Raw genomic sequence first — 110008 nt, 5'->3', positions numbered from 1 at the left:
GGAGGAGCCCCCGCCGTGGCTGTCGCCTGAGCGAACGGCATGTGCTGCGAGGGTGGCGCCGTGTCCGAGAGAACGATGGCGCTGCATGCGCTTGGCCCAATCAGGCGGGCCGTCTCGAGACGCCGAGGCGGGAGAGGAACCGGACGCATCGGCGGAGCCGCCGATGGTGCCCATCGTCGATGTGCCGCCGGTGGCGCCGAAGCCTGCCTTCGCGCCGTCCGAGAAGCTGGACTTCATGCTTTCGGCCGCACGCAAGGTCGCACGCTTCAACGGCGAGACCGTTGCAGCGCCAGCGGCGCGGGCGACACCGCCGAGGCCCGAGGCGACTCCTGCGGCGCCAGACTGACCGAGCGAGCCGAGGCTGTAGGCGGCGGCGGCGCCACCGGCGGCCGATGCGCCGCCACGCATCGCGGCGGCCCCGCCCGACATGGCGGCTGCGCCTCCCTTCACGGCAAGACCAGCGGCGCCTCCGGCGGCGAGCGCCGCGCCGCCGACGGCAAGGCCTGTTCCAACGGCAGCGCCGGCGCCGAGCTGAGGTCCTCCGCTGACGAGGCCAGCCGCGATCCCTGGGCCGAAGATGCCAAGGCCGAGAAGGGACAGGGCCGCGAGGACGACGGCCATGGCGTCATCGATGGTCGGCGTCGCGCCGCCGAAACCTGCGGTAAAGCGGCTGAACAGAGTCGATCCAATGCCGACGATGACGGCCAGAACGAGAACCTTGATGCCGCTCGATACGACGTTGCCGAGAACGCGTTCAGCCATGAATGCGGTCTTGCCAAAGAGACCAAAGGGAATGAGGACGAAACCAGCGAGCGTCGTCAGCTTGAATTCGATCAGGGTGACGAAGAGCTGGATGGCGAGGATGAAGAAGGCGAGAATGACCAGCGCCCAGGCGAAGAGCAGGCAAGCGATCTGGATGAAGTTCTCGAAGAAGCTGATCCAACCCATCAGGTCGGAGATGGATTCCAGGAGCGGCCGCGCCGCATCGAGACCAGTCTGCGCGACCTTGCCGGGCCGCATGAGATCCTGCGCGGTGAAGCCGGTGCCGGAGGCTTTGAGGCCGAGCCCGGCGAAGGAGTCGAAGATGATCTTGGCGAGATTGTTCCAGTTGCCGATGAGGTAAGCGAAGATCCCGACGAACAGCGTCTTCTTGACCAGTCGCGCGATGATGTCGTCGTCGGCGCTCCAGCTCCAGAACAGCGCCGCGAGCGTGACATCAATGACGATCAGGGTGGTGGCGATAAACGCCACTTCGCCGCCGAGCAGTCCGAAGCCGCTGTTGATGTAGGAGGTGAAGACCTCGAGGAAATTGTCGATGACGCCTGCGCCGCCCATGGTTCAGCGTCCTTCTGCTGGCGGAGAGGCAGGAGTTGCCGGTCGGCCGAGGAAACGATCGCGGGTTTCGGCCCAGACGCGCATGCAGTCGGGATCGCTGGCCGCGGCCTGACCGAGCTGCTGGCATCGACGTTGGCCGTCGCGAAGGGGATCACGCACAGGTTCGAGGAGGCGCACCGGAACGGGCTCCGGCGCGCGCTCCTTCCTGGTCATCTCGATCGCCATCGCCGTGATGGCGACGGCGATGAAGACGACGGCGCCCAACCGGGCCAGCATCTTGCCGTCCATCGGGGAGTCCTCAGTTGCGGTTGCCGAACATCTGGGCGTTGCCCGGCTGGTAGCCGGAGCCAGGCGTCAGGAATCGCCGACGCTGCTCGCGGCCCTGCTCTGCCGCTGCGGCGCGTTCGGCCTCGGTGAGCGCCTGGGCGCGGCCGTTGGCGGCGCCGACCGCGGTGAGATCGGCGAGCTGCTGGGCGAGGAGCGCGAGAAGCTGGTTGCCTGCTTGCGTCGCCTGCAGCGCGCCGGTCGCGCCTTGGCTCTGATCGACCAACGCCGACATCTGCGCGCGGTTGGTGTCGATATTGGCAACCACGCCTGCCTGCACGCGCATGGCGTCCTGAAGTCCACCCACCGTATTCTGCCAACGTGAGCGCGCGCCATTGACGAGTTCGGTGTCGGACGCGGTGAGCGAGGCCTTCCCGTATTGCTGCTGAAACATCTGGTCGATGTTCTGGACGTCGTAGGCGATGTTCTGTGCCTGCCGCAGGAGCTGCTGCGTGCGCTGGACGTTTTGCTGGAGTTGCTGGAGCGACGAATACGGCAGGCTGGTGAGATTGCGCGCCTGGTTGATGAGGCCCTGCGCTTCGTTCTGGAGCGAACGAATCTGATTGTTGATCTGCTCGAGCGAACGCGCTGCCGTCAGGACATTTTGGGCGTAGTTGGTGGGGTCATAGACCACCCACTGCGCGGCAGCCGGAGTCGAGAGTATTGGCGAGACCGCGAGCGGCGTCGCCAGCATGGTCGCCGCGAGCATGAGCGCGCGCCGGGGGGAACGATAGGTCTTCATAGTCAAGCCTCCTTCTCGGGCTGCTGGGGGATGAGGTTGGTGAGATCGGGGATGAGGTCTGCAGCCCATTCGGCGCCGCGCAGGCGCAGCCAGGCGGCAAGGAAGCCGTCGTGGCCGTGCTCGGCGACGGTGCGGGCGATCAGCGCCTGATCGGTCTTGGAAGAAGCGGCCGCGAGCGCGAGGCCGACTTCGGAAAGGCCCAGCTCGAAGAGGCGGTTTCCCCTGCGGCTCTGGCAGTAGTAGTCGCGTTTGGGCGTCGCCCTGGCCAAGATCTCAATCTGTCTGTCATTCAAGCCAAAGCGGCGGTAGATCGCCGTGATCTGCGGTTCGATCGCGCGCTCGTTCGGTAACAGCAGCCGTGTCGGACAGCTCTCGATGATCGCTGGCGCGATACCGCTGTTGTCGATGTCCGACAGCGACTGCGTGGCGAAGATGACGCTGGCGTTCTTCTTGCGCAGCGTCTTCAGCCATTCGCGGAGCTGGCCAGCGAAGGCGTCGTCATCAAGCGCCAGCCAGCCCTCGTCGATGATGAGCATGGTCGGCGAGCCGTCGAGGCGGTCTCCGATACGATGGAAGAGATAGGACAGGACGGCCGGTGCCGCCCCAGTCCCGACCAAGCCCTCGATCTCGAAGGCCTGCACCGAGGCCGAGCCGAGCTGCTCGAATTCGGCGTCCAGCAATCGGCCGTAGGGACCGCCGACGCAGTAAGGTCGCAGCGCCTGCTTCAGGTCGTTGGACTGCAACAGGACCGTGAGGCCGGTGATCGTCCGTTCCTCAACAGGAGCCGACGCGAGCGAGGTCAGCGCCGACCAGATGTGCTCCTTGACGTCGGGTGTGATCGGCACACCCTCGCGGGTCAGGATGGAGACAAGCCAGTCGGCAGCCCAGGCGCGTTCGGGAGTGTCGTGAACGCGGGAAAGCGGCTGCAGCGAGACCGAGGAGTCGAGGCCTTCGGACAGGTTGCCGCCCAGATCGTGCCAGTCACCGCCCATCGCGAGGGCGGCGCTCCGGATGGAGCCGCCGAAGTCGAAGGCGAAGACCTGGGAGCCGGCGTAGCGGCGGAACTGCAAGGCCATGATGGCCAGCAGGACGGACTTGCCGGCGCCGGTGGGGCCGACGACAAGGGTGTGGCCGACATCGCCGACATGAAGGGCAAGCCGGAACGGGGTCGAGCCTTCGGTCTTGCCGAAGAGCAGTGGGGGCCCTGCAAAATGCTCGTCCCGTTCCGGTCCCGCCCACACCGCCGAGAGCGGAATGATGTGAGCGAGATTGAGCGTCGATATCGGAGGCTGACGCACATTGGCGTAGACATGGCCTGGCAGTGTACCGAGCCAGGCATCGACGGCGTTGATGGTTTCGGTCATGCAGGTGAAGTCGCGGCCCTGGATGACCTTCTCCACGAGCCGCAGCTTTTCGCTGGCGAGGCGCGGATCGTCGTCCCAGACGGTGATGGTCGCGGTCACATAGGTCTGACCGGCGAAGTCGGCGCCCAGCTCCTGCAGGGCCAGATCGGCGTCCGCCGCCTTGTTGGCGGCATCGGTATCAACGAGCGCGGAGGCTTCGTTGGTCATGACCTCCTTGAGGATCGCCGCGATCGACTTGCGCTTGGCGAACCATTGGCGGCGGATCTTCGTCAGCAGCTTGGTGGCGTCGGTCTTGTCGAGCAGGATCGCGCGGGTCGACCAGCGATAAGGAAAGGCGAGACGATTGAGATCATCGAGAATGCCGGGTGTGGTCGCGGTCGGAAATCCGACAATGGTCAGGACGCGCAGGTGAGACGCCCCGAGGCGTGGTTCGAGCCCACCGGTCAGTGGCTGATCGGCGAGCAGCGCGTCGAGATAGATTGGCGTTTCAGGGACGCGGACGCGGTGGCGTTTCGTCGACACCGTTGAATGCAGATAGGTCAGCGTCTCGAAGCTATCGAGCCATGCGCATTCGGGCATGAAGCCGTCAAGCAGCCCCACGACGCGATCGGTGCGGTCCATGAACGTCTTGAGGACCTCATGCGGATCAACGCCGCTATGCTCGCGCCCTTCGTAGAGCCAAGCTTCAGTGCGTGCTGCGTCCTCGGCCGGTGGCAGGTAGGTGATGGTGAGGAAATAGCTCGATACGAAATGGCTGCCCGCTTCTTCGAAATCAGCCTTGCGTTCGGCGTCGAGGAGCGCGGACGCGGCATCAGGAAAGAGATCGGACGGATAGTGCGAAGCCTCGTAGCGTTGCGCTTCCACAAAGATCGCCCAGCCAGAACCAAGGCGACGAAAGGCGTTGTTGAGGCGGCCGGCGACGGCCACCAGCTCGGCGGCGACAGCAGAATCGAGGTCCGGTCCGCGGAATCGTGCGGTGCGTTGGAACGAACCGTCCTTGTTGAGGACGATGCCCTCTTCGACGAGCGCCACCCAGGGCAGATAGTCGGCAAGGCATGTGCCGGTGCGGCGGTATTCGGCGAGGTTCATCATGGCGATGACTCCGTCAGACGGACAGATGACCGGGGATGCGCAGGTGCCTGCGTCCCACCTCGACGAAGAGCGGGTCGCGCTTGGCCGCCCAGACCGCCGCGAAGTGGCCGATCGCCCAGATAGCGAGGCCGACGAGCCAGAGGCGCAAGCCGAGGCCGACCGCGCCGGCCAGCGTGCCATTCATGATCGCGATCGAACGCGGAGCGCCGCCGAGCATGATGTGCTCAGTCAGCGCCCTGTGGACCGGAACCGTGAAGCCCGGCACCTCAGCGAGCTGTTCGAGGCCAGCGGTCATCAGATCACCGCCCCGCCGCCGAACGAGAAGAAGGACAGGAAGAAGCTCGACGCCGCGAACGCGATCGACAGGCCGAAGACGATCTGGATCAGGCGGCGGAATCCGCCTGAGGTGTCGCCGAATGCCAGCGTCAGACCGGTGACGATGATGATGATCACGGCGATGATCTTCGCCACCGGCCCCTCGATCGATTGGAGGATGGATTGCAGCGGCGCTTCCCACGGCATCGAGGAGCCGGAGGCGTGAGCGGCCTGGGTGAAAAGCACGCTGATGGAAACAGCGGCAGCGGCGGTCGCCATGGTGTGGCAGCCGCGCGCGAAGGTGCGGATCATGTGTTGTCTCCTGTGGTTGAGGTGGCAGGGGTGATGCGGTAGTCGCCGTCGGGGCCGAGGCCTTCGACGCGGGCGAGTTCTGCGAGCCGGCGCGCGGAACCGCGGCCGGAGAGGACGGCGACAAGGTCGATCGTCTCGGCGATCAGGGCGCGTGGGACGGTGACGACGGCTTCCTGGATGAGCTGCTCGAGGCGGCGCAGCGCGCCGATGCCCGTGCCGGCATGGATGGTGCCGATGCCCCCGGGGTGGCCGGTGCCCCAGGCCTTGAGGAGATCGAGGGCTTCGGACCCGCGCACCTCGCCGATCGGGATGCGGTCGGGGCGCAGGCGCAGGCTGGATCGGACCAGATCGGAAAGCGTGGCGACGCCATCCTTCGTCCGCATCGCGACAAGGTTGGGCGCGGCGCATTGCAGCTCGCGCGTGTCCTCGATGATGACGACGCGATCCGCGCCCTTGGCCACCTCGGCGAGCAGCGCGTTGGTCAGCGTGGTCTTGCCAGTGCTGGTGCCGCCCGCGACGAGGATGTTGGCGCGGGATATGACGGCCTCGCGCAGCGTCACAGCCTGGGTGGCGGTCATGATGCCGGCGGCCACGTAGTCTTCGAGGGCGAACACCGCGACGGCCGGCTTGCGGATGGCGAAGGCCGGCGCAGCCACGACGGGGGGCAACAGGCCCTCGAACCGCTCACCTGTTTCCGGCAGCTCGGCCGAGACGCGCGGAGCGCGGGGATGGACTTCGACGCCGACATGGTGCGCGACGAGGCGGACGATACGTTCGCCATCGGCTGGAGAGAGCGTTTCGCCGGTGTCGGCAAGACCTTCGGAGAGGCGATCAACCCAGACGCGGCCGTCCGGATTTAGCATCACTTCGATGATGGATGGGTCATCCAGGAACCGCGTGATGGCGGCGCCGAGGGCTGTACGCAGCATGCGCGAACTGCGTGTGCGCCCTTCTGTATTGTCATGTATCGCCGCCATCTTGTCCCCGCTCTGGCTGGGAACAATTCAGACGGTCCCCGGACGGGGATGATTAAAAGGGCCCGAAATCGGGCTCCTTCAACAATATTCGGGCGTAGTAGTAGCGCAGCGTGCAAATACAGGAGAACGGCGGTGCGCCTGCAAGAATGCTCGCTAGAATGCTTGCGACGAAAGCGGAGACTACGAAGAACGACTCGGCCGAATTCGCGTCGACGGTCTCCTTGCGCCTTGCGCCGCTCGATGATGGTAACGCGTCGCGCCGATGATATCGGATATGAGGCGCTTCCAACATTACTTACTCAGACGCTGGTACGTCGTCCGAGACTTCCTGCCTGAGCTTTGGTCCGCTCGCCAGCCGTCGACCCAGTGCGATGATGAACGCCTCGTAGCGCTCTCCAGCCTTGGCGCGCGCCGCTTGGGCGGCGGGCTCGGGAAGCGCCGGTGTTGTCGCCAACCAGAACTTGATGAACACAGCCAAAGTTTCCATCGAGATTCCGACGTCGCGCTCCATGCGCGTCAGTCGGCGGTCGAGCTGATCGAGGCGCTTCGCAACGACGGCCTCACGCCGCTCGGCATCATCCGGTGACAGAAAGGACGCGATCGCGGCCTCGGCGATCATCGACTGCGACTGGTCCCGGCGCGCGGCATAATCGCCGAGCATCGTCATGACATCGGGGTCGAGGTAGACCGAGATCTTCACCTTCTTCGTTCGTCCGGCCATGGGCCTACAGCTCCATGCCGTCATTGGGGTCGAGGGAGACCTGACGGGCGACACCTTGCATCAGGCGGGTCATGCGGCGGTTCTGCATCGCTTCTTCATCAGGCTCCTCCGGAAGATCGAACTCGAATTCGTTCTCGATCGGAGCCTTCTTCTCCTGGGGAGCCGTGCGATTGAGCTCGGGCTGATGGCGGCGCTCGGATTCGGTCGGGTCTTCATCGGACGATGTGGAAGCCGCCGTCGCGTCGATCCCCTCGGGGCGCGTCGGAACCGGCAGGCTGCTCCAGTCGTCCGCGCGCCCCTGTGCCGGTTTGGCCAGCACCGGCGGCGCAAGAATGCGCTCCTTGAAGCGGCTGTCCTCATAGTAACGGGCCTTCTTCGCGCGGATCGGCGGCGTCCCTGCGACCATGACGATTTCGTCGGTGGGCGGGAGTTGCATGATTTCTCCAGGGGTCATCAACTGGCGGGCGGTTTCCGAACGCGACACCATCAGATGGCCAAGCCATGGCGAGAGCCGGTGCCCTGCATAGTTCTTCATGGCCTTCATTTCGGTGGCGGTCCCCAGAGCGTCGGAGACGCGCTTGGCGGTGCGCTCGTCGTTCGTGGCGAAGCTGACGCGCACATGGCAGTTATCGAGGATTGAATTGTTCGGGCCGTAGGCCTTCTCGATCTGGTTGAGCGATTGGGCGATGAGGAAGCTTTTGAGACCGTACCCCGCCATGAAGGCCAGCGCCGACTCGAAGAAGTCGAGGCGGCCCAGAGCCGGAAACTCATCGAGCATCAGCAACAGCCGGTGCCGCCCGGCCTTGGCCTGCAGATCCTCGGTCAGGCGCCGGCCGACCTGATTGAGGATCAGCCGGATCAGGGGCTTGGTCCGGTTTATGTCGGAGGGCGGCACGACGAGGTAAAGGGTGGTCGGCCGCTTGCCCTCCACCATGTCGGTGATGCGCCAGTCACAGCGCCGCGTCACCTCGGCCACGACCGGATCACGATAGAGGCCGAGAAAGGACATGGCGGTGGACAGCACGCCGGAGCGCTCGTTGTCCGACTTGTTCAGCAGCTCGCGCGCCGCGCTGGCGATCACGGGATGGGGTCCCGCCTCGCCGAGATGAGCGGTCTTCATCATGGCGGCGAGAGTCGATTCGATCGGCCGACGCGGATCGGAGAGGAAGGCGGCGACGCCGGCGAGCGTTTTGTCATCCTCGGCGTAGAGGACATGCAGGATGGCGCCGACCAGCAGCGCGTGGCTGGTCTTCTCCCAGTGGTTCCGCTTCTCCAGCGAGCCTTCCGGATCGACCAGGATGTCGGCGATATTTTGCACGTCGCGGACCTCCCACTCGCCGCGGCGCACCTCGAGCAAGGGATTGTAGGCCGACGACTTCGGATTGGTCGGATCGAACAGCAATACGCGGCCGTGCCTAGCACGGAAGCCACCGGTGAGCTGCCAATTTTCTCCCTTGATGTCATGGACGATCGCTGATCCCGGCCAGGTCAGAAGCGAGGGCACGACAAGGCCGACGCCCTTGCCGGATCGCGTCGGCGCAAAGCACAGCACATGCTCGGGTCCATCGTGCCGCAGATACTCGTGATCGTAGCGGCCGAGCACGACGCCGTCCGGTGCAAGCAATCCGGCGGCCTTTACCTCGGCTTTCTCGGCCCAACGGGCGGAACCGTAGGTCGCGACATTCTTCGCCTCGCGGGCCCGGCGGACGGACATGGCGATGGCGACAGCGATGGCGATGAAACCGCCCGATGCGGCGATGATCCCGCCTGTGGCGAACACCTCCGGCGCATAGGCGTCGTAGAAGTACCACCACCAAAAGAGCGAGGGCGGGTAGTAGATCGGCCAGCCCGCCAGCTCGAACCAGGGTTCGCCGAGTTGCCCCTGAAAGCCGAGGCGCCAGGCCGTCCATTGCGTCGCCGTCCAGGTCGTCACCACGATGATGGTGAAGACGACAGCAATCTGACCCCAAAGGACCTGGCCTCCACGCACGCTGGCTCCAATCGACGAATGAGATGGAGCCATTCAGAGAGTAGCCGGACGCGGGACAAGCAACAGGAAAGATGTAGGCGAAGTACAGCCGAAAACTGTGGCGCGCACATAGGACGGTTTCGCCCGACGGTCTTTCTCCTCGATCCGGCTAGAGGCCGAGCCCCCGCTTGCGGCCGAAGCTCCAATCGACGCCGCCATCATTGCGGGCGACCCCCGAGACATGACGGCCAAGCTGCTTCTCGAGCGAAGGGCTCCAGGGCACGAGGTGGAAGCCGAGGCCGTCGTCGATCATGGCGAAGCGGCCGGAGGCGAGCGTGAGGCGCTGGCGATAAGCGCCGGCGATGAACTCGCCATTCGAGGCCGGCTTGTGCGGCAATCCCGTCTCGGCCGCGAGCTTGGTAGCGACCGTGTCGAGTTCGCGGCGGCGCAGGGTTTCGATCAGGTTCCGGGCGAAGACGATCCGCCTGCCCTGGCGTTCAGCCAGCCCTTGCCCGACCAGATGATCGGCGCGCCGGTCGAGCGCGTCGCGGACCTCAGCGCCGAAGCCGCCATCGGAAAGCGAGGCCGGCTCGCGAGCGATGGCCTGCCGGTCCAGCCAGGTGCTGCCGGACGCCGTGACCTGGGAGGTGAGGTCGAGATCGGAACGCACGGCGATCGCGACGCGGCGTTCGCCCTGCGCGTCCTCGAATTTGCGCAACTCGACGATCGAACCCGGAGCGCTGTCGCCGGCGGCGTCGAGATGGGGCAGCTTGATGTGGTGAGTTCGCCCGTCGACCCCGTCGACCACGGCATAGGCCGTACCCTTCAGCTCATCATCCAGCCCGCGCTCAACCAGGCGACCGATGATAGGCACGTCGAGGCTTTCAGCGGCGATGATATAGTCGGCCGAGCCGCGCTCGATGCCGCGCTCGGTCAGGGCGCGGTGCATGCGCTTGATGATGTCGCCACGCTCGCCGAGTTCGCGCAGGACCGACTCGGCCTCGGGCTTGATGAACCATTGCGAATGGCCGACCTGTCCCGCGACGCCGAGGACTTCGAGAGTGCGCAGCCGACCGACCTTCAGCGCGTGGAATTCGTCTGGCGTCTGATCAGCACGTGGCGCGAGATCGGTGATGCCGGTCTTGCCCGCGTCGCGGACAAGCTGCCGGTCGAGCTGCGTCCAGCGCTCGGTCTCGATCTGCCGTTCGAGCGTGCGGCGGATATCCAGATCGGTGCGCGGCCCCAGCTCCTGGGTGATGAGTTCGCGCGCCCGGTCGCGCATGCCCTCCTTGATGTAGTCGCGGGAGATGACGAGGTCCTGGCCGTCGTCACGGACGCCGCGCACGATCAGGTGGACGTGAGGATGCTCGGTATTCCAGTGGTCGACGGCGACCCAGTCGAGCCGCGTGCCGAGATCCTTTTCCATCTGGCCGACTAGGTCGCTGGTGAAGGATCGAAGATCCGACATCTCCAGCGCGTCGTCCGGCGAGACGATGAAACGGAAATGATGCCGGTCGTCCTCGCAACGCTCGGCGAAGGCGCGGCCGTCCGCCTCGCCATCACCCGGCCCGAAAAGCCGCGCCTTCTCTCCGTCACGGGTCACGCCGTCGCGGCGCAGATAGTCGAGGTGGGTGCCAAGCGGCGCCGATCGCGCTGAGTGCCGCACGACGCGGGCCTTGATGACGGCGCCGCGCGTGCGGGCGGTGATGAGCCTGTTGGCCTGGATAGAGGCGCGCTGGCCGCGTCCGAACCGCGAGCGGTTGCCGGAGACGACGCGGCCTGAACGCGACACGCCGCCGCCGGCCTTCTTCGCGGCCGCGAGCGCCTGGGCGATGAAGGGGCGAACCGACTGCGCGCGGGTCGAGCGAATGCGGCCAGGCCGGACACGGAATTCGTTTTCATCGGCCATGGCGCAGCCCCGCACGGTGCGAAAATTCGCGCAAGCCCAATGGATTGCGGGTTCGGCGCACGGTGCGCGTAACCCCGGCACGGCGCGCAACGCGTCTAAAAATGCAGCAAAAACAACCAACCGACCGAAGCGCACGGTGCGCCGTTTTATCCTGCCATCGTGCGGTTGTTGTGCCTGTCTCCCTCCTTCGCGCCCTCCATGACACGCTGGAGCCCGATCCGGTGCGAATGCGAAGCCGCGCCATCATTGCGGGTCTCCGGTATCATCGCGGGCAAGAACGATGGGCGTTGCCTGCGGTCCTCCGTCGCCATCCGGTGCAGCCGGAAGGGACGAGCGGCTGTCGAGTGAGCGGCCGCCGAATGGTGTCCCGACGGCAGAACGAGCGTCGGCGGATCGCGTGACGAACAGTGGGGCCTCGCGCCAATCGGGCGGCGGAGGTGCGGCAGCGGGCGCGCCTCTCGACAGCGCTGCGGAGCCGAGCTGAGGGGCGAGAAGAGCGACATAGGCGCGGGTTTCGGCGGGTAGCGCACGCCCTGTCGCGAGGTGCTCGTCGTAGCGGCCGGGTCCTGCATTGTAGGCCGCGAGCATGGCGGGGATCGTGCCATAGCGATCGTACATCTCGCGCAGATAGGCCGTCCCCGCGAGGATGTTGTCGCGTGGGTCGTAAGGATTGCGACCGAGCCGATAGCGCACGCGAAGCCCTGCCCATGTGTCGGGCATCACCTGCATCAGGCCCATGGCACCGGCCGAAGAGATCGCGCGCACGTCGCCGGCGCTTTCGGCGCGCTTGACGGCGATGATCCACGCTTCGGGAATGCCGAAGCGCTGCGAGGCTTCGGCGACGTAACCGGCGTGCGGATCGACGGATGCCGTGCGCGCCGGTGTCGAGGTCTGCGCGCGAACGGGCAACGCCGCGTTCGCTGTCAGGACCAGGCCGGAAAGGAGAAGAAGGACGGCGCGCTGCATGGCGTCAGTCCTTTGCGTCGCGCTTGGACGGACGGCTCCAATGCAGGGACCAAGCCGAACCGGCGTCGTCGTCACGGAAGAGATTGGCGCGGATCGGATGCGGAAAAGCGGGATCGTCTATGACTAGCGCGACGTACTCGCCGGCGCGTTCGCCGGCGCGCATCCAGCCCGCGCCGACTTCTGGACCTTCGTCACTGCCCTGGTGAACGCGGTAGTCCGGCGCGTTCTCCGTCTCGGAGGGTTCGGCCGGGATGATGGCGAGATCGCAGGCGAGCGTCAGCGTGTGAATCTGCCCGGTGAAGCCGTTTGCTTCGCGAGTGAACATACCGATTTGCATGGGAAGTCTCCTTGGTTGCGGGTGGAAAAATGGAAGCAATCAGCGCGTCGGTGCGCGCCAGACGAAGCGGCCGTCGCCGTCTTCGTCGGTCCAGACGGGCGTCGCGCGGCCGATCACAGCGGTGTCGGCAAGCGGACCGAAGTAGCGCCCGTCGAGGCTGTCAGCCGCGTCCGGATTCATGAGGAAGACTTCACCGGCGACGAGCCGTCGGCAGCCTTGCCAGATCGGCAGTTCGCGACCGATGCGGTCGCGATCGCGGGCATCGCCGAGCGGCACGTTATCGACGGTGATCGCCATGCCGGTGCGACAGACGCGCTGTCCCGGCAGCGCCATCACGCGCTTCAGCAGCGGCACATCGGGACCGATATAGCCGCGCCGGACCATGAAACCGGCCAGCGGTTCGGGTGGCAGGACGGCGACCAGATCGGTGACTTCGAGCCGATGGGAAGGCGCGATGCTGTAGAGTCCGATCGGGACGCTGGGCGTGACGTTCCAGACCAGCTTGGTGGATGTCGGCACGGCGATGGCGAGCGCCACGCCGAGCGTGGCGATAGCCGTGGCTTTGACATAGCCGGAACGGGTCATCCTTGGATTTCCCGCCGCTTGAGCCACGCCAGATGGCGCTCGGCCGTGTATGGACGCGGTGCGTGACCGGCCTGTGCCCGATGAGCGACGTGACGCCAATGGTCCGGCGCGACGTCGCAGGCATCGACGCCGAGCGCTTCGATGGCGTCGATGTGCCGAAGCACGTCCTCGACTTTCGGCCAGCCCTCAACCTTCAGCAGGATTTCGCCGCCGGGGCGCACGAAGGGAACCGTCTGATAGGACTGACCCGGCACGATCGCGCGCAGAATGTCGATGCGCGAAATGATGGTGCCGTAGTCGTTGGCGGCCCAGCGGACGAAGGCGAAGACGGCGTTCGGCTGGAAGCCGACGACACGCCGACGGCGGTCGAGAATCTGTTCGTGGGCTTGGCGACCGAACCTGATCCAGTATTCGATCTTCTTCTCCACCCACGTCAGTTCGACATGGGTCATGTCTTCGTGGGGCTGTGCAGGCGGCATCGGACCGCCGCGCACGCGGGGGGCCGCAGTGCCGGTCATGAGGGGGCTCCATCGGTTGGAGGAAATTCGCGCTCGAGCAGCGCGCGCAGCATGTCGGCGACGGTGACACCGCGCTGGAAGGCGATGATCTTGATGCGGCCGCGCAGATCCGGCGTGATGTCGATGGTCAGCCGCGCGGTGAAGCTGGAAGCGGCGGCATCGCGTGGCGGCGTGTCAGCCGCCTTGATCCATTGCTCAGCGTCGGCGGGGCGCTTGGCGAAGCCGCGTCGCGATGGGCGCTCGCTCATGTGCCCGCCCTCCCTGCGCGAAGGCGGCTGATTTCGTTCACGAGCGCCGCGACCTCGCGGGCCGCCGTCGCCGCCTCGTCCAGCTCGCAGACGAGGCGGCCGGTCTGCGCGGCCGAAGCGAAGGCGATGCGCTGTCCGATGGTTGTGGCGAGCACGGGCGGGTCGTGATCGGCCAGCATCTCGGCGGTCTCACGCGCCAGGACTGTGCGGGCGCCGCAGCGGTTGAGAACGAAGCGCGCCAGAAGATCAGGCCGGTAGATGCGAGCTTCCGCGAGGAGCGCGAGCATTTCGGCCGACGCCCATCCGTCGAGCGGCGACGGCTGCACCGGGATCAGGACGAGATCGGCGGCGAGCAAAGCCGAGCGCATCAGCGCGGCGACGCGGGGCGGACCGTCGATCACCACATGATCGACATCGCGCGCCAGCTCGGGCGCCTCCCGGTGCAGCGTGTCGCGCGCCAGGCCGACGACGCCGAAGAGGCGCGGAAGGCCTTCGCGACTACGTTGCTGCGACCAGTCGAGCGCTGACCCCTGCGGGTCAGCGTCGATAACCGTGACGCGCTTTCCGCGGCTGGCCAGTTCACCAGCGAGGTTGAGGGCGAGCGTCGTCTTCCCGACGCCGCCCTTCTGATTGAGGAACGCGACGATCATCGCACCCCTCCCGAGCGGTCTCGGAAAGGACGCTGACCGGCTTGGGATCGATCGTCGAACAGCTTCGTCTGCGCGCTTTTCGGGTCAGCGGCTCTGCGACCGGAAGAAGCCGCGCTGAGGTTGCGCGCCGTCGCACGGATGAGGTTTTCCACATCGCACGTGCGCTCTTCAGAGTTAGATTCTTGGTTAGACTCTAAGTTAAGGGGCCGCTTTCGGCTTTGCTTTCTGTGCGTTAGACCCTGTTTGGGTTCCTGATAGCACGAGCCAAGGGTTCCCGATGGCACGATAGTGCGGGTTCCCGATAGCACGAGCCCGTCCACAGGTTTTCCACAAGGTGGGTGCGGCTCGAAGGCGAGCAGAACGCGGCCGCCAATCTCCACCTCCAGAAAGAGGGCGTAGCCGGGGAGCGGCTGGCGGCGGACGATATCGCGCAGTTCGAAGGCGAAGCGCTTGAACGGCGAGAGGCTGCCCGACTTCTGGTGAAGATGACGCAGATCGAAACGCCACCCCGCCCGCTGGCGGCCGCCGTGCTTGCGCACCAGGCGATAGAGCCAACGGTCGAGGCCGCCGGTCAGATCGAAATAGGTGCGGTCGATGGTCAGGACGAGCGCGTCATCGAGCACGGCCTTGTAGAACCAGTCGGGGACGATCAGTTCGATCCCGTCGGGGCGGCCGTTACCGTCGGTGCGCTCCTGCCACTCATTGATCCATGAGAAGCGATGGCGGCGTCCTTCGGCCGGTTGTCGGATCGAGGTGGAAACGGTGGTCGACTGCAGGCGGTCGAGCGCGGCCTTGAGCCGTTGGTAGTCGCGCAAGCTGGTGCCGCGACCGACATAGGTGAGAATCTCGTAGGGAGTGGCGGCCATCAGGCGCGATGTGCGCAGCCCGGCGTCACGCGCCTCGACGATCTGGCTCGCCGCCCAGATCAGGATGTCGGCGTCCCAAATGGTCGCCATGCCATGATCGGGCACCGCTTCCACGCGGATCGCGACGTCGCCGGCGGCGAAGTCGATCGGCGCGGTGCGATGGGATTTGGAAAGAGAGAAGAAGGGATAGGTCATGAGATCCTGCGCGTCTCTTGGCGCGAAGTCGCCAGGGAGCGCCCGAAACAGGTCGAGCTGTCCGCGCTCCGATGGGTGACGACGCCGCACCGCCATGAACGGACCGGGCGCGATCAGCGTGCGAAGCGACCGACGGGCTGGCCCGTCGATGGCGTCTGGCGTTTGGCAGGAAGGACCGAACCGCGCGGGTCGGAGGTCGAGGTGACGGCGCCACGGTCGGCCCAGGTTTCAAGGTCGTCGACGGAATAGACGACGCGGCCGCCGAGCTTTCGATAGGCCGGGCCCGTCCCGTAGGTGCGGTGCTTCTCCAGCGTGCGGGCTGAAAGGCTGAGGAATTCTGCGGCTTCCTTGGTCCGCAGGAAGCGTGGCGGTAGAACGGCGGTATCGGGTCGCATGGATCGGGCCTCCGTGGTGTTGCGGGAAGCCGCTGCGGTTCAGCGGCGAACAACGACCACGGTGGCGAAGGAAGGGCGACGGGAGGGATGAGGAACTTGCGGAGCTAAATTCCTCACCCCTCAGGGCGATCACGAGCGACGGCGGTGACGAAGCATATTGAGATACCCGCCGTTGATGGCGTCGAGGCCGCCTTTGACCAGGCCGATCACCGAGGCGCGTAGAGGCGAGGTCTTCCACGACTCGGCCGAAATGCGCGGCTCGCCGTAAATCGCTATGGCGATTTCGCGATAGCTCGCGCCGTTCATGTGACCGTCGGCCGCCTGAATCATTCGGCGAAGACGACGGCGCTGCTGCTGGGTCATCCGCGTATCGGGCGGCGGTCTTTGGCCGCGAAGGCTGCGCCAGAGTCGCGTTAGCGTCTCGATCCGGCCGAGCATATCGGCATCGAACGGGATCATTGCGACGACGGGTTTTGTCGGGTCGCTGCCGGGCATCATGAGAGTCTGAAGGGGAGAATCGCCGCCATAGAAAGCGAGTTCTCCTTCAGGGCTGTCGCGGGTGATATCGAGCGGGCTAAGCGGAGGCGCTTCACCGAGCGACAGATGTTCTGGAGCCGGCGCCAGCGTGAGAACGGAGGGGACGACGGCAGGCGACCAGAGGACGGATTGTGTCAGAGCGGACAAACCCGGCCGTGCGGGGAAATCGCAAACCCCACTGTTGCTGTGCTTCCAATGGCAGCGGCTCGGCCACGTCCGTCTCTTCCAGGATCTGGCGATAGGTTCGTTGGTAGGGTTCGTGTCGCCGCAGGCACTCCCACGCCAGCCCCTCGATCGCAAGCTGATCGAAGTAGTCGTAAGTGGGTGTCTCTCTCCAACGAGAAGTATCGGGCCTCATATTCAACCCCGCCTTGGATTGCGCAAGTCGAGCGAGAATTGATTCCCTCGCATGGAGGTTGTGGGAAGCCAGAGAGCCGGCACCGCGCGGTGCCGCGGCGGCACCGCGATGACGAAGCGCCCGTTTATGCCAGTCAGTTGCAGCCTTCGCGCAGAAGCAGCCGATATCCGATCTGCGTCATCCAGCGTGCGCGCTCCAGATGGCCGTCGTGGACGCGACGCGCGCGCTCGGGGTCGCGGTGCGGGTCGATGCCGAACAAGATTTCGACGGCTTCCCGCCAATCCGCGCCGTCGGCAGTGGCATCAAGCAGGCGCATATAGAGCTTGATGTGCGACCTGTCGTAGTCGGTCAGCTCCTGGCCGGAGGGCGGATCATCGTCAAAGGGAACAACCATGGCGTAGCTCGCTCAACTTGAGCCCATTTTCTCGCTGGATTTCATGCGGGATGGAGGTCTCTCGAGAAACGACGGATACTGACTCGGCGAAAGCTCTTTGCTGCAACCAGTCACGTCTTTCGATTTCCGCGATCGTCAACGAGCAGCACTCCATGTCCTCGGTCAGTTGACAGGAGAACGATGCCTGCTGCTTCAAGCGCCCTGCGAACTTGATCGCGCGTGGTCTCGTACACCTCGAGTCCGCTTTCGGATTCGAGGCGCTTGAGCGCGGTCAGCGATACCTGGGCCTTGTCAGCGAGCGTCTCCTGTGTCCAACCCAGCAACGCGCGCGCGGCCCGTGATTGTCGGGCGGTGATCATGCATGATCACCTCCCATCAGGGCCAATACGCACTCCAGAACTACGACTAAAATAGTCGCTCTTGATCGCGACGTCACCAGAAATGAGCATCGGCGACGCCGGTGCGCGACTCGGACTATCGTTTGATGACGCGGGTGATTCGGTCGAGATGCGGTGGCGGCCCCGGCCTTTCGGCCGGGGCCTTGTCCGCCTCAGTCGGTGCGGCGGCCGTTGGGCCGGGACCAGATGAGGGAGAAGGTGTCGCCGTCCTCGTCGTCGAAGAGGTTGGCGTAGATCGGGGCGTTGAAGCTCGGATCGTCAAGCTTGAGGCCCAGATACTCGCGGCCCTCGTTGGAGCGCTTGGACCAGGCGGCGCCGATTTCGGCGCGGCCGACCAGGACCCGGTGGCTGGGGGCGTTCTCGCCGCTGGCGCGCAGGTCGGGGACGATGCGGACGTTCTTGGCCTGGACGCTGAGGGTGACGATGTCGCCGGTGTATTCGTTCGAGGCGGTCTTCTTGAAGGTGCCGATGGTGGCCATTGTAGGTCTCCGTATCCATTTTCGAGCCCGCACCATTGCGGCCTCGATGGCGATCGGCAGGCCGGAGGCGGGCGACGACACATCGCTTGCGACCGGAGCACCGCGGAGGATGGCGCAGGCGCGACTTTGTTGTTTCGCGAGGAATGACGGCGCAGCCGGCAGGGGAAGAAAGTCGCGACGCGCCATTGTGGCATAGGCGCTCGAGGCGCAGCCGTCCTTCGGCCAGATCAGGCCATTGAAGAGGCCGTATGGAGCGGTCGCTGAATGGACAGAACGCGGAGACCCAGGCCACACGCTGCCGCCAAAGACTCGCCGGACGTCACCGACTCCATCGCCTCATTCCGGGCCATCGCACGCAACCTCTGTCCCAGACGCCAACAGCAAGATCGCACCGCTCGCCGGAGATGGTCGGCTTGCCGTTACAAACGCTGCTCCCCCATCCGCTCAATACGCGGCCGCCTGCCCGGGACTCGCCTTGGCATTCCGTGCGCTCGCCTGCTCTGTGCCATCCGAAAGGACACGAACGTGATATCTCTCTTAGCCGGGGCCGTTCACGGCTTTCCGCATCAGACGCGAGACAGTTGGCCCGCCGAAGGGTCGGAGGCCGCCATGCCGATGATCCGCGCGAAGGCGGTCACGCCGACAGCGACAGCTCCGATGATCGAGAACACGATCTGCCAGGTCTCGGACGGCATGGTGTGTTTCACGACGCCATGGGTGGCGTGGAAACCCGCGATCACCGCAGGCGCGACAAAGGCGATGGCGATCAGGAGGCGCGCCCAGATCGGGCGGACGGTGGCGAGCAGGAACTGGCCGACGCCGAAGGTGAGACCAGCCCCGACGAAGCCGACGATGATCGCGCCGAGCCATCCGGCGCCCGTGCCATACGCCCACATGCCGAGGCTCACGCCTACGAAGAACGGGAGCGCATAGACGGCAAGCGTTAAGAGCAGCCAGCAGAGGAAGCCAATGGCGGCGAAACTGAGAAGAATGCCAAGGAAGATCATGGTGGTTTCTCCGTGAGAATGGTCTGACGGTCGCGCCTCCACCACCACCACGGCGCTGCTCTATTCTAGCAGGGAATAGCGCCGTCGGGAACGGAAACCTATCGGTATCCGCTTTGGCCGGACGGCCGTCGCCCCGTCATGGGGCGAACGGATCGATCTCACTGACGATCTCGGTTTCATCGCCGTCGAACTCGTTGGCGGTTGTGACCGAGAGAGTGCCGTCGCCGGCTCGGAAGATGACGATGACGGCCATCAAGGTGGTGGCGAGGCTGAAGGCGTAGGCGTGGGCGTCGGGGAAGGACATTGCTCCGGCTTTGAGCGGAGGACCATCCCCCGCTGACAGGCGCCCGAAGTGTCCGGCCGTGGGCCGCAATCACCGCGCAGGCGCAGCCGGAGCGGCGGCACGCGTCTCGCGTAGTCCGACCCTTTACGGGTTGATGGCGTCAGGCCCGCGGCCGGACCAAGGATCAGCGCAATGGGGTGTGGTCGTTTTCGCTTCAGGAGCCGTGGGCGTCCTGACGTGCATGATCAAAGACCGTTTGAGCGAGTTCACGCACAATGTCGCAGGCATCATCCGCAAATCCCGCCGGCCAGGCTCGCGGACCGCCGCGCTGAAATCCGCCGCGCTGAAAATACGGATGAAGCTGATCGACAACGAGCGCGAGTCGGGATGGCAGGTTCAGACCGGCGCGTTCGGCGTATCGGGCTGCCCGATCGAGATTGTGACCGATCTGCGCACGGTTCCAGGCGTCGGTGCTTGCGGTGCGGAGCAGATGAGATTTGAGCAACAACTCGGTGGCGATGGCGATCGAGTGAAGGGCTAGGCTATCGATGGATTTCTTGGCCGCCCAGACGGCGCAGTCGAGTTGAGACATGGCGTTTCGCCGGAACGTCTCGGAGAGATGAAGGTCCGGCGCGAAGTCATCTGGGAATGGTAGAAGGTCCGGCATCGCGCCAAGATGCCAAGATATCAGAAATATCCAACCCGGTTGCTGCGCCTGATTTGCATTGATTTACACGAGGCATGGCGGAGTTCCGACCTTCGGGCACGTCGACGTCGGTTGGAGGCAACAGCCGAGGGCGGCGCTTACGCGCCGCCCGATCCGAACCGATAGACCGGAATACCCAGCTTGCGGGCCTTGTCGGCGAGATTGTCCTGAATGCCCGTTCCGGGGAAGATCACGACGCCGATCGGCATGACGGTCAGCATCTGATCGTTGCGCTTGAAGGGCGCGGCCTTGCCGTGCTTCGTCCAGTCGGGCTTGAAGGCGATCTGCGGCACTTTGCGGCTGTCGGCCCAGCGGGCGGCGATCTTCTCGGCGCCTTTGGGCGTACCGCCGTGCATCAGCACCATGTCGGGGTGCTTGGCGTGGATCTGGTCGAGCTTGGTCCAGATGGCCTGGTGGTCGGTGGTGTCGCCGCCGGAGAAGGCGATCTTCGGCCCGGCCGGAACCAGCAGCTCGGTTTCCGCGCGTCGCTTGGCGGCGAGGAAGTCGCGGCTGTCGATCATCGCGGCGGTGAGATGGCGATGGTTGACCCGTGATCCGGTCCGGGGCGACCACGGCGAGCCGGTGACGCGAAGGTAATGCTCGGCGGCGCTTTCGCGGAAGACTTCCAGGCTGTCGCGGCGTTCGATCAGGCTCTTGCCCATGTCGATCAGGTTCTCGAGCTGCAGCGACTTGACCTCGGATCCGTCCTGTTCGCGCTGGAGGCGCTTCTGGCCCTGTTCGTTGTCGTCGAGCGTATCTTCGACGCGGCTGACGGCGCGGTGGAACATATTGACGGTCGACCAGAGCAGTTCGTTGAGGTCGTGATCGAGGCTGGTGTCGGCCAGGGTGGCGATGAGGGCGTCGAAGATGTCTGCGACGGCTCCTTCGATGACGCGGTCTTCCGGAACCGGGCGGGGATCGGGTTCGTCCTCGGAGGGGCGGTAGCCGTAGAGCTGGAGTTCCTGCAGCATGTCGTTGGTGGGAGACGAGTCGTGGTGCGGTTCGAAGTCGTCGTGCTCGTTCATGGGATGCTCCGTCGGTTGGACCGCGACCGTCGCGGCCTTCATGGCGACGAAGCCGTCGGGCGGGTCGGACCTGCACCCGGAGCAAGGCGCAGGGCCGAAGCGTCAGCGGAGGATCGCGTAGGCCGCCGATTTTGTTTCGCGATGGAAAGGCGCGGGTTCGGGGTCCCCGCGCGGCCTGCCGCGTGGGGTGGACATGCGCCGCCGGAAAATCGTCGGCCGCAGCCATTGCCGATCCGGCCCGGCTGACGGCCGATCGCCCTCTCGAAGGCCGAGGCGTGATCCCTCTGACGGGTCCAGCAGCCAGGGAGCAAGGCGGCGCCGGGCCGCCTCGCTTTCAGATACCGGCTATGCTGCGATCGCCATGAAGCGAGCGACGTCCTGGGGGGCGAGCTGCACGCGGATTCCCGACCGGAGCGCATCGAGTCCAAGCAGGCGCAGATCTTCGTTGCAGTCCCCGAGCACCGGCGAAAGCACGATCGCTTCGATCCCCGCCGCATTGGCGCGTTCGATCAGATTGTCCCGCGCGCCGTCTCCTGCCGGATCGTTGTCGCGGACGATGTAGAGCCTGCGAAGCGTCAACGGGAACAGGATGGCGGCAAGGTGCGCCGCCGAGAGCGCGGGCGCGATCGCCATGTCGGGCATGACCTGACGCAACGACAGCATGGTTTCGATGCCTTCGCCGGCCGCCATCACATCGCCGGGCACGCCGATGCGGACGGCATGACCGAGCAGATCGCCCATTGCCTTGCGCTGCGTGTCGATCGGCGCCTTGTCGGAGCCGTCGGGCGAGAGCCAGGTACGATGGGCTCCGGTGATCGTGCCGCCCAGATCGGTGACCGCGGCGATCATCGCCGGCCAGGTTTCGGTCGGGCCGTCATCCTCGGGCCGGTAATAGCATCTCGGATGAAAGCGCAGGCTGCCGGTTCCGTGCAAAGCCGTAATCCCGCGTTTACGGAGATACGTTTCCACGATGGTGCCCGCGATCGGCTGCGACATGGCGAAGAGGCGGCGCGCCGCCTCAGACGATCCCGATGGGGCTGGCGCTCTGCCCTGTCGTGATGGCGCCGGTCGTGGTTCGGGTTGCGGCATGCTGAGGAAGCTGCGCGCTTCTTCGACGACATCGGTGAAGTCGATGAGGCCGAGCGATTCCCGGATCACGTCGAGCAGGTCGCCATGCTCGTCCGTGGCCGCATCGTTCCATTTGCCCGCTGGGCCCTTCGGCGTATCGCGGAGCCGCACGAACATCGAGCGGCCCTTGGCGTTGCGAACGTCGCCAACCTGCCAATAGCCGCCCTGACGGCGACCGTTGGAAAGGTAGTGGCGGCAGACCGCCTCGGCCTGCCGGCCGAGACGGTGCGCCAGATCGGAGGCGTCGATCCGTGCCATCATGCCGCCTCCCGCTCGGAGATGCGCGACAGCGGATAGGTGTCGAGCAGCTTTCCGAGGATGGTCGGGCCGGTAGCGTCGACGGGCACGAAGAAGCGCAGCTTCCACGAGATGATCTCGCTATACAGCCCGTAGCTCCGCAGCCGGTCGCGCATCGCGTCCGTGAATCCGGAGAGTTCGATGCGGTTCGCGCCCATGACACGGGCACGGCGAAGCTGAAGGCCTTCGGCAAGGTCGAGAATGGTGCGGCCGTCGATCAGGGCCGCATAGGCGTCCTCCACGCCGAGGTTGGTCGCGCCGGTCGAGGCAGCGTTGGCGGCCCAGGCCGGTGAGACGCGTCGGCCGATGATGCGCTCGCCGTCATCGGTCTGAAGGCGATAGACGCGCGTCGACTCGTTGGGCAGGCGCTTCCAGACGGGCAGCAACAGGCCGCTGACCATATGGATCGTGCTCTCGGCGAAAGTCGGGACCTCCGACACCTCGCGCTGCCAGATGGCGGCGAAGGCCTCGCGATCGACCTCCCGCCAGTGGCTGTCGGCCATCATTTTCAGCGAGGCGTGATGCTGCTCCATCGGCCGGATCAGCCGCACGCGGCTTTCAATCTCGCCATCATCGAGCATGAGCGACGGCGCCGGAATCTGTACGGCGGCTCGGCCAGAGCGCTCATTCACGAGCAGCCGGGCATGCGGATCGTCCAGCCAAGCCAGCGCGCTCTCCGTCGACGTCGGCCGATTGCGGCGGCGCTCGACAAGGCTGAGAAGACGCGCTTCCGCCCCCGTCGCGGGATGGGTGTAGATGGTGGTCCGCTTGGTGACGACGAAGCTCTCCGCCGTCAGCGTCTCCAGTCCGATGTCATAGACACCACTGGCGATCGCGCCCGCCACCTTCGCCTCGAGCAGAAGTTCGAAGGCGGTGAACAGGATGCCTTGCAGCTCGATGGTGAGGGCGAGCAGCCGGTTGAGGAAGGTCGTAATCGGCGGCAACTCATCCTTGATGCCGTTGGCATCCATCAGTTTCAGGCCGGTGGCGTCCTCGAAACGCTGGAGCGAGCAGCCCTCGACCTTGCCCCGCACGATCTGGAGATAGAGCTGGCGAAGGGCATCGCGCGCGTAGGTCGATTCCAGATTGTCCTCGGGCCGGAACAGGCCCTGTCCGCCGGTCTGGCGCTGGCCGCGCGTGATCGCGCCCAGCGTGTCGAGGCGGCGGGCGATAGTGGAGAGGAAGCGCTTCTCCGCTTGCACATCCGTGGCGATCGGTCGGAACAGCGGTGGCTGCGCCTGGTTGGTGCGGTTGGTGCGACCGAGGCCCTGAATGGCGGCGTCCGCCTTCCAGCCCGGTTCCAATAGATAGTGAACGCGCAGGCGCTGATTCCGCGCGGAGAGTGCGGCGTGATAGCTACGCCCGGTGCCGCCCGCGTCCGAGAAGACGAGGATGCGCTTCTGATCGTCCATGAAGGCGCTGGTCTCGGCGAGGTTCGCCGATGGCGCGCGGTTCTCGACGACGAGGCGATGGCCCTTGCGCACGATGCGCCGCGATCGGCCCGTCACCTCCGCGACCGTCTCCGTTCCGAAACGCTGCACGATCTGGTCGAGCGCGCCAGGGACTGGCGGGAGCGATGCGAGCCGTTCGATCAGATCGTTGCGACGGGCGACGGCTTCCCTGCTCTCGACAGGCTGGCCATCCCGATAGACGGGACGCGACGACAGATTGCCCTCCGAGTCGGTGAAGGGCTCGTAGAGCTGCACCGGGAAGGAATGGGCGAGATAGTCCAGGACGTATTCCCGCGGCGTGATGTCCACGCGCACGTCGTTCCATTCATCGGTCGGAATCTCCGCCAGCCGACGTTCCATCAAGGCTTCGCCGGTCGAGACGATCTGAATCACGGCAGCATGGCCCGCATCGAGATCGCCTTCGATCGAACGGATCAGCGTCGGCGTCTTCATCGACGTGAGCAGATGGCCGAAGAAGCGCTGCTTGGCGGACTCGAATGCCGAGCGAGCGGCGGACTTGGCCTGCTTGTTCAGCGTGCCGTCGCTGCCGGTGATGTTGGCGGCCTGCATCGCCGCATCGAGATTGTTATGGATGACCGCGAAGGCTCCGGCGTAGGCGTCGTAGATGCCGCGCTGTTCGCCGGTGAGCTGGTGTTCGATCAGCTCGTATTCGACGCCGTCATAGGAGAGCGACCGGGCGGTGTAGAGCCCGAGCGAACGCAGATCGCGCGCGAGCACCTCCATGGCCGCCACGCCGCCGTCCTCGATGGCTTCGACGAATTCGGCGCGGGTGGCGAAGGGGAAGTCCTCGCCGCCCCAGAGGCCGAGGCGCTGCGCATAGGCGAGGTTGTGGACCGTGGTGGCGCCGGTGGCGGAGACATAGGTCACGCGCGCGTTCGGCAAGGCGTGCTGGAGGCGCAAGCCTGCGCGGCCCTGCTGCGAGGCGGCGACATCGCCGCGTTCTCCCTTGCCGCCAGCGGCGTTCTGCATGGCGTGCGCCTCGTCGAAGATGATGGCTCCATCGAAATCGGAGCCCAACCAATCGACGATCTGCCGGACGCGCGAAACCTTCTCGCCGCGGTCGTCGGAGCGTAGCGTGGCGTAGGTCGTAAATAGGATGCCTTCCGACAGGGTGATGGGCTTGCCCTGCGGGAAGCGCGAGAGGGGCGTGACCAGCAGCCGTTCCATGCCGAGCGCTGACCAGTCGCGCTGCGCGTCCTCGATCAGCTTGTCGGATTTCGAGACCCAGACCGCCTTGCGGCGGCCGCGCAGCCAGTTGTCGAGGATGATGCCCGCTGATTGGCGGCCCTTACCGGCGCCGGTCCCGTCGCCGAGCATGTAGCCGCGCCGGAAGCGCAAGGCGTTTTCGGCGTCGGGGGGAGCAGCCTTCACCAGATCGAAGGTCTCATCGACCGTCCATGATCCGGCGAGGAAGTCGGAATGGGCTTCGCCGGCGAAGATGACGGTTTCGAGCTGGGCGTCGGACAGGAGATCGCAGATGTTCGCCGGCAGCATCGGCCGGTAGCTCGGCTTGGGCGGCGCGATGCTGGCCATGGCCGCCGACTGCACGAGCTTGGTCGGATGCGCCTGTGCGCCGGGGATGCGGATCGACTGCAACCCGTATTCTTCGTAGATCGCCTCGGTGAGACGCGCGCCCTCGGGCGGCGTCCAGTCGACGGTCTCATAGGCGAGTTCGGCCCCCTCCGGCTCAATGGCGAGCGACGCGGCTGGGCGAGCCGCCGAGGCGCGCGCGAGATAGCCGCGCACAATGCGCGGTGGAGCGGCCGGACCGGCAGGCGGGGCTGACGGCGTAGCGGCAGCGAGGCGTGAGGGGACCTGAGCCTCGACCCAGCCGAGCAGAGTCGCGACATCGGGCGCAACGCCCGCAGAGGCCGGGAAGACGGCCGGATCGTCAGCCGGGAGCTTGTCGATGACGGTCAGCCGGGTCTCGATCGTCGTGCCGTGCCGAGCGTAGACCGAGCCGTCGATCGCTGCGGTGAAGACGACGCGGCCACACTTCTGGAGCCGCCTGAAAGCGTCGGTCCAGGCCGGGATTTCGGGCCCGAAGTTCGCGCCGGTGATGGCGACCAGCCGGCCGCCGTCGGCGAGACGCGCCAGGGCCGAGGCGACATGCCGATAGGCGGCATCACTCATGCGGCCGGAGACATGGGCCATGGCCGAGAACGGCGGGTTCATGATGACGACGGCGGGCGCGTGGGTCGGCGGGAGATGATCGTCGATCTGGGCCGCGTCGAAACGCGAGACGGCGATGGCTGGGAAGAGAGCGGCGAGCAGATTGGCGCGGGCGTCGGACAGCTCGTTGAGGAGAAGTTCGCCGCCGCTGATCTGGGCGAGGATTGCGAGCAGCCCGGTGCCGGCCGACGGCTCAAGCACGAGGTCGCCCGGCGCAATGGCGGCCGCGGTCACGGCGGCGAGCCCAAGCGGCGTCGGCGTCGAAAATTGCTGCAATGCCTGACTTTCCTCGGAGCGGCGCGTGTGCGTCGGCAGGAGGCCGGTGATTTTCGTGATGGCGGAAAGCCGTGCAGCCGGAGAAGCGGCTTTGCGGAAAAGCGCCTTGCCGTATTTCTGAAGGAAGAGGACGGTCGCAGCCTCGCAGGCGTCATAGGCCGTCTTCCAGATCCAGGCGCCGGTCGTGTCCGACGCGCCGAACGCTGCTTCCATCGCGCTGCGTAGCGCAGCGGCGTCGATGCGCTCGCCTCGCTCGAGGTGGGTCAGAAGACGCAGGGCCGCGCCGAACGCGGCGACCTCTGCTGCAGGAACGGGAACGACAGGAGGGGATGCGGCGGCGTCGGCCGCCGCTGATGTCAAAGCCAGGGTCATGGGAAATGCCTCGGGAGAGCGGATACGGGAAGCCCGCGCGGCGCTCTCTCTCAACCGCCCGGACTCGCCCCGTTCCGGCCGCCCTCTTCCTCTCAAGGGACTCGCAATGGCTGACATGAAAAAAGCGCCCAACCGCGAAGGCTGGGCGCTTTGGGTATCAACCGAACCGGCGACCGGCCTCGGTGAAGGTGTAGTCGTTGGCGGCGATGGATTCGTCGATCGCCTCGTCGGAGGTCAGATGCTCATACTCGCGTTCGAGCTGGCGATAGAGCCACCGGGCGAGATCGCGCAGCGCCTCGGTGACGGCGTCTTCCGCGCCGTCGGTCAGGGGCTGCCAGGTCGGACTGTCGCGCTCCACGGAAACCGACATGCAGTATTCATGGTAGTAGCGCCCGTGATGCGTGGTTTCGGCGCGGAGCTGGAAGAAATTGCGCTGTTGCACGGCTTGCAGCGCGTCGGCGATGCGATGCAGGGTCTCGTCCTGAGGGGCGTAATCGCACAGCGCCTTCGGCGCGCCCTTGCGATAGCGATAATAGGCCTCGAAACAGGCGCCGTCGCCCTGGCTCCAGAAACCGGAAAACCAGATGCGAGGCTCCTGACGGTTGCCGCCACCATAGAGCCGGACCGGCCGGGTCTTGAAGGACAGGCCGAGCAGCTCCCCGATGCGGACGAAATCGTCATAGACGCACTCGAACCAATCGTGCTCGACGCCGTTCTCGCGATACCATGATCGCGCTGTCTCCTTGGCCGGTTCGGAGAGTTCGCCGAGCCGATAGACGGTGGTTTCGATGACCTCAGGCATCGGGATCGCCTCCGTCGAGCACGTCGGCGAGCCAGCCGCTGGTGTAGGTCCAGGCCACCGTCTCGCCGGTGGCGAGGTCGAGCACATGCGCGCCACCGCCGAAGGCGTCGACGCGCGGTCTTGAGCAGGTGTTGGCGTATTGGAAGCCCCAGCGCCCGGTCAGTGTGAACTCGGCGGCGCAGCGCTTCACGAACTGGATCAGGCGTTCGGGATCGCCGGTGACGTCGTCGCGCATCCAGAGCTTGCTCCCGCCATGCTCGGGCTGGATCGAGAGCAGGAAGCCATCGGACGGGGGCTCCTCCGACGCGCCCTCTTCGGAGAGCGTGTTGTAGAGGTCGAGTGCCCGCGCGGCATTGTCGGGGGTGCCGACGTCGAGCATGCAGGAAAAATGTGTGAAAAAGTCGGCCATGGCAGGCTCCTGAAACGACAAAGCCCGGCGCGAGGCCGGGCTGATTGAAGGAATGGGGCGGGGTCAGGCCGCCTGCGGCAGCCGGAGAAGATCGGTGGCGATTTCGCGCCACAGCGGATCGACCAGACGCGCTTCAAGGCGGGAGGCTTGGTAGCGAAGGTCGCGCGCCGATCCGTGATCGCCGCGTCCGGAGGCGGCGAAGGCCAGGCCCCGAATCCGGCTCGCTTCGGCGACGATGCGGCAGGCTTCGCGGTCGCTGGCGACGGGGTGCTGCCAGAGGATGACGCCGGCGCGGATGTCACCGGCGAGGACCAGGCCCAGCGCGTTATCCTGCACGACGATCAACCGTGGCCGGAAATGAAGCGTGTCATCCGGGCCGATAAGGATGTCGTTGCGCGCGACGCGCATGGCGGCAAAGGTCATGGCGTCTTCAGGGGACGCCGCGTCGCCGAGCGGAATGGTCCGGTCACGGCAGTCGGCGTCGGTGGCCCCGGCATAGCTGATCGTGCCGAGGCAGGAGACGCGTAGCGGGAGTTTCTGCGCGCGGTGAAGTGGCGGCAGCACCTTCTCCGCGAGGATCTGACCGATCGAGACAAAGGGGGCAGTACTGGCATGGGTCATCGGGAATACTCCGCGACGGGCGACGGAGGCCTCTCCTCCACCTGCTATCCCGTCACGGCAGACCGGCCCAAACTCTCCCTCTCATCGCCGGTGCTGAAGCCGATCCCGTCAGTAGCCGAAGGACCAGGAGGGCCACGCCTGACCGTCGTCGGAGGCAATGACCGCCGCGGCCAGATAGGTCGCGTCCCCTTCGACGACGGCGGGATCGCGCACCGGGGTTTCGTCGATCACGGTGACGCGGGTGACAAGGCCGTCCTCCACCTCGACATGGACGGGGACGAGATACTGGAACACGACGCGGCGCGTCGTCAGCGCGTTGATAACGGGCATGATGATCTCCTTGAAGAAATACGGGGAGCGGCCGAGACCGCTCCCCGTTGTCGTGTTCACTCGGCTGCGACCAGGCCGGCTTCCTCGTCCTCGGCATCGGCGCCATCGTCCTCCTCGCCATCCTCGGCGAGGAAGTCCGGCAGCGCCGTGTCATCGCCGCCGTCCGTCTGCTCCCCGGCATCGTTGGCCTGTTCGCCGTCGAGCGAGGCGAGCCGCAACGGCTCGGGCAACCAGCCGGTGTCGGCCAGCAGGCGCTCGGCTTCCTTGGCCATGTCGCCCTTCTTCAGGTGGTCGATGAGCTGCGCGGCCCTCTCGCCGGCGCCTTCGCGAACGGCTTCGAGGATACGCGGCTTGGTGACACGGCCGAGATAGTTGCCCACGGTCGGCCGCCAGCCCGCCGCGACCATGTCGAGGCCGGTTTCGCGAGCGAGCCGGTCCGCCTGCGCCATTCGCACGTCGAGGCCATGGCGGCTCACGCCCGAACCTGAATGCGGATTCGGCCGCTCGAAGAGCGCGTTGACGCCGTAGCTGACACACAGGGCCAGCAGGTCCATACGTGATCCATCGTCGAGATGGGTCAGCCAGGCCCACAGCGCCTCGTCGTCGGCCGGGACGTGATCGCCCCAGCGTTCATGCCGCTCGTTGACCGCGCGGGCGGAGTCGCTCTCCTTCAACTCGTCGGATTGAGCCGGAAAGAAGATGTGCCGGACACTGGCCTCGAGGCAGCCCGTTGGCGCGGTGTGGCGGAAGGTGTCGCTGACCAGCTTGTGCAGCAACATGGTCATGGCGACCTGCGGATTTTCCGCCACCGCATTGCGCAGCGCCACCGTGCGATGGGCCGTCAGCTCGATCACGAGGCGTTCGGGCAAGGGTTTGAGGCTGTCGTCGTCGTCCTCCTCGGGCTCGGCGGGCTGGCCTCCGATGGTGATGACCGCGCGCTGGACAGCGGGCGCATTGCTGCCATCGGCGTCGGTCTGATCGTCATCGCCGTCGGACTCGACCGGCGCCTCGTCCTCAGGCCGCACATAGCCGCGCTCGACCAGCAGCGAGCCGTCGCTGTCGAGACTGACGAAAACGCCGGCGATGCGGATATCGGCCGGATCGTAGGTGACGGGCCGCCGTTCGAAGGCTTCCAGTGCCTGCTCGATCTCGCCAAGGCGCTGATCGATGTCGTCGGGCAGCTCGTCGGCCTCGGAATATTCCTCCTCGATCCGATCATACTCGGCTCGCAAGGCTTCGCGGGTTGCGCGCTCCTCTTCGGTCAGATCGACGATCGTGCCAGAAAGTTCGCGAAGGCCATGATCGTGGCCGTAGGGAAAGCTCATGGCCACATCGACCCATTTCCAGCCCTCAGCGGCGATCTCGTCGGCGCAGGTCTTGAGCTTCTCGGCGACGAGTCGATCGAGCAGAACGGGGTCCTGCAGCCAGCCGCCGTCGTCGTCCTGGAACAGGTCGCGCAGGATGCAGCCGCCTGCGGCCTGGTAGGCGTCGATACTGACGAAGACCGCGCGCTTGTCGGAGGCGCGGACCGTGGTCTCGGTCAGCATGCGGCGGATCTGATAGGGTTCCTTCGACCAGCTATGGCTGATCGCTTCCCACACCTGCTCCTGACGCGCGTGGTCTTCCGAGATCGAGAAGGCCATGAGCTGTTCGAGGGTCATGCCGTCTTCGGCATAGACGTCGAGGAGCGCGGGCGAGACGGTGACGAGCCGCAGGCGCTGCTTCACCACCTGGAGCGGGACGAAGAAGGCGGCCGCGATGGCCTCGTCGGTCATGCCCTTGTCGCGCATGGCTTGGAAGGCGCGGAACTGATCGAGCGGATGCAACGGCGCACGCTCGATATTCTCGGCCAACGACACCTCGTCGATCAACACATCGGCCTTGGAGTCAGAGACGACGCAGGGGACCGGTGCGGTTTTGGCGAGGCGCTTCTGCTTCACGAGCAATTCGAGGGCGCGGTAGCGGCGGCCGCCGGCGGGGACTTCGAACATGCCGGTCTCCGCACCTTCGGCGTTCACCACGGGACGGACATGGATGCTCTGGATGAGGCCGCGGCGGACGATGGACTCCGCCAGTTCGTCGATGGAGACGCCGGCTTTCACGCGCCGGACGTTGGACTGACTCAGCACCAGCTTGTTGAAGGGGATGTCGCGTGAGGACGACAAGGTGATCTTCTGAACGGCAGTAGCCATCGGGATGTACTCCGCGACGGGCGGCCGAAAGCCTCTCTCTCGGCCTCCAACCCGTCACGAAAATCCCCTTCCCCCTCTTACTCTCTCACCCCGAACCGCGAACGCTTCAGGAAAGCCTATCGCCGCGTGGAAGCGCAAAGCCTCAAAGCCGACTTCACGCCTTCACGTATTTGCGCGTCAATGGCCGCCGTGCCGTGACCGAGCGGCCTGATAGAGAATGCGCTCTGCCGCCCGGATGCTGCCGGCCTGCCGCGCGGCTTCCACCCAAACGGAGAGCGGGAAATCCCCCGTGAAGAGGATGTCCCGTTCGATCCCCATGCCGAACGGCAGGCGGAGCGACGACATCTCCTGCAGCGAGAAGGAGCCAAGCTCAGGGTTACCGAGATCGGCCAGCCCGAAGAACGTGTCGCCATCCTCGTCCAGTTCGGTGGCGAGCCAGACGCCTTCACCCAGCGGGTTGAAGAATTTTACGAGCGGCACATGGTCGGTATCGCGCCGGCGGCCATTGGCGAGTAGCGGCTTACGCAGTTCGTCGGTCAGGAGGATCATGCCGCCCTCCTGTCGCAATCGGGAATGCTCGCCTCGAGGCGATCTCCGGCGTCCGCTTCGGGAAGGTGTGCGAGCAGCCAGTCGGCGGCCTTGCTCGCCTGACTTGCGGCGCGCACGATGGCGCGATTGTCCTCGCGCAGAACCTCGAGCCAGGAGCCTATATAATCGGCGTGGCGGACGGTCGGGACGATGCCGAGTGAGGCGCAGCAAAAGGCGGCGTTCATCTCGGCCACCAATTCCTCGAACGCGTACTTTTTCGTTCCGAACGCGCCGGAGAAATCACGTCCGAGGCGGGAAGCATGGCCTGTGGCGTGGCCGAGTTCATGCAGCGCGGTCCGGTGCCAATTGATCGGCTCGAAATAGGCCTGGGGCGGCGGCACCTGCACATAGTTGTGGGCGGGAACGTAGAAGGCACGGCTCCCGCCGATGCGGAAGTCGATTCCCGTTGCCCGGATCAGCGCCTCGACCCTTGGCTCGATCATGCCCGACGCCGGGGGCGGCGCTTCGACGGCAAGATTCTCGGGCAGCCCCTCGCACTGCGCCGCATTGAAGACCGTGAACCGCTTCAGAAATGGAATGGCGGTCGCCTCTTCGCCGGCCTCGCGCGCGCGGCGCTTTTCATCGTCAGGCACAAAGCGGTCGGCGTAGACGACGGTCGTGCCATGCTCGCCCTTCCGGACGTTCCCGCCGAGCGAGAGCGCCTGGCGAAAGGTGAGCCACTGCTGGGAAGGAAAACCGTGCTGGATGACGGCGCCCCAGAGGATCAGGACGTTGATGCCGGAATACTGGCGCGAGGTCGCCGCGTTCCTCGGCATGGCGAGCGGCGCCTTGGCCGCGGCCGTGCCCCAAGGCTGGACCCAGGGAAGCCGACCATCCTCCAGCTCGGCGATGATCTTGTTGGTGATGTCGTCATAGAAATTGGTGCGGTCGCCGGTACGACGCGCGGCGCGATCCATTCTGGCCATCGGGATAAACTCCACGACGGGCGCCGGGAGCCTCTCTCCCAGCCCTCAACCCGTCACGGAAGATCCGTCCGCACTCTCACTCTCGGGGCGTTGCGGGGTGTCCCCGCAGAAGGGGTCGGCCGAGACCGTGGCTCGGCCGCAGGGGAAGGCTTTCCCCCTTCAATCGATCCCTCGTGGCGACCGGAGCTACGAAGGACGGTTGGGTTGAGTTTGAAAGCTTTGTGGCCGTTGAAAAATGTCAGAAACTCGCATATATTTCTGACAGGAGAATGATGGTGCAACGTCTGACCGAACAGATCCTGGCGCTCGCCGAGACGCTGCCGGAAGGAACGCCGCTGGCGGCAAAGAGCCTTCTCCACCTCGGCAGCCGCGCTGGGGTGGACCAGGCTTTGTCGCGTCTTGCAGAACGAGGGCATCTGATCCGTGCCGGGCGCGGCGTGTATCTGCGTCCGATCAAGAGCCGGTTTGGAGCACGCGCGCCTTCGGTGGAACAGGCCATCGAGGCGCTGGCGGTGCAGCGCGGGGAAGTCATCGTGCCGAACGGCGCGGCTGCCGCAAATGCGCTGGGGCTGACGACGCAGGTGCCGGTTCGCTCTGTTTATCTGACGTCGGGCCGGAGCCGCACTATGACCTTGGGCAAGCAGCTCGTGGAATTGCGCCATGCGCCACGCTGGCAGCTTGCGCTCGCCGATCGCCCCTCAGGCCAAGCGGTTCGCGCTCTAGCCTGGCTTGGGCCGGAGAAAGCGGAATCGGCGCTGAAGGCTCTGAAACGAAAGCTCCCACCGTCGGCGTTCGGCGAACTGGTGGCCGCCGCGCCGCAGTTTCCGACCTGGCTTGCCCGAAGCGTCGGCAAGGCGGCCCATGGCTGATCCCTTTCTGTCCCTGTCGGCGGCGGACCGTCGTGACGCGCTGGGCGTGGCCGCCGATCGTTCAGGGCGGCCCGCCCATCTGCTCGAGAAGGACGTTTGGGTCGTCTGGGCCCTTCAAACCGTTTTCGGCTCCGCGCTCGGCGACCATCTCGTTTTCAAGGGCGGGACATCGCTTTCAAAAGCCTACGGCGTCATTCAGCGCTTCTCGGAAGATGTCGATCTGACCTACGACATCCGAGCGATCGCGCCCGATCTGGTGGGCGACAATGGCGAGGCCCTGCCGGCAACGCGCAGCGAAGAGAAGCGCTGGTCGAAAGCGGTGCGCCACCGCCTGCCGGAGTGGATTTCGGGCACGGTGCAGCCCCTGCTCATCGACGCCATTGGAGCGCAGGGCGTGTCGGCCGCGACCCGGGTCGACGGCGAGAAACTCTTCATCGACTATGAAGCGACCTCTACCGGCTCCGGTTATGTCGCGCCAAGCGTCATGCTGGAATTCGGCGCCCGCTCGACCGGCGAACCGGCCAGCGTGCGTGATGTGGTCTGCGATGCGACGGGCCTGGTCGAGGGCGTGACGTTCCCCGCGGCGTCGCCGCGCGTGATGCACGCCGAGCGGACCTTTTGGGAAAAGGCAACCGCGATCCACGTCTTCTGCTTGCAGGAACGGCTTCGCGGGGAGCGGTTCGCTCGCCATTGGCATGACGTGGTCCGCCTGGATGACGCCGGGATTGCCGACGCGGCCGCGGCTGATCGAGATCTCGCCCTGGCGGTAGCACGGCACAAAAGCATGTTCTTCGCGGAGAAGGCGGCGGACGGCGCGCCCGTCGACTATGAGGCCGCCGTCAACGGATTGTTGCGGCTCGTGCCGAGCGGCGAGGCGCGCACGGCGCTGGCCTCGGATTACGAACATATGGTGGAAGACGGGCTGCTACTTAAGGACGCCGAGCCCTTTGAGAGGCTGATCGAGCGATGCGCAGACATCGCCGACCGGGTAAATCGCGCAGCAAAATAAAGAAGTGGGGGGAAGCATGGGGCTGTATGAGCGGTGGTGCGAATCCACCAAGGAAAAAGACAAGCGCAAACACTACTGGACCTATGTCGAGAAGGATGGCGGCCGCGACGAGATCAGCGGCGACCTCGCCGAGACCATTCGTTCCCACTATGATCGTCTCGAGCGTATCGCCGAGGATGTCGAGCGCCTCGGCTACACGGTTGCCGCCAAGATTCTGAGCGAGGCGATGCCTCAGACGGCCAAGGGCCGCTCCGGAGACCTGGGGGAGATTCTCGCGACCGAGCTGGTGGAGGAAGATATCGGCCTGCGCGTCCCCGTGCGCCGGCTTCGCTACAAGGACGGCCGCAACATGGCCATGCGCGGCGATGATTTCATCGGCGCCGGCTATGGCGGCAAGGACGAGAAATTGTGGCTTCTGAAGGGGGAAGCCAAGAGCAACAAGAAGCTCGGGAAATCCACGGTGAACAGCGCCCGCAAGGTGCTCGACCGCGACAGTGGCCGCTGCACGCCGGACTCGCTGCTGTTCGTCGCCAACCGCCTGCTCGAGAGCAATGATCCCGCCGAAAACGCGTTGGGCCGTGATCTTCGCGACGAGGTGGGCGTGAAGTCGCTGCGCGCCGATCGCATCGACCACATGCTTTTCACCGTGTCGGGCAACGGCCCCCATGCCTCGCTGAGGGAAGACCTCGACGCTGCCGGGACCAATCGGGACCACTACGTCGTGAACATCCACGTCGAAGACCACCAGGACTTCATCGCGGCCATGTACCAGGGGGCGGAAGACCTTGGAGACGCCTGACGAGCTAACGGCTTTTCTCGCAACCGCGACCGTCGACGGCATTCTCGGCCGGCTGCTCTATCGTGGCGCGGCCTGGTCGCTGATGCGGGAAGCCGGCGTGTTGCCGCAGAACGCGCCGCCGTTGGGCGCGACTATTGAAACCGACCTTGCCGAACATGGTTTCGCGCTGCTTCGGGGCGCCATGGCGCTGCGCGCCCAGACCGGTGCATCGGACCTGACGGACAAGGCGTTCGAGCGGGCCGCCAACGCCTTTGAAGCCTTGGTGCGCAACGGCGATCCCGAGGCGCCGGAGCGCGGCTTTCGCCGCACCATAGCTGCCGCAGCCTATCACCTCGCGGGTTATTCGGCTGTCGCCTATTCGCTGTTCAACGAGCTGGCCGAAGATCTCAACGCCGCGCCTGGCGAAACGGCGATCCGTCACCTCATCCTGCGCGATCTCGATCAGTTGCGCGGCTTTGTTCGCGACTGGCTTGGCAATGAGGCCCACAGCGATGAGCAGATGGCCGAAACGCTGGGCGGCGACGAGCCCGATATCGACGATGTGCTGTCGACCATCCTGAATACGACGATCTGCCGAGCCTTGGCCTTTTTCGATTTCGCCCTGGAGACGGGCGAGGATGAGCCGATTGACACTGCGCGGGATCTGCTTGCCACCGCCGTCAGCCTGGCCGACAATGCCGAGAACGTCCCGCTGTGGTGGATCTCGAATCTCTGCCGCCACCTGATCGACGATCTCTGGCAGCACGCGCTGCACCAGAACCTACCGACCGAGCCGCCTGCGGGAACGGAGGAGCGATACCCCGACCTCCGGCGGCTGTTCATCGGTTCGCTGTACGCGCGCAAAACCTCCGAAGTGGAGCTATGGCCTTCTCAGCGCGAGGCCGCGCAGCGGTCGACCGATGTCACCGACGACCTGGTCGTGGCGCTCCCCACGAGCGCAGGGAAGACGCGCGTTGCGGAAATCGCCGCATTGATGACCCTGTCTTCGGCTCGCCGGGTGCTGATCGTCACCCCGCTTCGCGCCTTGTCGGCTCAGACCGAACGGTCCTTCCGCAAGACCTTCGCCCCGCTCGGATTCAGCGTTTCCTCGCTGTATGGCGCCAGCGGGCTATCGGTGGGCGACGAGGACGCGCTGCGCACCCGCGAGATCATTATTGCCACGCCGGAAAAGCTCGACTTCGCGCTGCGAAGTGATCCGTCGCTGATCGATGACGTCGGCCTGATCGTTCTCGATGAAGGTCACATGATCGGGCCAAGCGAGCGCGAGATTCGTTACGAGACACTCGTGCAACGCCTGCTGCGACGCGCGGACGCGGCCGAACGCCGGATCGTCTGTCTTTCGGCTATCCTGCCGAGCGGCGACGAACTCAACGATCTTACCGCGTGGATTCGCTCTGATGAACCCGGCGAGCCCGTGCGCTCCGACTGGCGCCCCACGCGCCAGCGTTTCGGCGCACTGACCTGGCGCGGCAAGGATGCGCTGCTTCGGCTCGACCTCGATGACGACGGTCCATTCCTCGACAAGTTTGTCGAGGAGAAGCCCGCGCGCGGCCGGGAGAAGAACCCCTATCCGCGCAAGAATTCGCATCTCGCCCTCTTCGCGGCCTGGGAATTCGCCGGCCAGGGCAAGCGCACCCTGATCTTCTCGACCCAGGCCAACTGGGTCGAAAGCTACGGCAAGCAGGTCGTTGACCTCTGCAGGCGCGGCTATCTCGATTCTTTGCTGGAGGATGAGGCGCCGATCGCGCGCGCGTTGGAGGTCGGCAAGGAATGGCTGGGTGAAGACCATCCGGCCGTCGCCAGCCTGAAGGCCGGCGTCGCCATCCATCATGGCCGCCTGCCGAGTCCGTTCCTGCGCGAGCTGGAAGTCCTTCTGTCCGAGGGCGTGCTGAAAGTCATCGTCGCTTCGCCGACGCTTTCCCAAGGGCTTAATCTCAACGCTGCGGTCCTGCTCGTACCCGCGCTCTACCGCGCTGGTGAGAAGATCAAGGGTGAGGAATTCGCCAATGTCGCGGGGCGCGCCGGGCGCGCTTTCGTCGACGTCGAAGGCCTGATCGTCCATGTCATGTTCGACAAGACCGACTGGCGAAAGAAGGAATGGAGGAAGCTGGTCGCCTCCGCCAAGGCCCGAACCCTAAAGAGCGGCCTTATCCAGATCGTCGCCGAGATCCTTGAGCGCCTGTCGCGCGAGGGCGTGCTCGACCGTGACGATGCGTGGGAATATCTAGCAAATGCCCGGGAGGCCTGGAGATCGCCGACCGAAGAGGCCGAGGTAGCCGAACGTCTGGCCGCCGCTGGCGAGTACGACTCCGTTCCCGACGCGGATGAGGATGACGAAACCGACGAGGGCGACGAAGAGGAGACCATCGACGAAGAGCCGTTGTCGCAGCTCGTCGAGCGCCTCGATGCGACCGTGTTCGGCCTGATCGAAGCGCTGGACGCCGATCGTGCCGACCTTCCAAAGTTGCTGGACGAAGCTCTCAAGGGGTCGCTCTGGGCCCGGCAAATCGCCCACGAAGAAGAGGAGGTCGCGCCCCTGCACAAGAAGGTGTTCGAGGCCCGCGCCGCGCTGATCTGGAAGTCGACCACGCCGCAGGCGCGGCGCGGACATTTCGCAATGGGGGTTGGACTTGAAGCCGGCCTTTCTATCGACACCATGGCTGATGAACTGGCCCAGCTGCTCGATCGCGCCGACGATGCGGCGCTGAGCGGCGACGTCGACGAGCTCGCCGACGCCCTTGGTGGCCTGGGAGAACGGTTGCTGTTCATGCGGCCCTTCATCCCCGACAAGAAGAACGCGCTGCCGGCCAATTGGAAAGTCATCCTGCGCGCCTGGATCTCAGGCGACGCGGTCGAGAAGATCGGACCGCAGAACATGCGGGCGGTCGAAGAGGCTTTCACCTATCGCTTGGTCTGGGCGCTGGAAGCCGTCCGCACCCGCCGCATGTCGCTCGGCTGGTCACCGGAGACGGTGGCGGGCGGCGCAGCGGCGGCGGTCGAAACCGGCGTCCCGCAGTTCATGATGGCGATGTTGATCCGGGCGGGGCTTCCGTCCCGGCGCGCGGCCATCGCGGCCATTCAGGACGCCGAGCCGATCTTCGTGACGCCCGCGGAGATGCGGGCCTGGCTCGAATCCGACGAGATTACGGCCTACACTGATGCCGGCGACTGGCCCACGCCCGACACTGCAGCGCTTTGGGCGCGCTTTCGCACCGAAGCTCTCAGCGGCGGAATCCAGAAATGGTCGGTCGAACGCTATAAGCGTCTGCTCGACATCGCGGCGGCCCCGCCCGCGGGCCTTTATCGAATCGTCACGGACGAGGGGGACGGACGAACTTGGCTCGAAACGCCTGACTACCGGCGGGTCGCGCCCTTCAAGAAGCCGGCGGTGGACCCAAAGCCCAGCCTCTTCTCAGGAAGGCTGCCGGGCAACACCAGGCTGGTCGAAGCCTTGCGCGTTGGTCGCGGAAAACTGCGGTGGCCGCCCGCTGACGCTAGAGGGGAAAATTAGACATGCTCTATGCTTGCGTCGGTGATCAGAAGCGTGCGCCGCTCGCCAAGGGCGAGCGCACCACCTGCCGTGACTGCGGCGGTCTGCTGACCGCGGTGATGCCCGTCGAAAACACGCCCCACTGGCGGCACAAGGCCGGAGACTGCGATCCGTGGAGCGAGCCTGAAGGGCCTTGGCACCTCGGCTGGAAAGAACTTTTCGATATGTCGTGCCGCGAGATCGCCCTGCGCGATCCGATGACCGGCGAACTGCATCGCGCCGATGTGCTGGTCGGCAGCGGCACCTCTCGCGCGACCGTGCTCGAGTTGCAGCATTCCTCGATCAGTGAGGACGAACGCAACGCGCGCGAGGCCTTCTATCGGCAAGGGCATCGGATGTTTTGGCTGGTCCACATCCACAGCGAAAGCTCCTTTCTCGGAACCTACTTCAGCATGTCGCTCGATTTCGGCTCGCGCGTCGTAAACCTCGACGGCAAGGAATTCGCGGTCATGCGCTGGATGGGACCGAGCAAACAGTTCATCGAGAAGTGGAAGCGCGCAAGCGCCCACGTCTTCTTCAATGCAGGTCCCTACATCTTTTACCTCGCCGGTCAGGGCGTCGCCTCTCGGTTGGGCGGCCCTTTCCGGCGTGGTGAGTTTGCTCTCTGTGCATTGTCGCGTGACGAGTTTCTGCGGGCCGTTCGGTGGGAGGACAGCGCGACGCCTCAGTGAAGGTCACGCGACTTGACCCCGAGATCATCGATGTGACCGTAGGGATAAAAGAAGTCTCGCGCGCGTAACCCCTTGGGCGCCAGCTCGCGCGCATCGGAGCCCGAACATGGCGCGCGTGACCGAAACCCCCTCACATCACGGAGTCAAGCGCAGCTCCGCCCCCTGCTGCGAGCAATACGACAACCCATGGTGGGGCTTTCCAGGCCATCAGTGCCACAAAGCAAACCAGAGCCAGCGCGAAGTCCGGCATGCCGCCGATCGCGCTGGTGAAGACAGGCGAATACAACGCCGCGCCGAGGATGCCGACGACAGCGGCATTGGCGCCTTGCATGGCCGACTGCGCCCATGTCGTGCGGCGCAACCGATCCCAGAAGGGGAGCGCCCCGATCAGGATGAGGAAGCCCGGCAGGAAGAGTGAGACAAGAGCGATCGCCGCACCGGCAACGCCGTTCGGCGCCGGTCCCATGACCGCCCCGAGCCAGGCGGCGAAGGTGAAGAGCGGTCCCGGCACGGCCTGCGCCGCGCCATAGCCCGCAAGGAAGGCGTCGTCGGACACCCATCCCGGCGTGACGGTTTCGGCCTGCAAGAGCGGCAGCACGACATGCCCACCACCGAAGACCAGAGAGCCAGCACGATAGAAGCTGTCGGCCAGCGCCCATCCTTGCGCCTGTGCGGCCAAGAGCGGCAGGCCAATCAGTAAGACGGCAAACAGCGCAAAGGCCGTCAGTCCGGCTTTCCGCGAAACCGGGACCGGCAGATGCGCGCCGGTCGTGACCTGTCCCTTGCTGAGGACCAACCCGGCGATTGCGCCGAGGAGAATGGCGCCCATCATTCCGATGGCACCCGGTGCCCACGCGAGCAGAAGCACAGCCGCGACCGCGATCGTGGCGCGCTCCTTGTCGGGGCAGAGATTTCTTGCCATGCCCCACACCGCCTGCGCCACGATGGCGACGGCGACGATCTTGAGACCATGCAGGACGCCAAGGGCAAGCGGGCTTTCCAGCCGCGTTGCCGTCATGGCGAGCGCGAGAAGGATCAGAGCCGATGGTAAGGTGAAGGCGAGGAAGGCCGCAAATGCCCCGAGCCATCCCGCGCGCGTCAAACCAAGCGCAAAGCCGACCTGGCTGGAGGCCGGGCCGGGCAGGAACTGACATAGCGCGACCAGATCGGCATAAGCGCTTTCGCTCAGCCATTTTCGACGCGTCACCAGCTCGTCCCGGAAATAACCCAGATGCGCGATCGGACCGCCGAAGGAGGTGAGCCCCAGCTTCAGGAAGACGCGGAAAACTTCGGCGGCGCTGGCCTTTGGCTGCTGGGGGCTTTGATCCATTCAGGCGGTCTCGTTGATTGGTCACTCTCGCCAACGATGAGATACGATTGGCGTTGTTCCGAATACTCAGGTCGCTGCCGTCAGATTGACCCGCCGCATCAGAGCCTCACCGCTCTCCTTGCGCTCGGAATAGCGGTCGGTCAGGTAGGAAGAGACATCGCGTGTCAGCAGCGTGAACTTCACCAGTTCCTCCATCACGTCGACCACCCGATCATAATAGGATGACGGTTTCATCCGACCTGCTTCGTCGAACTCCTGAAAGGCTTTGGCGACGGAGGACTGGTTGGGGATCGTCACCATGCGCATCCAGCGGCCCAGCACCCGCATCTGATTGACGGCATTAAAGCTTTGCGAGCCTCCGGACACCTGCATGACGGCGAGCGTGCGCCCTTGGGTCGGCCGCACTGCACCGACCGAGAGCGGAATCCAATCGATCTGCGCCTTCATCACCCCGCTCATCGCGCCGTGCCGTTCCGGACTCGTCCAGACCTGACCTTCTGACCAGAGCGAGAGTTCCCGCAATTCCTTGACCTTCGGATGGTTGACGTCGGCGCCGTCCGGCAACGGCAGGCCATGCGGGTCGAAGATGCGCGTTTCCGCGCCGAAGTGTTTCAGCAGGCGCTCTGCCTCCAGGGTGAGAAACCGGCTGTAGGAGCGCTCGCGCAGCGAGCCGTAGAGCAGGAGGATGCGCGGCGGATGGGTCGAGGGCGCTGCCCGAAGACGGTCGATTGTCGGCACGTCCAGGCATGCACCATCGACGTTGGAAAGATCGCGCAGCATCAGCGCTTCGCCTCAGCCACGCCCCGGGGCTTTTCGCCGCGCTCGTACCAGCCTTTCGAGCGGTTCACGATCCAGACGACGGAGAGCATCACGGGCACCTCGATCAGCACGCCGACCACGGTGGCGAGCGCCGCACCGGACTGAAAGCCGAATAGACTGATGGCGGCGGCGACGGCGAGCTCGAAGAAGTTAGATGCCCCGATCAGCGCCGACGGCCCGGCGACGCAATGCTGCTCGCCAGTCAGCCGGTTGAGGAGATAGGCAAGGCCGGAGTTGAAATAGACCTGGATCAGGATCGGCACGGCGAGCAGCGCGATCACCAGCGGCTGGGCGAGGATCTGTTCGCCCTGGAAGCCGAAGAGCAGGACGAGCGTGGCGAGCAGCGCCACCAGCGACAGTGGCTGAAGGCGGTCAAGAAAGCGCTTCAGCGCCGGCTCGCCGCCAGTGGCGAGTAGCCGGCGTCGCAGTATCTGCGCGGCGATCACCGGCACGACGATATACAGCGCGACGGACAGGACCAGCGTGTCCCATGGCACGGTGATGGCCGACAGGCCGAGCAGCAAGCCGACGACGGGCGCGAAGGCGAACACCATGATGGTGTCGTTGAGCGCGACTTGCGACAGCGTGAAATGCGGCTCGCCTTTGGTGAGGTTCGACCAGACGAAGACCATGGCCGTGCAAGGCGCGGCGGCGAGGATGATGAGGCCGGCGATATAGGAGTCGATCTGGTCCGCCGGCAGGTAGGGCCGGAACAGATAGCCGATGAATAGCCACCCGAGCGCCGCCATCGAGAAGGGCTTGACCGCCCAGTTGACGAACAGCGTGACGCCAATGCCGCGCCAGTGTTCCTTGACCTGGCCGAGAGCGGCGAAGTCGATCTTGACCAGCATCGGCACGATCATAAGCCAGATCAGCGCCGCGACCGGCAGATTGACCTTGGCGATCTCGGCCGCGCCGATGGCATGGAAGACGCTCGGCATCAGATGGCCGAGGCCAATGCCCACGACGATGCACAGGGCGACCCAGAGGGTGAGATAGCGTTCAAAGGTGGACATGGACTTTCCTCAGGCCGTCGCGACGCGGCGGCCGTGTTCGTCGATCACCCGCTCGCCGTCTTCCTTGACGAATGCCCCGCGCTGCGGCGGCAGCAGGTCCAGCACGTCCTCGGACGGCCGGCACAGCCTCACCCCTTCCGGCGTGACTACGATCGGACGATTGATGAGAATGGGATGCGCCATCATGGCGTCGAGAACTTGCGCGTCGCTCAGCGCCGGGTCGTCCAGGCCAAGCTCGGCATAAGGCGTGCCCTTCTCGCGCAGCAGCGCGCGAACGGAGATTTCCATGCGCGCGATGAGCTGCTCAAGCATCGTGCGGCTCGGCGGCGTCTTGAGATATTCGATGACATGCGGCTCGACGCCGGAATTGCGGATCAGACCCAGCGTATTGCGCGACGTGCCGCACTCGGGGTTGTGGTAGATGATGACGTCCATGATCGGCCTCACGCAACGTCAGGGCGCGGCGAGGTTGCGCCTTCGCTGCGGCCGATCTCGCGCAGCTTGGTGCCAAGCGCAGCCTTGTCGAGGCTGGCCACCGGCAGAGCCGTCAAGACGGAAATCCGGTTTCGCATGTAGCGGAAGGCGGCGACGAACGCCTTTTCCTTTTCGATGTCCCGTCCGACGACGGCAGCGGGATCTTCGATGCCCCAATGCGCGGTCATCGGCTGGCCGGGCCAGACCGGGCAGGCTTCGCCGGCGGCGTTGTCGCAGACGGTGAAGACGAAATCCATGACAGGTGCGCCGGGTTGGGCGAACTCCTCCCAGCTCTTCGAGCGGAAGCCTTCGGTCGGATAGTCGAAGCTTCCGAGCACCTTCAGGGCGAACGGGTTGACCGCGCCCTTGGGCATGCTCCCGGCCGAGAAGGCATGGAAGCGACCAGCGCCGTCCTTGGCCAGAATGCTCTCGGCCAGGATCGAGCGGGCCGAATTCCCCGTGCAGAGGAACAGGACATTGTAGATGCGGTCAGTCATGGGCGGCCTCCTTGTCGGCGAGGATTTGCGGTGGGCAGCAGGGGGACAGATCGGCGATCAGCGGCGCGCAGATCTGGGGGCGGCCGCCGCAGCAGTCCTTGACGAGGAAGCTGGTGAGCGCATGCACAGCCTCGAGCCTTGCCCGATAGATGATCGAGCGGCTGTGCCGCTCGGCCTCGATCAGGCCGGCGCGCGTCAGCGTCGCAAGATGCGTCGACATGGTGTTGTGCGGGACGTCCAACCGGCGGGCGATGTCGCCTGCAGCTAATCCGTCCGGTTCGTGCTCCGCCAGCAGGCGGAACACGTCGAGGCGGGTCGGTTGCGCGAGCGCGGCGAACGCAAGGATGGCGGCATCTGATTCCATATGTCGAGACTAATCGACATATGGTGGTGAGTCCAGAGGCACGAGTTGTCCTTATGGAGAATGGCAGGTTATGCCGGGCCTATGCCTAGCCGCGACAGAAAGCGGGAAGCGAGCCCGACGGAGAGTCCAGCTCGCTATCCCATCAACTCGTCAAATCGCCTAAGCGGCCAAGGGCAAATCTTGTCTGTCCCCGCTGGGGTCTTCCACCGCCTTCTTGAGGAAGTGAGAAAGTGCGGCCTTTCGGGAATTCCGATCTAGAGCGTAGGCGGTCTGCTTGAACTTGACCCCATCGAGCAGCCCCTGAACGTAGCCGGAGATAGTGTCGGCGGCCATGATGAGGGCGGTGTCGAGCGAATGGATGTATTTGCTCGTGACGGTCCCCTTTGAGTGACCGACCAGCGCGGCGATGGTGACCTCGGTGAAGCCGAGATCGTTTGCGATGCTGGCGAAGCTGTGACGCAGGACGTGCGGCGTTACATCTGCCAGCGGCGAGTCCCGGAAAATCTGCCGCCAGTGATTGGGGAATCCGCCAAAGGCGTTGTCCTCGCCCTGGCCGGGGAAGACATAGCTGCCCGTCGCGGTCTTGCGGCGTTCCTCTAGATACTCGACCACGGCGAGGCCGATAGGACGGATGGAGGCGCCTTCCTTACTATCCTCCAGACGCATGCAGCTCGCGTCAGTGTCCGCCTCGGTCCACTTGAGACCGATCATCTCGCTTCGGCGGCAGCCGGTGAGCGCGATCTGTCGGATGATCTCGACCGTTATCCCATATTTCGGGGTTTCGGCCGCTTCGCGCAGAATCTCGCCGAGCGTGCGGTACTCCGCCTCGGTGAGACGACGGTCGCGGACATTGTCCTTGGGCTTGCGGATGCCGTGCACGGGATTGGCCGTGATGATCCCTGCCTCCATGGCGTAGGTGAAAATGCCGCCGACGAGTCCGAGCGTCCGCGTGGCCGTACCGGCGCCGCCTGTCACGACGGACTTGCCGCGCAGCTTCTTGGTCTTCACCGACACTGCCGTCTTGCCCGCCATGATGTCCTTCAACACCTTGGTCATGTCGGCTTTGACGAGATCCTTTACCCGGCGCGTGCCGATCAGCGGAATGATGTGTCGATGAATGCGACCGGTATCGCTGACGATGGTCGTTGCCTTTTTCGGTCGGCCTCCCTTTCCGAGAATGAGACCGGCTTCGAGGTCCTTGAGATACATCGCGCACAGTTCTTTGACGGTGATCGCCTGATGATCCAGCAGGCGTTCCTCGGAGGGGTTATCACCCTGTGCGACGCGACCGAGTTGCACCTTAGCTTCCTGCCGGGCTGTCTCCGCCGTCCACACGCCATGAAGGCCGATTGTGAAGCGGCGGGTTCGACCTGCGGCGCGGTATTGGATAAGGTAGCTGCGTTTACCGGACGCGAAGATGCGAAGGCCGAAGCCGGGAAGTTCGTCGTCCCAGATGAAGTAGTCCTTCTCGCGGGCTACGGCAGCATCCACGACTCGTTTCGTGAGCTTGGCCATTACGCGATTTCCCCCTGGAGAGCGGGCTGTTTCCGCGGAAGCACCACGGAAGCAGCCGGATGAAAGTCGGAGCGAAGTGTCGGATATGGATTTCGGCGGGAAAAACCGGATTGTCCATACGTTTCAAAGCGTTGTAGTATCATGGCGTGTCCTAGCGTGCATTTCGGATAGCCAGGACAAATTGCTCCGAAGGCAAAGGTCGCACGTTCGAATCGTGCCGGGTGCGCCAGCAAAATCAGATAGTTAGAAAGAAGCCCCAAACTTAGATAGGCAACGAATCGCCACCGAGTCGCCACGGTAAGGAAGACTCGCTAAAAGCGACCGATGCGAAGCCTCGATTTCAGTTCTTGGCACAACCTGATTTTCACACTCATCGGTTTGGCGCTGTTTGCGCTCATCGGCGTTGGCATCCGCTTGCTTGCGATGTTCACCATTCAGCAGCGGCGCGAACGGATGAACAGACAGATTAACGAGCGCCTGCGAACGCTAATTGCGGCTTACAAAGTGTTGGGCGGCTCGTTTACGGGCGACCTCATGGTCGACCCAACGCATCTCCGAAATCTTCGTCGCGCCGATTCCGAGCAGCCAGTCACTGAGGCAGCTGAAGAAGGTAGTAGCTCGGATCGCAAGCGGCGCATCCGCGACGCAGTCGAAGCGGCCCTATCCGACATTATTCTGCTCGGGACCGAAGAGCAGGTGCGGCTCGCTGAACGTGCAGCGCGTGATTTGGCCTCTGGGCAACCCGTCCATACACATGAACTGGTCGCCTCGCTTCGCAACTTCATTCGCGAGGCGCTGGATCTCGACCCCGTACCGGCCGACCTCGCCATTCCGATGCAGGGCCCCGCCCGACCATCGAATTCAAATCGTGGTAAGGGCGACCGTGAAGGCGCGAAAGTTGGAGGCCGTGGCGGCGGAATGGGTATGGGCGCCGGAGGCGGCCTGGTGAGCGACGACATTACCGATCAACACAAAGGAATTTGACAAACAGCAGCGAGACTGTCGCGCGGGCAGATCGCCGCCTCCGCACGCCGTGTCGAGACGCTGGCGGCACCGATCTGATCGTTGTAGCGTCGCAAATGGCTCTGGCGCCGCATGCCATATGATTTAGCATAGGCTTTGTTCGACCAACTCCCGTGCGAGGCCACATGAGCGTAAAGATTACCGACCGTCTGACTGTCGCCGGCCAGCCCGACACCGGCGCCATCGCCGATCTCGCAGAGAATTACACAACCCTGATCAATCTGCGCCCTGACGGTGAGGAGTCGGGCCAGCCTGGCAATGCCGCTGAGCACGCGGCTGCAGCGGCCGCGGGGATCGATTACGCCTTCGTGCCGGTGACCGGATCAACGATCACCGAGGCCGATATTCGTGCATTTCAGAAGGCGATGACGCAATCCGATGGCCCCGTCTATGCCCATTGCAGGGGCGGGACTCGGGCGTTGACGCTGCACGTTCTCGGCGAGGTGCTCGATGGCCGGATGCGGCAGGAGGATGTCGAGGCCTTTGGCAGAGAACGCGGCTTCGATCTCGCGCGCGCAATGCGCTGGCTCGCGCGCCACACGACGCAGAAGCCTGCTGTGAAAGGCTTTTACGACGAACGCACTGGCAGCATCCAATATGTCGTGTCCGACCCTGCAACCAGGCGCTGCGCCATTATCGACCCGGTTTACGATTTTGACGAAAAGTCAGGCACCACCGGCACGACGCATGCCGACGCTTTGCTCGCCTATATCGAGAGCGAAGGGCTTTCAATCGAGTGGATTCTCGATACCCATCCGCACGCCGACCACTTCACCGCCGCGCATTACCTCAAGGGAAAAACCGGCGCACCGATCGCAATCGGCGCAGGCGTGAAGGATGTGCAGAAACTCTGGAAGGCGATCTACAACTGGCCGGATCTGCAAACCGACGGGTCGCAATGGGACCGGCTGTTCGAGGACGGCGATACATTTCAAGTCGGCTCGATTGAAGGGCGCATCCTGTTCTCACCCGGCCACACCCTCGCCTCGATCACCTATGTGATCGGCGATGCCGCCTTCGTTCACGACACGATCTTCATGCCGGATTCCGGCACCGCGCGCGCCGACTTCCCCGGCGGCAATGCGAAAATGCTGTGGGGTTCGATCGAGCGTATTCTCGCGCTGCCCGACGACACCCGCTTGTTCACCGGCCATGATTATCGACCGCATGGGCGCCACGCGCGATGGGAAAGCACGGTCGGCGAGCAAAAGCGCGCAAACCCGCACATTGCCGGCATCGATGAGGCCGTTTTCGTCAAGCTGCGCGAGGCGCGCGACAAGACCCTGCCGATGCCGAAGCTCATTCTGCACGCGCTGCAGGTCAACATTCGCGGCGGGCGTTTGCCGGAGCCGGAATTGAATGGCAAACGCTATCTCAAGTTTCCGCTCGATGCGCTCAAGGGAGCCGCATGGTGAGCGCGTAACCCCGCTCAATCCAGGAACTCGCCTCGGCGCCGCCCGTTGCCATTATATGACAACGTCAATAATGAGGCAGGCAATGGCGGAGCGATTTACAGTCCCGGCCGATTTCACTCCCGCACAGACGCAGATAGCGATGGCGGCCTTTTATTTCTGCCTGGAGCACATGCTCGGGCACGTTCTGGAAGCCGAAGGCGCGCCGTCGGCTCAGGCGCTCAAGCGCGAACTGGTAACGGCGCTGAAGAACGGCGACATCGACATGTCGATTCTCGACGACGCAAGCACGTTCGATTTTGTCGTGCCGATGATTGAACGGCTGGTAGCGGTGAAAGCCGCTGCTTAGGTGGTGCCCTCTCTCACCACGCCAGCTTTCGCGTCGACCGATGAAGGAAAACATCGAACCGGCGCGCCGCTGCGGGATCGCTTATCCGTAGCGCGACATAAGCCTGACCTGCGAGACGGCAAGCCTGCTCAACCTCTCCGGCCTCGGCAAGCGCTATAATGCTCGCCAGCAGGATTTCAGGCAGACGCTCAGGCCCGGGCGGGATAGCCGGCTTCGTCTCAAGAGATGGAGCGGGTTCACTCATCATCAGCCTCAGCTGCCGATGCCCAGATGCGCCTTTGCCTCGGGCGTCATCATGTCCGGCGACCAGCGCGGTTCATAGGTCAGTTTGACGTCGACGAACTCGACACCGTCGACCGAGCTTGCCGCTTCGCCTGCACCCGCTTTCAGATAGTTCGTCGCCGGGCATCCGGGCGTGGTCGTCGTCATCGTCACGATCGTCACGCCGCCCGATGCGACCGTGACATCGTAGATGAGACCGAGGTCGACGATATTATAGCCGAGCTCCGGATCGATCACTTTGCGCAGTGCTTCGCGGATGCGGCCAGTTGCATCCGTCTCGCCGCCATCCGATTCTGCTGTGCGCTCAGGCGCAGCGGGTGGTGCCCGCAGCACCGGCGCGCCGGACATGAAGTGCTCCATGATGACGCCGAGGATCGCGGGCTTGAGATGCTGCCAGTCGGAATCCGATCGCGTGACGACGATCGAATCCTTGTTGAGCAACACGCCGGCGACGCCGGGAATCGCGAAAAGCTGTTCGGCAAGCGGCGACGAGCCAGCATGCTCTCTGCTCTTCAGATTAAGCGTGCCCTCGGGTAATACCTCGCGGCCGGGAAGAAATTTCATCCGCTCCGGGTCCGGCGTTTCTTCTGTTTGAATGAACATCGCTCACCTCCTGTGTGAGGCCGCCCAGCTACGCAGTCGCCATAGCATCAGGCTGCCGCCTTGCTGCCAGCGCCGATCCGCACCAGGATCCTGTAGGTCGTGCCATCAGGATCGAACCCGCCACGCCAGGCATGGCCGCGCTTCGCAAGCTCCGGAAGCAGGAAGATGGGCTCGCGGCACAGCAAGGCAGAGAGCACCTCGCCTTTCTTCAACTCCTCGGTCGCGGCAAGGATGCGTACCATCGGCTCCGGCGGATCGAGCTCGCGGTTATCGAGATGCTGCGCGGGCTCGGGCCAGCTCAACGCATCCTCGGCAGCGGCAGGTGCAGGCTGCTCCGATCCCGATACGCCGGTCGGGCTGAAGAGAACCTCCCAATCGCCGCCGTCGAGTTCGCGCGCCTCGTGGCTGAAACCTTTCGAGCCGAGCACACTGAAAAGCGGTGTCGGCTTGAAGGTCGCAAACAGCTTCAGCCCCTGCCCCGGCTGCAGCTTCGTTATCGCGGCCATGATTTCTCCGAACGGCTCTCCGCCACTGCGAAGAATCGGGCGGACGTCCAGTTCCAGGAATGACGTTGTCATCGCATTCTCTCCTTTTTCAAATCAGGTCTGACACGCAAGCAGAAGGTGCGGGCGCTGGGCGCCCTGCGGCAGGCGGCTCTCGGCTTTCACATCGACAAGGCGACGCGTGCGCACGAGCTGCACGACAATGCCCGACGTTCCGACCAGCATCACGCATGCCGCGAACCGGAACACAACCGAGGCATCGAAAAGAAGTGCGAGCGTGCCGAGGCCAACCGCCGCGAAATAAAGGGCGAACCATTTGACCGCGCGGCTCTCGACCACGAGGTCCTGCACGCGGGGCGTCACAGCTTTGCCGAGCACCGGCCCATAGCACTCAAGCCAGGTAAGAAACGCCACGATCTTGTAGAGCTGGGCGAGGCCGAGCCCGGTGAGCCAGCCGAACGCCACAAGGAACACGACGGCACCGATCTGATCGCCCAGCTGCCCCAGCGCGAGCAGAAGCGCGATGAGCACAACCGACGCGCCGAGAAAGCCAAGAGCAACCCCGCTCATGCGGCTGTTGAGTTCGATCACGCGGCGCTTCCGCTCGCGATACAGATAGACGATGTCGGAGCCGTACAGCGCGAGTGCGGGCAGCGCGACACCAAGCGCCGCGAGCAGCGGCAACGACAGATTGCCTTCGACAAGAATGACGCCGACGCCACCCACGATGACGATCGCAAGTGCCGCGACACCGAGATAGAACGCGCCGTGCACGCTCGCCCGATCAAGCTCGGGCGCCAGCATGAACATTGCCAGCAGCCGGTAACTGACGCCGACCGCGGTGAAGGTGAGCCAGCCGCCAAGACCGGCAATCATATGAATCGGAAGCCCGGCGCTGGTCAGCGCCAGTAGCGGCCCGGATTCGACCACGCCGCCCAGCACGAGCGAGAAGGTCGCCCCCAGAGCTGCCGTTGCAAGGATGCTGGCGAGACCGGCCGCGACGAACCATGCCGGCAGCGGCACGGTCTTTGCGGCAATCATCGTGCGCACGAGATTCCACACTACCAATATGAAGCCGAGGCTCAGAAGGACGGCAGCAGCCGTAAAGAACGGCGCGCCGAGATCGATGCGGCCTTCGAGCTGGAGAAACGCGAGGATCAGCGCGGCAAGCCCTGCGACGAGAGCCACAAGCGCCGGCACCGCGAGCGTATTGCTGTGAAGCGGCTGCGCCACCAGAACCGGCAGGAATTGTAAAAGCGCGCCGCACATCAGGAAGCTGAGCCAGCCAATGGCAACGACGTGAACGAGGATCAGCGTATCGGGCGCAGGGATGGCAGCAGCCGGAAATCCGAAGCCAATGGCCATCATGACTTCCGCTGCAAGCAGCGCGACAAGCGCCGCCGCGAAGTAGGACATCGTCCAGCGCGAAAGTGAAACGCCGATCATGCGGACCTCCTTTCAAGGCCCGCACCGGTGCATGAAGCCGGCGCGAGCCTCGCGGGAGCGGCTTAAGCGGCTTTCGCGAGCTTGCCGATCTCGACTTTCCAGACCTCCGGGCCGCGCTCAATGTAGGTCCATGAGAACTGATGCGGATATTCGGCTTCGAGTTGATAGTAGAGCGGCTTCGGATCGTGGTCGTTGACCAGAACGAAGCTGCCGCCGGGCGTCAGATTGTTCACGAGCTCAAAGATCTTTGCGTGTCGCTGCGCCGGCACGAGAGTGCGCACATCAACAGTATCGACGTTCGATTTGGTGGCATCGGTCATGTTCAGACTCCTTCCATGAGATTGGTCTCACCCGGCCGGCGGCAACGCCGCACGTCGTCCGCAAACGAGCGGAGCACGTTTCCCGAAGACCGTTCGCACACCGATATTTCGGCCTGCCGTCTTCAGATGGCGGGAAGCTTTCCTCTTAAAAGATGTATTGTCAATACATCTTTTAAACGAAATGCCGCGACGGGTTGCAGCCATGCGCGCGCAGCGACGCGGCGTTGCGTTATGCGTGTGCCAGAGATTTGATGAGTTCAGGCAATCGGATCGAGCGGGATCCGGACATGCGCCCGAGCGCCACCGAGATCGGAGCGCACCAGTGCAAGCGAGCCGCGACGGGCTTCGGCAAGATCACGCGTGATCGCGAGGCCAAGACCCGTTCCAGGCTGGGTCTCGTCCCAACGCTGCCCGCGGCCGATCTGCGAGGCCTGTTCGGCCGACAGCCCCGACCCGTCATCATCGACGCAGAGATCGAGAACTTCTTCAGAGACATTGGCCGTGAGGCGGATTTCACTCCGCGCCCACTTGCACGCATTGTCGAGAAGGTTGCCGAGAATTTCCGTCAACTCATCCTCCGCGCCGGGAAACCGCGCGTCGGGAGCAACATTAACGACCCAGCGCAGCATCTTGTCTTCAGCAAGCCTCTCGAAAGCGCGAACGACTTTCGCAGCAACCGGCTTCACCGCAACCGTCTTGCCTCCGAGCGTGGGCCCCGCATTGGCACGGGCACGCGCGAGTACGCGATCGACCTGCCGCCGCATCTGATGCACCTCGCCGTCGATCGATTGTGCGATATCATCGCGACCATCTTCCGAAGCCTGTCGCGCAAGCGCGCCGAGCACCGTCAGCGGCGTCTTCAAGCCATGCGCGAGATCGCCGGCCTGCCGTCTGGCACGCTCGACCGCCGTGCGCTGAAACTGAATCAGCCGATTGAGATCATCGACGACGGGCTGGACCTCGTCGGGAAACGTGCCTGCGAGAGCATGGCTTTCACCGGCACGGATCGCCTTGAGGCCGTGCCCGAGATGATCGAACGGACGCAACGCGAGACGGAGGAAGATCGCCATTGCACCCATCAACAGAAGGCCGAGCGCGATCAGCGAGAGCGCAAGCAGGCGAAGGAACGTATGGCGCGCAGCAGCGAGATCTGCGCGATCGATCGCGGCGACAACTTGCAGCGGCACGTCCTTGCCGTCCGGCGCGGCAACGGTGATCGCCTGCACCACCGCGAGCAATGGCGCACCCGTCGGGCCCTGCAGGTCGGTGACATGGCGGCGGCCATCCGGCATATCTTTCGGATCAGGCAGCGTCGTGTCCCAGAGCGAGCGCGAGCGCGCACGCTGGCCGTCGCGCGTGCTCACCTGCCAGTAGAGGCCGCCATAGGGCGTCTCGAAACGCTGGTCGGCCGGCGCACCATCGACCACCGGCAAGCCGTCAGCCTCGATCCGCACCTGCGCCGCGACGAACTTCACGATCTGGTCGAGCTCGTTGGTGGCGCGCCGTTCGATCTCCTGATTGAAGATCAGCCACAGCCCGAAGCCCGCCAAGGCCAGCGCCAGTGCAATCAGGATTGCGGCGGCCGAGCCGAGACGAAACAGCAGCGAATGCGTCCTCATGGGGACTCGGCGGGAATGCAGTAGCCGCGGCCACGATGCGTTTCGATCAGCGGGAAGCCGAGCTTCTTGCGCAAGCGGGCAATCAGCGCCTCGATCGCATTGCCGTCGCGCTCGGTATCGCCGTCATGAAGATGCTCGAGCAATTCACCCTGCGACAGCGTCCGCCCGCGATGCATCAGGAGATAGGCAAGCAGGCGATATTCCATCGCCGACAACGCAAGCTGATGACCGCTCAGCATCGCGGTGCGGGCACGCGTATCGACTTCAAGCTCTCCCGCCTTGATGATCGCAGAGGCGTGGCCCGCCGCACGGCGCGTGATCGCGCCAAGCCGCGCGAGCAGCTCCTCCATCTGGAAAGGTTTGGTGAGGTAATCATCGGCACCGGCATTGATGCCTTCGACCTTCTCGCGCCAGCCGTCACGTGCAGTGAGGATCACGATCGGCGTCGTGACACCGGCCTCGCGCAGGCGTCTCAAGACCGAGAGGCCATCGAGACGCGGCAGGCCGAGGTCGAGCACGATCGCGTCGTAATCCTCTGTCTCGCCGAGAAACCAAGCCTTCTCGCCATCATGCGCAACATCGACGGCATAGAGCGTCCGCTCGAGGGCTTTCTTGAGATCGGCGGCGATCCGCGGTTCATCCTCGACAACCAGAACGCGCACGGTCAATCCACTTTGATAATCGCCAAGGTACTGGCGTTGATTTCCACCTTCCGGCGCTTTCCGGAGGGCGTGAGAATCTTGACTTCGTAGACCCAGGCGCCGTCCTCGCGATCGAGCTCCACCTTGACCACCTCGCCGGGCATTTTCTCGCGCGCGACGGCAAGCACCTCGGGCAGCGGCTTGATTTCACCGCCCTTGAAGGCATCGAGCGCGCAATCCTGGCTGCGCTTGCAATCGGCCGCGGACACGAACTGGCCCGCACCAACGGTCGCCGCCGTCATCAGCGCCGCCAACAGCGCGAGGGATTTCAAGTTCGGACGAGGCATCATGATTATTCCGATCGAGCCTGTTCGATCATCCGGCAGCGACGGCGGACTGCGTGCAGCATCCTATCAAACCCGCGACAAATCCGGCAACCGATCCGCGGTCTGGGGCCGTGCCGTAGCCTGCGCGCGCAACGCCTCGTCGCGCACCATCGCCTGATGCCGCTGCCGCAAGCGCGCCGCCGTATCCGACCCGCCCTTTTGCGACGAACCGGCAAGCCCTGCGACGACGCAGAACAGCAGAGCGAGCGCAATGAACCCCTCGAATTCGAGCACCGACGCCGCGAGAAACGGCACCACGATGAACAAAAGACCCAGGACCGCTGGCATGGTTCTCTCCCGAGGGGTTCGACCTTGGGACCGACCCTACCCGAGGGCCCCTGACAGCTCCCTGACAGCACCCATCAGGGAAATCGCAGCCGCCGTCAGGCATAAACGACCGTGTCACCCGATCTGATTACGGAGAATCCCATGAAACCGATCCTCGCTTCCCTGACCCTGGCTTTCCTCGCGGCGGCGGCCACCCAGCCCGCGCACGCCGACAGAATGCGCTGCGCTCCTGTTCCGGCAGGCCAGTGGATGGCCATCGAAAAGGTGATCGCGAAAGCCGAAGCGCTCGGCTACACCGTGCGCGAAACGAAGAAGGACGACGGCTGCTGGAAGGTGAAAGGCTTCGACCGTAACGGCGCGAAAGTCTCGATCTATCTCGATCCGGCCTCCGGCGAGATCGTGCGATAAGCCGATCGATTACGACAGGGGCGGCCTCTCATCGGGGCCGCCCTTCGAACGTCTTTACGCCGCGTGCCGCTCATGCGGCAGCTTTGACGATTGCGGTTTCGGAGGTGGAAGCCTAAGCAGACCGCATGACCCAGGCTCCCGAACTTGCCATCTCGCAATGGTTCAATACCGATACCCCGCTGACGCTGGCACAGCTCCGCGGCCGCGTCGTCGTGCTGCACGCCTTTCAGATGCTGTGCCCGGGCTGCGTACAGGGAGGCATTCCGCAGGCCCAACGCATCGCGAACCTGTTCTCGCCGGACAAGGTGGCCGTGATCGGCCTTCACACCGTGTTCGAGCACCACGACGCGATGACGCCGGTGGCACTCAAAGCCTTCCTTCATGAATATCGCATTACGTTTCCGGTCGGGGTGGACGTGCCGGGCGAGTGCACGCCGATCCCACAGACCATGGCCGCCTATGGCATGCAGGGAACACCGACCTTGATCCTGATTGACCGGGCCGGCCGCATCCGCAAGCATGGCTTTGGCGCCGAGGACGATTTGCGGGTCGGGGCAGACATCGCCCTCCTGACCGCGGAACCGGCGTCAGCTTGATTTCAAACCAAAGATGTATATAGAACGCATCATTCGGCCGAAGGTGGAACCATGTCCAATTATGCCCCGTCAACGCCCGAGCGTCGCGCCGCGCTGACCGAAGCGATTCGCGCCGAAACCGGCATCGACGAGACGCTGATCGCCAACGTCGTTGACGAGTTCTACACCCGCGTCCGCGCGGACGAACTGATCGGCCCGATCTTCAACACCCGTATTGCCGACTGGGGCCCGCATCTTGCCCAGATGCGCGCGTTCTGGGGCTCGGTCGCACTGATGACAGGCGAATACCACGGCCAGCCAATGCGCAAGCACCTGCCCCTGCCGGTCGATGCCGAGCATTTCGACCGTTGGCTGAAGCTGTTTGAAGAGACCGTGAACGATCTCTGCAATCCGAAGGCAGCCGAGCACTTCATGGAGCGGGCGCGGCGCATCGCCGAAAGCCTCGAGCTCGGCATCGCGGGCGCCAACGGCGTGATGCTGGGACGCGGCGAACGCTTCCGGCAGTTCGCTTCCTGAGGTTTATTCCACTCAGTTCGTGACCTCGATCCGCCCTTTCATGTTCGGATGAAAGCGGCAGTAGTAATCGATCGTTTCCGCCTTCTTGACCACGAAGTTGCCTGACTGCTTGGGCGGGATCATCACCTCCCAGCCACCCTTCACTGTCGCCGTATGGGCAAGAATGTCGTGATTGACCCATTCGATGGTGTCGCCGACTTTGGCTTTCACCGTCGCCGGCGCATACACCAGTTTTTCGATCGTCACACGAATGGTTTCGGCATGGGCCGGGGCGGACGCGACCGCCACTGCAACAGCCAAAGGCGCAAGCCAATTTTGCATCAGGCGCATCGCGCAGCCCCTTTCCTCATGCCTCGATGGAGTTACTTCAGACCCGCCAGCGCATGCTCGGCGTGCTGCAGATGGCCCTCGAAAATCTTCAGACCGGTTTCGAGCAGGCCCTTCAATTCGGCATTGCTCGCCGAAGGAATGAGTTGCTTGGCCAGCGCATCATCCACCACTTTGTGGAAGGCGACCTCGTTTGCGACATAGGCCTTGTCGTAAGCCGGTCCGCTCAGCTTGGCGAGTTCGGCCTGCTTGTCCGCCGCCTGCTTGGTGAGCGCGCGGCTGGTGTCGTTATCTTCCGGTGTGACCTTCAGCTTCTTGACCAGATCGAGTGCCTGCTTGTTGACGGCCTCGTGATCGCGCACCATGTCGTCGGCGAACGCACGCACTTCCTTGTTTTGCGATTTGGTCAGCGCCTGCCTGGCGGCGGTGACGTCGATCACGCCGGCGGTATAGGCGATATGAGCGATCTGCGGATCGGTCAGCTTCGCGCCCTGCGCGAAAGCCGGCATGGTCAACAGGCAAACGGCTGCGACAGCCGTACTGAATTTGGCGAACATCATCATGCTCCTGTGGCCCGCCGTGGAATAACGGCAGGCGACGACAGCGAACGTCGTCTGATCATTGGATGATGGCGCGCGGCAAAGGTTACGCGGATTTCAAATAATTTAATCAGAGCATGATCCCGAAAAGTGGATACCGGTTTTCGGAAAAGATCATGCTCAAATAAAAAGGTAAGCGATGAGTCTGATTCAACGCAGTTGGATCAGACTCCAGCACTTTTGCTCCTTCAGTTCACACCGGCGCGAGGCCGCGCTCCATCGCAGCCGCTGCCTTCAGGCTGTCGGCATCGCGGAAGATCGAAGCGATGGCGAGCGTCTTGCCGCCGAGCTTGTATTCGAGCAGGCAGTCGCGCGCCGCGATCTCGCCATGCACGACGATCTCGTCCCATTCCTCGGCGTGGCCGACATAATTGATCGGAATATCGTAGTGCTGGCTCCAGAAGAACGGCACCGCATCGAATACCTCGTTCGCGCCCAGCATGTTGCGCGCGGCCACCTGCCCCTGACGCTCGGCCACCACCCAATGCTCGACACGAATGTTGCGGCCCGAATGCGGATCAGGCCAACGAACAATATCGCCGGCGGCATAAATTCCCGGCACGCTCGTCTGCAGATGGCGATCGACGACAACACCACGATCGATCGCAAGTCCGACCTTCTCCGCAAGATCAAGCCGCGGCTTCACGCCAACACCCACGACGACAAGATCGGCGGCGATCTCCTGCCCACTCTTGAGCTGAACGGCCTTGTCGCTGATCGCGCTGACGCCTTCGCCAAGATGGAAAATCACGCCATGCTCCTCATGGAGCGCGCGAACGAACCGGCCCATGTCCTCGCCCAGCACGCGGGCCATCGGCACCGTCTCGGGTGCGACGATATGCACCTCGATCTCACGCGCGCGAAGCGCTGCGGCAGCTTCCAGCCCGATGAAACTCGCGCCGATCACAACCACTTTGCGCGCATCTTTCGCCTGCGCAATGATCGCGTTGCTGTCGGTCAGTGTGCGCAGCACATGCACATGCGGCAGGTCGCCGCCAGGAATGGGGAGGCGGTTCGGCTCCGCACCGGTCGCAAGCAACAGCCGGTCGTAGGGCAGCCTCTCACCGCCCTTCAGCGTCACGGCTTGCTGGGCGCCGTCGATCGACACGACTTCCGTGCCGACACGCAGGTCGATCTTTGAATCGCGATAGAAATCCGCTCCCCGCAGCGGAATCCAGTCGGGCTCCGCACTGCCCGCAAGATAATCCTTGGAAAGATTGGGGCGATCGACCGGCCCATCCGTGTCCTGGGAAAGCATCACGATATCGCCGTCATACTGCTCCCGGCGCAGCATCTCCGCCGCTGCGAATCCTGCCGCGCCGCCGCCGACGATGACGATCCGCTGCGGCTTCGCTTTCAGGGTGCATCGTCTTGCAGGCGCTGTCGCCTTCTCACGGACGATGATTTTGTCGCCCGCCTGCTCGACGCGGTAGCAATCGATCGGATCGAATGCCGGCGCGCGCACGGCCTCGCCGGTGCGCAGATCGAAACAGGCATGATGCCACGGGCAGCGAATGCCGCCATCCACGACCACGCCGTCTGCAAGCGGCCCGTGGTAGTGCGTGCAGTGTGCACCGACCGCGAAAATCTCGTCTCCGCTGCGGACCAGAAGCACCTCCGCCTCGCCGACATGGCCAAGCAGCTTGTCGCCCGCGAATTGCGACAGCGTCACACCCTGCGTGAGATCGGGGGTCTGCGGTTCTTGATCCTGCGACATGACAGCTCTCTTGGCGATTTCTTCTGGTTATTCGGGGTCGGTCGTCATGCTCAAAAATTCCTGCCGCGTCGTGGCATTGTCGCGGAAGCAGCCGAGCATGCGGCTGGTGACGAGATCGGTGCCGGGCTTGTGGATGCCGCGCGTCGTCATGCAATGATGCTGCGCCTTGATCAGCACGGCGACACCCTGCGGCTTCAACACCTCGTTGATGGTGTTGGCGATCTGTGCCGTCATCTTTTCCTGGATCTGCAGCCGCTTGGCATAGACCTCGACCACCCGCGCGAGCTTGCTGATGCCGACCACGCGTCCGTTCGGAATGTAGGCCACCCAGGCCTTGCCGACGATCGGCGCCATGTGGTGCTCGCAATGGCTTTCGAAGCGCACGGCACGCAACGTGATCATCTCGTCATAGCCGTCGATTTCCTCGAAGGTCTTCTGCAGGATGGTCGTCGGATTCTGGCTGTAGCCGATGAAAAACTCCTCGAAAGCGCGCGCAACGCGGCTCGGCGTCTCAATGAGGCCATCACGCTTCGGATCATCGCCCGCCCAGCGGATGATGGTGCGGACCGCAGCCTCCACCTCGGCGCGATCCGGCCGCGCGGACTCCTCTTCCGCCTTGCGATCGCGCTCGAGCACCTGAACATTCGATAGATTTGACATGAGGGGCATTATCTCCACTCGGCGCAGTGCGCGCCGTTATTCCTTTGCGGTATCTGCGAAACCGTTATCCGGCTGGATCAGGCAAGAAGCCGAGGCGGCGCATCACGTTGTCAGTCATGCGCTCGCAGCGTTTTCCGGCGAACGGAAAGGCGTCGAGCATCACCGGGCCGATTTCCCGGTCGAGGTGCTCGCGCACGAGCTTGCGTGCGCGATGCAGCCGCGTCTTCACGGTTTCGGGCTGGATGCCGAGAAGCTCGGCGGTATCTTCCACACTCATGCCCTCGATCACGCGAGTGACGAAGACGGTGCGGTAGATATCGGGCAGTTCGTCGGTCGCCCGCTCGACGAGCCGCAGAAGCTCGCGCTGGGCGATGGTGCGCTCGGGATCGGCGCGAACAGCGTTCGGGAACTGAATGATCCTGCCCTCCCCTTCAGGCGTGACAATCTCGTCGATATCGAGCATCGGGCGACGGGCCCGCAGGCGGCCGAGCGCCTCGTTCATGACAATGCGCGACAGCCAGGTGGACAGGCTCGAGTCGCCGCGGAAGGACTCCAGATGGGTGAGGGCATTGATATAGGCCTCCTGCACCGCATCCTCCGCCTCGGTGTCGTTCCGCAGGATTCCCCGCGCGATCCGATAGAGGCGGCGATTGTATTTCGTCAGAATCGCGCGAAAGGCACGGGCGTCGCGCGCGCGCGCCGCATGAACCAGCACCTCGTCGCTCGAGGTTTCATCCAGCCTGGACAGCGGTGAAGCACCGCGAGTTTCAACCATGGCTTATCTCCCTGCTGCCCATTGGATGAAGCAGCACGGAAAAGGTTTCAGCAAAAAGGCCTTTTCACGCAAGAATCCCGGACATCGAGACGTTTTCTCCGAGAAACAGCCCTTGCCAGCTGAAGGTTAACGGGCGCGAGCGCGGCTTAAGCCTTCTCGCGGGCCGCGTTGATCGCCGCCGCAAGCTTCTTGCGCAGGTCCCGGTTCTCCTCGAATTTCTTGGTTACGTCGCGCATGATCGCGGCCGTGCCGACCGGCTTGCCATTCGAATCAAGCTGAATCACCATGGTAAATTCCACGGAGATGCGCGTACCCGCCTTGGTCAGGGCTGGAACGGCGAGCAGATCGCCGTGGGAATACCGGCTCTGGCCGGTCTCCATGACCTCGTTGTAGCCATCCCAGTGCCTCTTCCGCAGATTTTCCGGAATGATGATGTCGAGCGACTGCCCGAGCGCCTCGGCCTCGGTGAAACCGAAAATGCGCGTCGCGCCCGGATTCCAGAAAGTGATGACCCCCGGCTTGTCGGTTGCAACGATGGCATCCGACTCCGACGCGAGAATGGCCTCGCCCAGCGCTGTTCGATAATCCACGACTGATCCTCCCGATCCGACATTTCCTGGCAAAGGCGTCGACCTGCCAGGCAATCCTTGTCTCCGGTCACGGCGTCTCAGCCAGCCTGTTGTCGCAAACCGCTTCCATGCGCGCAAGGAATTAAGACCATCGCGCGTGCACGACTGCATGCAAAACGGCTGGTCGCGCGGCGCAATGTCGGACAATCGCGCTTCAACAGCGTCAGAACACTACGATCCTATCGCGCAGCGATGCAAAATGTCGCAGTCAGATCGAAAATTGATCGGACGCATTGCGTGGGACATCCATAGGCCCCGTGTCGGTTTACGGCGTTTCCGAAACCGGTGAACACAAGGTGTCGGCCTGCGACCTTTGGCAGCAGCCCGCAACTGCCGCAAGGCTGAGCGATCTCATCTGCTCTTTGCGAATGGCGCAGACAGCGGGATTTTTTGAAGGATCGTATACTCACACACCACGAACAATCGCTTGCTCATCCGCCTCGAAATTCTGGAAAATTCTCGCAGACGATAGATTCTGTGTGCTAAATAACTGCAACCAAACCGGATTTACGAAGGCACAAGCTGCCTTTCCGGCGACGCCTCACGCAGCTCTGCCTCCGCGACGCGCCGCCCGATATGATGCGGCCTCTTTGACCTCCGACCGCACGGCAATGATTGTGAGCCATCAAGGCGCGCAGGATGCCGCAGGGGCATTCGTAAAGAGGATTGAAATTGAGGAAGGCACGCGCTATGGGCTTCCCTTGAGATTATGCTCGATATATCGGGGCACGATAGAACTTAAACGGGGAGCAGAATGGCGAAAGCGGCGAAACCTGCCAGAAAGGCACAACCACACACGGTGGCAATCAAGGACAAGGACTACTTTGTTCTGGCGTCATTCCGCCGCTCGCTCCGGAATTTCCTCAACTTCAGCGAACAGGCCGCCCAGAAGCGTGGCCTCACGCCAAAGCAGCATCAGGCCATTCTGGCGATCCGCGGCTTTGCCAAGGAAGACGGTGTCGCGATCGGCGATCTCGCCGACCACCTTCACCTCAAGCATCACACCACGGTCGAGCTGGTGGATCGCCTGGTCCGCGGCAAGCTTGTCGTGCGCAAGACCGACCGCACCGACCGCCGCCGTGTGCTCCTGCAGCTCACGCCGAAGGCCAACACTGCACTCAAGACGCTGTCCGGCATCCACATGGCGGAAATCCGCCGCAACGCGCCGGGCATGATCAAGCTGCTGAAGCAGCTCAGCTAACGGCTTGCTCAGCGCGGCGAGGTATCGCCGCGCTCGCTGTCGGAGGCTTCGGCGGTTGCTTCCGCAATCTGATAGCGTTTGACCAGCGGCATCTGCGTCATCGCGAATACCGCGGTGAGCGGGATGACGCCGAACGCCTTGAAGGCCACCCAGAAATCCGTGCTCTGGGTGCGCCAGATCACCTCGTTCAGCACTGCCATGAACAGGAAGAAGCGCGCCCAGCGGATCGTCAGGAATCGCCAGCCTTCCGGCGTCAGGTTGAAAACCTGATCGAACAGGATGGCGATGAAGGACCGCCCGAGCATCAATCCGACATAGAGCGTCACCGCGAACAGCGCGTAGATGATGGTCGGCTTGATCTTGATGAACGTCTCGTCGTGCAGCACGAGCGTGAGCCCGCCGAACACCAGCACGATGACCGCCGTCACCAGCGCCATCAGCGGCACATGCCGCATCACCACATAAGAGACAATCACCGCCGCAACGATCGCGACCATGAAGGCACCGGTCGCCACGAACAGGTTGAATTTGGCGTTGGCGGCAAAAAAGATCAGGAGCGGGCCGAGCTCGGTCGCGAGCTTGAACAACGGATGGGGCACACGCTTGTCCATAATTTCCGCACCTGTCGATTGACGATCGATCCTCGCCCGCATCTACGCGGCGAAGACAGATCCTGTTAATCCTGCCCGACACCCTTGCCCGCGATCGCATGCGCAAAATCGCGCGCGGTGAACGGGGCCAGATCGTCGACGCCTTCGCCGACGCCGATGAAATGCACCGGCAGTTTGTAGATTTCCGAGATCGCGACCAGAATGCCGCCACGCGCGGTGCCGTCCAGCTTGGTCATCACGAGCCCGGTCACGCCCGCGGTCTTGCGGAATGCCTCGACCTGCGACAGCGCGTTCTGACCGACGGTCGCATCGAGCACCAGCAGCACTGCATGCGGCGCGCTGGTATCGACCTTGCGGATCACCCGCGCGACTTTTTCGAGCTCGACCATCAGCTCGGCCTTGTTCTGCAGCCGCCCCGCGGTGTCGATCAGCAGCACGTCGCGGTTGTCCGCCTTTGCCGCACTCGCGGCATCAAAAGCCAGACTTGCGGCGTCGGAGCCGTGGTCGCGCGCGATCACCGGTGCACCGGTGCGCTCGCCCCAGATCTTCAACTGCTCGATGGCAGCGGCGCGGAATGTATCGCCCGCCGCCAGCATGACGCGACGGCCCTCGGCCGCGAACTTCGCCGCAAGCTTGCCAATGGTCGTGGTCTTGCCAGAACCATTGACGCCGACAACGAGAATGATGAACGGCTTCTGGCTCTCATCGATCACCAGCGGCATCGCGACCGGCGCGAGCACCTTCTCCACCTCGGCAGCGACGATGGCCTGCACGTCCTGCGCCGACACGTCCTTGTCGTAACGGCCCTCGCCCACCTTGGCCGCGATCCGCGCCGCAACCTCGGTTCCAAGGTCCGCGCGCAGCAGCACATCCTCGATATCCTCGAGCATGGCGCGGTCGAGCTTGCGCTTGACGACGAGGTCGGCAACCGCGGCGCCAATCGAGCCGGACGTGCGCTTGAGGCCGGCGGAAAGCCGCTGCCACCAGCTCTGTTTGGATTTGTCCTGCGGCGTGTCTGTCATCTGCGGATTGTCAACATTTCGAGCGGTGTGTTACCCGGTTCAGCCACGAAACGAAAGTCAGTCGTCGCCCATGAATACGCCGTAATGGATACGCCGCAGCCAACCGCCCAAGAGATGCAGGCGCGCGTTCTTCATCGCGACGGCCTGATGCTGGTGATCGACAAGCCGGCCGGCATTGCCGTGCATCGCGGACCCAAGGGTGGGCCCAATCTCGAAGCCTCGTTCGACGCGCTGCGCTACGGTTTGCCGCGGCCGCCGGTGCTTGCGCATCGGCTCGATCGCGACACCTCGGGTTGCCTGGTGCTCGGCCGCCATCGCAAGGCGACCGCCTCGCTCGGGCTTCTGTTCAAGCATGGCAAGATCGGCAAGACCTATTGGGCCGTGGTCGAAGGCGGCCCTGCAGAAGACGAAGGCGAAATCGACATTCCGCTTGGCCGGCTCAATGCGGAACGCGGCTGGTGGCAGAAGCCCGATCCGAACGGCCTGCCGTCCAAGTCACGATGGAGCGTGCTCGGGCGAAACAACGGCTTGAGCTGGCTCGCGCTCGAACCGCTTACCGGCCGCACCCATCAATTGCGCGTGCATTGCGCGGCGATGGGCTTTCCGATCGTCGGCGACAATATCTACGGCAACGGTCCGCGTTTCGGCGAGCCGAGCCTGCATCTGCATGCGCGCGAGATCGTCGTGCCGCTGTCGCGGAACAAGCCGCCGGTGCGCGTGATCGCGCCAGTGCCGGCGCATCTGCAGGAACGGCTGCAAGCGTGCGGGTGGAACGGCGAAGACGTAGTTATGCCTGAGATGGCCAGCTCCGAGCCGTAGCAGCGCAGGGATTAAGCAAAGCATCCTCTCTTCTTCCCCTCTCTCCTTGTGGGAGAGGGTGCCCGAACGAAGTGAGGGCGGGTGAGGGGTACGTTTCTCATCACGGGCTTCACCCCTCACCCCGCTCAGTTTCGCTGCGCGCAACTTCGCCACCCTCTCCCACAAGGGGAGAGGGGAAGAGAGACGTCCCACATCAGATGAATCCTTTCGCCGCCGCTTAGCACGCCTTGGCAACAAGCCGCATGCCATCATAGCCTGAAATGATCATGGCCTGCACATCGCCTGCAATGCCGTTCTCGATCGCCACCGGCAGAAAATGTTCGGTGCGCCCCTGTATCGCGCTTTCGATCAGAACCTCGCGAGTCTTTCCGATCTCGCTTGCAAGCCGCCGCTTCAATGCCGCGTCGCCCGCTTCACGCAGCAGCCGCGCGCGTTCCTTGATGGCGCGCCCTTCGACCTGCGGCATCTTCGCCGCCGGCGTGCCCGGACGCTTCGAATACGGAAACACATGCAGGAAGGTGAGGTCGCAATCCTCGACGAGTGCGAGCGAGCGCTCGAACATCACCTCAGTCTCGGTCGGGAAACCCGCGATGAGATCGGCGCCGAACGCGACGTCCGGCCGCAACCGTCGCACCTGCTCGCAGAACGCCACCGCATCGGCCCGTGCATGCCGCCGCTTCATCCGCTTGAGGATCAGATCGTCGCCCGCCTGCAGCGACAGATGCAGATGCGGCATCAGCCGCTCGTTATCGGCAATGACATCGAGAAGGTCGTGATCCGCCTCGACCGAGTCGATCGAGGACAACCGCAGCCGCTTCAACTCAGGCACATGCTTGAGGATCTGCTTCACCAGCGTGCCCAGCTTCGGCGCGCCGGGCAGGTCGGCGCCATAGCTCGTGATGTCGACGCCGGTCAGCACGATCTCGGGACAGCCGCCCTCGACAAGCTTGCGCACCTGATCGACCGCAGCACCCATCGCCACCGAACGTGAATTGCCGCGTCCATACGGGATGATGCAGAAGGTGCAGCGATGATCGCAGCCGTTTTGCACCTGCACGAAAGCGCGCGGCTGGCCGTTGTGAAATCCATCGACAAGATGCGGCGCCATCTCGCGCACCGCCATGATGTCGGCAACCGCGACCTTCTCGCCGTCATCGACATCGAACGCGCGCCGCGTCGCCTGCCACGCCTCGGCGTGCATCTTGTCGTCGTTGCCGAGCACGCGGTCGACTTCCGGCATCGCCGCGAACATCTCGGCATTGGTCTGCGCGGCGCAGCCGGTGACGATGATCCTGCGGCGAGGCGCTTCACGACGCAGGCGACGGATGGTCTGGCGCGCCTGCGCCACCGCCTCGTTCGTCACCGCGCAGGTGTTGACGATCACCGCATCGTCGAGCCCGGCGCGGCCCGCCTCGGCGCGCATCGTCTCGGATTCGGCCAGGTTGAGGCGGCAGCCGAAGGTGACGAGTTCGACCGCCATGTCAGGCGAGCGCCGCGAACAGGTCCGGGTCGAACAGCCCTTCATATTCCAGCACCGCGGCGCCGGTCATCAGCACATGATCGTCGCTCTCACGCCATTCGATGGTGAGATCGCCGCCCGGCAGACTCATCTCCACGGTGCGATCGGTGCGCTTCAGTCGCGCCGCGGCGACCGCGGTGGCGCACGCGGCCGAGCCGCACGCGAGGGTCAAGCCCGCGCCGCGCTCCCACGTCCGCATCCGGATGTGATTGCGATCCACGACATGGGCAAGCGTGATGTTGGCGCGCTCCGGAAAGATCGGGTGATTTTCCAGAAGCGGCCCGAGCCGTTCGAGATCGTAGGCCTCGATGTCATCGACCCAGAAGATCGCGTGCGGATTGCCCATGCTGACGACCGAAGGCGAATGCAGCACCGGCGCATCGATCGGCCCGATCTGCAATTCGATGTAGCGGGTGTCGCGGAATTCTTCGGCAAGCGGAATATCCTGCCAGCCGAACTTCGGCGTGCCCATGTCGACCGTGTAAAGATCAGGTGACGGACCCTGCCAGCAGTTCAACAGTCCCGCGCGCGTCTCGAAGGTCGCGGCCTGCGCGCCGCTTTCGCCGAACACGCGCTTTGCAACACAACGCATGCCGTTGCCGCAGGCGCCCGCCTCGGAGCCATCATTATTGTAGATGCGCACGAAGGCCGTGGTGCCGGGCATCCGCGGCTTCTGCAGCACCATCAATTGGTCGTAGGGCACGCCGCCTGGAGCCGCGATGGCGCGGGCTTCTGCCGCACTGAGTTGTGAATCGGTGTTACGCAGATCGACAATCACGATCTCGTTTCCGATTCCGTTCATCTTGGCGAAGCTATGATTGGCAAGCACGGTCATGGTCAAAATCCAGGCGCTTTATATGGCGAGGATGGCAGTGATGGCCAGCCCGCCGCTTCGTTTTCCGGCCCCGGAAGACGCCCTCTTTGCACCATGATACGCTTCTATTTCGCATTCCCCGACATGGAGATTTCCGGATGACGCCCCGCCTGCCCCGACTGCTCCTCATGGTGCCGATCGCCCTTGCGGCAGTCTCGATAGCGGCCCTTCCGGTATCGGCGCAAACGGCGCCTCCGTCTCCTGCGACGCCCGCACCGTCGTCACCCGCCCCTTCCGCCACACCCCCGGCGAGTGCACCGGCGACGACTGAGAAACCGGCAGCAACGGCACCGGCTGCGCCATCCGCGACGCCTGCACCTGCCGCAACGCCCGCTCCGGCGCCTGCGGCCGAATCTACGACACCGCCAACGCCGGCAACACCCGCTTCACCGCCCGCGGCTGGCACGCCTGCGTCACCCGCACCTGCAAACGAGGCCGCACCACCAGCCAAGGTGCAGCCTGCCGACCCGTTCGGTGAAGAAGTCACATTCACCGCCAAGAAGGTTTTGATCGTGAAGGGCAAGGCCGCATGGGATTCGGCCTTCGAGGCGCTCACCGAGTCGATCAAGTCGCTGAACACGCTGCTCGCCAAGCAGAAGATCGAGCCTGCCGGGCCGGTGCTGATCGTCTACACCTCGACCGACGATGCGGGCTTCACCTTCCAGACCGAGATGCCGGTCAATCAGGAGCCGAAGAATCTCCCCAAGGACATGAGCATCGGACAGTCGCCCGAAGGCAAGCTGCTGAAGTTCGTCCATCGCGGTTCGTACGACAACATGGACAACACCTACGAGGCCATCACCAACTATCTCGACGAGAAGAAGCTGGAGGCAAAGGATTCCTTCATCGAGGAATACGTCACCGACCCGCTCAAGACCGAAGAAGACAAGCTCATCATCAATGTCTTCGTCCCCCTGAGGTAAGGAGTCCCCCATGCGTTGTCTGATTGCCGCCGCGTGCATCGTGCTTGCCTCACCGGCGTTTGCCGAGACCGAGCCGCCGACGATTTCGGTCAGCGGACAGGCCAGCGTCTCCGCTGCGCCCGACATGGCGGAGATCGAAGCCGGCGTGACTTCGGAGGCCAAGACCGCGCGCGCAGCGAGCGAAGCCAACGCCAAGGCGATGAACGCGGTTCTCACCGCGCTGAAGGCGAGCGGCATCGCGGAGAAGGATTTCCAGACCTCGCAGGCCTCGCTGCACCCCGAGATGACCAGCCGCACGCCAACGACACGGGCGCAGATCACCGGCTATCGCGCTACCAACCGCGTCAGCGTCAAGCTGCGCGACATCGCCAAGATCGGCAGCACCATCGATGCGCTGGTTGAGGCCGGCGCCAACGACATCGGCGGCATCAATTTTTCCGTGTCGCAATCCTCGAAGTTGCTCGACGAAGCCCGTGCCAAGGCGATCGAGGATGCCCACCGCAAGGCTTCGATCTATGCCAAGGCTGCCGGCGTGACCCTGGGTGCGCCGATCGCCATCTCGGAGGAAGGCGCCCCGCCGCCGATCGCCTACCGCAGGGTGCAGCGGGCGGCCCTCGACGCGGCGCCGACACCGATCGCTCCCGGCGAGCAGACGCTGCGGGTGTCGGTCCATGTCTCCTACGAGATCAAGCCGGCGGCGCAGTAAGCCTGGCCGATTTGGGAGGTGGCCCGGCCGGGCATCCATGGGCTCGGCCGGACCACCTTGGTCAGGAAAGTGATACGGTCTTCGATTTAGGTATTTAAGCACCTTTAAAAGCCGAAGATTTGGCCAAGCTTAGTCCCTTTGGGAACGGCTTTTCCGGCTCTTTTCTTGACTTTTCGCCCTTCAGGGTCTTTAACCGCCCGACTTCTCGAAAAGGCTTTCTTTTCGATCCGCCGACCGGTGCGAGACGCCGGAGGCCAACGCCCGACAGCGCTGTGCGCCCTCGGGCGTAAACGTGTTTGGTTTCTTCTCCCTCGCCCCGCTTTTGCGGGGAGAGGGTCGGGGTGAGGGGCAAGTTTCCAGCCTGCCTCACAGCCCCTCACCGGGATCGCAAGAGCGATCCAACCTCTCCCCGTAAACGGGGAGAGGTGAAACAGGATAACGAGGCGCGATGTTCGACAATCTGTCGGAAAAGCTCGGAGGCATTCTCGACAAGCTGACGCGGCGCGGCGCGCTGTCGGAGGCCGATGTCGACGCCGCGATGCGCGAAGTGCGCCGCGCGTTGCTCGAGGCCGACGTCGCACTCGATGTCGTGCGCCAGTTCACCGACAAGGTCCGCGAGCAGGCGGTCGGCGCCACCGTCGTCAAATCGGTCACGCCCGGCCAGATGGTCGTCAAGATCGTCCACGACGAACTGGTGGCGACGCTCGGCTCCGATGGTCAGCTCATCGACCTCAATGCGCCCGCGCCGATCGCGATCATGATGGTCGGCCTGCAGGGCTCCGGCAAAACCACAACCACCGCGAAGCTCGCGCGCCGCCTCACACAACGCGACAAGAAAAAAATTCTGATGGCCTCGCTCGACGTCTACCGTCCGGCGGCGCAGGAACAGCTCGCGGTGCTCGGCCGCGATCTCTCCGTTGAGACGCTGCCCGTCGTTGCCGGCCAGATGCCGCAGCAGATCGCGCAGCGCGCGCTGCAGGCAGGCAAGCTCGGCGGCTATGACGTCGTGCTGCTCGACACCGCCGGCCGCACCACGCTCGACGAAGAGATGATGCGCGAAGCAGCCGCGGTGAAAACCGCCGCCAATCCGCATGAAGTGCTGCTCGTCGCCGACGCGTTGACCGGTCAGGACGCCGTCAATCTCGCACGTGCCTTCGATGAGCGTGTCGGCCTCACCGGCATCGTGCTGACGCGCGTTGACGGCGACGGCCGCGGCGGCGCGGCGCTGTCGATGCGCGCCGTCACCGGCAAGCCGATCAAGCTGATCGGCACCGGCGAAAAGACCGACGCGCTGGAAGACTTCCATCCATCGCGTATCGCAAGCCGCATCCTCGGCATGGGTGACATCGTCTCCCTCGTCGAGAAGGCCGCCGCCAATATCGACGCGGAGAAGGCGGCGCGCGCGGCCGAGAAGATGCGCAAGGGCAAGTTCGATCTTGCCGATCTGCGCGAGCAGTTGGCCCAGATGCAGAACATGGGCGGACTCGGCGGCCTGATGGGCCTGATGCCGGGCGTTGCCAAGATGAAGAACCAGCTCGCCGCCGCCAATCTCGATGACAAGGTTATCAAGCGGCAGATGGCGGTGATCGATTCCATGACGCGCGCCGAGCGCAAGAGCCCCGATCTACTCAAGGCAAGCCGCAAGAAGCGCATCGCCGCGGGCGCGGGCGTCAGGGTCGAGGACGTCAACAAGCTTCTGAAAATGCATCGTGGCATGGCCGACATGATGAAGGCCATGGGTCAAGGCAAACGCGGACCGATGGCCGGCCTTGCCAACATGATGGGCTTTGGCGGGGGCATGCCCTCGCCCGAACAGATTCAGCAATTGAAGGACCAGATGCCGAACGGGCTGCCGCAAGGCCCCGGCGGAATGCCGTCATTGCCGAAAGACTTTCCGGGTCTGCCCTCGGGATTGGGCGCGCTCGGAAAACCGATATTGCCGGGATTAGGGAAGCCTCCGTTCGGCGGATTTCCCGGGCTCGGCAAGAAGAAATGAAGTCGTCATTCCGGGGCGCGAGCCATGCGAGCGAACCCGGAATCTCGATTGAGCAACACCGCCATTCCGGGTCTGCGTGCTTCGCACGTATCCCGGAATGGCGGATCAAAATCGAACTATTAAACGGAGACCACCATGTCAGTCGTCATTCGCCTCGCCCGCGCCGGCACCAAGAAGCGCCCGGTCTATCACGTCGTCGTCGCCGACTCGCGCTTCCCTCGCGACGGCCGCTTCATCGAACGCCTCGGCTATTTCAATCCGCTGCTGCCGAAGGACAACGAAGCCCGCCTCAAGCTCGATATGGACAAGGTCAAGGCCTGGCTCGCCAAGGGTGCACAGCCGTCCGATCGCGTGATGCGCTTCCTCGACGCCGCGGGCGTTGCCAAGCGTGCACCGCGCAACAACCCCGAGAAGGCCGTCCCGCGCAAGGAGCGCAAGGCCGCTGCCGAAGCCGCCGCCAAGGCTTAAAGCCTGAATGAGCCGGGCAGCGCGCATCTGCGTTGCAAAAATTGGCGCCGCGCACGGTGTGCGCGGCGAGGTGAGGCTGTGGCCGTTCACCGAAGACCCGCTCGCGGTGCTGCATTATGGCCCGCTCTCGACCAGGGACGGCGCGAAGCAGTTCACCGTGCTGCGCGCCCGCGCGGCGAAGGATCATCTCGTCGCCACGCTCGACGGTGTCGCCAATCGCGACGATGCCGAGCGCCTCAATGGCATCGAGCTTTACGTGTCGCGTGACGCGCTTCCCGACACCGACGAGGGCGAGTACTATCACGCCGACCTGATCGGCCTTGCCGCCGTCGATCCGCAAGGCAAGAGCATCGGCACCATCATCGCCATCCATAATTTCGGCGCAGGCGATATTATCGAGATCGCGCCGAATAACGGCCCGACGCTGCTGCTGCCGTTCACCAACGCGGTCGTGCCCACCATCGATCTTGCGGCAGGACATGTCGTGATCGAATTGCCAGGCGAGATCGAGGGCGAGGACGAGCCGTCATGACTAAATTCGTCATTGCGAGCGAAGCGAAGCAATCGAGAATGGCCAGCGTTAACTGGATTGCTTCGTCGCTTTGCTCCTCGCAATGACAGGCTAGTTATGGCTACTGACATTCGACCCATGTGGCGCGCCACCGTCCTCACGCTGTTCCCGGAAATGTTTCCGGGACCGCTCGGCGTCAGCCTTGCCGGGCGCGCGCTGGCATCCGGGATCTGGCAGCTCGAGGCCCGCGATATCCGCGCCTCCGCGACCGACCGTCACCGCAGCGTCGACGACACCCCCGCCGGCGGCGGACCGGGCATGGTGCTCCGCGCCGATGTCCTCGCGTCGGCCATTGACGCCGCCGGGTGCGACGCCGGAGCATTTTCAAGCCAGGTGGGAACCGATTCGCGTGAAGAAAACGCGGTAACTCAAGAATCCCGCCGCCCCCACCTGCTGATGAGCCCGCGCGGTCGGCCATTGACCCAGAAGCGGGTCAGGGAACTCGTCGAGGGGCCCGGGCCGCTGATCGTCTGCGGCCGGTTCGAGGGTGTGGACCAGCGGGTGATCGATGCGCGGGGCCTCGAAGAGGTTTCCATCGGTGATTATGTGCTTTCGGGCGGCGAGCTGGCGGCCATGGTGCTGATCGACGCCTGCGTGCGGCTCCTGCCTGGCGTCATGGGCAAGCTCGATTCGGGAACCGAGGAAAGTTTCTCCGACGGACTCCTGGAGTACCCGCAATACACCCGGCCCCAGAGCTTTGAAGGCCATGGAATTCCTGAGGTTCTGACCTCCGGCGACCATGCCCGGGTCGAGGCCTGGCGGCGGGCACAGGCCGAGGCGCTGACGAAGGCCCGCCGTCCCGACCTTTGGGCCGCCCGGCAGGCCCCGGGAGCACCAAAAAACACGACGGACGGGTGACAAGGGTTGCGGTTTGGCGTATAGGAGCGCCCAATCCGTGCATGTGCTGGATAAAGAATTTCGCGCAGTCCCTTTCGGGCGCGCCGCCCGATGGAGTTTTGCTATGAATCTCATTCAAGAGCTCGAGAAAGAGCAGCTCGACAAGCTCGCCACCGGGAAGACCATTCCCGATTTCGGCCCGGGCGACACCGTGACCGTCAACGTCAAGGTGAAGGAAGGCGACCGCACCCGCGTGCAGGCCTATGAAGGCGTCTGCATCGGCCGCAACGGCGGTGGCATCAACGAGAGCTTCACCGTGCGCAAGATTTCCTATGGCGAAGGCGTCGAGCGCGTCTTCCCGATCTATTCGCCGATGATCGACTCGATCAAGCTCGTGCGTCGCGGCAAGGTGCGTCGCGCCAAGCTGTATTACCTGCGCGGCCGTCGCGGCAAATCCGCCCGCATCGTCGAGAAGCAGGATCAGCGCCAGACGACGACGGCTGCTGCCGCTGCCGAGTAAATCGCGCAGCTTCGTGAGTTAAAAAAGCCCCGGTTTGCCGGGGCTTTTTTATACCTGTGACGACAACGATTATGTCGTGAGCGGCCCGTTCATGATCCAGCGATGGCCGAACGGATCGCGCACGATCGCGGTGCGCGTACCCCAGAATGAATTGGTCGGCGTAACCTCGCCGGTTGCGCCGAGTTTCGTGGCGCGGGCAAACACTTCGTCGACCTCCTCGGAGGTTGCGAATTCGAGGCTCACCGAAGCCGTCACTGGCTCGCCCGGCAACGGCGAGCGGGCCTTGCCGAATTCGGGGAACGCGTCGGAGAGGAACAGCGTGCCGCCGTTGATTTCCAGTTCGCAATGCATGATGCGCAGGCCGTCGAGGGCCGGCATCAGGGCTTTCTGCTTGGCGTCAAAAGCCGCGCCGTAAAAGGCGATGGCCCCCGCCGCAGGTGTGACCGTGAGATAGGGTGCGACCGGCGGCCGTGCAGACATTGAGGAACCCCATGCAGTTCTTATATGACGAGGATACTTTCCCGCTGCCGGTTATGCGAGTAAAAAGCCAGCAGCAACAGGCGTCTATGGGACGCCATCCGACCCCCGGAAAAGCGGAAACCGAGTAAAGCGAAAACCGACATGGCCAAACCGACCACGCTGTACGACAAGATCTGGAACGATCATCTGGTTGATGAGCAGCCCGACGGCACCTGCCTCCTCTACATCGACCGGCATCTCGTTCATGAAGTGACGTCGCCGCAGGCGTTCGAGGGTCTTCGCGTGGCCGGCCGCAAGGTTCATGCGCCGGAGAAGACGCTGGCCGTGGTCGATCACAACGTGCCGACGACCGATCGCTCGAAGCCGAATCCCGATCCGGAAAGCGCCGAGCAGATCGCAGCGCTCGCCACCAACGCACGCGATTTCGGCGTGCAGTATTTCAACGAGTTCGACAAGCGTCAGGGCATCGTTCACGTCATCGGTCCCGAGCAGGGCTTCACGCTGCCTGGCACCACAATCGTGTGCGGCGACAGCCACACCTCGACGCACGGCGCATTCGGCGCACTTGCGCATGGCATCGGCACCTCCGAAGTCGAGCACGTACTCGCGACCCAGACGCTGATCCAGAAGAAGGCGAAGAACATGCGCGCCGTCGTCGACGGCAAGCTGCCGGACGGCGTCACCGCCAAGGACATCATCCTCGCCATCATCGGCGAGATCGGCACCGCGGGCGGCACAGGCTATGTGCTCGAGTACGCCGGCGAGGCGATCCGTGCGCTGACGATGGAAGGTCGCATGACGATCTGCAACATGTCGATCGAGGGCGGTGCCCGCGCTGGTCTCGTCGCGCCCGACGAGAAGGCCTATGAATTCCTGAAGGGCCGTCCGCTGACGCCGAAGGGGGCGAACTGGGAGCAGGCCGTACGCTACTGGGACACGCTGCGCAGCGACGACAACGCCCATTTCGATCACGAGATTCGGCTCGACGCTGCAAACCTGCCGCCGATCGTCACCTGGGGCACTTCGCCCGAGGACGTCGTCTCGGTCGCGGGCTTCGTGCCCGATCCGGCGAAGATCGAGGACGAAGCGAAGCGTCTCTCGAAGGAGCGCGCGCTCGCCTATATGGGCTTGAACGCCGGCACCAAGATCACCGACATCAAGCTCGACCGTGTCTTCATCGGCTCGTGCACCAACGGCCGCATCGAGGATCTGCGCGCGGCTGCGAAGGTGATCAACGGCCACACCGTCAACGGCCACGTCAACGCGATGGTGGTGCCGGGCTCGGGTCTCGTGAAGGAGCAGGCTGAGGCCGAGGGTCTCGACAAGATCTTCATCAAGGCCGGCTTTGAGTGGCGCGAACCGGGCTGCTCGATGTGTCTTGCGATGAACCCCGACAAGCTCGCGCCGGAAGAGCGTTGCGCCTCGACCTCGAACCGCAACTTCGAGGGCCGTCAGGGCTTCAAGGGCCGCACGCATCTTGTTTCGCCCGCAATGGCGGCGGCGGCGGCGATCGCCGGCCACTTCGTCGACATCCGCGACTGGAAGGCGGCGTAACCGCCTCTCGCAGAACATATCGCTTCAAACGAAAACGGGCGCCCTGCGGCGCCCGTTTGCTTTGTGAAGTCTGCTCTCTCAGCTTTTAGAAGCCGAAGCTGAAGCCAAGGCCGCGGCCGTAATACGGGCCGTATCCGTAATAGCCGTAGGGGCGATAATACGGACGATAGTAGGGCGCGTAATAAGGTCGGTAGTACGGACGATAGTAGCCGTAAGGCCGGTAGTAGTGCGGCCGATAGTAACGGCGGTGATAACGACGGTAGCGGCGCTGCGCGCTGACATCTGTCATCGTCTGCGCTGCAGGGACCGCCTGCTCAGCGGCCGGTGACGGAGAGGTCGCCGCCGCCTGCGCCGACGGCGCGATCATCGCCGCGCCGAGGACCATCGCTGCTGCGGCGAGCAGCGGCCGGAGATTCAACGTCATCAAATCCTCCTTCGGTTTGTCTCGAAAGCACAACCCGCCAATGGGCCTGTCGGTTGCACCCGGACTGTTCCAATCGTTTCAAAAACAGGCCGGATAAAGGCCTGCCGGTTGATTGTCGCGCCCCTTGTGAGGGAAACGCGGATACCCTCCGCAAAGGTCACGCAGCCTTTGCAAGGCTGCCCGGCCCAGCCGGAGTTCCTGGCCAGCCTGGAAGGAAAACCGTGAACTTACCCTGAATGAATAGCGGCCATAGCGTGGCATCGGCGGTGCCGTGAGGACCGCAGCCACCGTACGTACGAGACTTTTGAGTACTTAACCCTGCCAGTAACAATTCTCGCGCGGCACGATCACGGTGCCGCTCGGGCGATGCTCGTACTCATAGTGCGAATGGCAGATTCGTACCGAGTTCGGCCCCGGCCCGCGAGGCGTATAGACGTGAACCCGGGCCGGCCTGCGGGCGCGCTGTCTCCGCGCCTCGGCAGGCTCCACGGCCTCTCCACCCCGGCGAGAGGCGACCTGTGCCACCACCCAGGAGGGTTCCTGAAGCGCCGGCTCCGCAGCTGCGGAGCCAACAGAGAGAAGGGTGACGGAAAACAGGCCTGCGGAAAAGATGGCGGCCAGTACCGCACCCGCCATGCCCCCTGCCATGCTCGCCCAAGAATGCCGCATTTCCGTCCGCCCCGTTTCGAGAGGCGGAAAAGTCTCCCATTGGCTCCCCTGCGTCAATAACCCTCGCTTGCCGCGCAAGCTGCCATGCGCGCAACAGGCCTTTGCCAAAGCCGCTATTCACGATAAGAACCGTTCCAAATTTGGCCCATCTCCGCGGCCCTAACGGATTTTGACGATGGAAAAATTCACCGTTGTAAACAGCGTCGCTGCGCCCCTGAAGATCATCAATGTCGACACCGACATGATCATCCCGAAGCAGTATCTGAAGACGATCAAGCGCACCGGCCTCGGCAAGGGGCTGTTCTCCGAGCAGCGCTACAAGGAAGACGGCAGCGAGAACCCCGACTTCGTGCTGAACAAGCCGGCCTATCGCAACGCCCAGATCCTCGTCGCCGGCGACAATTTCGGTTGTGGTTCGAGCCGCGAGCACGCGCCGTGGGCGCTCGCCGATTTCGGCATCCGCTGCGTGATCTCGACCTCGTTCGGCGACATTTTCTACAACAACTCGTTCAAGAACGGGCTGCTGCCGATCCGCGTCACTCACGAGCAGTTGGACAAGCTGTTCGAGGATGCCGAGCGCGGCGCCAATGCGACGCTGACGATCGACCTCGAGAAGCAGGAAATCCGCGGCCCCGATGGCGGCGTGATCAATTTCGAGATCGACCCGTTCCGCAAGCATTGCCTGCTGAACGGCCTCGACGATATCGGCCTCACGATGCAGAAGAAGCCGTCGATCGACTCCTTCGAAGCGCGCGAGAAGGTCGCGCGGCCGTGGCTGTAAGCCACTCACCAAGCCAAATCTGTAAAAGATCGCATCGCGACAGAGCCTGAACGGAAACGTCAGGCTCTTGTCGTATCTTGCTCCAGCTTCGCGATCGCGTCCGCCATCGCCAATGTCCGGCGCGCCATCTCGGCGTGCAGACGCTCGACCATTCGCCCCTCGTGGCGGATTGCGCCCTTGCCTGCCGCTTCGGGCTGCGCGAAGGCGGCGATGATGCCGCGTGCCTCAGCTAGCTCATCATCCGTCGGCTTGAAGATGCGGTTCGCCGCCTCGATCTGCGCCGGATGAATGAGCGTCTTGCCATCGAAGCCGAGATCGCGCGCCTGCGCGCACTCCGCGGCAAAACCCCCGGCATCGCTGAAATCGCTGTAGGGCCCGTCGAGAATCTCGATGCCGTAGCTGCGCGCCGCGATAACGCAATTGAGAAACAGCGACACCATCTCCGCGCGTCCCGGTTTCATGCGGATGCGGGTGTCGAGCGAGATATCGTTCGGCCCGATCACGAACGCCGCAAGCCGCGCATCCTTTTCACCGGCACAGGCCGCGATCTCGGCGATGCTGAGCACCGCGAGCGGCGTCTCGATCATCACCCACAGCTTGATCGACGAATCCGCGCCAAGCGCATCGAGCCGCGCACCGATCGCCGCGATATCCTGCGGACCCGTCACCTTGGGAACCAGATACGCATCGGGGCGCGCCTGCGCCACCAGCGCGCTATCGTCCTGCCAAAAGGCAGACGCGACGGCATTGGTGCGGATGATGCGCTCACGCCCACCGAAACCGCCTTGCGCCATCGCCTGCGCGATCTGCGCCCGCGCCGCAGGCTTTGCATCCGGCGCCACCGAGTCTTCGAGGTCGAAGATCACGCCATCGGCCGGCAGGCTGCGCGCCTTCTCAAGCGCGCGGGCATTCGATCCCGGCATGAACAGCACGCTGCGACGCGGACGGATCATTGGCATTCTCCAGACACATAGCTGCGGGAGCCGTATCACCGGCAGGACAGTGAGGAAAGCCTTGCCCGATGCAGTGGATCGTGGTTAGCCAATAAAAATAACCCGAGAGTGACCATGCCCGAGAGATTTCCGAAACAGCTGATTTCCGGATACCGCACCTTTGCGGCCCATCGTCTGCCGACAGAACAGTCGCGCTATAACGAACTTGCTGACAGCGGCCAGTCGCCGGAAGTCATGGTGATCGGCTGTTGCGACTCGCGCGTCTCGCCGGAAGTGATCTTCGACGCAGGTCCGGGCGAGTTGTTCGTCGTCCGCAACGTCGCGAACCTGGTTCCGCCCTATGCGCCGGACGGTGAGGCGCACGGCGTCTCCTCCGCACTGGAGTTCGCGGTGCAGGTGTTGCGCATCAAGCACATCGTCGTGCTCGGCCATGCCCAGTGCGGCGGCATTAAAGCGTTGGTGCAGCAGCCCGCGCCGCTGTCGCCGAGCGACTTCATCGGCAAGTGGATGTCGCTGCTATCACCGGTCGTCACCGGCGAGCCGCGCAGGAACGGCGAGTCCGAACAGGACTACATCATCCGCATCGAGAAGAAGGCGGTCGCGACCAGTCTCGACAATCTGATGACCTTCCCCTGCGTCAGCATTCAGGTCGAGCGCGGCAAGATGCAGCTTCACGGCGCTTATTTCGGCGTCAGCCACGGCTCGCTGTCGATCCTCGATCGCTCGACCGGCGAATTCCAGACCGTGACGCAGACGCTGCCGGTCGGCTACGAGAGCGCGCTGCCGCACTCGCTGCACGGCCGCTCGAACTGAGCGCGCACATTCGCGCGCGAGCTTGAGAGCCGCGCGCATCACGCTTCCAAAAAACAAGCCGCCCCGAGGGCGGCTTGTTCAGCACAACAATTCAGAAAGCGATCAGGCTGCCCGCTTCTTCGGCTGCAGCAGCTTGCGGTTGACCAGCACTTCCGCAATCTGGACGGCGTTGAGTGCCGCGCCCTTGCGCAGGTTGTCCGACACGCACCAGAACGCGAGCCCGTTCTCCACCGTCGCGTCCTCGCGGATGCGGCTGATATAGGTCGCATCCTCACCCGCCGCCTCGTAAGGCGTGGCGTAGCCACCCGGCTCATGCTTGTCGATAACGAGGCAGCCCGGCGCCTTGCGCAGAATCTCGCGTGCCTCTTCGACCGTGATCGGCTTCTCGAATTCGACGTTCACGGCCTCGGAATGGCCGATGAACACCGGCACGCGCACACAGGTCGCGGTGAGATGGATCTTCGGGTCGAGAATCTTCTTGGTCTCGGCCAGCATCTTCCACTCTTCCTTGGTGTAGCCGTCCTCCATGAAGACATCGATATGCGGGATGACGTTGAACGCAATCCGCTTCGGAAACTTCTTCGAGACCAGATCGTCGTTGGTGTAGACGGACTTCGTCTGCGAAAACAATTCGTCCATGCCGTCCTTGCCCGCGCCCGACACCGACTGATAGGTCGAGACCACGACGCGCTTGATCGTCGCCGCCTCATGCAGCGGCTTCAGCGCCACGACGAGCTGCGCCGTCGAGCAGTTCGGGTTGGCGATGATGTTGCGCTTGGTAAAGCCTGCGGCCGCATCGGCGTTCACTTCCGGCACGATCAACGGCACGTCGGCGTCGTAGCGCCAGGCGGAGGAGTTATCGATCACCACCGCGCCCTGCGCCGCGATCTTCGGCGACCATTCCTTCGACACCGAACCGCCCGCCGACATCAGGCAGATATCGACGTCGCTGAAATCGTAATTCTCCAGCGCTTTGACTTTCAGGGTGCGGTCGCCGAACGACACTTCCGTGCCCTGGCTGCGGCGCGACGCCAGCGCCACGACCTCGTCAGCCGGAAAAGCGCGTTCGTCCAGGATGTTGAGCATTTCCCGGCCCACATTGCCGGTGGCTCCCACGCAGGCGACCTTGAAACCCATTTCACTCTCCAAAACAGTGCTTCCGCGCCCGAGGCGCGACAGAAGGAAGACGCCGCGCTTCTAGGCGAAAAATACCATCAAGACAACGCCAAGCGCCCTTTGGGCCTTTCCCGGCCCCGCAGAACGCCCGGCCGGGCCCGGCCCACCCGATATAGGTATCCGGCGGCCAACCGCCCGCCCCTGAAACATTTTCCGAGGCGGGGCCGTTATTACTCCGACTGTGGCCCAATTCACCTTGTGGCGGCGACCCCGGAACAGGTAAATTGTCCTCCAAATCTGGAATCACGAGGGCACGATGGTTTTGAAAATGTTGCGCACCAACGCCATGGCGGTCGCGCTGGCGGCGGCAACCGCAGCCGCACTGAGCTTCAGCGTGGTCGCGGCCGAGGCCGCGCCGAAGAAGCGGAGCGACACCGTGTACCGTGATGGCCGTGGCGCCAATTATTCCTACCAGGCCGGCCCGCGCACCCGCGTTTACATCAGCCGCCGCTCCTGGCTCGATGGCGGCACCGAAGTGCTGCCCGGCGACCGCAAGTTCAACGACTACGCGCTGGCGCCCGGCTACCATTTCGGCCGCTCGATCGACCGGACCAATGTCGGCCGCAACCCGCTCTCCGACAATTACGATCTCGGCGGCTATCCGATGCCGTTCCCGCTCTACTGATTTTGCGGCGGCCTGCGGCCGCCCCGAACAGTCTTATTCAGCAAAAATGCCCGGCTCGCGCCGGGCATTTTTTGTTTTGACGGAAATAGACTGCCCGTCATGGCCGGGCTTGTCCCGGCCATCCACGTCTTTCTTCTCTGAAATCGAAATCTCTAAGACGTGGATGCCCGGCATAAAGCCGGGCATGACGAGTGGATGATTCCATCTAAACCAAAACTCTCACTCTAACAGCGCGTCCGGCGATCAGCCGTGCAGCGCCTGCACTTCCTTGAGCACCGCCTCGCCCATCTGCGAGGTCGAGACGCTCTTGGTGCCGGCAGGTGCGATGTCGCCGGTGCGGACGCCTTTGTCGAGGACGTTGGCGATCGCCTTCTCGATGGTGTCGGCGAGCTTGCCCATGTCGAACGAGTAGCGCAGCGCCATCGCGAACGAGGCGAGCATCGCCACCGGGTTGGCGAGGCCCTTGCCGGCGATATCCGGCGCGGAGCCATGCACGGGCTCGTAGAGTGCCTTGCGCTTGCCGGTCTTGGCATCCGCCGCACCGAGCGAAGCGGACGGCAGCATGCCGAGCGAGCCGGTCAGCATCGCGGCGATATCGGACAGCACGTCGCCGAACAGGTTATCGGTGACGATGACGTCGAACTGCTTGGGGTTGCGCACGAGCTGCATGCCGCCGGAATCGGCGAGCTGGTGCTCGAGCTTCACGTCCTTGTATTCGTTGGCGTGAACACGGGTGACGACCTCGTTCCAAAGCACGCCGCTCTTCATGACGTTGCGCTTCTCCATCGAGGTCACCTTGTTGCCGCGCTTGCGGGCCAACTCGAAGGCGACACGGGCGATGCGCTCGATCTCATAGGTCTCGTAGACCTGGGTATCGACGGCGCGCTTCTGGCCGTTGCCAAGATCGGTGATTTCCTTCGGCTCGCCGAAATAAACGCCGCCGGTGAGCTCGCGCACGATGACGATATCGAGGCCCTCGATGATCTCCCGCTTCAGGCTCGAGGCCTCGGCCAACGCCGGATAGCAGATCGCCGGGCGCAGATTGGCGAACAGTTCAAGATCCTTGCGCAGACGCAGCAGGCCCGCCTCAGGGCGCACGTCGAACGGCACCGGGTCCCATTTCGGGCCGCCGACCGCACCGAGCAGGATCGCATCGGCAGCCTTCGCCTTCGCGACCGTGGCATCGGTGATCGCAACCTTGTCGGCATCGTAGGCACAACCGCCGACGAGACCGGTCTCGGTCTCGAACTGCGTCAGCCCCTGCGCGTTCAGCCAGTCGATCAGGCGCTGGACCTCTCCCATCACCTCGGGGCCGATGCCGTCGCCGGGGAGAAGCAATAATTTCTGCGGTGTCATAGTAGAATTGTCCTGTCGCTGGTTGGCGGTCTATGTGAGGCGTGCGGCCTTGCTAAAATCCCTGCCCGCCTTTTGCAAGCCGCATCGCCCGAACGCCCGTATTCGCAGGGCTCCCTGAACGGTTTACATGCCCCAATCCGCCCCCACCATCGCCGACCGGCGGCCCGCTTTTGCCATTCTGACGCTCGCCATCGGCCCCGCGGTCGGGCTCGGAATCTGCCGTTTCGCCTACTCGCTGGTTCTGCCTGATATGCGCGACTCGCTTGACTGGTCGTACGCCACGGCTGGCGCGATGAACACCATCAACGCCGCCGGCTATCTCGCGGGCGCGCTGCTCGCGGCCCCACTCGCAAAGCGGATCGGGCTGCTGCGGGCCGTCCATCTCGGTCTGGCGATGTGCCTCGCCTCGCTGGTCCTGAGTTCGATCTCGGGCGCGCCGATTCCGTTCGGGTTCGCGCGGGTGCTGTCGGGCGTCGGCGGCGCATTCGCGCTGGTCTGCGGCAGCGCGCTCGCCGCCTCGATCGCGCAGATGCATCCGATGCGCGCCGCGCTGCTAATCGGGCTGTTCTACAACGGCCCGGCGATGGGGCTCATCATCTCCGGTTCGATCTCGCCATTCATCCTGCAGGGGCTAGGCCAAGGCTCGTGGTGGATCGTGTGGCTGGTGCTGACAGCGATCTCCACGGTGCTCGCGGTGCCGCTCGTGCGCATCAAGCTGCATCCGGTCAGCGTCGGCACAAGCGGGCAGGAATCCTCGGTGTGGCCGATCGTGCCCTATCTCGCCGGCTACTTCCTCTACGGCGCAGGCTACATCGCCTATCTCACCTTCATGATCGCCTATATCCGCGACGATGGCGGCGGTGCGGCAGCGCAAAGCGCGTTCTGGTGCCTGATCGGCCTTGGCGGCATCAGCGCGCCATGGATCTGGCGCGGATTGATGGCGCGCGGACGCAGCGGTGTCGCCATGGCGCTGATGATCGGCCTCACCGCGATCGGCGCGGCGCTGCCGCTCGCAGGCTCCTCGCCAATCATCTATGCGCTGTCAGCGCTCGTATTCGGCAACGGCTTTCTTGCCACCACGATTGCGACCACCGCCTTTGCACGCTTCAATTATCCCGAGCCGGCGTGGCCGCGGGTGATTGCGATCATCACCATCATCTTCAGCATCGGGCAGATTCTCGGCCCGATCATCACCGGCGCGATCACGGACTTGACCGGCACGCTGTCCGCAGCGCTTGCGGTCTCGGCCGGTGCGCTCGCCCTCGGTGCGCTGGTGAGCCTGTTCCAGCGCGCGCTTCCCTTCAGCCGCAGCCACTCTGCTCCCGGAAAGCACCCATGATGCCTGAATAGCCGCCGCCGCGCTGCCTCCGCCTTCGTATGAATTGCATTGTGCGGCGCGGCTTTGGTAAAGCCAAAACACCTTTGATGCTGGATCAGCCCATGACAACGCCCGCCAAGCCAACGCCCGCCAACGCCAATCTCTACGCCCGCCTGTTCAACGATATGAAGGAGCCGCTCAAGACGGCGATCGAGCCCGATGGCGGCACGCCGATCAGCTATCGCGAACTCGACGCGCAGGCGGCGCGCTATGCGAATTATCTCACGGCCTGCGGCGTCAAGACCGGCGATCGTGTCGCGGTACAGGTGGAGAAATCAACCGCCGCGGTGATGCTCTATCTCGCGACCGTGCGCGCGGGCGCGATCTTCCTCCCGCTCAACACCGCCTACACGCTCAACGAGCTCGACTACTTTTTCGGCGACGCCGAACCGGCGCTGATCGTCTGCGACCCGTCCAAGGCGGAAGGCATCGCCAAGATCGCGCAGCCGATCGGTGCGCGCGTCGAGACGCTCGACAGCGAAGGCCGCGGTTCGCTCGCAGACGGCGCCACCAAAAGCGCCGACAGTTTCACAACCGTCCAGCGCGAGGGCTCGGATCTCGCCGCGATCCTCTATACCTCGGGCACCACCGGTCGCTCGAAGGGCGCGATGCTGACCCACGACAACCTCGCGTCCAACTCGCTGTCGCTGGTCGAGATCTGGCACTTCACCGACAAGGATGTGCTGATCCACGCGCTGCCGATCTATCACACCCACGGGCTGTTCGTGGCGATCAACGTCTGCCTGTTCTCCGGCGCCACGATGATCTTCCTGAAGAAGCTCGACACCGACCGCATCATCGATCTGATGCCGCGTTCGACCGTGCTGATGGGCGTGCCGACTTTCTACGTCCGGCTGCTGCAGAACCCGCGACTGACGAAAGAAGCGGCCTCGCACATGCGGCTGTTCATTTCCGGCTCCGCGCCGCTTCTCGCCGAGACGCATCGTGAGTGGTCGGCCCGTACCGGCCACGCCGTGCTCGAGCGTTACGGCATGACCGAAACCAACATGAGCACGTCGAACCCCTACGATGGCGATCGCGTGCCCGGCGCGGTCGGCTTCCCGTTGCCCGGTGTCACCATGCGCGTGACCGACCCCGAGACCGGACGCGAACTCGCCCGCGACGAGATCGGCATGCTGGAAGTCAAAGGCCCGAACGTGTTCAAGGGCTACTGGCGGATGCCGGAGAAAACCAAGACCGAATTCCGCGAGGATGGCTTCTTCATCACCGGCGACCTCGGCAAGATCGATCCGCGCGGCTACGTTCACATCATCGGCCGCGGCAAGGACCTCGTCATTTCGGGCGGCTTCAACGTCTATCCGAAAGAGATCGAGAGCGAGATCGACGCCATTCCCGGCGTTGTCGAAAGCGCGGTGATCGGCGTGCCGCATGCCGATTTCGGCGAAGGCGTGACCGCCGTCGTGGTGCCGGACAAGACGGCGAAGCTCGACGAAGCCGCCATCCTGCACGCGCTCGACGGGCGGCTTGCGAAGTTCAAGCTGCCGAAGCGCGTGCTGTTCATCAATGAACTGCCGCGCAACACCATGGGCAAGGTGCAGAAGAACATTCTGCGCGACACCTACGCCACGCTCTACACCGGCGCGAAATAGCCTCGCTCACCGGCCGCCGTTACGCAGTGGCGTTCACGCATAGACGAGGGCGACCACGAAGCGGGCACCCATCGTCAGCAGATAGATTGCGAACGAGATTTCCAGCGCACGCTTCGACATCGCATGCGCAACACGCACGCCGAACGGCGCCACCAGAAGGCTTGCCGGTATCACCAACAGCGCGCCGATTACTGATACATAGCCGAGCGCGAACGGCATTTGCAGCGCGAGCACATCCGGAAAGCGCTCATGCACCGGCCAGCCGGCATAGACGTAGCCGATCGCGCCGGGCAGCGAGATCAACACGGCAAGCCCCGCCGAAGTCGCAATCGATTGATGGATCGGCCGGCCGTAGAACGTCATCAGAAGATTCGAGAACACCCCGCCGCCGATTCCCATCAGCGTCGAGAGCAGCCCGACAATGAAGCCGTAGATCGCCATCAGCGGATTCTTCGGCAGGTCATTGCCGAATCGCCAGGTGTCCTTGCCGAACAGCAGGCGTGCCGCAGCCGACCAGGCGACGACGACGAACACATACTTGAACACGCGCTCGGGGGCGTAGCGCGCAATCAGCGAGCCACCGATCACGCCCACAAGAATGGGAATCGCCCATCGCCGCAGCACCTCACGATCGACGCTGCCGCGCGCCAGATGTGAGCGATAGGATCGGATCGCGGTCGGAATGATGATCGCAAGCGATGTGCCGATGCAGAGCGGCATGCGCGCCTCGAGCGGCACGCCGGCGACACGAAAGCATTCGTACAGCACCGGCACCAGAACGGCACCGCCGCCGATGCCGAACAAGCCGGCAAAGAATCCCGCGATCGCGCCGACGAGCAAAAGGAGCGCCACGAGCTCAATGAGCTCGCCCATATTCAACGCCGCCATATTCTCGTCCCCCGATCTCCGACTCGCGATTCGCGCCGAGTCTGATCGGACACGCTTACGCTAAAATGCCACGCCTGCCTTCCGGGCCGCAGCGAATTCGCGCGGACCTTGTTGGCAGGGCAGCTCTGCGCTCGCCGCGCAGCAATATGCTTTGGGTTGTAGAAAGCGCAGGTGCATCTCACCAATCACCTTCCCTTGTGCGGGATGTTTTCCCGGAAGCGACTCATCGTGCAGCCGGAAATGCCGCCTCACCGACCTAAAACACCGTATTTCGCGCTGGCGAAGTACAAACCGAACGGCGTCCGCTATGATATGAATCAAATATCATTTCTAACGCCTGAAAATCGACGCTGGCATATGAAATACATAGAAAATAGGCACTCTTAAGTTCTGAATTAGAATTTCACATTATACTAGTTTCGCGTTGCGCTCATTCTTTGCTCTTCGTAAATAGAAATTCTCTAACCCCGGACGCGAAGAACATCCTTCGCTGCAAGTGTCGAAAAATTGCCGATGGCTCCACAGACTGACCGTCCGCTTTCGCCCTTCCTGACCTATCGGTGGACGCTGACGATGGCGATGTCGCTCATCCACCGCGCCACGGGGATCGCGCTCTATGGCGGCACGCTGCTGATGGCATGGGGGCTGATCGCCACCGCCTCGAGCCCGGCGGCCTATGCCTGCTTCGAGGCCTTCGCGACGAGCTGGATCGGCCGCATCGCTATCTTCGGGTTCACCTGGTCACTGATGCATCATGCGCTGAGCGGGCTTCGCTATCTCGTCTGGGACACCGGCCACGGCTATGCGCCCGGCCCGCGTGAGGGCATGACCCGCGGCGCTCTCATCGGCGGCGTGCTCGCCACCATCGCCGTATGGGCGATCGCCTGTTACTTCGGAGCCGGCCGATGAGTTCCCGCACCGACAAAAACGTTTCGATGCGCACGCCGCTCGCCAATGTGCGCCGCCTCGGCGCGGCTCATGGCGGCACCTCCGATTTCTTCCGCCAGCGCCTCACCGCGGTTGCGATGGCGCTGCTGATGATCCCGGTCGCGGTGATCGTCATCATGCTGGTCGGGCGCGATCAGGCCTCGGCGCAGGCGCTTCTCGGCTCACCTGTCGTCGCCATCCTCCTCACGCTCTTCATCATCGCCGGCTGCGTGCACATGAAGATCGGCGTGCAGGTCGTGATCGAGGATTACGTGCACAGCGAAGCGGCCAAGATCTCCGCGATCCTCGCCAATAATTTCTTCTCGTTCGCTGTCGGGCTCGCCTCGATCTACGCGATCTTCAAGCTGTCGGTCGGGAGTTAAGCGATGGCATCCAACGGCAAGGCTGCGGCAGGGCCCGCCTATCCGATCGAGGACCACACCTACGATGTCGTCGTGGTCGGCGCGGGCGGTGCGGGCTTGCGCGCCGTGGTCGGCTGCTCGGAAGCGGGTTTGCGCACGGCCTGCATCACAAAGGTGTTTCCGACCCGCTCGCACACTGTCGCGGCGCAGGGCGGCATCTCCGCTTCGCTCGGCAACATGCATCCGGATGACTGGCGCTGGCACATGTACGACACCGTGAAGGGGTCGGACTGGCTCGGCGATCAGGACTGCATCGAATACATGGTGCGCAACGCACCCGAAGCCGTCTACGAACTCGAGCATTGGGGCGTGCCGTTCTCCCGCACCGAAGACGGCAAGATCTTCCAGCGCCCGTTCGGCGGCATGACCCGCGACTACGGCAAGGGCCAGGCGCAACGCACCTGCGCCGCTGCCGACCGCACCGGCCACGCCATGCTGCATACGATGTATGGCCAGGCGGTGCGCCACTCGGCGGAGTTCTTCATCGAGTTCTTCGCCATCGATCTCATCATGGACGATCAGGGCGTCTGCCGCGGCGCGATCGCGCTCAAGCTCGACGACGGCACGCTGCATCGTTTCCGCGCCCAGACCACCATTCTCGCAACTGGCGGCTATGGCCGCGCCTATCTCTCCTGCACCTCGGCACACACCTGCACCGGCGACGGCGGCGGCATGGTGCTACGCGCGGGTCTGCCGCTGCAGGACATGGAGTTCGTGCAATTCCATCCGACCGGCATCTTTCCCGCAGGCTGCCTCATCACCGAAGGCGCACGCGGCGAAGGCGGCTATCTCGTCAATGCCGAGGGCGAACGCTTCATGGAGCGCTATGCGCCCTCCGCCAAGGACCTCGCCTCGCGCGACGTCGTCTCGCGTGCGATGACCATCGAGATTCGCGAAGGCCGCGGTGTCGGCAAGCGCAAGGACCATATGTTCCTGCACCTCGATCATCTCGATCCGGCAGTGCTGCACGACCGGTTGCCGGGCATCTCGGAATCGGCGCGCATTTTCGCAGGCGTCGACGTCACCCGCGAACCGATCCCGGTGCTGCCGACGGTGCACTACAACATGGGCGGCATCCCGACCAACTTCCACGGCGAAGTGGTTGTGAAGAAGCGCGGCGACGACGACGCCGTGGTGCCCGGCCTGATGGCGGTCGGCGAAGCCGCCTGCGTCTCCGTGCATGGCGCGAACCGCCTCGGCTCGAACTCGCTGATCGATCTCGTCGTGTTCGGCCGCTCGGCGGCGCTGCGCTGCGCCGAGAAGCTCACGCCGAACGGCAAGCAGCCGGAGTTGCCCGCCGATTCCGCCGAGAAGGCCCTCGCCCGTCTCGACCACTTCCGTTACGCCTCCGGCGGCACGCCGACCGCAAAGCTGCGCGATTCCATGCAGCGCGTGATGCAGAACAACTGCGCGGTGTTCCGCACCGGCGAAGTGCTGCACGAGGGCAAGGACCTGATCCACAAGGTCCACAGCGGACTCACCGACATCAGCGTCACCGACCGCTCGCTGATCTGGAACACCGATCTCGTCGAGACTCTCGAATTCGACAACCTCATCATTCAGGCGGTGGTGACGATGGAATCCGCTGTCAACCGCACCGAGAGCCGCGGCGCGCATGCGCGCGAGGATTTCCCGGAGCGCGACGACAAGAACTGGATGAAGCACACGCTGGCGTGGATCGACCCCAAGGCCAACACCACGATCGATTACCGCCCGGTGCACAGCTACACGATGACCAACGACATTCAGTACATCCCGCCGAAGGCGCGCGTGTACTGACAAGCTAAATCGTCATGCGCGGCCCTCCGCGCATCCATCCCGCGATGGGCGGCCGGAGCGATCCGGCAGCGACATACAGGAGACAGAAGGCTTTCCGTCATGGTTGAATTCGCGCTGCCGAAAAACTCCACCATCTCGAGCGGCAAGACATGGCCGAAGCCCGAAGGCGCCACCGAGACGCGCGAATATCACATCTATCGCTGGTCGCCCGACGACAACCAGAACCCGCGCATCGACACCTATTACGTCAACACCGCCGATTGCGGCCCGATGATCCTCGATGGACTGATCTGGATCAAGAATCACATCGATCCGACGCTGACCTTCCGCCGCTCCTGCCGCGAAGGCGTCTGCGGCTCCTGCGCGATGAACATCGACGGCCAGAACACGCTTGCCTGCACCTGCGCAGCAAGTGACGTCGCGAGCGGGCCGATCACGATCCGGCCACTGCCGCATCAGCCGGTGGTGAAGGATCTCGTCCCCGACCTCACCAACTTCTATGCGCAGTACGCTTCGATCGAGCCGTGGCTGCACACCACGACTGCGACGCCGCAGAAGGAATGGCGGCAGTCGATCGAGGAGCGCCGCGAACTCGACGGCCTCTACGAATGCATCCTGTGCGCCTGCTGCTCGACCTCATGCCCGAGCTACTGGTGGAATAGCGATCGCTTCCTGGGCCCGGCCGCGCTGCTTGCCGCCGATCGCTGGGTGAAGGATTCGCGCGACGAAGCAACCGGCGAGCGGCTCGACAATCTCGAGGACCCGTTCCGGCTTTATCGCTGCCACACCATCATGAACTGCACCAAGGCGTGCCCGAAGGGATTGAATCCCTCCAAGGCGATTGCCGATCTCAAGCGCAAGCTGGTCGAGCGGCAGGTCTGACGCGCCTCGTCACTCAGCCGAACGCCGGCAGCACGAAGATCGCGATGTTGGCGAGCAGCGCAAGACCGTAGACGATCGAGCGCGCGGTCGAAAGATTCCCGACATACAGAATGCCGTGCACCACGCGCAGTGCGAGGTAGGCGGCCGCGAGCGTGTTGATCGTCGCAAGCGGCACGCCTTGCGTCACCGCGATGATCACGGCGGCGGCGAAGAACGGAAAATTCTCGTAAGCATTGGTGTGTGCAGCATAGGCACGCCGATATTGCGGCGGCAGGCTGTCGATCGATTCACGCGGGCAGTGATTGTCCACGCGGCCGCCCGCCTTCGCGTAACCGGCCCAGAAAATCGGCAGCAGCGCGGCCACCAGCACGCACCAGTAAGCAAGCGGCATTGAATCTCCCCCGCGATTGAACGTGATGCATGGTCTCACAGCACCAACGCGTGCAGACGATAGCACCGTTTCACGCCCGTCTGCGGAACACACTACGGTCACATTAGTTGTTCGAGCAGATTCAAGGGAGATTCGAATGGCGACAGAGCCGCGCGCGCCGCAACGCGACCCACCGGAAGTGCCGCCACCGACGCCCGGAACGCCGACCACGCCGCCGCGCGAGGACCCGCCCGGGAATCCGCGACCGGATATACCACCGCCGATGAAGGAGCCGGGAAATCCACCGACACCGCAAGAACTACCGGGCTCGACGCCTGACGAACTTCCCGATCGCGGACCGCCCGGACCTTCCTCACCACCCCCATTGCATGACCAAACGCCATGACATCGTTGTGTCTGCAACCGATGCGATACAGCGTGCGCTCACGCGAGCGATGAATGAATATTCACGCTCGCGATTCGTTTTTCGCGGCAAAATAATTCGCTTCTCAAGGAGCGCTGCCACACTCCCGCCTCACCATTATCAGTCCATTGTTCCATGACGTAGCATTCTCCTGCGTTACAGAATCACCCGATGGCTCAACCACCAGGAAACGACATGAAGAAACTGAGATTGATATTGCTCGCGACCGCTGCATTTTCCTTTTCGCAATTTGCCAACGCCGAGCCCGCTTCATTCCTGATGGCGCAAGCCACACCCGATCAGCAGAAGGCGCAGCAGGACAAGGCCCGTCCGAAAGCGCCGCCGCCAATGGCGCCGAAAGCTGCTCCTCCGCCGATGGCCCCGAAGGCTGCTCCGCCGCCGATGGCACCCAAGGCGGCTCCTCCAGCGCCTCCGAAAGCGGCACCGCCTGCAGCACCGAAGGCCGCTCCTCCGCAGCCTCCTGCGGCACGCCCTGCGCCGCCGGCCGGTGCACCCCACGGCGCAACACCGCCGCGCCCTGGCACACCGCCGCAGGCTCAGCCGCCCGGCGCGCCTGCCCGGCCGACTCCCCCTGCCGGCGCTCCAAAGGGTGCCGAGCCTCCGGCCGCTCCTCAGCGTTCGCCGAGCGCCCAGCCGATTGCACCGGGTGCGCGTGATGTGACGCCGCAACGTGCACCGGCAACACCGCCCGGCACCAAGGCCCCGGCACCAACGCCTCCGGCCGCCGCCCCGAACGCTCCGGCGCCGAATGCACGGCCCGGTGGCGCTCCACCGCCCACCACCCAGACGCCCCCGAATGGCGCGCCCGCGGCTGCACCGAAGGCTGCGCCGGGCGCCACACCTCCCGCTCCTAATGCAGCACCGGGTGCGGCACCAAACGCTGCTCCCAACGCAGCACCGACCGCACCTGCAGCCCCCGGCGCCACCAGCCCGCGCACCGAGCGGCGCGGCCCACCGCCCGGCATGCCCGCCGGTACGCCGGCTGCCCCGGCACAGGCGCCCGTCGCCGCACCCTTGCCGCCGCCGCCTGCACCGACTGCAACCACGCCATTGCCGGCCCGGGACGCGACCTCGCACCGTGGGAAGATCGACGACTTCCGCGGCAAGCGTCAGGAGCGCACTGAAGGCGGACGCACCATCATCACCGAGCCGGGCCGCGTGATCGTGCGCGATCCGAACGGTCAGTCGTTCATCCGGCACAACGATGTGGATCGCTTCCGCTATGGCGCGCGTGACGTGCGCGTCGACAAGCACGGCAACGAAACGCGCACCGTCGTGGTGCGGCCCGACGGTTCGCAGATCATCACCATCAACGACGAGCGCGGCGGCCTGCTGCGGCGCAGCCGCCGTGGCCCGGACGGACGCGAGGTGATCATCATCGACAACAGGCGGCACGGCGGACCGGGCTTCGGCGCGGGCGTTGCTGCCGGTGTGGTCGCGGGTGCGATCGGCGGCTACTTCGTCTCGCTGCCGCCTCCGACACTGCGCATTCCGCAGAACCGCTACATCGTCGAGGCCGACGGCGCGCCGCCGGATCTGATCTACGATACATTGATCGCCCCGCCGGTGGATCGCCTCGAGCGGCCTTATTCGCTCGATGAAATCCGCTACAGCCCCTCGGTGCGCCAGCGCATGCCGAGCATCGATCTCGACACCATCAACTTCGAGACCGGTTCGTGGGACATTCCGCCGGATCAGGCTGCGAAGCTGCAGGTGATCGCCGACGGCATGAACCGCGCGATCCAGCGCAACCCGCAGACGGTGTTCCTGATCGAGGGCCACACCGATGCGGTGGGCTCCGACGTCGACAATCTGTCGCTGTCGGACCGTCGCGCGGAATCGGCAGCGGAATTGCTCACCCAGCAGTTCGGCGTGCCGCCGGAGAACCTGACCTCGCAAGGCTATGGCGAGCAGTACCTCAAGGTTGCAACCGACGGAGCGGAGCGCCGCAACCGCCGCGTCACGGTGCGTAACATTACGCCACTGCTCAATGGCGGCGAGGCCAACGCCGCCCCGCGCTGAGGCCACACGCATTTAAAATGAAAACGGCCGGGACAATGTCCCGGCCGTTTTTGTTTGCGCATCACAGCGTAAGGCGAGATCGCGGGTGATCTCTCAGCAATTACGATTGTCATCACCGGGCTTAACCCGGTGATCCATCACTAAAAACGATTTCTTGAAGATGGATGCGCGGGTCAAGCTCGCGCATGACGATCCTTGGTAGGCCGCTTAAGCCTTAGCCTCCGCTTGAGTTGGCCTGATGCATCTCAGCTCTTGTCGTTATCGAGCCGGGGAATGTGAGAGCCCTGCTCGGCCGACAGCAGGCCCGTCTGCGTGTAGAGATTGAGCTTGCGGCGCGTATCGGAAATATCGAGGTTGCGCATGGTCAACTGGCCGATGCGATCGCCCGGCGTGAACGCTGCATCCTCAACCTTCTCCATGCTGAGCCGCTCCGGCGCATAAGTCAGATTCGGGCTCTCGGTGTTGAGGATCGAGTAGTCATTGCCGCGGCGCAGCTCTAACGTCACCTCGCCGGTGATCGCGCGCGCCACCCAACGCTGCGCCGTTTCGCGCAGCATCAAGGCTTGGGAATCGAACCAGCGCCCCTGATAGAGCAAACGGCCGAGACGCATGCCGCTGATCCGGTATTGCTCGATGGTGTCTTCGTTGTGGATGCCGGTGACGAGACGTTCATAGGCGATGTGAAGCAGCGCCATGGCCGGCGCCTCATAGATGCCGCGGCTCTTCGCCTCGATGATGCGGTTCTCGATCTGGTCGCTCATGCCAAGGCCGTGCCGGCCGCCGATGGTATTGGCCTCGAGGAACAGCGCGACCGGATCGGTGAAGGTCTGGCCGTTCAGCGCAACGGGCTGACCTTCCTCGAAACGCACCGAAACCTTTTCGGCCTTCACGGCGCAATCGTCGCGCCAGAACGGCACACCCATGATCGGGTTGACGATCTTGATGCCGCTGTCGAGGTGTTCGAGATCCTTGGCCTCATGCGTGGCGCCGAGGATATTGCTGTCGGTCGAATACGCCTTCTCGGCGCTCATCTTGTAAGCAAAACCGTGGGCGGTCATGAACGCCGACATTTCCGCGCGGCCGCCCAGTTCGTCGATGAACTGCTGGTCAAGCCAGGGCTTGTAGATCCGCAGCTCCGGATTGGTCAGCAGCCCGTAGCGATAGAACCGCTCGATGTCGTTGCCTTTGTAGGTCGAGCCGTCGCCCCAGATGTTGACGCCGTCTTCCTTCATCGCCGAGACCAGCATCGTGCCAGTCACGGCACGGCCGAGCGGCGTGGTGTTGAAGTAGGCGATGCCGCCGGTCGAGACGTGGAAGGCACCCGATTGAATCGCGGCGATGCCTTCGTGAACCAGTTGCGTGCGGCAATCCACGAGGCGCGCCTTCTCGGCGCCGAATTCGAGCGCTTTACGTGGAATCTCGTCGTAGTCGGCTTCGTCGGGTTGGCCGAGATTGGCGGTATAGGCGAAGACGCGCGCGCCCTTCTGCTTCATCCACAGCAGTGCCGCGCTGGTATCAAGCCCGCCCGAGAAAGCGATGCCGACATTTTCTCCTTTGGGAAGGCTCTTCAGAATCGTACTCATCGAACGTCCATTCAGGCAATTTCGTTTGGCGGGTTGGATGCGCGACGACAAATCGCGCAGCGGACGGAACGCGTTGATTGGCGACTGACGGATTGGATCACGCCGCCGCCGGGATCAGATCAGTTGTCTATAGAAAGATTGCGGGATGATGGGAAGGCCGCCGACAACGGCTTTTCTGGTCGCCCCGGCGCAAATAGCGGCTCAGGATGACGACGTCTGGCTTCCGGTTTTCTCTCCCGGCCTGATATGCGGCGAGGGCCCGACCTCAAGGCCCCACAGCTTCTTCTGCCGCCATCGATAGCCCGGCCAGGCCAGGCGCGTCAGCCAGGCATCGACATCCTCGTCCGTCAGCTTCGTCCGCGGCCAGCGATAGATCAAAGCATAGACGAGCCAGACCACCAGAAACGACACGAGACCCGAGACGATCACATCGCTCGCGAAATGCCCGCCGAAAGCCATCCGCAGGCCGCCGGTGGCGAGGCCGAACGCGGTGGCGCCGACGTAGGCAAGCGGACGCCATTGCGGAGGTGCGAGCGCCGCCGGAGCGTAGGTCCAGAACGCGGTCGCTCCCTCACCGGAGAAGAACGAGCAGTTCTTCGGACAGGTGCCGCGCCAATCCCACCACGGCACGAACTGATCCTTGCCGTTGAACTCCACCACATGCACCGGCCGCGGCCGGCCCCAATGGCTCTTGAACGCCACGTTCGACAGAAACACCGCCGAGAGTAGGATGGTCGAGAGCAGAAACAGCGCCGTGCGGCCGCGGATCATCAGCGGATTGATCGGGCGAAACAGCTTCACCACCACCGCAATGATGGACGGCAGCACGAACGCCCATGCCACCCACATCGCGCCGCGGCGCGCGATCGTCGCCCACGTCACCTCCGACATCGGAAAATGCCGGGTGCCCGCATCGTAGAAATACGCTGCGATCCTCATGTCGAGGTCAGGGCAGACAACAAACGCGCCCACGAAAACGAGCGTCAACCCGAGTGCAATGAGAAGGCCGGTGCGGTTCATGGCGGCTGTGTAGCCGAAGCGCCCAATTCTGCAAAGCCGCCCCGTCAGGGTCGCGGCGGTTCGCTCCGCCACCCACCAGCGCCGCGCCCCGCGATCAGCCAGTACACCACACCGCCAAGAATACCGGCGCCGACCATGACTTCGAGATGCCGGCGCACGATGCCCTCAAACGTCATCGTCACGGTATCGAACGGGACGAAGGCGAGGTAGCAGCCAAGCCCCGCGAGACCGCCGAACACGGCATAGGCAAGGATATGCCGGATCGAGAAGGCTTCCGTCAGCAGGATCGCGATCAGCGCCGGCAGCAGCGCAAAACCGCTGAGCAGCACGAAGCCGATGCCGATCACCACCTCAAGCACGCTGCTGTCGATCTCCAGCGTCTCGAGCTGCATTTCGGGAAACACCAGCGCGAACGCCACCACTGCACCGGCGACGAAGCAGGCCGCCAGGAAGCCGAAAAAAGTCGCGAACAACCGTCCGATCAGGGGCATATGACAACTACTCTAAAAAATACTCTGTCATTGCGACATTCTTTCACCTCTCCCCGTTGGGGAGAGGTCGACGCGCAAAGCGCGGCGGGTGAGGGGGCCTAGATATCAATCGAGACACTTAAAGCTCCTCACCCCTACCCTCTCCCGCTCGTCTTCGACGAGCTATGGGGGAGAGGGAATCTATCGTGCTCGCCGAACGGATCGCCGATGATCAAACGTCCGCCGTTCAATCCGTCATCGCCATCGCGCGCAGCGCGTCGCGCTCGCGCACCGACAATTTCTCGGTTTCCGATTTCAACTGTCCGCACGCCGCAAGAATGTCGCGGCCGCGCGGCGTGCGCACCGGCGAGGAATAGCCTGCGTTGAAGACGTATTCGGAGAACTGTTCGATCTGCTCCCAGTCCGAGCATTCGTAGACCGAGCCCGGCCACGGATTGAACGGAATGAGATTGATCTTGGCGGGAATACCCTTGAGCAGCTTCACCAGCAGTTTCGCATCGTCGAGCGAATCGTTGACGCCCTTCAGCATCACATACTCGAACGTGATGCGGCGCGCGTTCGATGCGCCGGGATAATTGCGGCACGCATCAAGAAGCTGCGCGATGGGATATTTGCGATTGAGCGGCACCAGTTCGTTGCGCAACTCGTCGCGCACCGCATGCAGCGAGATCGCGAGCATCACGCCGGTCTCTTCCCCGATCCGCGCGATGTTCGGCACCACGCCAGAGGTCGACAACGTGATCCGCCGTCGCGACAGGCCGATGCCCTCGCCATCCGACATGATCTTCAGCGCATCGCGCACCGCATCGAAATTGTAGAGCGGCTCGCCCATGCCCATCATCACCACGTTGGTGACGAGACGATTGCCGTTTGGCGTTTCGCGATCGACCCAATCGTTCAGCCGGTCACGTGCCACCATCACCTGGCCGACGATCTCGCCCGCGGTGAGATTGCGCACGAGGCGCTGCGTGCCGGTGTGGCAGAACGAACAGTTGAGTGTGCAGCCGACCTGAGAGGACACGCACAGCGTGCCGCGATCGGTTTCAGGAATGTAGACGCACTCGACCTCATGCGCGCGGCCGACGCCGTCACCCGGCATCCGCAGCAGCCATTTGCGCGTGCCGTCGTTCGAGACCTGCTCGGCGACAACCTCGGGGCGATCCACAGTGAAATGCGCCGCGAGTTGCGCGCGCATATCCTTCGAGACGTTCGACATCTCCTCGAAGGAGCGCGCACCGCGCACATACATCCAGTGCCAGAGTTGCTGGGCGCGCATCTTGCGCTGCTTGTCGGCGACGCCAAGCTCGCCCAGCCGCGCCATCAGCTCATCGCGCGACAGGCCGATCAGCGAGGGCTTCTCGGGCGCGACATAGACCTCTTGCGCGATCTTCTCGAGGGGCGCTTCGGTGCGCGCCTCCGCTGGCGTCATCGTGGGGTTCATGGCGCTTCAAATAGGCTTTTCACACCGCCGTGGAAAGGCGCAGATTCCGTGAATCGAGCCCAAAACCTAGGATTTTCGTCATTGCGAGCGATAGCGACGCAATCCAGACCGCCCCTCACCCGACAGGATTGCCTCGAAGCTCACGCTCCTCACAATGACGCCCTAGGCTAGCGCTTGCACTCCTGCGCGACCTTATCGAGCGCCTGGGACAGCCCCTTCAGCGAGAACACGTCGGTGGTCTCGGTGCCTTTTGACGAGGTGGCCTTGACGGTCGCGTCCGCGCCCTTGCGCATCGCATCGATCAGGCGATCCTCCTCGGCGGCATTCTTGATCCAGAGCCCGTCGCCTTGGGCATACATCGCATAATTCGCGCTGCCGATCGCGAACGAGCCATCCGCGCCGGACTTGAGCGGGTAGCCCATCATGACCGATACCTCGTTCGTCACCTTCTCGGCGGGCCGGGTCGAGACGAACACATAGGCGGGATCGCGCGGGCGGTTCGGTGGATTGGTTTTGGACGACGAGGGCTTGGCGAGGGCGAAGCACACCTTCTTGCCGCCCGGAGCCGCGACATAGGCGCCCCAGTTCGCGTACTGGCCGACAAGAGTGGGTTCCGCACCACCCGCCGCCAGCTTCGGCGACGCGGGCTTGGCATTCGACTTCGCGGCCGGCGCAGCCTTGCCGGATTTTGCCGGGGCCGCCTTTGGGGCCGCCTTGGCCTTGGGAGACTGGGTTTGCGCCGAGACAGGCATGGTCATCCATCCGATGAGCGCCATTGCGATCACAGGTGCCCGCATCCGCAAGATCATGAAGAACCTCTTTGATCGGCCATAACGGGCGGGGTGCCCGCGCCGGCCTTACCGAAAAACAGGAATCGACGAAGATTGGCAGGAGTTTGCACTGATTCCGCCGATCAGCCAAACCGCAGCAATGTGCCGCTTTTGGGGCTGGCGGATTTACGCCTCATCCTCCGCGATTCCGCGATGAAGCGCGGCATGCGCAGCCTGGCGGTGATCGGAGGTGATGTGGCTCGAAACGAGCCGGATCGCGGTCGCAAGCACCGCGGCATCGTCAGTGAAGCCAAGCACCGGCAGGACGTCCGGCATGAAATCGAGCGGCAGCACGAAATAGGCGATGGCGCCGAGAAGCGCCACCTGGACATGGCGCGGCGTCTCGCGGTCGAACGCGCAGTAATAGGCCGCCAGCAGATCCTCCGCGAACGGCACTTTCGCGGCGACCCGCTTCAGCTTGATCCAGAAGCTCTCACGCAGGCGCTCGGGATCGTTCACCAGCGCCTTGGTGTCGAGATCGATGCTGTGTTCGGTCTGCGTCATGGCTCTGTTGCGCCACTCCCGTTCTGGTTCCGCTTGCCAGAATTACATGGGAAAGCAGTCCGCCTCCCACAAGCAGCAAATCCGCCGCAGAACTCCACCACACTAGATGCCGAACCGGGCCGCGATCTCGTTCATTTTTTTGGCGAGCGCGACGTCGCGCGCGGTGATACCACCTGCGTCATGGGTCGAAAGGTTCACCTCGACGGTCTTGTAGACATTGCGCCAGTCCGGATGGTGATCGTTCTTTTCCGCCACAAGCGCCGCGCGGGTCATGAAACCGAAGGCTTCGTTGAAGTTGCGGAAGGTGAACGTCCGGGTGAACGCCTTGCCGCCATCGGCCTCGCGCCAGCCTGGAAGCTCCACCAACGCTGCACGTCGTGCCTCGTCTGAAAGCAGATCGCCCATCGTCCTCTCCTCCCAAAGTTCCTTTGCGTATCTGAACGCACCGAACCGGCCTGCGGGCCCGCTAACCAACATCCCGGTTCCGGCGGCATTCCGCCGCAATGTCTGGTACGATAATCTTCGCAATCCGTGCTGCCCAGTCCGGGCAGCGGGCGGCGGCCCTGCGGTGGAGTATGGCAAGAAACGATCTTTCGACGCAGCCAGCCTCACAATCCCACGGGATATCGTCGGCGCGGACGCGCCGGCGTGAGCGCGCGCTTCTGATGGTGATCGCTGCGATCCTTGCGCTGTTCGCCGTTGCCGGCGGCATCACCTATTACATGCTGCGGCCGGTGACGCTGCACATCGCCGTCGGGCCGCCGAACAGCGATGACGTCAAGGTCGTTCAAGCCCTGAGCCAGGCCTTTTCGCGCGACCGCGCGGCGATCCGCCTGCGCCCGGTGATCACCGAGGGCGCGGCCGAGAGTGCCGCCGACCTCGCGCAGGGCAAGATCGATCTCGCGATCGTGCGCGGCGACGTCGACCTGCCGAAGAATGCGGGCATGGTCGCCTATCTGCGCAAAAACTTCGTCGTGATCTGGGTGCCGAACGACGCCGGCAAGAAGCCGAAGATCACCAGCATCAAACAGCTTGCCGGCAAGACCATCGGCGTGGTCGGCCGCACAAAGGCGAACGTCAATCTGCTGCACGTCATCCTAGATCAATCGGGCGTCGCGCCTGACAGCGTGACCGTCTCCCAGTTCCCGACAGCGGGCATCTCGGAGGCGCTGCGTGCGACCAAGCTCGACGCCTATATGGCGGTCGGCCCGCTCAACAGCCGCATCACCGCAGAAGCGATTGCGGCCACCTCACGCCCGGGCATTGAGCCGCGCTTCCTCTCGCTCGAGACTGCGGAAGCGATTGCGCAGAAATACGCGCCCTACGATTCCGGCGAGATTCCCGCGGGCACCTTCAACACCTCGCCGCCGCGGCCGAACGCGACCCTCTCCACGATTACTGTCGGCCATTACTTCGCGGCGAGACGCTCGCTCTCCGATACAAAGGTCGCGACCTTTGCCCGGCAATTGTTCGGCGCGCGGCAGGCGATCCTCAATGAGTTCCCGCAATCGGCCAAGATCGAGACGCCCGACACCGACAAGGATGCGGCCATCCCCGCCCACCCCGGCGCGGCAGCCTTCGTGGACGGCGAGGAACGCAGCTTCCTCGACAAATACAGCGATTACATCTGGGGCATCATCATGCTGCTGTCGGTGGCAGGCTCGCTCGGCGCCTGGTTCTCCGGCCACATTCACCGGGACGAGCGCGTCACCAATTCGGGGCTGCGCGAGCGGCTTCTTGAAATGCTCACCGCCGCGCGCACCAGCGATTCCATCGAGGAACTCGACGCCATGCAGGCGGAGGCCGATGTCATCATGCGTGACACCCTGCACTGCTTCGAGGATGGCATCATCGAGGAAGGCTCGCTGACGGCGTTCAGCATCGCCCTGGAACAGTTCCATAACGCAGTCGCCGACCGGAAGATGTTCCTCATCAACCTGCCGGAGAAGACATGGACCGGGCGGCCGCCAAGCCCCGCCCAGGTGGCTTAGGTTTCGGGGCCATGGCGTCCGGCCGGGCCCCGGGCACGTTAAGGTTTTTTCGCAGCAGGGGCCGATCTCCTCGAATTATTCGTTGTTTTTGAGGCATCCGTGACTATATTGCGCCGCAGCGCGTGCCCGGTTCGATCAAGAGCCGGGCACCTCTTTTTCGGGCCGCGATCTGGCCGCCCGCTTGAACGCCGCCACGGCGGCCCAGGATACATTTATGAACCTGCGTAATATCGCGATCATCGCGCACGTCGACCATGGCAAAACCACGCTGGTGGACAAGTTGCTCCAGCAGGCAGGCACCTACCGCGAGAACCAGCGCATCACCGAGCGCGTGATGGACTCGAACGACATCGAAAAAGAGCGCGGCATCACCATTCTTGCCAAGTGCACCTCGGTGCACTGGGGCGACACCCAGATCAACATCGTCGACACGCCCGGCCACGCCGATTTCGGTGGCGAGGTCGAGCGCATCCTCTCGATGGTCGACGGCGTGATCGTGCTGGTCGACGCCGCCGAAGGCCCGATGCCGCAAACCAAGTTCGTGGTCGGCAAGGCACTCAAGCTTGGCCTCAAGCCGATCGTCGCCATCAACAAGGTCGACCGCCCCGACGCGCGCGTCACCGAAGTTCTCAACGAAGTGTTCGACCTGTTCGCCGCGCTCGATGCAACCGACGAGCAGCTCGATTTCCCGATCCTCTACGGCTCCGGCAAGAACGGCTGGATGGGCACGAGCGAGGACGACAACACCAATGGCATGAAGCCGCTGTTCGAGCTTGTGCTGAAGCACGTCGCGCAGCCCGTCGTCGAGGCAGGCCCGTTCCGTCTGCTCGGCACCATTCTCGAAGCCAACCCCTATCTCGGCCGCATCATCACCGGCCGCATCGCCTCGGGCTCGGTGAAGCCGAACCAGTCGGTGAAGGTACTCTCCCGCGACGGCAAAGTCGTCGAGACCGGACGCATCTCGAAGATCCTCGCGTTCCGCGGCATCGAGCGGCAACCGATCGAGCTCGCGGAAGCTGGCGATATCGTCGCCATCGCCGGTCTCACCAAGGGCACCGTTGCCGACACCTTCTGCGATCCTGCTGTCGATCTTCCGCTGCAGGCGCAGCCGATAGACCCGCCGACCGTGTCGATGACCTTCATGGTCAACAATTCGCCGATCGCCGGTACCGAAGGCGATAAGGTGACGAGCCGTCTGATCCGCGACCGTCTGTTGCGCGAGGCCGAGGGCAATGTCGCGCTGCGCGTGGTGGAAGCCGCCGACAAGGACTCGATGGAAGTCTCCGGCCGCGGTGAATTGCAGCTCGCGATCCTGATCGAGAACATGCGCCGCGAAGGCTTTGAGCTTGCCGTGTCGCGCCCGCGCGTGGTGCTGACCAAGAGCGAGAACGGCCAGCCTCAGGAGCCGATCGAGGAAGTCGTGATCGACGTCGATGAGGAATTCTCCGGCATCGTCGTGCAGAAGATGAGCGAGCGCAGAGCCGAGATGATCGAGATGAAGCCGTCCGGCGGCAATCGCCTGCGGCTCGTGTTCTACGCGCCGACCCGCGGCCTGATCGGCTACCAGAGCGAACTGCTCACCGACACCCGCGGCACCGCGATCATGAACCGCCTGTTCCACGGCTATGCCGCCTACAAGGGCGAGATTGCCGGCCGCCGCAACGGTGTGTTGATCTCGAACGATCAGGGCGAAGCCGTTGCCTATGCGATGTGGAAGCTGGAAGACCGCGGCCCGATGATGATCGAGCCCGGCTGGCGCGTCTATCGCGGCATGATCGTCGGCGAGCATACCCGCGAGAACGATCTTGAGATCAACGTGCTCAAGGGCAAGCAGCTCACCAACATCCGCACCACCTCGAAGGACGAGGCTGTGCGTCTCACGCCGCCAATCAAGATGACGCTGGAAAAGGCGCTGTCCTATATCGAGGACGACGAGCTGGTGGAAATTACGCCGAAGTCGATCCGGCTGCGCAAGCGCCACCTTGACCCGAACGAGCGCAAGCGCGCCGAGAAGGCCAAGGAAGCGCTCGCGAGCTGATCGCCTGCATCCCTCAAACAATTTCCAAATGCCCGGCCTTTGTGCCGGGTATTTTTGTTTTGAGTGTGCTTCACACTTTCGTCATTGCGAGCGAAGCGAATCAATCAAGAGCAGTAACAGCCTGGACTGGATCGCTTCGTCGCTGTGGCTCCGCGCAATGACGGCCTATATAATTCCAGCCTGTAATCATCCTTGATGGCTCGTATGTCCCTCCCCTCTCACATCGATGTCGCGATCATCGGCGCGGGAGCGGCAGGTCTTGGCGCGGCTCACGCCTTGCGTGACCATGGGTTGTCGGTTCTCGTGCTCGAAGCACGCGACCGCCTTGGCGGCCGCGCTTTCACGCGAACGCTCGCCAATGGCGTGATCTTCGACGTCGGCTGCGGCTGGCTGCACTCGGCCAATAAAAACTCCTTCGTGCCGATCGCACGCGAGCTCGGCTTCGTGATCAACACCGAACGCCCGCCGTGGCGGCAGCAGACGTTCGACATCGCCTTTCCGCAAACCGAGCGCGACGAATTCTTCACAGCGCTTGACGATTTTTTCGACCGCGCACTCGCCGCGACCGATGAGCCCGACCGCGCCGCGAGCGATTTCCTCGAGCCAGGCAATCGCTGGAATGCGCAGATCGATGCGGTCTCGACCTACATCAACGGCTGCGAACTCGATCAAGCCTCGGTGCATGACATGGCGGCCTATGAAGACACCGAGATCAACTGGCGCGTGGCGAAAGGCTATGGCGCGCTTGTCACGGCTTACGGCACGACCTGCGATGTCGCATTCAACACCCGCGTGACGTTGATCGATCATTCCGGCCCGCGGCTGCGACTTGAAACGTCGCGCGGCACGCTCACCGCGGACAAGACGATCGTCACGATTCCCACCGACCTCATCGCGAGCGAAACGATCGGCTTTACGCCTGCACTTCCCGACAAAGTGAACGCCGCTGCGGGTCTGCCGCACGGCCTTGCCGACAAGGTGATGCTCGCACTGGAGCGACCGGATGATCTGCCACCCGACGGCAATCTGCGCGGGCGCAGCCACACGGTGAAGACCGGCGCTTATCATCTGCGGCCGCAGGGCATGGCGTGCATCGAAGGCTACTTTGCAGGCACGTACGCGCGCGAACTGGAAGACGCGGGTGAAGGCGCGCTGGCGCAAGCGGCAATCGAGGAAATCGCGGGCCTGCTCGGCAATGATTTTCGAAAACGCCTCACGCCGCTATCATCATCGCGCTGGGCGCACGACACTTTCGCGCGCGGCTCCTACTCGCATGCACTGCCGGGACACGCCGGCGATCGCGCCATTCTCGCAGCACCCGTCGACGGGCGGCTGTTCTTTGCCGGCGAAGCGACGTCGTCGCACTTCTTCTCGACCGCCCATGGTGCGCGCGACAGCGGGGCACGTGCGGCTCGCGAAGTGCTCGGCAAATAGCGTGCGGCGTTCGCGCGGGATGCGGCAAACGCTCGCGCTCTTATCCGGGTGCGCCATTTTGCAACCCTTTGATCGCGCGACTTCAAAAGATGTCCCGTTTCAGGACGGCGGCGGGAGGCGTGATGCAAAAACCCCACATTTTAACCGATAATTAACGATAGACCTTGTCGAGCGCCCGGCGAGTTGCTTTGATTGTGTCATGAGCACGATCCTAATCGAAGTCCGACCGGCCCGGACAGCCGACGCCTCCGAGATTGCTGCCACCCATGACGAGGCGTGGCGCTCGGCCTATCAGGGTATTATTCCGGGCCCGGAGCTGGAAAAGCTCATCAACCGCCGCGGCGCGCAGTGGTGGAACGGCGCCATCCGCAAGGGCAGCCGCATCAGCGTGCTCTCGTTCGGCGACCGGATCGCAGGCTATGCCAATTACGGCCGCAACCGCGCCCGCAGCCTGCATTTCGACGGCGAAATCTACGAACTGTATCTGCGCCCGGAGTTCCAGGGCCTCGGCTTCGGCCGCCGGCTGTTCGCAGCCGCACGGCGTGACCTGATGCAGAGCGGGCTGAAGAGCATGGTGATCTGGGCGCTGTCGGACAACGATCCGGCGGTCGGCTTCTACCAGAGCCTTGGCGGCCGCATGGTGGCGCGTTCCTCCGAGCAGTTCGGACCGAAGGCGCTCGACAAGGTGGCTTTCGCCTGGGGCGCCTGACGGCTGCGACAGCCTGACAGGACTTGCGCAACCGGCCTCATCAAATAGTGCCGGATTGAGCGGCTTGTGATTCCACCGGCATTCCCCTCGCTGGTAAAAGCGATTAAACAGCGCGCATCAGGTGCCGCAGTTGCGGCCTTTATTCCTAAAACTTCCGCCAAAATCCAAACTTCAAGGCTATCCATGAATATCGACGCCATCTCGGTCGGGGCGAACCCGCCGTACGAAGTCAATGTTATCATCGAAGTCCCGATCGGGGGCGAGCCGATCAAGTACGAGCTCGACAAGACCGCAGGCACGCTGGTGGTCGACCGCTTCCTGCATACGGCAATGCGCTACCCCGGCAATTACGGTTTCATCCCGCATACGCTGTCGCAGGACGGTGATCCGTGCGACGTCGTCATCACCAACACCCGTGCGATCGTGCCGGGCGCCGTGATGGCCGTGCGGCCGGTCGGCGTCCTTCTGATGGAAGACGAGGCGGGCGGCGATGAGAAGATCGTCGCGGTGCCGGTGCGCCGGCTGACCAAGCGCTACAACCGCATCCAGACCTACAGCGACCTGCCGGAAATCACGCTCGAGCAGATCCAGCACTTCTTCGAGCACTACAAGGATCTCGAGCCCGGCAAGTGGGTCAAGGTGCTGCGCTGGGGCGGCGCGGAAGAGGCGCAGAGCCTCATCCTCGAAGGTATCGAGCGCGCCAAGGGAAAATAAGGAACGGCTGTAACGCCTCCGTCATTGCAAGCGAAGCAATCCAGTCCTCTGGATTGCTTCGTCGCAAACGCTCCTCGCAATGACGAAGGTCTTAGACTTCAATCCAAGAGCTACACGCTCGGCGCGGAGAGACCTTTGATCGCGCATGCCGCGCGCACCGTGTTGACGAGCAGGCAGGCAACCGTCATCTGCCCGACGCCACCCGGCACCGGCGTCACCGCGCCCGCAACCTCCATTGCCTCGGCATAGGCGACATCACCAACAAGACGACTCTTGCCGCCCTCGCCCGGCAGGCGATTGATACCGACATCGATCACCGTCGCGCCCGGCTTGATCCAGTCGCCCTTCACCATCTCCGGCCGTCCGACCGCGGCAAACACCAGATCTGCCTGACGGCACAGCGCGGGCAGATTGCGCGTGCGCGAATGCGCGATCGTCACGGTCGCGTTCTCGTTGAGCAGCAACTGCACCAGCGGACGGCCGACCAGATTCGAGCGCCCGAGCACGATGGCATTCATGCCCTCAAGCGAGGCGTGCACGGTCTTGGCGAGAATGATGCAGCCGAGCGGCGTGCAAGGCGTCAGCGCCGGCAGACCGCTCGCCAGCCGCCCGGCGTTGACCGGATGCAGCCCATCGACATCCTTGGCCGGATCGATGGCGTTGACGATGATGGTCGCATCGAGCCCCTTTGGGAGCGGCAATTGCACCAGAATGCCATGCACGGCGGGATCGCGGTTCAACCGCGCGATCAAGGCCAGCACCTGGGCCTGCGGCGTGTCGGCGGCAAGCTTGTGCTCGAAGGACGCCATGCCCGCAGCCACCGTCTGCTTGGTCTTGCTGCCGACATAGACTTCGCTCGCCGGATCGTTGCCGATCAGCACCACGGCAAGGCCGGGCGTCAGATCGTGATCGCGCTTCAATCGCGCCACTTCCGCCGCCACATCCTCGCGCAGCTTCGCCGCAATAGCCTTTCCGTCGATCCTCGTAGCCGGCATTGAAATCCTTTCAGCTCTCAATTGATGTGGCGGCCTTCAAGGCCTCGCCAAGTTGTTTGGGGTCGCCCTCGATCGCGATCTGCTTGATGCGCGAGGTCACGCCGGACGCCACCTTCACTTTGCTTTTCGGAACGCGCAGCAGGCCCGCGAACAATTCGGTTACCGCGCGATTGGCTTCACCACCTTCTGCAGCGACCCGCACGCGTACCTTGACGACGGATTTTCCATTGGCGAGCATCTCGATGCCATCCACCGCATCGCGCCCGCCGCGCGGCGTGACCCGCACCGCGACCATCACGCCATGCGTCGCGTAGCGCCAAGGGTCCGTCACCGATCAAGGCTCCATCGCAGGCGTCCCGCGCGAGGGATCAGATCACGTTCGGATAGATGTAATAGGTGATGACCCGCTGGAGAAACATGATGATGAGGATGACGATGATCGGCGAGATATCGAGGCCGCCGAAATTCGGCATCAGATTGCGGATCGGCCGCAGCACCGGCTCGGTGATCTTGTAGAGAAATTCAGCGACGGCGCCGACGAACTGGTTTCGCGTGTTCACGACGTTGAATGCGATCAGCCAGGACAGGATGGCGGCGGCGATCAACAGCCAGACGTAAAGATCGAGAATGATGAGGATGATATCGAGAACAGCGCGCATGGGCGGGTTTTCCAGTTGAGGTCCCTCAATATCGCCTCCGGAGGAACCAAACAAGAGAACCAAAACGCCGATTTCGCCGCCACACGACGGCTCAAACAGGCTTTTTGTGGGCGATCTGCGGGTAGCGCAATCCGTGGCCGGAGTTCTTGACTTGGGCTTGGTGCGGACTGTAAATGGCGCCCGTTGCCGGGTTCAACCCACCGGCCGACGGGGCCATAGCTCAGCTGGGAGAGCGCGTCGTTCGCAATGACGAGGTCGGCGGTTCGATCCCGCCTGGCTCCACCAACTTCCCCTCAAAATTCATTCTGACGGACCGATAGCGAGACGACCCGTGGCTTTGCCGCGCGTGCTCGCATGGGCGGTGTTTGTCTGGCATCCTGCGGAACATCATCGCTGACCGATCCGACGGAGGCCGCCTTGCCGATCGAGCATTTCCAGTTTCCCGGCGCAGACGGCCAGCTTCTATCCGCCGCGCTTGAGCGTCCCGAAGAACCACCACGCGCCTTCGCGCTGTTCGCGCACTGCTTCACCTGCAGCAAGGACAACCTCGCCGCGAGCCGCATTGCCGACGGCCTGGTCCGGCGCGGCTTCGCGGTACTGCGTTTCGACTTCACCGGGCTCGGCAACAGCGAGGGCGAGTTCGCCAACACCAACTTCTCCTCGAACATCGCCGATCTCGTGCGCGCGGCCGACCATCTACGCGCGACGCATCAGGCGCCTGCGCTCCTGATCGGCCACAGCCTGGGCGGCGCGGCGGTGCTTGCGGCGGCAGAGCAGATTCCCGAAGCGAAGGCAGTCGCCACTATCGCGGCGCCCGCCGATCCGAATCATGTGACGGGTCTGTTCCGCGATCAGGTCGAGACGATTCGCAGCGCAGGCGAGGCGGAGGTCGCGCTGGCGGGCCGCCCGTTCAGGATCAAGCGCGCATTTCTCGACGACGTTGCGGCCTATCGGCTAGCCGGCCACATCGCGAACCTGCGCCGCGCGCTGCTCATTTTCCATGCGCCGACCGACGACACCGTCGGCATCGACAACGCGACGCAAATCTTTGTCGCGGCCAAGCATCCGAAAAGCTTCATCTCGCTCGCGGGTGCCGATCATCTCCTGACCCGGCGCAAGGATGCGCTCTATGTCGCCGACATGATCGCGGTATGGGCCGCGCGTTATCTCGATGCGGCGGCCGCGCCGCCGGCCGAAGCCGATGCAGAGACGGACGGCGTCACCGTGCAGGAAACGGGCGCGGGACGATACCAGCAACGCGTCACGACAGGGCGTCATATGTTCATTGCCGACGAGCCGGTCGCGGTCGGTGGCCTCGACAGCGGCCCCGGCCCGTATGATCTCCTGCTCGCGGGTTTGGGCGCCTGCACCTCGATGACGATGCGGATGTATGCCGAGCGCAAAGCGCTGCCGCTCGACCGCGTCAGCGTGCAGTTGAAGCACACGCGCGTTCACGCCAAGGACTGCGCCGAGTGCGAAACCAGGGACGGCATGATCAGCCGGATCGAGCGCGTCATTACCATTGAGGGCGCGCTCAATGACGAACAGCGCGGCAGACTGATGGAGATCGCCGACAAATGCCCGGTGCATCGCACGCTGACATCGGAGATCGATATCGTCACCCGCGCGGCGGATTAGAAAGCGAACGCTTAACTGCGGCGCTGCTGCACCTTCGCGACGGCGGCGAGCACAAGTGCGCGGGGAATGAAGCGCAACAGCACGGGGATGGCGCGCACCGCAAACCCCGGCAGTACTACTTGGCGGTTTACCATCAATCCCTCGTAGCCGGCACGCGCAACATCGGCCGCCGCGACCGTCAGCACCTTTGAATCCATCCCGGGCACGAAACCCGCCCGCGCCTGAAAGCCGGTCGGCACCGGGCCCGGGCAAAGCGCCGTCACCCGCACGCCGGCCTTGCGCAATTCCGCGCGCTGCGCCTCGGTGAAGGACAGCACGAAAGCCTTCGTCGCATAATAGACCGCCATCCCCGGCCCCGGCAGGAAGGCCGCAACCGAGGCGACGTTGAGAATGCCGCCGCGGTGGCGGACGACACTGTCGGAGAAGCGCAGAGTAAGATCGGTCAGTGTGCGGATATTGAGATCGATCATCGCAAGCTGCTGTTCGCGGTCGAGTGAGCGCGCCACACCAGCAAGGCCGAAGCCTGCATTGTTGACGAGAATATCCACCTCAAGATCGCGCGCGACAATTTCGTCCGCGAGTTTCGCGACAGCGCCTGCCGCCGCGAGATCGCAAGGAATGATCACCGGCTCCGGTCCACCGGCCGCGACGATCGTATCCGCAAGCTCGGCGAGCAATTCTGCGCGGCGCGCTACCAGTACGCAGGTGTGGCCGTGGGCGGCGAACACTTTCGCAAGCTCGAGGCCGATGCCGGAGGAAGCTCCGGTAATCAGGGTGACGCGCGCAGCCATCCGGGCCCTCTGTTTCGGAAAGGTCTGGAACGGCGATACGTGATCACGCGCATGCGATCAATTCACAGTGCCGGAATCGAGCGAGCCGTCGGCCACCTGCTGACGCAGGTTGACACGCTCGCGGGCGGATATGCCGAGGAGATCGGCCGCGCGCCAGATCACGTTATCCTCGAACTCGCTGACATGGCCGTCGGCATAGACGAGCTCCCACATCATCTCGATGATCCGCAGCCGCCCCTCCTCGTTCACCGAGCGCATGATGACGCTGGTGAAACGGTAAAGGTCGACCGCCTCGCCCTCAGCCCGCATGGCGTCCGCAATCAGCGCGTCCACACGGGCGGGATCAAGGTCGAAACGATAGGTCAGCAAGGCATGGAGCTTGCGCTTCTCGGCCGCCGTGGGCTCCCCATCGAGCGAGATCACATGGATAAGCAGAGCCGCCGCGGCGAGGCGATAATCATCCTCCGCGAAAACATGCTGATCGGCCCCGGCAGGAGCGACGACGTCGGTGATGAACTGGCGTAATCTATCGAGCATCCGGGACAACCCCTGAACGGAAAGCGGCGTTCATACCCTATTTCCGGGGACCTTGTCATTTCATGGCGGGAACATGAAAGTCCGGCAAGGAAGCGGTTCCCCCGCACCGGCCTTTCGCTTCCCGGCCTTTCCATTAGGATGGCCGCTTTCGCTGCCCTTGGCCCCGCGTCCAGCATGCTGCAGACATTCCAGAATCTGACCTGGCGAGAATTGGTCTTTTCGCTGAAGAGCTTCGCCGCTGCAGTGTTGGCGCTCTACATCTCGCTGCGGCTCGATTTCTCCCAACCGATGTGGTCGGTGACGACCGTTTATATCGTCGCCCAGCCGCTCGCCGGCATGGTGCTGTCGAAATCCGTCTATCGTGTACTCGGCACGGTGATCGGCGCGGCCGCTTCACTCGCCTTCGTT

The 110008-nt window shown here is 64.0% G+C and carries 120 protein-coding genes and 1 tRNA gene (2 of these 121 cut by a window edge); 40 read left to right on the top strand and 81 right to left on the bottom strand.

The genetic code is table 11. The annotated features are described in order from the left end of the window. The 25 genes from trbL to OCA5_RS19230 form a co-directional block, all read right to left on the bottom strand. Window positions 1-1335 carry the 5' portion of a P-type conjugative transfer protein TrbL gene (trbL, locus tag OCA5_RS01640; protein WP_012561366.1) on the bottom strand. It extends 30 nt beyond the left edge of the window, so 1335 of the gene's 1365 nt are visible here — the first part of the coding sequence; the start codon lies at window positions 1333-1335; its stop codon lies off the left edge, out of view. Window positions 1336-1338: 3 nt separating this feature from the next. Beyond that, window positions 1339-1623, bottom strand: a complete 285-nt coding sequence (gene trbK-alt / locus OCA5_RS01635; protein ID WP_012561367.1) for a putative entry exclusion protein TrbK-alt — start codon at window positions 1621-1623, stop codon at window positions 1339-1341. Window positions 1624-1633: 10 nt separating this feature from the next. Next, a complete protein-coding gene (gene trbJ, locus OCA5_RS01630) occupies window positions 1634-2401 on the bottom strand; it encodes a P-type conjugative transfer protein TrbJ (protein WP_012561368.1) in 768 nt (255 codons plus the stop codon). Window positions 2402-2403: 2 nt separating this feature from the next. Further along, window positions 2404-4857 carry a conjugal transfer protein TrbE gene (trbE, locus tag OCA5_RS01625; protein WP_012561369.1) on the bottom strand — a complete coding sequence of 818 codons (2454 nt, stop codon included), beginning with the start codon at window positions 4855-4857 and terminating at the stop codon, window positions 2404-2406. Window positions 4858-4870: 13 nt separating this feature from the next. Beyond that, on the bottom strand, window positions 4871-5152 hold the full coding sequence (locus tag OCA5_RS01620; protein ID WP_012561370.1) for a VirB3 family type IV secretion system protein: 282 nt from the start codon (window positions 5150-5152) through the stop codon (window positions 4871-4873). Next, complete coding sequence (locus OCA5_RS01615; RefSeq protein WP_012561371.1) at window positions 5152-5484, bottom strand: TrbC/VirB2 family type IV secretion system protein; 333 nt, start codon at window positions 5482-5484, stop codon at window positions 5152-5154. The genes OCA5_RS01620 and OCA5_RS01615 overlap by 1 nt, the downstream gene beginning before the upstream one ends. After that, a complete protein-coding gene (trbB, locus tag OCA5_RS01610; RefSeq protein WP_012561372.1) occupies window positions 5481-6461 on the bottom strand; it encodes a P-type conjugative transfer ATPase TrbB in 981 nt (326 codons plus the stop codon). Before trbB ends, OCA5_RS01615 begins: the two co-directional genes overlap by 4 nt. A gap of 295 nt (window positions 6462-6756) precedes the next feature. Then, window positions 6757-7182 carry a CopG family transcriptional regulator gene (locus OCA5_RS01605; RefSeq protein WP_012561374.1) on the bottom strand — a complete coding sequence of 142 codons (426 nt, stop codon included), beginning with the start codon at window positions 7180-7182 and terminating at the stop codon, window positions 6757-6759. A 4-nt stretch (window positions 7183-7186) separates the two neighbouring features. After that, window positions 7187-9205 carry a conjugal transfer protein TraG gene (locus OCA5_RS01600; RefSeq protein ID WP_422836360.1) on the bottom strand — a complete coding sequence of 673 codons (2019 nt, stop codon included), beginning with the start codon at window positions 9203-9205 and terminating at the stop codon, window positions 7187-7189. Between the two features lie 115 nt (window positions 9206-9320). Continuing rightward, window positions 9321-11060, bottom strand: coding sequence for a relaxase/mobilization nuclease domain-containing protein (locus OCA5_RS01595; RefSeq protein WP_012561376.1), 1740 nt, complete (start codon window positions 11058-11060; stop codon window positions 9321-9323). Window positions 11061-11303: 243 nt separating this feature from the next. Next, a complete protein-coding gene (locus tag OCA5_RS01590) occupies window positions 11304-12026 on the bottom strand; it encodes a lytic transglycosylase domain-containing protein (protein ID WP_012561377.1) in 723 nt (240 codons plus the stop codon). 4 nt (window positions 12027-12030) lie between these two features. Then, the gene (locus OCA5_RS01585; RefSeq protein WP_012561378.1) at window positions 12031-12363 is read right to left on the bottom strand and encodes a DUF736 domain-containing protein; all 333 of its coding nucleotides are present in this window, start codon (window positions 12361-12363) and stop codon (window positions 12031-12033) included. Window positions 12364-12402: 39 nt separating this feature from the next. Continuing rightward, on the bottom strand, window positions 12403-12948 hold the full coding sequence (locus tag OCA5_RS01580; protein WP_012561379.1) for a S26 family signal peptidase: 546 nt from the start codon (window positions 12946-12948) through the stop codon (window positions 12403-12405). Then, the gene (locus OCA5_RS01575; protein WP_012561380.1) at window positions 12945-13466 is read right to left on the bottom strand and encodes a DUF2840 domain-containing protein; all 522 of its coding nucleotides are present in this window, start codon (window positions 13464-13466) and stop codon (window positions 12945-12947) included. Before OCA5_RS01575 ends, OCA5_RS01580 begins: the two co-directional genes overlap by 4 nt. Beyond that, a complete protein-coding gene (locus tag OCA5_RS01570; protein WP_012561381.1) occupies window positions 13463-13714 on the bottom strand; it encodes a ribbon-helix-helix protein in 252 nt (83 codons plus the stop codon). Before OCA5_RS01570 ends, OCA5_RS01575 begins: the two co-directional genes overlap by 4 nt. Next, window positions 13711-14364 (bottom strand): ParA family partition ATPase, encoded by a 654-nt coding sequence (parA, locus tag OCA5_RS01565; RefSeq protein ID WP_012561382.1) that lies wholly within the window; start codon window positions 14362-14364, stop codon window positions 13711-13713. Before parA ends, OCA5_RS01570 begins: the two co-directional genes overlap by 4 nt. Continuing rightward, window positions 14361-15521, bottom strand: coding sequence for a replication initiator protein A (locus OCA5_RS01560; protein WP_012561383.1), 1161 nt, complete (start codon window positions 15519-15521; stop codon window positions 14361-14363). Before OCA5_RS01560 ends, parA begins: the two co-directional genes overlap by 4 nt. A 17-nt stretch (window positions 15522-15538) precedes the next feature. Next, window positions 15539-15820, bottom strand: coding sequence for a helix-turn-helix transcriptional regulator (locus OCA5_RS01555; protein WP_012561384.1), 282 nt, complete (start codon window positions 15818-15820; stop codon window positions 15539-15541). Between the two features lie 129 nt (window positions 15821-15949). After that, window positions 15950-16504 (bottom strand): DUF2285 domain-containing protein, encoded by a 555-nt coding sequence (locus OCA5_RS01550; protein WP_012561385.1) that lies wholly within the window; start codon window positions 16502-16504, stop codon window positions 15950-15952. Beyond that, window positions 16410-16715 carry a transcriptional regulator domain-containing protein gene (locus OCA5_RS19410; protein WP_244396124.1) on the bottom strand — a complete coding sequence of 102 codons (306 nt, stop codon included), beginning with the start codon at window positions 16713-16715 and terminating at the stop codon, window positions 16410-16412. The genes OCA5_RS01550 and OCA5_RS19410 overlap by 95 nt, the downstream gene beginning before the upstream one ends. Before the next feature lie 133 nt (window positions 16716-16848). Beyond that, the gene (locus tag OCA5_RS01545) at window positions 16849-17109 is read right to left on the bottom strand and encodes a DNA -binding domain-containing protein (RefSeq protein ID WP_012561386.1); all 261 of its coding nucleotides are present in this window, start codon (window positions 17107-17109) and stop codon (window positions 16849-16851) included. Window positions 17110-17219: 110 nt separating this feature from the next. Continuing rightward, window positions 17220-17468, bottom strand: a complete 249-nt coding sequence (locus tag OCA5_RS01540; protein ID WP_012561387.1) for a helix-turn-helix domain-containing protein — start codon at window positions 17466-17468, stop codon at window positions 17220-17222. Between the two features lie 191 nt (window positions 17469-17659). Continuing rightward, the gene (locus OCA5_RS01535; RefSeq protein WP_026782237.1) at window positions 17660-17986 is read right to left on the bottom strand and encodes a DUF736 domain-containing protein; all 327 of its coding nucleotides are present in this window, start codon (window positions 17984-17986) and stop codon (window positions 17660-17662) included. Between the two features lie 566 nt (window positions 17987-18552). After that, complete coding sequence (locus tag OCA5_RS01530) at window positions 18553-18993, bottom strand: hypothetical protein (protein WP_012561389.1); 441 nt, start codon at window positions 18991-18993, stop codon at window positions 18553-18555. Window positions 18994-19129: 136 nt separating this feature from the next. After that, window positions 19130-19297, bottom strand: coding sequence for a hypothetical protein (locus OCA5_RS19230; RefSeq protein ID WP_012561390.1), 168 nt, complete (start codon window positions 19295-19297; stop codon window positions 19130-19132). 220 nt (window positions 19298-19517) lie between these two features. Between OCA5_RS19230 and OCA5_RS01525 the strand changes: the two genes are divergently transcribed. Further along, window positions 19518-19817, top strand: a complete 300-nt coding sequence (locus tag OCA5_RS01525; protein WP_012561391.1) for a hypothetical protein — start codon at window positions 19518-19520, stop codon at window positions 19815-19817. A gap of 263 nt (window positions 19818-20080) precedes the next feature. Here OCA5_RS01525 and OCA5_RS01520 read toward each other — a convergent pair whose 3' ends face one another. The 10 genes from OCA5_RS01520 to OCA5_RS01475 form a co-directional block, all read right to left on the bottom strand. Beyond that, window positions 20081-21007: a DUF2493 domain-containing protein gene (locus OCA5_RS01520; RefSeq protein WP_012561392.1), complete on the bottom strand. Its 927-nt coding sequence runs from the start codon at window positions 21005-21007 to the stop codon at window positions 20081-20083. 345 nt (window positions 21008-21352) lie between these two features. Then, entirely contained in the window at window positions 21353-22393 is a 1041-nt protein-coding gene (locus tag OCA5_RS01515) for a DUF7146 domain-containing protein (protein WP_012561394.1), read from the bottom strand. Further along, entirely contained in the window at window positions 22393-26724 is a 4332-nt protein-coding gene (locus OCA5_RS01510; protein ID WP_012561395.1) for a bifunctional class I SAM-dependent methyltransferase/DEAD/DEAH box helicase, read from the bottom strand. Before OCA5_RS01510 ends, OCA5_RS01515 begins: the two co-directional genes overlap by 1 nt. A gap of 157 nt (window positions 26725-26881) precedes the next feature. Continuing rightward, entirely contained in the window at window positions 26882-27526 is a 645-nt protein-coding gene (locus OCA5_RS01505) for a hypothetical protein (RefSeq protein WP_012561396.1), read from the bottom strand. Continuing rightward, the gene (locus tag OCA5_RS01500; protein WP_012561397.1) at window positions 27519-27935 is read right to left on the bottom strand and encodes a hypothetical protein; all 417 of its coding nucleotides are present in this window, start codon (window positions 27933-27935) and stop codon (window positions 27519-27521) included. Before OCA5_RS01500 ends, OCA5_RS01505 begins: the two co-directional genes overlap by 8 nt. A gap of 63 nt (window positions 27936-27998) precedes the next feature. Then, window positions 27999-28556, bottom strand: coding sequence for a hypothetical protein (locus tag OCA5_RS01495; protein WP_012561398.1), 558 nt, complete (start codon window positions 28554-28556; stop codon window positions 27999-28001). A gap of 108 nt (window positions 28557-28664) precedes the next feature. Next, window positions 28665-28886 carry a hypothetical protein gene (locus OCA5_RS01490; RefSeq protein ID WP_012561399.1) on the bottom strand — a complete coding sequence of 74 codons (222 nt, stop codon included), beginning with the start codon at window positions 28884-28886 and terminating at the stop codon, window positions 28665-28667. Between the two features lie 56 nt (window positions 28887-28942). Then, a complete protein-coding gene (locus tag OCA5_RS01485; protein WP_012561400.1) occupies window positions 28943-31078 on the bottom strand; it encodes a ParB/RepB/Spo0J family partition protein in 2136 nt (711 codons plus the stop codon). Between the two features lie 177 nt (window positions 31079-31255). Continuing rightward, a complete protein-coding gene (locus OCA5_RS01480; protein ID WP_012561401.1) occupies window positions 31256-31627 on the bottom strand; it encodes a DUF2958 domain-containing protein in 372 nt (123 codons plus the stop codon). Next, entirely contained in the window at window positions 31624-32592 is a 969-nt protein-coding gene (locus OCA5_RS01475; protein ID WP_012561402.1) for an ArdC family protein, read from the bottom strand. Before OCA5_RS01475 ends, OCA5_RS01480 begins: the two co-directional genes overlap by 4 nt. A gap of 275 nt (window positions 32593-32867) precedes the next feature. Between OCA5_RS01475 and OCA5_RS01470 the strand changes: the two genes are divergently transcribed. From OCA5_RS01470 to OCA5_RS01450, 5 genes are read left to right on the top strand one after another with little or no spacing between them, the layout of a single operon-like run. Then, a complete protein-coding gene (locus OCA5_RS01470) occupies window positions 32868-33461 on the top strand; it encodes a DUF6088 family protein (RefSeq protein WP_026782238.1) in 594 nt (197 codons plus the stop codon). After that, window positions 33454-34470, top strand: coding sequence for a nucleotidyl transferase AbiEii/AbiGii toxin family protein (locus tag OCA5_RS01465; protein ID WP_012561404.1), 1017 nt, complete (start codon window positions 33454-33456; stop codon window positions 34468-34470). The genes OCA5_RS01470 and OCA5_RS01465 overlap by 8 nt, the downstream gene beginning before the upstream one ends. Window positions 34471-34486: 16 nt before the next feature. Further along, on the top strand, window positions 34487-35269 hold the full coding sequence (locus OCA5_RS01460) for a HamA C-terminal domain-containing protein (RefSeq protein WP_012561405.1): 783 nt from the start codon (window positions 34487-34489) through the stop codon (window positions 35267-35269). Continuing rightward, window positions 35256-38780 (top strand): DEAD/DEAH box helicase, encoded by a 3525-nt coding sequence (locus OCA5_RS01455; protein ID WP_012561406.1) that lies wholly within the window; start codon window positions 35256-35258, stop codon window positions 38778-38780. Before OCA5_RS01460 ends, OCA5_RS01455 begins: the two co-directional genes overlap by 14 nt. Before the next feature lie 2 nt (window positions 38781-38782). Next, complete coding sequence (locus OCA5_RS01450; protein WP_012561407.1) at window positions 38783-39490, top strand: competence protein CoiA; 708 nt, start codon at window positions 38783-38785, stop codon at window positions 39488-39490. A 130-nt stretch (window positions 39491-39620) separates the two neighbouring features. Here the strand turns inward: OCA5_RS01450 and chrA are convergent, their stop codons facing one another. From chrA to OCA5_RS01415, 7 genes are all read right to left on the bottom strand, one after another. Continuing rightward, window positions 39621-40820, bottom strand: coding sequence for a chromate efflux transporter (gene chrA / locus OCA5_RS01445; protein ID WP_012561408.1), 1200 nt, complete (start codon window positions 40818-40820; stop codon window positions 39621-39623). A gap of 66 nt (window positions 40821-40886) precedes the next feature. Beyond that, window positions 40887-41600: an arsenical resistance protein ArsH gene (gene arsH, locus OCA5_RS01440; protein WP_012561409.1), complete on the bottom strand. Its 714-nt coding sequence runs from the start codon at window positions 41598-41600 to the stop codon at window positions 40887-40889. Next, entirely contained in the window at window positions 41600-42655 is a 1056-nt protein-coding gene (arsB, locus tag OCA5_RS01435) for an ACR3 family arsenite efflux transporter (RefSeq protein ID WP_012561410.1), read from the bottom strand. The genes arsH and arsB overlap by 1 nt, the downstream gene beginning before the upstream one ends. A 9-nt stretch (window positions 42656-42664) precedes the next feature. Next, the gene (arsC, locus tag OCA5_RS01430) at window positions 42665-43090 is read right to left on the bottom strand and encodes an arsenate reductase (glutaredoxin) (protein ID WP_012561411.1); all 426 of its coding nucleotides are present in this window, start codon (window positions 43088-43090) and stop codon (window positions 42665-42667) included. Window positions 43091-43098: 8 nt separating this feature from the next. Then, window positions 43099-43626 carry an arsenate reductase ArsC gene (locus tag OCA5_RS01425; RefSeq protein ID WP_012561412.1) on the bottom strand — a complete coding sequence of 176 codons (528 nt, stop codon included), beginning with the start codon at window positions 43624-43626 and terminating at the stop codon, window positions 43099-43101. Further along, window positions 43619-43990 (bottom strand): ArsR/SmtB family transcription factor, encoded by a 372-nt coding sequence (locus OCA5_RS01420; protein WP_012561413.1) that lies wholly within the window; start codon window positions 43988-43990, stop codon window positions 43619-43621. The genes OCA5_RS01425 and OCA5_RS01420 overlap by 8 nt, the downstream gene beginning before the upstream one ends. A 159-nt stretch (window positions 43991-44149) precedes the next feature. Further along, window positions 44150-45505 (bottom strand): tyrosine-type recombinase/integrase, encoded by a 1356-nt coding sequence (locus OCA5_RS01415; protein ID WP_012561414.1) that lies wholly within the window; start codon window positions 45503-45505, stop codon window positions 44150-44152. Window positions 45506-45829: 324 nt separating this feature from the next. On the opposite strand from OCA5_RS01415, the gene OCA5_RS01410 reads away from it, so the two are divergent. The 3 genes from OCA5_RS01410 (at window position 45830) to OCA5_RS01400 (ending at window position 48289) form a co-directional block, all read left to right on the top strand. After that, complete coding sequence (locus OCA5_RS01410; RefSeq protein ID WP_012561415.1) at window positions 45830-46489, top strand: hypothetical protein; 660 nt, start codon at window positions 45830-45832, stop codon at window positions 46487-46489. A 164-nt stretch (window positions 46490-46653) separates the two neighbouring features. Next, window positions 46654-47943, top strand: a complete 1290-nt coding sequence (gene blh / locus OCA5_RS01405) for a bifunctional sulfur transferase/dioxygenase Blh (RefSeq protein ID WP_012561417.1) — start codon at window positions 46654-46656, stop codon at window positions 47941-47943. Window positions 47944-48025: 82 nt separating this feature from the next. Next, window positions 48026-48289 (top strand): hypothetical protein, encoded by a 264-nt coding sequence (locus OCA5_RS01400; protein ID WP_012561418.1) that lies wholly within the window; start codon window positions 48026-48028, stop codon window positions 48287-48289. A 252-nt stretch (window positions 48290-48541) separates the two neighbouring features. Here the strand turns inward: OCA5_RS01400 and OCA5_RS01390 are convergent, their stop codons facing one another. From OCA5_RS01390 to OCA5_RS01355, 8 genes are all read right to left on the bottom strand, one after another. Continuing rightward, a complete protein-coding gene (locus tag OCA5_RS01390) occupies window positions 48542-49174 on the bottom strand; it encodes a NifU N-terminal domain-containing protein (RefSeq protein WP_012561420.1) in 633 nt (210 codons plus the stop codon). Window positions 49175-49221: 47 nt separating this feature from the next. Then, window positions 49222-49752, bottom strand: a complete 531-nt coding sequence (locus OCA5_RS01385; RefSeq protein WP_012561421.1) for a DUF2249 domain-containing protein — start codon at window positions 49750-49752, stop codon at window positions 49222-49224. A 21-nt stretch (window positions 49753-49773) separates the two neighbouring features. Next, window positions 49774-51123, bottom strand: coding sequence for a hypothetical protein (locus OCA5_RS01380; RefSeq protein WP_012561422.1), 1350 nt, complete (start codon window positions 51121-51123; stop codon window positions 49774-49776). 62 nt (window positions 51124-51185) lie between these two features. Beyond that, window positions 51186-51443 (bottom strand): DUF2249 domain-containing protein, encoded by a 258-nt coding sequence (locus tag OCA5_RS01375; RefSeq protein ID WP_012561423.1) that lies wholly within the window; start codon window positions 51441-51443, stop codon window positions 51186-51188. A 257-nt stretch (window positions 51444-51700) separates the two neighbouring features. Then, window positions 51701-53062 carry a sensor histidine kinase gene (locus tag OCA5_RS01370; RefSeq protein WP_012561424.1) on the bottom strand — a complete coding sequence of 454 codons (1362 nt, stop codon included), beginning with the start codon at window positions 53060-53062 and terminating at the stop codon, window positions 51701-51703. Then, entirely contained in the window at window positions 53059-53724 is a 666-nt protein-coding gene (locus tag OCA5_RS01365; protein ID WP_012561425.1) for a response regulator transcription factor, read from the bottom strand. Before OCA5_RS01365 ends, OCA5_RS01370 begins: the two co-directional genes overlap by 4 nt. 2 nt (window positions 53725-53726) lie before the next feature. Beyond that, window positions 53727-54035, bottom strand: a complete 309-nt coding sequence (locus tag OCA5_RS01360; RefSeq protein ID WP_244396125.1) for a PepSY domain-containing protein — start codon at window positions 54033-54035, stop codon at window positions 53727-53729. An 81-nt stretch (window positions 54036-54116) separates the two neighbouring features. Further along, a complete protein-coding gene (locus OCA5_RS01355; RefSeq protein ID WP_012561427.1) occupies window positions 54117-54377 on the bottom strand; it encodes a hypothetical protein in 261 nt (86 codons plus the stop codon). A gap of 141 nt (window positions 54378-54518) precedes the next feature. On the opposite strand from OCA5_RS01355, the gene OCA5_RS01350 reads away from it, so the two are divergent. From OCA5_RS01350 to OCA5_RS01340, 3 genes are all read left to right on the top strand, one after another. Further along, window positions 54519-54785 (top strand): PepSY domain-containing protein, encoded by a 267-nt coding sequence (locus OCA5_RS01350; RefSeq protein ID WP_012561428.1) that lies wholly within the window; start codon window positions 54519-54521, stop codon window positions 54783-54785. 125 nt (window positions 54786-54910) lie between these two features. Beyond that, entirely contained in the window at window positions 54911-55381 is a 471-nt protein-coding gene (locus OCA5_RS01345) for a redoxin family protein (RefSeq protein WP_012561429.1), read from the top strand. Window positions 55382-55432: 51 nt separating this feature from the next. Then, window positions 55433-55897 carry a group III truncated hemoglobin gene (locus OCA5_RS01340; RefSeq protein WP_012561430.1) on the top strand — a complete coding sequence of 155 codons (465 nt, stop codon included), beginning with the start codon at window positions 55433-55435 and terminating at the stop codon, window positions 55895-55897. 12 nt (window positions 55898-55909) lie between these two features. Here OCA5_RS01340 and OCA5_RS01335 read toward each other — a convergent pair whose 3' ends face one another. The 6 genes from OCA5_RS01335 to OCA5_RS01310 form a co-directional block, all read right to left on the bottom strand. Next, the gene (locus OCA5_RS01335) at window positions 55910-56227 is read right to left on the bottom strand and encodes a cupredoxin domain-containing protein (protein ID WP_012561431.1); all 318 of its coding nucleotides are present in this window, start codon (window positions 56225-56227) and stop codon (window positions 55910-55912) included. Window positions 56228-56259: 32 nt separating this feature from the next. Further along, window positions 56260-56781 carry a DUF4142 domain-containing protein gene (locus OCA5_RS01330; RefSeq protein ID WP_013912749.1) on the bottom strand — a complete coding sequence of 174 codons (522 nt, stop codon included), beginning with the start codon at window positions 56779-56781 and terminating at the stop codon, window positions 56260-56262. A gap of 235 nt (window positions 56782-57016) precedes the next feature. Then, window positions 57017-58540 (bottom strand): FAD-dependent oxidoreductase, encoded by a 1524-nt coding sequence (locus OCA5_RS01325; protein ID WP_012561433.1) that lies wholly within the window; start codon window positions 58538-58540, stop codon window positions 57017-57019. Window positions 58541-58567: 27 nt separating this feature from the next. Next, the gene (gene folE / locus OCA5_RS01320) at window positions 58568-59200 is read right to left on the bottom strand and encodes a GTP cyclohydrolase I FolE (RefSeq protein WP_012561434.1); all 633 of its coding nucleotides are present in this window, start codon (window positions 59198-59200) and stop codon (window positions 58568-58570) included. Between the two features lie 64 nt (window positions 59201-59264). After that, window positions 59265-59975, bottom strand: coding sequence for an RNA polymerase sigma factor (locus tag OCA5_RS01315; protein WP_012561435.1), 711 nt, complete (start codon window positions 59973-59975; stop codon window positions 59265-59267). Between the two features lie 146 nt (window positions 59976-60121). Next, a complete protein-coding gene (locus tag OCA5_RS01310; RefSeq protein WP_012561437.1) occupies window positions 60122-60565 on the bottom strand; it encodes a PAS domain-containing protein in 444 nt (147 codons plus the stop codon). 793 nt (window positions 60566-61358) lie between these two features. Between OCA5_RS01310 and OCA5_RS01305 the strand changes: the two genes are divergently transcribed. Further along, window positions 61359-61805, top strand: coding sequence for a MarR family winged helix-turn-helix transcriptional regulator (locus OCA5_RS01305; RefSeq protein ID WP_013912748.1), 447 nt, complete (start codon window positions 61359-61361; stop codon window positions 61803-61805). Window positions 61806-61813: 8 nt separating this feature from the next. Here the strand turns inward: OCA5_RS01305 and OCA5_RS01300 are convergent, their stop codons facing one another. Together OCA5_RS01300 and ftsY are read right to left on the bottom strand one after the other, a co-directional pair. Continuing rightward, window positions 61814-62416 (bottom strand): septation protein A, encoded by a 603-nt coding sequence (locus tag OCA5_RS01300; RefSeq protein ID WP_012561439.1) that lies wholly within the window; start codon window positions 62414-62416, stop codon window positions 61814-61816. 65 nt (window positions 62417-62481) lie between these two features. Continuing rightward, window positions 62482-63438: a signal recognition particle-docking protein FtsY gene (ftsY, locus tag OCA5_RS01295; RefSeq protein WP_012561440.1), complete on the bottom strand. Its 957-nt coding sequence runs from the start codon at window positions 63436-63438 to the stop codon at window positions 62482-62484. A gap of 84 nt (window positions 63439-63522) precedes the next feature. On the opposite strand from ftsY, the gene OCA5_RS01290 reads away from it, so the two are divergent. Continuing rightward, window positions 63523-64257 carry an RluA family pseudouridine synthase gene (locus OCA5_RS01290; RefSeq protein WP_012561441.1) on the top strand — a complete coding sequence of 245 codons (735 nt, stop codon included), beginning with the start codon at window positions 63523-63525 and terminating at the stop codon, window positions 64255-64257. A 217-nt stretch (window positions 64258-64474) separates the two neighbouring features. Here the strand turns inward: OCA5_RS01290 and mtaB are convergent, their stop codons facing one another. After that, the gene (mtaB, locus tag OCA5_RS01285) at window positions 64475-65737 is read right to left on the bottom strand and encodes a tRNA (N(6)-L-threonylcarbamoyladenosine(37)-C(2))-methylthiotransferase MtaB (protein ID WP_012561442.1); all 1263 of its coding nucleotides are present in this window, start codon (window positions 65735-65737) and stop codon (window positions 64475-64477) included. A 1-nt stretch (window position 65738) separates the two neighbouring features. Continuing rightward, window positions 65739-66611: a diaminopimelate epimerase gene (dapF, locus tag OCA5_RS01280; protein WP_012561443.1), complete on the bottom strand. Its 873-nt coding sequence runs from the start codon at window positions 66609-66611 to the stop codon at window positions 65739-65741. Between the two features lie 137 nt (window positions 66612-66748). On the opposite strand from dapF, the gene OCA5_RS19405 reads away from it, so the two are divergent. From OCA5_RS19405 to rplS, 7 genes are all read left to right on the top strand, one after another. Next, window positions 66749-67573, top strand: coding sequence for a GyrI-like domain-containing protein (locus OCA5_RS19405; RefSeq protein WP_244396126.1), 825 nt, complete (start codon window positions 66749-66751; stop codon window positions 67571-67573). A gap of 10 nt (window positions 67574-67583) precedes the next feature. After that, a complete protein-coding gene (locus tag OCA5_RS01270; protein WP_012561446.1) occupies window positions 67584-68279 on the top strand; it encodes an SIMPL domain-containing protein in 696 nt (231 codons plus the stop codon). A 448-nt stretch (window positions 68280-68727) separates the two neighbouring features. Then, window positions 68728-70275 carry a signal recognition particle protein gene (gene ffh / locus OCA5_RS01265; protein ID WP_012561447.1) on the top strand — a complete coding sequence of 516 codons (1548 nt, stop codon included), beginning with the start codon at window positions 68728-68730 and terminating at the stop codon, window positions 70273-70275. A 135-nt stretch (window positions 70276-70410) separates the two neighbouring features. Then, window positions 70411-70743: a 30S ribosomal protein S16 gene (rpsP, locus tag OCA5_RS01260; RefSeq protein ID WP_012561448.1), complete on the top strand. Its 333-nt coding sequence runs from the start codon at window positions 70411-70413 to the stop codon at window positions 70741-70743. 7 nt (window positions 70744-70750) lie between these two features. Beyond that, window positions 70751-71275 carry a ribosome maturation factor RimM gene (gene rimM / locus OCA5_RS01255; protein WP_012561449.1) on the top strand — a complete coding sequence of 175 codons (525 nt, stop codon included), beginning with the start codon at window positions 70751-70753 and terminating at the stop codon, window positions 71273-71275. 96 nt (window positions 71276-71371) lie between these two features. Next, window positions 71372-72172 carry a tRNA (guanosine(37)-N1)-methyltransferase TrmD gene (trmD, locus tag OCA5_RS01250; protein WP_013912746.1) on the top strand — a complete coding sequence of 267 codons (801 nt, stop codon included), beginning with the start codon at window positions 71372-71374 and terminating at the stop codon, window positions 72170-72172. A gap of 103 nt (window positions 72173-72275) precedes the next feature. Continuing rightward, window positions 72276-72671, top strand: a complete 396-nt coding sequence (gene rplS / locus OCA5_RS01245) for a 50S ribosomal protein L19 (protein WP_012561451.1) — start codon at window positions 72276-72278, stop codon at window positions 72669-72671. Window positions 72672-72740: 69 nt separating this feature from the next. On the opposite strand, the gene OCA5_RS01240 is transcribed toward rplS, so the two are convergent. Further along, on the bottom strand, window positions 72741-73151 hold the full coding sequence (locus OCA5_RS01240; protein WP_012561452.1) for a VOC family protein: 411 nt from the start codon (window positions 73149-73151) through the stop codon (window positions 72741-72743). A 141-nt stretch (window positions 73152-73292) separates the two neighbouring features. On the opposite strand from OCA5_RS01240, the gene leuC reads away from it, so the two are divergent. After that, the gene (gene leuC / locus OCA5_RS01235; protein ID WP_012561453.1) at window positions 73293-74705 is read left to right on the top strand and encodes a 3-isopropylmalate dehydratase large subunit; all 1413 of its coding nucleotides are present in this window, start codon (window positions 73293-73295) and stop codon (window positions 74703-74705) included. An 85-nt stretch (window positions 74706-74790) separates the two neighbouring features. Here the strand turns inward: leuC and OCA5_RS19355 are convergent, their stop codons facing one another. Both OCA5_RS19355 and OCA5_RS19350 read right to left on the bottom strand, forming a co-directional pair. Continuing rightward, complete coding sequence (locus tag OCA5_RS19355) at window positions 74791-75129, bottom strand: hypothetical protein (protein ID WP_012561454.1); 339 nt, start codon at window positions 75127-75129, stop codon at window positions 74791-74793. A gap of 312 nt (window positions 75130-75441) precedes the next feature. Next, window positions 75442-75798 carry a hypothetical protein gene (locus OCA5_RS19350; RefSeq protein ID WP_244396127.1) on the bottom strand — a complete coding sequence of 119 codons (357 nt, stop codon included), beginning with the start codon at window positions 75796-75798 and terminating at the stop codon, window positions 75442-75444. Between the two features lie 175 nt (window positions 75799-75973). Here OCA5_RS19350 and leuD point away from each other — a divergent pair, with 175 nt between their 5' ends. Next, on the top strand, window positions 75974-76579 hold the full coding sequence (gene leuD / locus OCA5_RS01220; RefSeq protein WP_012561456.1) for a 3-isopropylmalate dehydratase small subunit: 606 nt from the start codon (window positions 75974-75976) through the stop codon (window positions 76577-76579). 59 nt (window positions 76580-76638) lie between these two features. Here leuD and OCA5_RS01215 read toward each other — a convergent pair whose 3' ends face one another. After that, complete coding sequence (locus tag OCA5_RS01215; RefSeq protein ID WP_012561457.1) at window positions 76639-77532, bottom strand: HpcH/HpaI aldolase/citrate lyase family protein; 894 nt, start codon at window positions 77530-77532, stop codon at window positions 76639-76641. Window positions 77533-77646: 114 nt separating this feature from the next. Between OCA5_RS01215 and OCA5_RS01210 the strand changes: the two genes are divergently transcribed. Beyond that, window positions 77647-78345, top strand: coding sequence for a carbonic anhydrase (locus tag OCA5_RS01210; RefSeq protein WP_012561458.1), 699 nt, complete (start codon window positions 77647-77649; stop codon window positions 78343-78345). A gap of 102 nt (window positions 78346-78447) precedes the next feature. Here the strand turns inward: OCA5_RS01210 and OCA5_RS01205 are convergent, their stop codons facing one another. Continuing rightward, window positions 78448-79482, bottom strand: a complete 1035-nt coding sequence (locus tag OCA5_RS01205; protein ID WP_012561459.1) for an aspartate-semialdehyde dehydrogenase — start codon at window positions 79480-79482, stop codon at window positions 78448-78450. Window positions 79483-79777: 295 nt separating this feature from the next. Here OCA5_RS01205 and OCA5_RS01200 point away from each other — a divergent pair, with 295 nt between their 5' ends. After that, window positions 79778-80146, top strand: coding sequence for a hypothetical protein (locus OCA5_RS01200; protein ID WP_013912744.1), 369 nt, complete (start codon window positions 79778-79780; stop codon window positions 80144-80146). A gap of 33 nt (window positions 80147-80179) precedes the next feature. Here OCA5_RS01200 and OCA5_RS19225 read toward each other — a convergent pair whose 3' ends face one another. Both OCA5_RS19225 and leuB read right to left on the bottom strand, forming a co-directional pair. After that, a complete protein-coding gene (locus tag OCA5_RS19225; protein WP_012561462.1) occupies window positions 80180-80332 on the bottom strand; it encodes a hypothetical protein in 153 nt (50 codons plus the stop codon). A 57-nt stretch (window positions 80333-80389) separates the two neighbouring features. Further along, the gene (leuB, locus tag OCA5_RS01195; RefSeq protein ID WP_012561463.1) at window positions 80390-81502 is read right to left on the bottom strand and encodes a 3-isopropylmalate dehydrogenase; all 1113 of its coding nucleotides are present in this window, start codon (window positions 81500-81502) and stop codon (window positions 80390-80392) included. A gap of 127 nt (window positions 81503-81629) precedes the next feature. Between leuB and OCA5_RS01190 the strand changes: the two genes are divergently transcribed. Beyond that, window positions 81630-82841: a YbfB/YjiJ family MFS transporter gene (locus tag OCA5_RS01190; protein ID WP_012561464.1), complete on the top strand. Its 1212-nt coding sequence runs from the start codon at window positions 81630-81632 to the stop codon at window positions 82839-82841. Between the two features lie 101 nt (window positions 82842-82942). Further along, window positions 82943-84490, top strand: coding sequence for a malonate--CoA ligase (locus tag OCA5_RS01185; RefSeq protein WP_013912743.1), 1548 nt, complete (start codon window positions 82943-82945; stop codon window positions 84488-84490). Between the two features lie 33 nt (window positions 84491-84523). Here the strand turns inward: OCA5_RS01185 and OCA5_RS01180 are convergent, their stop codons facing one another. Then, window positions 84524-85378: a sulfite exporter TauE/SafE family protein gene (locus OCA5_RS01180; protein WP_012561466.1), complete on the bottom strand. Its 855-nt coding sequence runs from the start codon at window positions 85376-85378 to the stop codon at window positions 84524-84526. A 513-nt stretch (window positions 85379-85891) separates the two neighbouring features. Here OCA5_RS01180 and sdhC point away from each other — a divergent pair. From sdhC to OCA5_RS01160, 4 genes are all read left to right on the top strand, one after another. Then, on the top strand, window positions 85892-86287 hold the full coding sequence (sdhC, locus tag OCA5_RS01175; RefSeq protein ID WP_012561467.1) for a succinate dehydrogenase, cytochrome b556 subunit: 396 nt from the start codon (window positions 85892-85894) through the stop codon (window positions 86285-86287). Then, window positions 86284-86688: a succinate dehydrogenase, hydrophobic membrane anchor protein gene (gene sdhD, locus OCA5_RS01170; protein WP_012561468.1), complete on the top strand. Its 405-nt coding sequence runs from the start codon at window positions 86284-86286 to the stop codon at window positions 86686-86688. Before sdhC ends, sdhD begins: the two co-directional genes overlap by 4 nt. A gap of 3 nt (window positions 86689-86691) precedes the next feature. Further along, window positions 86692-88506, top strand: coding sequence for a succinate dehydrogenase flavoprotein subunit (sdhA, locus tag OCA5_RS01165; RefSeq protein ID WP_012561469.1), 1815 nt, complete (start codon window positions 86692-86694; stop codon window positions 88504-88506). Window positions 88507-88605: 99 nt separating this feature from the next. Beyond that, entirely contained in the window at window positions 88606-89388 is a 783-nt protein-coding gene (locus OCA5_RS01160) for a succinate dehydrogenase iron-sulfur subunit (protein WP_012561470.1), read from the top strand. 13 nt (window positions 89389-89401) lie between these two features. On the opposite strand, the gene OCA5_RS01155 is transcribed toward OCA5_RS01160, so the two are convergent. Then, complete coding sequence (locus tag OCA5_RS01155) at window positions 89402-89779, bottom strand: MAPEG family protein (protein WP_012561471.1); 378 nt, start codon at window positions 89777-89779, stop codon at window positions 89402-89404. Between the two features lie 598 nt (window positions 89780-90377). Between OCA5_RS01155 and OCA5_RS19395 the strand changes: the two genes are divergently transcribed. Next, window positions 90378-92225, top strand: coding sequence for an OmpA family protein (locus tag OCA5_RS19395; protein ID WP_244396128.1), 1848 nt, complete (start codon window positions 90378-90380; stop codon window positions 92223-92225). 245 nt (window positions 92226-92470) lie between these two features. Here the strand turns inward: OCA5_RS19395 and argG are convergent, their stop codons facing one another. The 7 genes from argG to OCA5_RS01110 all read right to left on the bottom strand — a co-directional run bounded on the left by argG (window position 92471) and on the right by OCA5_RS01110 (window position 98499). Continuing rightward, window positions 92471-93808, bottom strand: coding sequence for an argininosuccinate synthase (gene argG, locus OCA5_RS01140; protein WP_012561474.1), 1338 nt, complete (start codon window positions 93806-93808; stop codon window positions 92471-92473). 201 nt (window positions 93809-94009) lie between these two features. Next, the gene (locus tag OCA5_RS01135) at window positions 94010-94828 is read right to left on the bottom strand and encodes a phosphatase PAP2 family protein (protein WP_013912740.1); all 819 of its coding nucleotides are present in this window, start codon (window positions 94826-94828) and stop codon (window positions 94010-94012) included. A 44-nt stretch (window positions 94829-94872) separates the two neighbouring features. Further along, window positions 94873-95319, bottom strand: coding sequence for a hypothetical protein (locus OCA5_RS01130; protein WP_012561477.1), 447 nt, complete (start codon window positions 95317-95319; stop codon window positions 94873-94875). A gap of 226 nt (window positions 95320-95545) precedes the next feature. Then, on the bottom strand, window positions 95546-96760 hold the full coding sequence (gene rlmN, locus OCA5_RS01125; protein ID WP_012561478.1) for a dual-specificity RNA methyltransferase RlmN: 1215 nt from the start codon (window positions 96758-96760) through the stop codon (window positions 95546-95548). A gap of 167 nt (window positions 96761-96927) precedes the next feature. After that, entirely contained in the window at window positions 96928-97557 is a 630-nt protein-coding gene (locus OCA5_RS01120) for an invasion associated locus B family protein (protein ID WP_042200925.1), read from the bottom strand. Between the two features lie 159 nt (window positions 97558-97716). Beyond that, window positions 97717-98094: a YkvA family protein gene (locus OCA5_RS01115; RefSeq protein WP_012561482.1), complete on the bottom strand. Its 378-nt coding sequence runs from the start codon at window positions 98092-98094 to the stop codon at window positions 97717-97719. A gap of 102 nt (window positions 98095-98196) precedes the next feature. Further along, complete coding sequence (locus OCA5_RS01110; protein WP_012561483.1) at window positions 98197-98499, bottom strand: 4a-hydroxytetrahydrobiopterin dehydratase; 303 nt, start codon at window positions 98497-98499, stop codon at window positions 98197-98199. Window positions 98500-98669: 170 nt separating this feature from the next. Between OCA5_RS01110 and OCA5_RS01105 the strand changes: the two genes are divergently transcribed. The 5 genes from OCA5_RS01105 to ppa all read left to right on the top strand — a co-directional run bounded on the left by OCA5_RS01105 (window position 98670) and on the right by ppa (window position 104980). Further along, window positions 98670-100085 (top strand): TAXI family TRAP transporter solute-binding subunit, encoded by a 1416-nt coding sequence (locus tag OCA5_RS01105; protein WP_013912738.1) that lies wholly within the window; start codon window positions 98670-98672, stop codon window positions 100083-100085. Window positions 100086-100299: 214 nt separating this feature from the next. Continuing rightward, window positions 100300-102123 carry a translational GTPase TypA gene (gene typA / locus OCA5_RS01100; protein ID WP_012561485.1) on the top strand — a complete coding sequence of 608 codons (1824 nt, stop codon included), beginning with the start codon at window positions 100300-100302 and terminating at the stop codon, window positions 102121-102123. Between the two features lie 204 nt (window positions 102124-102327). Continuing rightward, the gene (locus tag OCA5_RS01095) at window positions 102328-103557 is read left to right on the top strand and encodes a flavin monoamine oxidase family protein (protein WP_012561486.1); all 1230 of its coding nucleotides are present in this window, start codon (window positions 102328-102330) and stop codon (window positions 103555-103557) included. Between the two features lie 199 nt (window positions 103558-103756). Next, the gene (locus OCA5_RS01090; protein WP_012561487.1) at window positions 103757-104266 is read left to right on the top strand and encodes a GNAT family N-acetyltransferase; all 510 of its coding nucleotides are present in this window, start codon (window positions 103757-103759) and stop codon (window positions 104264-104266) included. A gap of 183 nt (window positions 104267-104449) precedes the next feature. Next, window positions 104450-104980 carry an inorganic diphosphatase gene (gene ppa / locus OCA5_RS01085; RefSeq protein ID WP_012561488.1) on the top strand — a complete coding sequence of 177 codons (531 nt, stop codon included), beginning with the start codon at window positions 104450-104452 and terminating at the stop codon, window positions 104978-104980. A 110-nt stretch (window positions 104981-105090) separates the two neighbouring features. Here the strand turns inward: ppa and folD are convergent, their stop codons facing one another. The 3 genes from folD to OCA5_RS01070 are packed head-to-tail and all read right to left on the bottom strand — an operon-like array spanning window position 105091 to window position 106634. Continuing rightward, window positions 105091-105975, bottom strand: a complete 885-nt coding sequence (gene folD / locus OCA5_RS01080) for a bifunctional methylenetetrahydrofolate dehydrogenase/methenyltetrahydrofolate cyclohydrolase FolD (protein ID WP_012561489.1) — start codon at window positions 105973-105975, stop codon at window positions 105091-105093. A gap of 10 nt (window positions 105976-105985) precedes the next feature. Further along, window positions 105986-106306 (bottom strand): DUF167 domain-containing protein, encoded by a 321-nt coding sequence (locus OCA5_RS01075; RefSeq protein ID WP_012561490.1) that lies wholly within the window; start codon window positions 106304-106306, stop codon window positions 105986-105988. A gap of 37 nt (window positions 106307-106343) precedes the next feature. Then, complete coding sequence (locus tag OCA5_RS01070) at window positions 106344-106634, bottom strand: YggT family protein (RefSeq protein ID WP_012561491.1); 291 nt, start codon at window positions 106632-106634, stop codon at window positions 106344-106346. A 209-nt stretch (window positions 106635-106843) separates the two neighbouring features. Here OCA5_RS01070 and OCA5_RS01065 point away from each other — a divergent pair. Continuing rightward, window positions 106844-106919 (top strand) — tRNA-Ala (locus OCA5_RS01065). A 132-nt stretch (window positions 106920-107051) separates the two neighbouring features. Then, on the top strand, window positions 107052-108272 hold the full coding sequence (locus tag OCA5_RS01060) for a bifunctional alpha/beta hydrolase/OsmC family protein (protein WP_013912736.1): 1221 nt from the start codon (window positions 107052-107054) through the stop codon (window positions 108270-108272). 11 nt (window positions 108273-108283) lie between these two features. Here OCA5_RS01060 and OCA5_RS01055 read toward each other — a convergent pair whose 3' ends face one another. Both OCA5_RS01055 and OCA5_RS01050 read right to left on the bottom strand, forming a co-directional pair. Beyond that, complete coding sequence (locus tag OCA5_RS01055; protein WP_012561493.1) at window positions 108284-109063, bottom strand: SDR family NAD(P)-dependent oxidoreductase; 780 nt, start codon at window positions 109061-109063, stop codon at window positions 108284-108286. Window positions 109064-109120: 57 nt separating this feature from the next. Next, window positions 109121-109600, bottom strand: coding sequence for a tellurite resistance TerB family protein (locus tag OCA5_RS01050; RefSeq protein WP_012561494.1), 480 nt, complete (start codon window positions 109598-109600; stop codon window positions 109121-109123). A gap of 174 nt (window positions 109601-109774) precedes the next feature. On the opposite strand from OCA5_RS01050, the gene OCA5_RS01045 reads away from it, so the two are divergent. Then, window positions 109775-110008, top strand: the 5' end (the start) of a protein-coding gene (locus tag OCA5_RS01045) for an FUSC family protein (RefSeq protein ID WP_012561495.1). It continues 1845 nt past the right edge of the window; only the first 234 of its 2079 coding nucleotides appear in the window; the start codon lies at window positions 109775-109777; its stop codon lies off the right edge, out of view.

The organism is Afipia carboxidovorans OM5, from assembly GCF_000218565.1.
GTDB lineage: Bacteria > Pseudomonadota > Alphaproteobacteria > Rhizobiales > Xanthobacteraceae > Afipia > Afipia carboxidovorans.
Note: the sequence above shows the minus strand (reverse complement) of the source record. Positions and strands in the feature narration are given on the sequence as shown.

Excerpts from the sequence above, each read along its gene's own strand:
- OCA5_RS19230 (WP_012561390.1), bottom strand. The coding sequence starts at position 19,297 with ATGTCCTTCCCCGACGCCCACGCCTACGCCTTCAGCCTCGCCACCACC.
- OCA5_RS19350 (WP_244396127.1), bottom strand. The coding sequence starts at position 75,798 with ATGCGGCATTCTTGGGCGAGCATGGCAGGGGGCATGGCGGGTGCGGTA.
- OCA5_RS01540 (WP_012561387.1), bottom strand. The coding sequence starts at position 17,468 with ATGATCACCGCCCGACAATCACGGGCCGCGCGCGCGTTGCTGGGTTGG.
- OCA5_RS01485 (WP_012561400.1), bottom strand. The coding sequence starts at position 31,078 with ATGGCTACTGCCGTTCAGAAGATCACCTTGTCGTCCTCACGCGACATC.
- OCA5_RS01480 (WP_012561401.1), bottom strand. The coding sequence starts at position 31,627 with ATGATCCTCCTGACCGACGAACTGCGTAAGCCGCTACTCGCCAATGGC.
- OCA5_RS01180 (WP_012561466.1), bottom strand. The coding sequence starts at position 85,378 with ATGGCGGCGTTGAATATGGGCGAGCTCATTGAGCTCGTGGCGCTCCTT.
- rplS (WP_012561451.1), top strand. The coding sequence starts at position 72,276 with ATGAATCTCATTCAAGAGCTCGAGAAAGAGCAGCTCGACAAGCTCGCC.
- trbJ (WP_012561368.1), bottom strand. The coding sequence starts at position 2,401 with ATGAAGACCTATCGTTCCCCCCGGCGCGCGCTCATGCTCGCGGCGACC.
- ftsY (WP_012561440.1), bottom strand. The coding sequence starts at position 63,438 with ATGACAGACACGCCGCAGGACAAATCCAAACAGAGCTGGTGGCAGCGG.
- OCA5_RS01595 (WP_012561376.1), bottom strand. The coding sequence starts at position 11,060 with ATGGCCGATGAAAACGAATTCCGTGTCCGGCCTGGCCGCATTCGCTCG.
- OCA5_RS01095 (WP_012561486.1), top strand. The coding sequence starts at position 102,328 with ATGTCCCTCCCCTCTCACATCGATGTCGCGATCATCGGCGCGGGAGCG.
- arsB (WP_012561410.1), bottom strand. The coding sequence starts at position 42,655 with ATGTCCACCTTTGAACGCTATCTCACCCTCTGGGTCGCCCTGTGCATC.
- OCA5_RS01190 (WP_012561464.1), top strand. The coding sequence starts at position 81,630 with ATGCCCCAATCCGCCCCCACCATCGCCGACCGGCGGCCCGCTTTTGCC.
- OCA5_RS01290 (WP_012561441.1), top strand. The coding sequence starts at position 63,523 with ATGGATACGCCGCAGCCAACCGCCCAAGAGATGCAGGCGCGCGTTCTT.
- OCA5_RS01545 (WP_012561386.1), bottom strand. The coding sequence starts at position 17,109 with ATGGTTGTTCCCTTTGACGATGATCCGCCCTCCGGCCAGGAGCTGACC.
- OCA5_RS01270 (WP_012561446.1), top strand. The coding sequence starts at position 67,584 with ATGCGTTGTCTGATTGCCGCCGCGTGCATCGTGCTTGCCTCACCGGCG.
- OCA5_RS01415 (WP_012561414.1), bottom strand. The coding sequence starts at position 45,505 with ATGGCCAAGCTCACGAAACGAGTCGTGGATGCTGCCGTAGCCCGCGAG.
- OCA5_RS01500 (WP_012561397.1), bottom strand. The coding sequence starts at position 27,935 with ATGGCCGACTTTTTCACACATTTTTCCTGCATGCTCGACGTCGGCACC.
- OCA5_RS01215 (WP_012561457.1), bottom strand. The coding sequence starts at position 77,532 with ATGATCCGTCCGCGTCGCAGCGTGCTGTTCATGCCGGGATCGAATGCC.
- OCA5_RS01380 (WP_012561422.1), bottom strand. The coding sequence starts at position 51,123 with ATGATCGGCGTTTCACTTTCGCGCTGGACGATGTCCTACTTCGCGGCG.
- rimM (WP_012561449.1), top strand. The coding sequence starts at position 70,751 with ATGAGCCGGGCAGCGCGCATCTGCGTTGCAAAAATTGGCGCCGCGCAC.
- OCA5_RS01050 (WP_012561494.1), bottom strand. The coding sequence starts at position 109,600 with ATGCTCGATAGATTACGCCAGTTCATCACCGACGTCGTCGCTCCTGCC.
- OCA5_RS01155 (WP_012561471.1), bottom strand. The coding sequence starts at position 89,779 with ATGCCGCTTGCTTACTGGTGCGTGCTGGTGGCCGCGCTGCTGCCGATT.
- sdhC (WP_012561467.1), top strand. The coding sequence starts at position 85,892 with ATGGCTCCACAGACTGACCGTCCGCTTTCGCCCTTCCTGACCTATCGG.
- OCA5_RS01055 (WP_012561493.1), bottom strand. The coding sequence starts at position 109,063 with ATGGCTGCGCGCGTCACCCTGATTACCGGAGCTTCCTCCGGCATCGGC.
- OCA5_RS01370 (WP_012561424.1), bottom strand. The coding sequence starts at position 53,062 with ATGAGGACGCATTCGCTGCTGTTTCGTCTCGGCTCGGCCGCCGCAATC.
- OCA5_RS01160 (WP_012561470.1), top strand. The coding sequence starts at position 88,606 with ATGGTTGAATTCGCGCTGCCGAAAAACTCCACCATCTCGAGCGGCAAG.
- OCA5_RS01410 (WP_012561415.1), top strand. The coding sequence starts at position 45,830 with ATGCGAAGCCTCGATTTCAGTTCTTGGCACAACCTGATTTTCACACTC.
- argG (WP_012561474.1), bottom strand. The coding sequence starts at position 93,808 with ATGAGTACGATTCTGAAGAGCCTTCCCAAAGGAGAAAATGTCGGCATC.
- OCA5_RS01535 (WP_026782237.1), bottom strand. The coding sequence starts at position 17,986 with ATGGCCACCATCGGCACCTTCAAGAAGACCGCCTCGAACGAATACACC.
- OCA5_RS01345 (WP_012561429.1), top strand. The coding sequence starts at position 54,911 with ATGACCCAGGCTCCCGAACTTGCCATCTCGCAATGGTTCAATACCGAT.
- OCA5_RS01300 (WP_012561439.1), bottom strand. The coding sequence starts at position 62,416 with ATGGACAAGCGTGTGCCCCATCCGTTGTTCAAGCTCGCGACCGAGCTC.
- OCA5_RS01585 (WP_012561378.1), bottom strand. The coding sequence starts at position 12,363 with ATGCAAATCGGTATGTTCACTCGCGAAGCAAACGGCTTCACCGGGCAG.
- OCA5_RS01355 (WP_012561427.1), bottom strand. The coding sequence starts at position 54,377 with ATGCCAGCGGTCCTGGGTCTTTTGTTCATCGTGGTGCCGTTTCTCGCG.
- OCA5_RS01205 (WP_012561459.1), bottom strand. The coding sequence starts at position 79,482 with ATGGGTTTCAAGGTCGCCTGCGTGGGAGCCACCGGCAATGTGGGCCGG.
- OCA5_RS01600 (WP_422836360.1), bottom strand. The coding sequence starts at position 9,205 with ATGGCTCCATCTCATTCGTCGATTGGAGCCAGCGTGCGTGGAGGCCAG.
- rlmN (WP_012561478.1), bottom strand. The coding sequence starts at position 96,760 with ATGAACCCCACGATGACGCCAGCGGAGGCGCGCACCGAAGCGCCCCTC.
- trmD (WP_013912746.1), top strand. The coding sequence starts at position 71,372 with ATGGCTACTGACATTCGACCCATGTGGCGCGCCACCGTCCTCACGCTG.
- OCA5_RS01105 (WP_013912738.1), top strand. The coding sequence starts at position 98,670 with ATGGCAAGAAACGATCTTTCGACGCAGCCAGCCTCACAATCCCACGGG.
- OCA5_RS01460 (WP_012561405.1), top strand. The coding sequence starts at position 34,487 with ATGGGGCTGTATGAGCGGTGGTGCGAATCCACCAAGGAAAAAGACAAG.
- OCA5_RS01185 (WP_013912743.1), top strand. The coding sequence starts at position 82,943 with ATGACAACGCCCGCCAAGCCAACGCCCGCCAACGCCAATCTCTACGCC.
- chrA (WP_012561408.1), bottom strand. The coding sequence starts at position 40,820 with ATGGATCAAAGCCCCCAGCAGCCAAAGGCCAGCGCCGCCGAAGTTTTC.
- OCA5_RS01590 (WP_012561377.1), bottom strand. The coding sequence starts at position 12,026 with ATGCAGCGCGCCGTCCTTCTTCTCCTTTCCGGCCTGGTCCTGACAGCG.
- OCA5_RS01570 (WP_012561381.1), bottom strand. The coding sequence starts at position 13,714 with ATGAGCGAGCGCCCATCGCGACGCGGCTTCGCCAAGCGCCCCGCCGAC.
- OCA5_RS01515 (WP_012561394.1), bottom strand. The coding sequence starts at position 22,393 with ATGGCACGGATCGACGCCTCCGATCTGGCGCACCGTCTCGGCCGGCAG.
- OCA5_RS01070 (WP_012561491.1), bottom strand. The coding sequence starts at position 106,634 with ATGCGCGCTGTTCTCGATATCATCCTCATCATTCTCGATCTTTACGTC.
- OCA5_RS01510 (WP_012561395.1), bottom strand. The coding sequence starts at position 26,724 with ATGACCCTGGCTTTGACATCAGCGGCGGCCGACGCCGCCGCATCCCCT.
- trbB (WP_012561372.1), bottom strand. The coding sequence starts at position 6,461 with ATGGCGGCGATACATGACAATACAGAAGGGCGCACACGCAGTTCGCGC.
- OCA5_RS01495 (WP_012561398.1), bottom strand. The coding sequence starts at position 28,556 with ATGACCCATGCCAGTACTGCCCCCTTTGTCTCGATCGGTCAGATCCTC.
- OCA5_RS01375 (WP_012561423.1), bottom strand. The coding sequence starts at position 51,443 with ATGACCGATGCCACCAAATCGAACGTCGATACTGTTGATGTGCGCACT.
- OCA5_RS01315 (WP_012561435.1), bottom strand. The coding sequence starts at position 59,975 with ATGGTTGAAACTCGCGGTGCTTCACCGCTGTCCAGGCTGGATGAAACC.
- OCA5_RS01420 (WP_012561413.1), bottom strand. The coding sequence starts at position 43,990 with ATGGAATCAGATGCCGCCATCCTTGCGTTCGCCGCGCTCGCGCAACCG.
- arsC (WP_012561411.1), bottom strand. The coding sequence starts at position 43,090 with ATGGACGTCATCATCTACCACAACCCCGAGTGCGGCACGTCGCGCAAT.
- OCA5_RS01490 (WP_012561399.1), bottom strand. The coding sequence starts at position 28,886 with ATGCCCGTTATCAACGCGCTGACGACGCGCCGCGTCGTGTTCCAGTAT.
- OCA5_RS01475 (WP_012561402.1), bottom strand. The coding sequence starts at position 32,592 with ATGGCCAGAATGGATCGCGCCGCGCGTCGTACCGGCGACCGCACCAAT.
- folD (WP_012561489.1), bottom strand. The coding sequence starts at position 105,975 with ATGCCGGCTACGAGGATCGACGGAAAGGCTATTGCGGCGAAGCTGCGC.
- OCA5_RS01525 (WP_012561391.1), top strand. The coding sequence starts at position 19,518 with ATGATCAAAGACCGTTTGAGCGAGTTCACGCACAATGTCGCAGGCATC.
- OCA5_RS01425 (WP_012561412.1), bottom strand. The coding sequence starts at position 43,626 with ATGACTGACCGCATCTACAATGTCCTGTTCCTCTGCACGGGGAATTCG.
- OCA5_RS01325 (WP_012561433.1), bottom strand. The coding sequence starts at position 58,540 with ATGTCGCAGGATCAAGAACCGCAGACCCCCGATCTCACGCAGGGTGTG.
- sdhA (WP_012561469.1), top strand. The coding sequence starts at position 86,692 with ATGGCATCCAACGGCAAGGCTGCGGCAGGGCCCGCCTATCCGATCGAG.
- OCA5_RS01520 (WP_012561392.1), bottom strand. The coding sequence starts at position 21,007 with ATGAACGAGCACGACGACTTCGAACCGCACCACGACTCGTCTCCCACC.
- OCA5_RS01200 (WP_013912744.1), top strand. The coding sequence starts at position 79,778 with ATGGTTTTGAAAATGTTGCGCACCAACGCCATGGCGGTCGCGCTGGCG.
- blh (WP_012561417.1), top strand. The coding sequence starts at position 46,654 with ATGAGCGTAAAGATTACCGACCGTCTGACTGTCGCCGGCCAGCCCGAC.
- OCA5_RS01385 (WP_012561421.1), bottom strand. The coding sequence starts at position 49,752 with ATGACAACGTCATTCCTGGAACTGGACGTCCGCCCGATTCTTCGCAGT.
- leuD (WP_012561456.1), top strand. The coding sequence starts at position 75,974 with ATGGAAAAATTCACCGTTGTAAACAGCGTCGCTGCGCCCCTGAAGATC.
- OCA5_RS01340 (WP_012561430.1), top strand. The coding sequence starts at position 55,433 with ATGTCCAATTATGCCCCGTCAACGCCCGAGCGTCGCGCCGCGCTGACC.
- OCA5_RS01400 (WP_012561418.1), top strand. The coding sequence starts at position 48,026 with ATGGCGGAGCGATTTACAGTCCCGGCCGATTTCACTCCCGCACAGACG.
- OCA5_RS19395 (WP_244396128.1), top strand. The coding sequence starts at position 90,378 with ATGAAGAAACTGAGATTGATATTGCTCGCGACCGCTGCATTTTCCTTT.
- leuB (WP_012561463.1), bottom strand. The coding sequence starts at position 81,502 with ATGACACCGCAGAAATTATTGCTTCTCCCCGGCGACGGCATCGGCCCC.
- leuC (WP_012561453.1), top strand. The coding sequence starts at position 73,293 with ATGGCCAAACCGACCACGCTGTACGACAAGATCTGGAACGATCATCTG.
- OCA5_RS01350 (WP_012561428.1), top strand. The coding sequence starts at position 54,519 with ATGAAACCGATCCTCGCTTCCCTGACCCTGGCTTTCCTCGCGGCGGCG.
- OCA5_RS19355 (WP_012561454.1), bottom strand. The coding sequence starts at position 75,129 with ATGACGTTGAATCTCCGGCCGCTGCTCGCCGCAGCAGCGATGGTCCTC.
- typA (WP_012561485.1), top strand. The coding sequence starts at position 100,300 with ATGAACCTGCGTAATATCGCGATCATCGCGCACGTCGACCATGGCAAA.
- OCA5_RS01615 (WP_012561371.1), bottom strand. The coding sequence starts at position 5,484 with ATGATCCGCACCTTCGCGCGCGGCTGCCACACCATGGCGACCGCCGCT.
- OCA5_RS01505 (WP_012561396.1), bottom strand. The coding sequence starts at position 27,526 with ATGCCTGAGGTCATCGAAACCACCGTCTATCGGCTCGGCGAACTCTCC.
- OCA5_RS01530 (WP_012561389.1), bottom strand. The coding sequence starts at position 18,993 with ATGATCTTCCTTGGCATTCTTCTCAGTTTCGCCGCCATTGGCTTCCTC.
- OCA5_RS01135 (WP_013912740.1), bottom strand. The coding sequence starts at position 94,828 with ATGAACCGCACCGGCCTTCTCATTGCACTCGGGTTGACGCTCGTTTTC.
- dapF (WP_012561443.1), bottom strand. The coding sequence starts at position 66,611 with ATGACCGTGCTTGCCAATCATAGCTTCGCCAAGATGAACGGAATCGGA.
- OCA5_RS01560 (WP_012561383.1), bottom strand. The coding sequence starts at position 15,521 with ATGGCGGTGCGGCGTCGTCACCCATCGGAGCGCGGACAGCTCGACCTG.
- ppa (WP_012561488.1), top strand. The coding sequence starts at position 104,450 with ATGAATATCGACGCCATCTCGGTCGGGGCGAACCCGCCGTACGAAGTC.
- OCA5_RS01240 (WP_012561452.1), bottom strand. The coding sequence starts at position 73,151 with ATGTCTGCACGGCCGCCGGTCGCACCCTATCTCACGGTCACACCTGCG.
- OCA5_RS19405 (WP_244396126.1), top strand. The coding sequence starts at position 66,749 with ATGACGCCCCGCCTGCCCCGACTGCTCCTCATGGTGCCGATCGCCCTT.
- OCA5_RS01120 (WP_042200925.1), bottom strand. The coding sequence starts at position 97,557 with ATGCGGGCACCTGTGATCGCAATGGCGCTCATCGGATGGATGACCATG.
- mtaB (WP_012561442.1), bottom strand. The coding sequence starts at position 65,737 with ATGGCGGTCGAACTCGTCACCTTCGGCTGCCGCCTCAACCTGGCCGAA.
- OCA5_RS01305 (WP_013912748.1), top strand. The coding sequence starts at position 61,359 with ATGGCGAAAGCGGCGAAACCTGCCAGAAAGGCACAACCACACACGGTG.
- parA (WP_012561382.1), bottom strand. The coding sequence starts at position 14,364 with ATGATCGTCGCGTTCCTCAATCAGAAGGGCGGCGTCGGGAAGACGACG.
- OCA5_RS01555 (WP_012561384.1), bottom strand. The coding sequence starts at position 15,820 with ATGCGACCCGATACCGCCGTTCTACCGCCACGCTTCCTGCGGACCAAG.
- OCA5_RS01335 (WP_012561431.1), bottom strand. The coding sequence starts at position 56,227 with ATGCGCCTGATGCAAAATTGGCTTGCGCCTTTGGCTGTTGCAGTGGCG.
- OCA5_RS01130 (WP_012561477.1), bottom strand. The coding sequence starts at position 95,319 with ATGCCCCTGATCGGACGGTTGTTCGCGACTTTTTTCGGCTTCCTGGCG.
- ffh (WP_012561447.1), top strand. The coding sequence starts at position 68,728 with ATGTTCGACAATCTGTCGGAAAAGCTCGGAGGCATTCTCGACAAGCTG.
- trbE (WP_012561369.1), bottom strand. The coding sequence starts at position 4,857 with ATGATGAACCTCGCCGAATACCGCCGCACCGGCACATGCCTTGCCGAC.
- OCA5_RS01580 (WP_012561379.1), bottom strand. The coding sequence starts at position 12,948 with ATGACCCGTTCCGGCTATGTCAAAGCCACGGCTATCGCCACGCTCGGC.
- OCA5_RS01465 (WP_012561404.1), top strand. The coding sequence starts at position 33,454 with ATGGCTGATCCCTTTCTGTCCCTGTCGGCGGCGGACCGTCGTGACGCG.
- OCA5_RS01090 (WP_012561487.1), top strand. The coding sequence starts at position 103,757 with ATGAGCACGATCCTAATCGAAGTCCGACCGGCCCGGACAGCCGACGCC.
- OCA5_RS01330 (WP_013912749.1), bottom strand. The coding sequence starts at position 56,781 with ATGTTCGCCAAATTCAGTACGGCTGTCGCAGCCGTTTGCCTGTTGACC.
- arsH (WP_012561409.1), bottom strand. The coding sequence starts at position 41,600 with ATGCTGCGCGATCTTTCCAACGTCGATGGTGCATGCCTGGACGTGCCG.
- OCA5_RS01110 (WP_012561483.1), bottom strand. The coding sequence starts at position 98,499 with ATGGGCGATCTGCTTTCAGACGAGGCACGACGTGCAGCGTTGGTGGAG.
- OCA5_RS01390 (WP_012561420.1), bottom strand. The coding sequence starts at position 49,174 with ATGTTCATTCAAACAGAAGAAACGCCGGACCCGGAGCGGATGAAATTT.
- rpsP (WP_012561448.1), top strand. The coding sequence starts at position 70,411 with ATGTCAGTCGTCATTCGCCTCGCCCGCGCCGGCACCAAGAAGCGCCCG.
- OCA5_RS01575 (WP_012561380.1), bottom strand. The coding sequence starts at position 13,466 with ATGACCGGCACTGCGGCCCCCCGCGTGCGCGGCGGTCCGATGCCGCCT.
- trbK-alt (WP_012561367.1), bottom strand. The coding sequence starts at position 1,623 with ATGGACGGCAAGATGCTGGCCCGGTTGGGCGCCGTCGTCTTCATCGCC.
- OCA5_RS01450 (WP_012561407.1), top strand. The coding sequence starts at position 38,783 with ATGCTCTATGCTTGCGTCGGTGATCAGAAGCGTGCGCCGCTCGCCAAG.
- OCA5_RS01210 (WP_012561458.1), top strand. The coding sequence starts at position 77,647 with ATGCCCGAGAGATTTCCGAAACAGCTGATTTCCGGATACCGCACCTTT.
- OCA5_RS01115 (WP_012561482.1), bottom strand. The coding sequence starts at position 98,094 with ATGACGCAGACCGAACACAGCATCGATCTCGACACCAAGGCGCTGGTG.
- OCA5_RS01605 (WP_012561374.1), bottom strand. The coding sequence starts at position 7,182 with ATGGCCGGACGAACGAAGAAGGTGAAGATCTCGGTCTACCTCGACCCC.
- OCA5_RS19410 (WP_244396124.1), bottom strand. The coding sequence starts at position 16,715 with ATGAGGCCCGATACTTCTCGTTGGAGAGAGACACCCACTTACGACTAC.
- OCA5_RS01620 (WP_012561370.1), bottom strand. The coding sequence starts at position 5,152 with ATGACCGCTGGCCTCGAACAGCTCGCTGAGGTGCCGGGCTTCACGGTT.
- OCA5_RS19225 (WP_012561462.1), bottom strand. The coding sequence starts at position 80,332 with ATGCCCGGCTTTATGCCGGGCATCCACGTCTTAGAGATTTCGATTTCA.
- folE (WP_012561434.1), bottom strand. The coding sequence starts at position 59,200 with ATGTCAAATCTATCGAATGTTCAGGTGCTCGAGCGCGATCGCAAGGCG.
- sdhD (WP_012561468.1), top strand. The coding sequence starts at position 86,284 with ATGAGTTCCCGCACCGACAAAAACGTTTCGATGCGCACGCCGCTCGCC.